The organism is Nocardioides sp. Z22_16, assembly GCF_058134365.1.
In genome coordinates, this window is record NZ_JBYTTI010000004.1 from 281,032 (window position 1) to 396,111 (window position 115,080).

A 115,080-nucleotide genomic window follows, 5' to 3' on the forward strand; every position below is an offset into this window, starting at 1 on the left:
CCGTGGACCCGGAGATGAGCAACAACTGCTACCTGCTGCGGTGCCGCGCCACCGGCACCCAGCTCCTGGTCGACGCGGCGGCCGAGGCGGACCGGCTGCTCGGGTTGGTGGGCGACGACGGTCTGGACGCGGTGGTGACCACCCACCAGCACTGGGACCACCACCGGGCCCTCCCCGAGGTGGTCGCCGCCACCGGCGCGCGGGTCCTGGTCGGGGCCCCGGACGCGCCGGCGGTCACCGAGCAGACGGGGGTCGCCGTCGACCGGAGGCTGGGCGACGGAGACTGCGTGGAGGTCGGCCAGGTCGTGCTGCAGGTGGTCTCGGTCGCCGGGCACACCCCGGGCTCGGTCTGCCTGCGCTACGACGACCCCGACGGCCATCCCCACCTCTTCACCGGTGACTGCCTCTTCCCCGGTGGCGTCGGCTCGACGTTCGGGAACGACGAGGCCTTCGCCCAGCTGCTGGGCGACGTGGAGAACAAGCTCTTCGGGCGCCTGCCCGACTCCACCTGGTTCTACCCCGGGCACGGGGACGACGGCCGCCTGGGCGAGGAGAGGCCCCACCTCCCGGAGTGGCGGGCTCGCGGCTGGTGAGGCCGGGCCCGGCGCCGGGTCACACCGCTCCTAGTACCGTCATCGCATGGCAACGCGCGAGCTGACCGGTCAGGACTTCGAGTCGACGGTGACGGCGGAGGGCATCGTGCTGGTCGACTTCTGGGCCGCGTGGTGCGGTCCGTGCCGCCAGTTCGCCCCCGTCTTCGAGCAGGCCTCGGAGCGGCACCCGGACATCGTCTTCGGCAAGGTGGACACCGAGGCCGAGCAGGAGCTGGCGGCCATGGCCCAGATCAGCTCCATCCCCACGCTGATGGCGTTCCGCGACGGCGTCCTGGTCTTCTCCCAGCCCGGGGCGCTGCCGCCGGCCTCCCTGGAGCAGCTGATCGACGGGGTCCGGGGTCTGGACATGGAGGACATCCGTCGCCAGCTCGCCCAGGTCGAGTCCGGCGAGCTCGACCTCGACACCTTCGCCGCCGAGCACGCCGCAGGCGGCTTCGTCCTGGACGTCCGTGAGGACGACGAGTTCCGGGACGGCCACGTGCCCGGTGCCCACCACGTGCCGATGGACGAGGTCCCCCAGCGCCTCGGGGAGCTCCCGGAGGGCCAGCGGGTGCTGGTCATCTGCCGCAGCGGCGCTCGCAGCCGCCAGGTCGTGGAGTTCCTCCGCGCCCAGGGCGTGGACGCGGCGAACGTGGCCGAGGGCACCTCGGGCTGGGCGGCGCGAGGCTGGCCGCTCGAGCGCTGACCCCGGGGCTACCCTGCTCTGGTGCTCATCTCCGACGCTCACCGGATGCTCTTCATCCACGTCCCCAAGACCGGAGGGGTGACGGTCGAGACGGTGGTGCGTGAAGGCGCTCACGACCTGCGCGACCTCGGACCCCGACGACACCCTCGGCTGCGCTGGGTGCTCCAGCAGGAGCCCGGCCTCGCCGACTACTGGACCTTCGGCTTCGTCCGCAACCCGTGGAGCCGCATGGTGTCGTGGTGGTCGATGATCGACCGCTGGAACCACCGGCTGGGACCGGCCTCCGGGAAGCCCCAGGTGGAGCAGGACGGACCGCGCGGCGGGAACCCGCTGTGGCGCGCCGTGGCGAAGTACGCCGACTTCGAGGAGTTCATCCTCCGCGGCACGGTCGAGCACGAGCGGCTCGCGACCCCGCAGGTGGACTTCCTGCACACCCGCACCCGCCGCGCCGACCACGTCGGACGCACCGAGCGCCTCGCCGCCGACCTGGCCGTGGTCCAGCGGCGGCTCGGGCTCCCGGTCAGCGAGCCGCCCCGCCGCAACACCTGGAGCGTGGGGCCGTGGCAGGACTTCTACGACGACCGGACGAGGCAGCGGGTCGCCGAGGTCTACGCCCGGGACCTCGCCGAGTTCGGCTACACCTTCGACTGAGGCCCCGAGGTCGCGGTGCTCCCGTAGCCCCCGCGGTAGTAGAGCAGCGCGTCGGTGTCCCGGTCGACCTGGAGGTGGTGGACCCGCCCGATGACGACGTGGTGGTCGCCTCCGTCGTGGACCGCCTCGACCGTGCAGTCGAGGTGCGCGACGATCCCGTCGAGCACCGGGCTGCCCGTCTGCGCCGAGGGCTCCCAGCCGACCTGCGCGAACTTGTCGATCCCGCGACTCGCCATCACGTGGGAGACGTCCGCCTGGTCCGCCGCGAGGACGTTGACGCAGAAGGCGCCGGACCGGGCGATCAGTGGCCAGGCGCGCGACGCACGCGAGGGGCAGAAGAGCACCAGGGGCGGGTCCAGGGACAGGCTGGTGAAGCTCTGGCAGGTCAGGCCGACCGGGACGCCCCCACTGGTCCCCGTGACCACGGTGACCCCGCTCGCGAAGCGGCCCAGCACGTCACGGAAGTGGGCGAGGTCCCTTCCTTCCGCGGAGCCCGGGTAGAGATCGTCGTCCGGCTGCCACCTGGGCTGCTCGTACGTCGTCATGGCCCCCATTCTTCCGGGTCGACGGTTGCGCCCCGCGCGCCGGCTCGCCCTCGCGCGGGGGGCCGTGGAGCCAGACCGCCAGGCGGCCGTCGCGGCTGATCGCCTGGAGCCGCTTCTCGGTCTCCCGGCGCGCGTGCTCGGGGACCACCAGCAGCAGCTGGTCCCCGGGTCGCAGCGAGGTGTGCCGGTCCGGGGTGCTCACCTGGCTGTCGCGGGCCACGAGCGCCAGGACCGCCGCGGGGGGCAGGCGCAGGTCGTCCGCGAAGACCCCCGCCAGCCGGGAGCCCTGAGGCACCTCGAACTGGAGCAGGCTGGCGTCCAGGGACGCGAGGGGGGCCGACTCGACCTCGATCTCCTGGGCGCGCTCGACCACCACGCCCACCCGCCGGGCCAGCCAGGGAAGCGACGGCGCCTGGATGAGGACGAACGTGGTGACCAGCAGGAAGACCACGTCGAAGATGCGCTCGGCCTCCGGCAGACCCTGGGTGATCGGGATGGTCGCCAGCACGATGGGCACCGCGCCGCGGAGCCCGGCCCAGGAGATGAAGACCTGGTGCCCCCACGGGACCCGCCACCACACCGCGCAGAGCGCCACCGAGAGCGGCCTGGCGACGAAGGCCAGCCCCACCCCCACGATCAGGGCCGGGACGAGCGCGTCCCCCAGCCGGGACGGGCTGGCCAGCAGGCCGAGCAGCACGAAGAGACCGATCTGCGCCAGCCAGCCCATCCCGTCGGCGAAGCCGGCCGTGACCTGACGGTGCGGCAGGCTGGCGTTGCCGAGCCACAGCCCGGCCACGTAGATCGCCATCAGGCCGCTGCCGCCGAGGAGCCCCGCGGTAGCGAAGGCGAGGAACATGATGGCGAACGTGGCCAGCGGGTAGAGACCCGCGGCGGGCAGCGCGCTGCGCGAGAGGAGCCACTGGCCGCACCAGGCCACCACCAGTCCCGTGACCAGGCCGACGAGCAGCTGGAAGACGACGAGGCCCGCGATCTCCAGGCCCTGGGCGTCGTACCACGCGTCGCTGGCGACCACCGTGACCAGGATGATCACCGGGGGGTCGTTGAACCCGGACTCGGCCTCGAGGGTGGCGCGGATCCGCGGCCGGACCGGCAGTCGCCGCATGATGGAGAAGGTGGCCGCGGCGTCGGTGGAGCCCACCACCGCTCCCAGCAGCAGGGCGGTCCGCACGTCGACGTCGATCGCGACGTAGGCGATGCTCGCGGTGACGAGGACGCTGACCGCCACGCCCAGGGTGGCGAGCAGGGCGGAGAGACCCACCACCGGACGGATCACCTCCCACCGGGTGCTGAACCCGCCCTCGGCCAGGATCACCGCGAGCGCCAGGGTGCTGAGCACCATGGTGAGCTCGAGGTCCTCGAACTGCAGGCCCAGCCCGGACTCACCGATGGCCAGGCCGATGACCAGGTAGAGCAGGAGGCTCGGCAGCCCGGCCCGTGCCGAGATCCGCACAGCCGCCACCCCGGTGAGGAGGACGAGACTGGCGGCGCCGATGGTCAGGTTGAGGTCCATGCTGCCGGAGATGATTCCTTCTTCCGGCCCCCCGGCCCATGGGATCCGGTCCCCACATCCGGGGCCGCGTGGACACGCGGGCGGAGCTCGGTGGAGGCTTGCGCCATGCCGCCGTCCCGCCCGCTCTCCCTCGCTGCGCGGGTGATGGTCATCAACGCGGCGCTCCTCGCGCTCGGCGTGACGGTGCTGGCCCTCTCCCCCGCCTCCGTCTCCTCCCACGTGCGGGGGTCCGAGGTCGCGGCGCTCCTGGTGGGACTCGCCGTCCTGGTCGCCGTGGGGTCGTTCCTGGTCAGCCGGGCCCTCGCCCCGCTCGACCGGCTGCTGGAGCACCTGGACCACGCCCGCTCCAGCGAGCCCCTGGAACGCCTGCCCGAGGGCGGCCGGGGCCTCGCCGGGCGCCTCTCGCACTCGGTCAACGGCCTGTTCGACCGGATCGAGGAGAGCCGGCGCGAGAGCGCGGTCGCGGGTCTGGCCGCCCAGGAGGCGGAGCGGAGCAGGATCGCGCAGGAGCTGCACGACGGGGTCGGTCAGTCGATGACGGCGGTGCTGCTGGAGCTGACCGCGCTCTCCGCGGACGCGCCCCCCGAGGCGCAGGACCGGCTGGAGCGGCTCCGGGAGCAGGTCAGGGCCAGCCTCGACGAGGTGCGCTCGGTCGCCCGGCACCTGCGTCCGCACGTGCTCGAGGACCTGGGGCTGCGCAGCGCCCTCGCGGCGCTCACCAACGACCTGTTCGGCACCGGGGACGTCCTCGTCCGTCGTGGCGTGCTGCCGGGGATGCCGCCGCTCGGCGAGGAGGTCGAGCTCGTCGTCTTCCGGGTGGCGCAGGAGGCGCTCACCAACGTCGCGCGGCACGCCGGGGCCAGGACGGTGGAGCTCCACCTGGGCCTCCAGGGCAACCTGCTGGAGCTCTCGGTCGCCGACGACGGACGGGGCGCGAGAGGGCGGCCGGAGGGCGTCGGGACGCGGGGGATGCGCGAGCGCGCGGCCCTCGTCGGTGGCACCCTCGACGTCTCTGCCCGCGACGGCGGCGGCACCACGGTGACGCTTCGGGTGCCGCTGCCGTGACAGGGGATGCCCGCCCGGCCCGGGTGCTGCTCGCCGACGACCACGCCCTGGTCCGGCGCGGGGTGCGGATGATCCTGGACGCGGAGCCGGACCTCGAGGTCGTCGCCGAGGCGGCCGACGGGGCCGAGGCCGTGGCGGCGGCCCGCCAGCAGCCCCTCGACCTGGTGGTGCTGGACGTCGCGATGCCCCGCCTCACCGGGCTCCAGGCGGCGCGGGAGATCTCCCGCCGGACCTCCCCGCCGCCGATCCTGCTGCTCTCGATGCACGACAACGAGCAGTACTTCTTCGAGTCCCTCCGCGTCGGCGCCTGCGGCTACGTGCTCAAGTCGGTCGCCGACCGCGACCTCGTCGCGGCCTGCCGTGCCGCCCTGCGCGGGGAGTCGTTCCTCTACCCCCAGGCCGAGAGTGTGCTGGTCCGCGACTACCTGGAGCGACTGCGCCGCGGCGAGCGGCTCCCGCGCGCGGTGCTGACCGCGCGGGAGGACCAGGTGGTGAAGCTCATCGCCGAGGGGCACTCGTCGCGCGACATCGCGAGGCTGCTCACGATCAGCGTCCGGACCGTCGAGCGGCACCGCGAGAACATCCTGGGCAAGCTCGGGATGCGGGACCGCACGGAGCTCACCCGCTACGCGATCAGAGTCGGGCTGATCGAGCCCTGATCGAACCCTGGGGGCGCGCGGCTAGCATCCGCGGCGTGCCGTTCCTCCGTCGCCAGCTCGTGACCGCCGCCCTCACCACGAACGCGCTCCGGCCGCCGAGGGGCTTCCGCCGCGGAGTAGGTGCCTTCCTGGCCGGCTGGTTGACGACCGAGCTGGCACCGCACCTGATGGCCTGGACGGCGGCGGACTCCGCTCTGCACGTGGCGCGACACCGGGCGCGACAGCAACAGGGCCGCGGAGCACCGGTCGACCGCGCCGGCCTGGTGCTGGCCGGGGCCTCCCTGCTGGGCATGGCCCGCCTGGTCCAGGTCAGCACCCGCACCCGGGGCGAGTGCGAGGAGGCGCTGGTCGAGGGCCTGGGCGTGGACTACGTCGAGCAGCTCGACGCGCCGCCCACCCCGGCCGAGCTGGCCACTCCCTGGCGCTCGGTGCTGACCCCGTTCCGGATGGGGGACGCCCGGGTGCGGGTCGACCGCGACATCGCCTACGTGGAGGGAGGGCGTCGCGGCCACCTGGACCTCTACCGCCCGGTGAGCCCGGCCGACCTCTCCGGCGCCCCGGTGCTGGTCCAGGTCCACGGAGGGGGCTGGACGGTCGGGCGCAAGGACCAGCAAGGGGTGCCGCTGATGCAGCACCTGGCCGCGAAGGGCTGGGTCTGCGTCGCGGTGAACTACCGGCTGGCGCCCCGCCACCCCTTCCCGGCGCAGGTGGTCGACGTGAAGAGGGCGGTCGCCTGGGTCCGCGAGCACGTCGCGGAGTACGGCGGGGACCCCGACTACCTCGTCGTCACCGGCGGCTCGGCGGGCGGCCACCTCGCCGCCCTCACCGCCCTCACCCCCGCGGACCCCGCCTTCCAGCCGGGCTTCGAGGAGGCGGACACGAGCGTCCGGGCCGCGGTGCCGGTCTACGGCGTCTACGACTTCGCCGGCGCGACCGGCCTGCGCAGCGCGGCGCTGATGCGCGACCTCTTCCTCGCCCCCCGGGTCCTGCGCCGGCGCTTCCGCGACGACCCCGACGCGTTCGAGGCCGCCTCCCCCGTCCTGCGGATCACCCCTCAGGCCCCCGACTTCTTCGTCATCCACGGCCGGCGCGACTCGCTGGTCGACGTCGGCCAGGCGAGGGCGTTCGTGGAGGCGCTGCGCCGCGACGCTTCCGCCTCGGTCGTCTACGCCGAGCTCTCGGGGGCCCAGCACGCCTTCGACGTCTTCCACTCCATCCGCTCCGCACACGTGGTGCGGGCCGTCGAGCGGTACCTGTCCTGGCACTGGAACCGGTACCGCCTCGGGCTCCCGGTGGAAGCGTCGTGAAGGATGTGCCGGTGACCTCGAACCCGATGCCCGACCAGCTGCTCGCGATCGCACGTGAGGTGAAGGGCTTCATGCCCGAGGAGGAGGGCCTCCTGCTCCACCGCCGCGCGCTCCGGCAGCTGGCCAGCGGCCCCGCGCTCGAGGTCGGGAGCTACTGCGGGAAGTCGGCGGTCTATCTCGGTGCGGCCGCGCGCCAGGTCGGCGGGACCGTCTTCACCGTCGACCACCACCACGGCAGCGAGGAGAACCAGGCCGGGTGGGAGCACCACGACCCCGAGGTGGTCGACCCCGCGACCGGCCGGATGGACACGCTGCCCTTCCTGCGGCGCACCCTGGAGCGCGCCGGGCTCGAGGACCACGTGGTCGCGGTCGTCGGCCAGTCCCGCACGGTCTCCCGGCACTGGGCCACCCCGCTGTCGCTCCTCTTCATCGACGGGGGCCATGCCGAGGAGCATGCCCAGAACGACTACGCGGGGTGGGCGCCGTGGGTCCAGCCCGGCGGACTGCTGGTGATCCACGACGTCTTCCCCGACCCGGCCGACGGCGGGCAGCCGCCGTACCACGTGTTCCTGCGCGCCCTGGAGAGCGGCGACTTCACCGAGGTCGAGGCACTGGGGTCCATGCGCGTGCTGGAGCGCACCTCAGGCGCGGCCGGCACGCTCCGCGGCCTCGGCTGAGGCGCACCCGCACTCGAGCCCGAGCTCGCTGAACCGCGGCAGCGTCGTGCCCCGCATGATGTCGGAACCGGGGGTCGTGGCGGAGAGCTGGTCCGCGGCGAGGATCACCGCGGCGGCGGTGTAGGTGGTGTGCTCCCCCGGCCAGTTGACCTCGTCCGGGTAGACGTAGCCGGTCCAGTAGCGCCCCTGGTCGTCCCGGAGGTGCTGCATGTCGGCGAAGAGCCGCAGGGCGCGCTCGCGGTCGCCCAACGCCTCCAGGGCCATCACCAGCTCACAGGTCTCCGCACCGGTCACCCACGGGTTGGTCGAGACGCAGCGGATGCCGAGGTCGGGCACCACGAACCTGTCCCACTGGCTCGCCACGAGGTCGTGACCGGACTCGCCGCGGACCGCTCCCCCGAGGACCGGGTAGTACCAGTCCATCGAGAACTCGGACTTGTCGAGGAAGCGGTCCCGGTGCTCGCGCAGCGCGTGGGCGAGGCGGCCCCCGGCGAGCTCCCACCCGGGCTGCGGGCAGCCGACCAGCTCGGCGAGAGCCACGCCGGCGGCCAGCGCGTGGTGGATGCTCGACGAGCCGGCCACGAGAGCCTCGCGGTTGACCTCGGCGGGACGGTCGTCCTCCCACGCCTGCGACCAGGCGACGCCGCCGAAGGGGAGCTGCAGGGAGACGACCCAGTCGAGGCCGCGCTGCACGGCGGGCCAGTAGCGGCGGACGAACGCGGGGTCGCGCCGGACCAGCCAGTGGTGCCAGACCCCGACCGCGAGGTACGCGGACATGTTGGTCTCCCCGCTGGCGTCGACCACCACGCCGTCGACCACCTTCATCGGCCAGGAGCCGTCCTCCCGCTGGAGGTCCAGGGTCCACTCGTAGGCGCGCTCGGCTGCCTCGACCTCGCCACCCACCAGGAGCGCCATGGCGGCCTCCACGTGGTTCCAGACGTCGGTCTTGTCACCGGGCGTCCAGGGGATCGCCCCGCTGGGCTCCTGCATCGCCGCGATCGTGGCCGCGGTCTCGGCGATCTGGTGGGCCGTCAGGATGCCGGGGACTGCGGGGATCTCAGCCGACATCGGGCTTCGTGAAGTAGAGCACCATGCTCTTGCCGATCACCGGGTCCAGCACCCGTCCCGCCAGCTTCAGCACCTTCGGCTGCTTCATGATCTCCCAGACCAGCAGCTTGTGGTACGCCTTGGCCAGCGGGTGGTCGTCGTTGTGCACGCCGACCGCGCACTTGATCCACCAGTACGGCGAGTGGAGGCCGTGGGCGTAGGCGATGCCGTCGTGACGCAGGCCGGCCTTGGTGATCTTGTCCACCAGCTCCTTGTCGGTGTAGATCCGGATGTGTCCGCCGGGGGTGTTGTGGTAGTCGTCGGAGAGCTTCCAGTTGATCACCTCGGGCAGCCACCGGGGCACGGAGACGGCCAGCGTGCCGCCGGGGCGCAGCACGCGCACCAGCTCGTCGATCGCGGCGATGTCGGCCGGGATGTGCTCGAGCACCTCCGCGGCGACCACGCGGTCGAACTCCCCGTCGCCGAAGGGCAGCGCGAGCGCGTCGCCCTCCTTGACGTCGGCCTCGGCGCCCTCCGGCACCTCGCCCTCCTGCTTCATCGCGACGAAGAGGTCCCGCACGCCCGCCAGCTCGTCGGCGTCCTGGTCGAAGGCGATGACGTCGGCACCGCGGCGATACATCTCGAAGGCGTGCCGGCCGGCGCCGCACCCCATGTCGAGCACCCGGTCCCCCGGCCTGAGGCCCAGACGGTCGAAGTCAACGGTCAGCACGTGTAGCCCTTTCGGTGGCCTGCTCGGCGCGGTAGTCGTCGATCACTTCCTGGTAGGCGTCGGCGGTCGCCTGGGCGACCGCCCGCCAGCTGAAGAGCTCCATCACGCGGCGGCGCGCGGCCGCACCCATCCGCTCCCGGCGGGCGGGGTCGTCCAGCAGCGAGCCCAGCGCCACCACCAGCTCACCCACGTCGCCGGGGGTGACCAGGTCGGCGCACCGGCCGTCGGTGCCGACGACCTCCGGGATCGCGCCCGCCCGGGAGACCACCAGCGGAGTCGCGCAGGCCATCAGCTCGGCCGTGGGGAGCGAGAAGCCCTCGTAGAGGGACGGCACGCAGGCGACCTCGGCCGACCCCATGATCTCCACGAGCTCGGCGTCGGAGACCCCGTGGACGAACGTGACGGAGTCCTTGATGGCCAGCTTGTCGATGAGCTGCTCGGTGCGGCCCCCGGGGGTCGGCTTGGTGACCAGCAGCAGCTCGACGTCGCGCTCGGTGCGGAGCTTGGCGAAGGCCTCCAGCAGGGTGGCGATCCCCTTCATGGGCGCGTCCGCGCTCGCCATGGCCAGGATGCGTCCGGGGACCCGGGGGGCGGTCGGCGGGACGAACACGTCGTCGACGCCGAGCAGGATGACCTGGAGGCGGTCGGGGTCGATCCCGAAGTCGCGCACGATGTCGCGCTTGGACGACTCCGAGGGGGTCAGGATCTTCCGGGCCTGCCGAGCCACCTTGACCTGCATGCGCAGGAACCCGTACCACCGGCGCAGCGACAGCTTCTTGCGCAGCGTGGGGGCGGCCTCCAGGTCGATGCGCCGGTCGAAGGTGATCGGGTGGTGCAGCGTGGTGAGGAGCGGCAGCCCCATCTTCTCGATCTCCAGCATCCCGTACCCGAGGACCTGGTTGTCGTGGACCACGTCGAAGTCGTCGACCCGGTCGCGCAGCAGCCGGGCCACCCGGGTGCTGAACGTCTTCGGCTCGGGGAACCCGGCGGTGCACATGGTGAGGAACTCCTCGACGTCCACCCGGTCGCGGAACTCCCGCAGCCTGGGGACCCGGAACGGGTCCGGCTCGCGGTAGAGGTCCAGCGAGGGGACCTTCGTCAACCGCACGCCCTCGTCGAGGATCGGGTAGGGCTGACCGGAGAAGACCTCCACGTCGTGGCCGAGGGCGACCAGCTCCCGGCTGAGGTGCCGGATGTAGATGCCCTGACCACCGCAGTGTGGCTTGCTCCGGTAGGACAGCAGTGCAACTCGCATCGCCCGAGCCTTCCTACGACAGGTGAAACGAGTTTGTATCACGTCCCACGGTGGGTACCGCCCGCCCCGAGTCAACGGACCGCCGTCCCTGCCTGTTCCGGTGGGGTATGAGTCCTGGGTCACACCCGCGGGTGCCCCATGAGGAGCGTGGGGGCTCCCCGGTCAGGCCTCGCTGGAGTGGCCGGGGAAGACGCGTGCGTGCGGGTCGAGCGCGACGGCCGCGTTGTTGACCGCGGTGGCGGCCTCGCCGAAGCCCACGGCGATCAGTCGCACCTTGCCCGGGTACTCGGTGATGTCGCCGGCCGCGAAGACCCGCGGCAGGTTCGTCCTCATCGCGGGGTCGACCACGATGTGACGCTTCTGCGTCTCGAGGCCCCATTCCTGCAGCGGCCCCAGGTCGGCGAGGAAGCCCAGCGCGGCCACCACCGCCTGGCAGGGCACCCGGCGGACCTCGCCGCCGTCGACGGTGATCTCCACCTCCTCGAGGCGGTCGGCACCGCTAAGAGCGGTCACCTGGGCCTTGGTCACCAGCTCGACCCGGGAGGCACGGACCTGGTCCACGGTCCGCTCGTGGGCACGGAAGGCGTCGCGCCGGTGCACCAGGCTCACCGAGCGTGCCACCGGCTCGAGGTGGAGCGCCCAGTCGAAGGCGCTGTCGCCACCGCCGACGATGACCACGTCCTTGTCCCGGTAGGGCTCGAAGCTCGGCACGAAGAACTCCAGCCCCCGACCGATCCACCCGTCGCCCGCAGGCAGGGGCCGTGGGCTGAACTTCCCGATCCCGGCGGTGATCAAGGCGGCCCCGGCGCGCACCGTGGTGCCGTCGTCGAGGCCCACCAGGACGTGGTCGCCCTCGTGCTCGAGGGTCACCGCGGTCCGCTCCAGCAGGTACGTCGGCGACGCCGTGGCGGCCTGCTCGACGAGACCGGCCACCAGGTCGCGGCCCTTGACCCGGGGGAAGCCCGCCACGTCGAGGATCGCCTTCTCCGGGTACATCGCGGTCACCTGGCCGCCGAGCTCCGGCAGCGAGTCGACCACGGCCACCCGGAGTCCGCGGAACCCCGCATAGTAGGTGGAGAAGAGGCCGGTGGGCCCTGCCCCCAGCACCACCAGGTCGGTCTCGACGAGGCTCACGTGACGTCCTTTCGGCCGGCGACGACCCCTCCCCCGGGGCCTTTGATGATCAGGTATAGCACCCCGGCGACGCTCCGGCCGGGCAACGAGGCTGCGACGGGGCGGCGCAGTAGCCTCTCGCCATGCCCGGCCGCGCTGACAAGTCGACCCCCCGACCCCGAGGGGAATCCGCGACCCACTCCCAGATGCTGCGCGCCGTACGCACCCATCCCTCGGCGGGCCTGCTGGCCGCCCAGCTGGCTGCCGTGCTGCTGTATCCGTTCTTCGACCACACGGTGGTCGGCCGCGCACTGCTCGGCGTGATCAACATGGTCGTCGTGCTGGCGGCGGTGATGGCGGTGCGCCGCACCCCCGCCTTCGGCTGGATCGTGCTCGTGCTCGGCCTTCCCGCCCTGGTGCTCACCGTGCTCGAGGCGAACCTGCCCGACAACGACGTGGTGGTGCTGTCCTCGGCGGCCCTGCACGCGCCGTTCTACCTCTACGTCTCCTACGCGATGGTGCGCTACCTCTACGAGGACGACCGGGTCACCCGCGACGAGCTCTTCGCCACCGGAGCCGCCTTCACCGTGGTGGCCTGGGCCTTCGCCTACGTCTTCGCCGCGGTGCAGGTGATCTGGCCCGGCTCGTTCGCCGGAGCCAGCGGGGAGGACCTCCCTTGGTTCGACCTGCTCTTCCTCTCCTTCACCAACCTGACCAGCGTGGGGCTCTCGGACGTGCTGCCGGTGCTCGACCACGCCCGGTCAGTGGTGATGGTCGAGCAGGTGGTCGGCGTGCTCTACATCGCGCTGGTGGTCTCCCGGCTGGTCGGCCTGACCGTGGCGCGCGCCCGCAGCACGTCCTGAGATCCGGACAGGTCAGTCGCGGCAGGCAGCCCGGGACGGTCAGTCGAGGCAGAACTCGTTGCCCTCGGGGTCGGCCATCACCAGGTAGCCGTCGCTGCCCGGCTCCGCGCCCGGCTCGGAGCGCCGGAGCCGGGAGGCGCCGAGCCCCACCAACCGGGTGCACTCGGCCTCCAGGGCGTCGAGCGCGGCTTCGCCCGTGAGCCCCGGTGCGGCACGCAGGTCCAGGTGGACCCGGTTCTTCACCGTCTTGGCCTCGGGGACCTGCTGGAAGAAGACCCTGGGCCCGGGCTCGCCCTCCAGCGGGATGATCGCCGACTTCGAGTTGCGTGCCTCCGGGGGCACTCCCCAGGCCTCCAACGCCTGGTCCCAGTCCGCGAACGGCGGCGGGGGCGGCTGGAGCCGGTAGCCGAGGGCCTCGGCCCAGAACCGGGCGAGGCGGTCGGGGTCGTGCGCGTCGAAGGTCACCTGGAACTCGCGGGTGCCGCTCATCTCGTCGCCTCCATCATCTGGCGGAGCTCCTTCTTGAGCTCGCTGATCTCGTCGCGCAGGCGCGCGGCAACTTCGAACTGGAGCTCGGCCGCCGCCGACCTCATCTGCTCGGTGAGCTGCTGGATCAGCTCGGCCAGGTCGGTCGAGGGGATCCCCGCGGTGTCGGGAAGGCTCTCGTGCAGCTCGGCGGTCTTGAGCTTGGACAGGCCGGGAACGGGCGACTTCTTCGACTTGTCGCCCCGCGCCCCGGTGCCCTGCCAGGTGGCCAGCAGCTCGGCGGTGTTCTCGTCCTCGCGGGCCAGCATCTCGGTGATGTCGGCGATCTTCTTGCGCAGCGGCTGCGGGTCGACCCCGTGCTCCCGGTTGTAGGCCACCTGCTTCTCGCGACGCCGGTTGGTCTCCTCGATTGCCGACTCCATCGAGGGGGTGATCTTGTCCGCATACATGTGCACCTGGCCCGAGACGTTGCGCGCGGCTCGTCCGATGGTCTGGATGAGCGACTTGTCGGAGCGCAGGAAGCCCTCCTTGTCGGCGTCCAGGATGGCCACCAGCGAGACCTCGGGCAGGTCGAGCCCCTCGCGGAGCAGGTTGATGCCGACCAGGACGTCGTACTCCCCCATCCGCAGCTCCCGCAGCAGCTCGATCCGCCGCAGGGTGTCGACCTCGGAGTGGAGATACCTGGTGCGGATCCCCGCCTCGAGCAGGTAGTCGGTGAGGTCCTCGGACATCTTCTTGGTCAGGGTGGTCACCAGGACCCGCTCGTTCTTGGCGGTCCGCTCGCGGATCTCGTGGATCAGGTCGTCGATCTGGCCCTTGGTGGGCTTCACCACCACCTCGGGGTCGATCAGGCCGGTGGGGCGGATGATCTGCTCCACCGCGTTCTCCACCCCGCCGACCCGGTCGAGCTCGTAGTTCCCCGGGGTGGCCGACAGGTAGACGGTCTGCCCGATCCGCTCGAGGAACTCCTCCCACTTGAGCGGGCGGTTGTCCATCGCGCTCGGCAGCCGGAAGCCGTGGTCGACCAGGTTGCGCTTGCGTGACATGTCGCCCTCGTACATCCCACCGATCTGCGGGATCGCCACGTGGGACTCGTCCACGACGAGCAGGAAGTCCTCCGGGAAGTAGTCGAGCAGGCAGTTGGGCGCCGACCCGGGCTCACGTCCGTCGATGTGCATGGAGTAGTTCTCGATGCCCGAGCACGACCCCACCTGGCGCATCATCTCCACGTCGTAGGTGGTGCGCATCCTCAGCCGCTGCGCCTCGAGGAGCTTGCCCTGCCGCTCGAAGGTCCGCAGCTGCTCCTCGAGCTCGTGCTCGATGCCGCGGATCGCCCGCTCCATCCGCTCCGGGCCGGCCACGTAGTGGGTCGCGGGGAAGACGTAGAGCTCCTCGTCCTCGGTCAGCACCTCGCCGGTGACCGGGTGCAGGGTCATCAGGCGCTCGATCTCGTCGCCGAAGAACTCCACGCGCACCGCCATCTCCTCGTAGACCGGGAAGATCTCCAGCGTGTCCCCGCGCACCCGGAAGGTGCCGCGGGTGAAGCTCATGTCGTTGCGGGTGTACTGGATGTTGACCAGCTGGCGCAGGATCTGGTCCCGGTCCCGCTCCTGGCCCACCTTGAGCCGCAGCATGCGGTCCACGTACTCCTGGGGCGTGCCCAGACCGTAGATGCACGAGACGGTGGAGACGACGATGACGTCGCGACGGGTGAGCAGGGAGTTGGTCGCGGAGTGGCGGAGCCGCTCCACCTCCTCGTTGATGGAGGAGTCCTTCTCGATGTAGGTGTCGGTCTGCGGGACGTAGGCCTCGGGCTGGTAGTAGTCGTAGTAGGAGACGAAGTACTCGATGGCGTTGTGCGGGAAGAGCTGTCGCAGCTCGTTGGCGAACTGCGCGGCCAGCGTCTTGTTGGGCTGGAGCACCAGCATGGGACGTTGGACCTGCTCGGCCACCCACGCCACCGTGGCCGTCTTGCCGGTGCCCGTGGCGCCCAGCAGCACCACGTCCTTGACACCCGCGTCGAGCCTCTTGCTGATCTCCGCGATGGCGGTGGGCTGGTCACCGGAGGGTGTGTAGTCGGACTCCACCCGGAACGGGGCCACCCGACGCTCGAGGTCAGTCACTGGACGCATGCGACGAGCCTACGGGCAGCCTCCGACAACCCCGAGGGACGAGCGGGAGGCCGGGGCCGGGGGCACGGCCGGGCCGTGGGGGGAGGCGCTCGCTACCCTGAGCACGTGAGTCGTCACTCCAGCACCGATCACGTCCTGCGCACCGTGCGCCGCGCACTGTTCACCGTCGTCGGGACCCCGTTCCTGCTGGCGGTGGCGCTGACACTCGTGGACTCCTACCGGCGCCGGGGCAAGAAGCCGAAGCCGTTCCCCCGCACCGCGCCCCGGTCGGTGACCGTGGGCGACGGGACGATCACCACCTACATGTACGGCCAGGACCTGTACGACGACATGCTCGCCGCCATCGACTCGGCCGAGCGGATGGTCCTCTTCGAGACCTACATGTGGAAGGCCGACGAGGTCGGCGAGGCCTTCAAGCGGGCCCTCGTGGCGGCCGCGGAGCGCGGCGTGGAGGTCTACTGCATCTACGACGCCTTCGCCAACCTGGTCGTCTCGCCCCGCTTCAAGCGCTTCCCGCGGAGCCTGAAGGTCCTCCGCTACCCGGTCTACAACGCCGGCCTCCGGTTCTGGGACATCAGCCGCTACGGCCGTGACCACCGCAAGATCCTGGTCGTCGACGACAAGGTCGGGTTCGTCGGCGGCTACAACATCGGGACGCCGTACGCCACCGAGTGGCGTGACACCCACATCGCCGTCACCGGCCCCGCGGTCTGGGACCTCCAGCGGGCCTTCGCCGACTTCTGGAACCTGCACCGCCGCAACCGGCTCCGCCCCAGCGAGCCGCCGCTCCTGCTGGAGGCGAGCTCGGCCTGGGAGCCGCGGATCCGCCTCTCCCGCAACATCCCGCGCCTGTGGATGTTCCCGATCCGGTCGATGTACCTCGAGGCGATCAACCGGGCCGGCCAGAACATCTGGATGACGCACGCCTACTTCATCCCCGACCAGGACTTTGTGGACGCCCTGGTGCTGGCGGCACGCCGAGGCGTCGACGTCCGCATCCTGCTCCCCCTGAAGTCCAACCACATCGTCGCCGACTGGATCTCGCGCGGCTACTACTCCCAGCTCCTCGCGGCCGGCGTCCGGATCCTGCGCTACAAGGACGCCATGGTGCACGCCAAGACCTCGACGATCGACGGCCAGTGGACGACCGTCGGGACCGCGAACGTCGACCGTCTCAGCCTCACCGGCAACTACGAGATCAACGTGGAGCTGATCGACGAGCAGATGGCCGCGGTGATGGAGGAGATCTTCGAGCTCGACCAGTCCAACGCCCTCGAGCTGACCCACCAGGAGTGGGAGGCCAGGGACCTGCACCGCAAGTTCACCGAGTTCGTGCTGGCGCCGCTGCGGCCGCTGCTCTGAACCGGCCGACGAGTCAGGTCAGCGTCTGGTCACCGGGCGGGCCGGCAGGTGCGTCCGGGGCGCCATCCGCGGGCCACGCCGCGGCCGGTGCCCGGCAGCCATCGAGAGATAGGCGACCACCCGCCCTCGCTGCGGACGCCAGGGCTCCAGGAAGCGCGCCATCTCCTCGTCGGTGAAGGGCGAGCGCGCCACCGCCCAACCGACGTCCTTCGCGACGTGATAGTCCCCGAAGCTCACCGCGTCGGGGTCCCCCAGCACCCGCGCGCGCACCTCGGCGCTGGTCCACACCCCGATGCCTGGCTGGCTGCGCAGCCCCCGGTCCAGCGCCGCGGCACCCTGGCCGGCCAGCCGCTCGAGCGACTCCGCGACCCGAGCCGCGCCGACCAGCGTCCGCGAGCGGGCCGGGTCGACGTGGAGCTCCAACCACTCCCAGGACGCGATGGTCCGGATCCGCCCGGCCGCCGGCTGCACCCACAGGTCGTGCTCGGGCCCCGGGCCGGGCGCCGGCTCGCCGAACCGGCGCACCAGTCGGCGGAACCCGGTGAACGCCTCCTGGCCGGTGACCTTCTGCTCGATGATCGAGGGCACCAGCGACTCCATGACCAGTCCGGTGCGCGAGAGCCGCCAGTGCGGGTTGCGCCGCTGCCCCTGCGCCACCAGCGGGTGTCGCGCCTCGAAGGCGGTGAGGTCGTCGTCGGCGCCCAGGAGCGCGGGCAGAGCCTCGAGCCCCCACTCGGCTCCGGGACCCCAGGCCTGGCCCCACATCTCGCCCTCGGCGGGCCGGGGCTCGATCCGCAGGGTGACCGGGCCGGACGGTGACCGCATGGCCCGCCAGGTCGACCCACCCACCTGCCGGTGGGTGGGATCCCCGGCACCGCGCCGGTGCTGGCCCAGGATCCGGTCGGCCGGACAGGGCCAGGCCGGCCGCCAGCGCCGTTCCAGGGGTCCGCTCACCCCACGAAGGTAGCGCGCCGCAAGCCGCGGACATGCGCGAGCGTGGGCGGCGGGCCTACGGTGGAACGATGACCTCCCCCGAGAACCGACGCGCCCTGGAGGAGTCGGTCACGCGTGACCTGGCCGGTCGGATGACCTACGCCGACTACCTCCACCTCGACGAGCTGCTCGGCGCCCAGGTCCCGCTCGCGCAGCCGCCCCAGCACGACGAGCTGCTCTTCATCGTCCAGCACCAGACGACCGAGCTGTGGCTCAAGCTGCTGGTCCACGAGCTGCGCTCGGCGCGCGACCTGGTGGCCCAGGACGCGCTCGCCCCGGCGCTCAAGCGCCTGGCCAGGGTCAAGCACGTGCAGCACACCCTCACCGAGCAGTGGTCGGTGCTGGCCACCCTGACCCCCAGCGAGTACGTGCAGATCCGTCCGTTCCTGGCGACCTCGTCGGGGTTCCAGTCCGCGCAGTACCGCGAGGTCGAGTTCCTGCTCGGCAACAAGGACCCGGCGATGGTCGAGGTCTTCGCGCACGACGCCGCGGCGCAGGAGACCCTCGGCAGGCTCCTGCGCGAGCCCTCCCTCTACGACGCGTTCCTCGCCTACCTCGCCAGGCACGGGCACCCCGTCCCGGACGAGGTGCTCGCCCGCGACCGATCGGTGCCGCACCGCTCCCACCCGGGCATCGTGGAGGTCTTCCTGGCCGTCTACGACGACCCGGCGCGCCACTGGGGTGTCTACGAGGCCTGCGAGGAGCTGGTGGACATCGAGGACGCCTTCCAGCAGTGGCGCTTCCGCCACCTGCAGGTCGTGCAGCGCACCATCGGCCACCGCACCGGCACGGGCGGTTCCTCCGGGGTGGACTTCCTCAGGCGGGCGCTCGACCTCACCTTCTTCCCCGAGCTCTACGAGGTCCGCAGCCGGGTCGGGGCCTGAGCGGTGCTGCTCGACCGCGTCGTCCGCGCGTCGGCCGAGGTCGCGACGACCCGCTCCCGCAAGGCCAAGGTGCTGACGCTGGCCGCGGTGCTGGCGGAGGCTGAGCACGACGAGAGCGACGTGGTGGCCGGCTATCTCTCCGGCCGGGTGCTGCAGCGCCGCACCGGGCTGGGCTGGCGCAGCCTCGCCACGCTGCCGCCCGCGGCGCCGGAGCCCCGCCTGGAGGTGCGCGAGGTCCACGAGGCCCTGGAGCGGCTCTCGGAGCTGGCCGGCGCCGGCTCCCAGAGCGCCCGGAGCGAGGCCGTCGACCTCCTCTTCGGCGCGGCGACGGCGCCCGAGCAGGAGTGGCTCCGCGCCGTGCTGACCGGCCAGGTGCGGCAGGGCGCCCTGGACGCGCTGCTGCAGGAGGCGGTGGCCCGCGCCGCCGACGTCCCGCTGGCGCTGGTGCGCCGGGCCGCGATGCTCTCGGGCAGCACCGTCTCGGTGGTCGGCACCGCCCTGCGCGACGGCGCCGAGGCGCTGGCGGCGATCGGGCTCACCGTGGGCCGTCCGGTGCTCCCCATGCTGGCCTCGACCGCGCCCGACGTGGCCGCCGCGATGGCGAAGGCCGGGGCGGGGACGCCCTCGGCCGACGGGGCGGGCGCCGAGGTGGCGGTCGACACCAAGCTGGACGGCATCCGGATCCAGGTGCACCGGAGCGGGGAGGAGATCGGGATCTGGACGCGCTCGCTCGACGACATCACCGCGCGCCTCCCCGAGGTGGTGCAGGTCGTCGCCGAGCTGCCGGTCTCCACCGTCGTGCTGGACGGCGAGGCCCTCCTCGTCGGCCCCGACGGCCGCCCCCGCGCCTTCCAGGAGACCGCGTCCCGGGTCGCCCGCAGCGCCGACGACGTCGCGATCACCGCCTACTTCTTCGACCTGCTCCACGTGGACGGCCGGGACCTGCTCGAGGCACCGGCGCGCGAGCGGTGGCGGCTGCTGGACGAGCTCGTGCCGGAGGGATCCCGGACGCCCCGGGTGGTCACCCGGCAGCAGTCGGAGGCGGAGGAGTTCCTGCGCGACGCGCTCGCCGCGGGACACGAGGGCGTGGTGGTCAAGGACGCCGACGCCCCCTACGAGGCCGGGCGGCGCGGCGCGGCCTGGGTGAAGGTGAAGCCCGTCCACACCCTCGACCTGGTCGTGGTCGGCGTCGAGTGGGGATCGGGCCGGCGGCACGGGCTGCTCTCCAACATCCACCTGGCGGCGCGCTCGGGTGACGACTTCGTGATGCTCGGCAAGACCTTCAAGGGGATGACCGACCAGACCCTGGCCTGGCAGACCGAGCGCTTCACCGAGCTCGCCGTCTCCCCCGTGGACGAGTCCCCCCACGTCGTCTCCGTCCGACCCGAGCAGGTAGTCGAGATCGCCTTCGACGGGGTCCAGCGCTCCTCCCGCTACCCCGGGGGTGTGGCGCTCCGCTTCGCCCGGGTGGTGCGCTACCGCCACGACAAGACCGCACGCGAGGCCGACACCCTGGAGACGGTCCGCCAGCACCTGGCGTGAGTCCGCCGCCGACTCCATCACACGTGTGTCACACAGTGTTGCAGTTCAACTAGACTCGACGCATGAGCGAACCGGCAAACCCTGCGCGCCCCGTGCGGCGCAGCGCCGCCGCGGCGCGCCGGCGGCTCCGCACGCAGGAGATCCTGGCGGCGACCCGCGCTCTCTTCGACGAGCGCGGGGTCCGCGACGCCCAGATCGAGGACATCGCGAGCGCCGTCGGGATCAACCGGGCGATCGTCTACCGCCACTTCAGCGGCAAGGAGGAGCTCTTCGCCCTCACCCTGGTGGGCTACCTCGAGGAGCTCCGGGAGTGCCTGGACGCCGCGGACGTGCGTGAAGAGCCGTGCGCCCGGCGTCTGGTGGCCCTGGTGGGCACCTTCGCCGACTACGGGATCTCGCACCCCGCCTTCGTCGACTGCGCGCAGTCCCTGATGGGCCGGACCGGGCCCGAGCTCCTCGACGAGGTCAGCGAGGAGACCGCCCTCAAGCTCGGGCGCGCGATCTCCGGCTGCCTGGTGCTGCTCACCCGGGTGCTCGACGACGGGGTCGCCAACGGTGAGTTCAAGGTCAGCGACCCGCACGTGCTCGCCAACACGCTCTATGCCAGCGGTCTGGGCGCCCTGCAGCTCGCCCGGGTGGGGATCCTGGTGCGCGAGATCGCCCCGGGCACCCCCGCCACCGCCCAGATCTCCGCCCAGCAGGTCAAGGAGTACCTGGTGAGCTCGGCACTCGCCGTGGCCGTGCACGGCCTCGGCGTCCAGGCCTGACCGACGGCCTGCGGCGCGACGCCGCCCGCGTGCCCGAGGGGAAGGGTGTCCATGAGGTAGGGTGGCGGCGCATTCGAGGCAGCGTTCGGGGCATGGCTCTGCGCTGGGGGCAGATCAACGAGGGACGTGTCTGATGTCGTCGCAGGAGGCAGCGCCGGAGGGCCGCGTGGCTGCGCGGACCCAGGACGACGCCACGACCCTGTCCTCGTGGGACGACCCCGCGTCGCGGGCCCGGCACCGTGCGGTGGCCGACCGGATCATCGCGATCGCCAACCCCAAGAACACGCTCGACCTGGGCTGCGGCCCCGGCCTCCTCGTCCAGGCGCTGGCCGAGAAGGGCGTGGACGCGCGCGGCACCGACGAGGACGAGACGCGCCTGTCCGGCGCCCACCCCGAGGTCCGCGACCGCCTGGAGGTCGCCCCGTGGACCGGTGCCCTGACCGGACGCTACGACCTCGTCTCCTGCCTCGACCTGGTGGAGCGGCTCGAGCCCCGTCTCGCGCAGAGCGTGATCGACGCCGCGTGCTCGGTCACCGACCGGGTCGTCTTCTCCTCCTCCCCCGACTCCTACGGCGACCCGCTGCACGTCAACGTGCACCCGGTCTGGGACTGGGCCGCCGCCTTCGCCGAGCAGGGCTTCTACCGGCGCACCGACGTCAACCTGGAGCTGGTCGCCGGGCACGCCGTGCTCTTCGAGCGCGCCGACCTCCAGCCGCGTGACATCGTCCACCGCTACGAGGCGACCGTGGTGCCGCTGGACATGGAGCTGCGCGAGCGCCGCGAGACCCTGCTGCGCCTGCAGCGCGCGGGCGGCTCCGGGGACGAGCTCGTCAAGCTCCGCGAGGAGCTCCGCCAGGCCCAGCACGAGGTGCTCACCACCCGCGACCACATCATCGGCCTGGAGGCCGAGAACACCCGCCTCCGTATCGACAAGGCCAGGCTGGAGAGCCGGCTGGCCGCCCAGCAGACCCGGGTGCAGAAGCTGAGGGGCCGCCTCGCCAACCAGCAGCGCCGGGCACGCCGCGCCGAGCGGAAGCTGGAGCAGGTCCGCAGCTCGCGCGCCTGGCGCCTCGGGCGCCGGCTCACCCGCACCAAGACGCCCGAGCTCTGAGGAACGCATGCCCGCCCCCCTCTTCTCGATCGTCACCCCCGTCTACGCGCCGCCGCTCGACGTGCTCGCCGAGACCGTCGAGTCCGTGCTCGCCCAGGAGCACCAGGACTGGGAGTGGATCCTGGTCGACGACTGCTCCCCCGACCCGGGCGTCCTCTCGCTCCTGCGCGAGCACGCGGCGCGTGACCCCCGCCTGGTGCTCGTCGAGCGGGAGACCAACGGACACATCGTGCAGGCCTCCAACGACGGGATCCGTCGGGCCCGCGGCGAGTTCATCGTGCTGCTGGACCACGACGACCTGCTGACCCCCGACGCCCTGGCTCGCAACGCCGAGGCGATCGCGGCCCGCGACGACGTCGACTACCTCTACTCCGACGAGGACAAGGTCGACGACACGGGTCGCCACTACGACACCTTCCTCAAGCCCGACTGGTCCCCCGAGCGGCTCCGCGGCCAGATGTACACCAGCCATCTCTCCGTCCTGCGCACCACGCTGGTGCGCGAGGTCGGCGGGTTCCGCGAGGGGTACGACGGCTCCCAGGACCACGACCTGGTCCTGCGCGTCACCGAGCGGGCGCGCCGGGTGGTGCACATCCCCGAGGTCCTCTACCACTGGCGGGTGGTGCCCGGCTCCGCCGCGGCGGACGCCAACGCCAAGCCCTACGCGTGGGTGGCCGGGCGTCAGGCCGTGCAGGACCACGTGGACCGGCTCGGTCTGCACGCCGACGTCGACTTCGGGCCCCACCCCGGGCACTACCTGCTCCGGCGCCGGCTCGACCCCTCCCTGCGGGTCAGCCTGGTGATCCCGACCATCGGCAAGGCCGGGATGGTCTGGGGGGTCAACAAGGTCTTCGTGGTGGAGGCCGTGCGGACCGTCCTGGAGCACACCCGGCACGAGAACCTGGAGATCGTGGTCGTCTACGACCCGCCCACCCCGCCCGCCGTGCTCGACAAGCTCCGCGAGCTCGCCGGCGAGAAGCTCCTCCTCGTCCCGTTCACCGAGTCCTTCAACTACAGCCGCAAGATGAACCTGGGCGTGCTCCACTCCACCGGCGAGCGTCTGGTGCTGCTCAACGACGACGTCTCGGTCCGCTCGGACTGCTGGCTCGAGGACCTCGTGGCTCCCCTCTCCGAGCCGGGCGTGGGGATGACCGGTGCCAAGCTCTACTTCAGCAACGGCACGATCCAGCACGCCGGGCACTCCTACAACGGCGGGCACTACCTGCACCCCTACACCGGCAGTCCGGGAGACTCCCCGGGCCGGTTCGGCGCGCTGGTGATCAACCGGGAGGCCAGCGGCGTGACCGCGGCCTGCGCCGCGATGCGACGCGACACCTACTTCGAGGTGGGCGGGTTCACCGAGACCCTCCCCCTCAACTTCAACGACGTCGACCTCTGCTACAAGGTCCGCCACCACAACTACCGGATCGTGTGGGTGGCGACCTGCGAGCTCTTCCACTTCGAGTCCCGCACCCGGCAGCGGGTCGTGGAGGCGTGGGAGAAGACGGCGGCGGTGGCGCGGTGGGGCAAGCCGGTCAACGACCCATACCTGCCAGAGCCGAAGGCCGCCACGTCGCGACCCAAGCCGGCCGACGACGTGGAGAGCGCCGAGCCGGTCGCGGGCTAGTCGCCCGGACCTGGCTCAGTCGAGCGCGTCCTTGTGGCGCAGGATGTTGCCCAGGACGCCGTTGACGAACGTGGGCGACTCGTCGGTCGAGAGCTCACGGACCAGCGCCATGGCCTCGCTGACGGCGACCGGGTCCGGCACGTCGTCGGCGTGCAGGAGCTCGTAGACGCCGATCCGCAGGACGTTGCGGTCCACCGCCGGCATGCGCACCAGGGTCCACCCCTCGGCGTAGCGGCTGAGGATCTCGTCGATCCTGGCGCGGTTCTCCCAGACGCCTCGCACCAGCGTGCTGGTGTAGTCGTTGGTGGGGCCCTCGCCCTCGGCGATGGCGCGATCCAGCGCCTCCACCGGGGACTCCGAGCGGAGCTCGGAGGCGAAGAGGATGTCCAGTGCCCGCTTGCGGGCCTTGCTACGCGCAGCCATCAGGGGCGTTCCCGTCCTCCGGACCGCTCTCAGCCCTTGACCCGGCCGAGGTAGGAGGAGTCCCGGGTGTCGACCTTGACCTTCTCGCCGCCGGTGATGAAGAGCGGCACCTGGATGACGTGACCCGTCTCCAGGGTCGCGGGCTTGGTGCCGCCGGTCGAGCGGTCGCCCTGCAGGCCCGGCTCGGTCTCGGCGATCAGCAGCTCGACGGAGGCGGGCAGCTCGATGTAGAGCACCCGGCCGTCGTTGGTCGCGACGATGGCGTCCTGGTTCTCCAGCATGAAGTTCTTCGCGTCCCCGACCACCTCCGGGGAGACCTCGAGCTGCTCGTAGCTCTGGGTGTCCATGAAGACGTAGGAGGTGCCGTCGTTGTAGAGGTACTGCATCGTCCGCTTGTCGACGTTGGCGGTCTCCACCTTGGTGCCGGCGTTGAAGGTCTTGTCGACCGACTTGCCCGACTCCACGTTCTTCAGCTTGGTCCGCACGAACGCCGGGCCCTTGCCGGGCTTGACGTGCTGGAACTCCACGACGGACCACAGCTGTCCGTCGATGTTGAGCACCATGCCGTTCTTCAGGTCGTTCGTCGTTGCCATGCGCGCGTGTCAGCCTTCGTCGTAGAGGGGTCAGCCGGTTGAGTCTATCGCCCTCGGTGGGGCGCGGAGGAAATCAGGGGGCGGGCAGGGCTGCGAGGGTCCGCAGCGCCTCCCGGTAGCCCTCGACGCCACGACCCACGATCGTGGCCGCCGCGTGGGGCTCCACGAAGGAGGTGTGCCGGAACTCCTCGGGACGGCTCCTGGGGTCCGAGAGGTGCACCTCCACCAGGGGCGCCTCCAGCTGCGCGCACGCGTCGTAGAGGGCCAGCGAGTAGTGGGTCCAGGCCCCCGCGTTGAGGACGACGGGGAGGCGGTCGTCGGCGGCCTGGTTGAGCCAGTCGAGGAGCACCCCCTCGTGGTTGGTCTGGCGCACCTCGACCGCGAGACCGAGCTCGACGCCCCAGCCCCGGCAGAGCTCGACGAGCTCCGCGTGGGTGGTGGTGCCGTAGATCTCCGGCTGGCGCCGGCCGAGGCGGCCCAGGTTGGGACCGTTGAGCACCAGGACCCGGCGAGGCTCCCCCGCCTGGCTCACGCGCCGGCTCCGGTCATCACGTCGTACGCCGCCCGCAGGTGCTCCTCGTCGGGCCCGGCGAGGATGCGCGGCCGGGCGATGTCGTCGAGCACCACCAGCCGCAGCTGGGACCCGCGCGACTTCTTGTCGACCGCCATGGCGGCCCGTAGCTCCTCGAAGGAGGCACCGTCCCAGGTGACCGGCAGCCCCACCCGCTCCAGGACCGTCCGGTGCCGGCGCGCCACCTGCTCGGACAGGCTCCCGGCCCGCAGGGCCACCTCCGCCACGAAGACGCAGCCGATCGCCACCGCCTCGCCGTGGCGCACCGCGTAGCCGGAGGCGCGCTCGATGGCGTGAGCCATGGTGTGGCCGTAGTTGAGCACCTCGCGCCCGGGATGACCGCCCGAGCCGCCGGTCTCCTTGAGGTCGTCGACCACCACGTCGATCTTGACCCGGATGGCCCGCTCGATCAGCTCGCGGAGCACCGGCGAGCCGGCGACCAGCTCGGCGGGGTCACTGGTCTCCACCAGCTCCAGGATCCTGGGATCGGCGATCAGGCCGCACTTGACGACCTCGCCCAGTCCGGCCACCAGCTCGGCCCGGGGAAGGGTCTCCAGGAACCGGAGGTCGCAGAGCACCCCGCTGGGCTCGTGGAACGCCCCGACCAGGTTCTTGCCGGCACCGGTGTTGATCCCGGTCTTCCCGCCGACCGCGGCGTCGACCATGCCCAGCACCGTGGTGGGGAGGTGGATCACCCGGACTCCCCGCAGCCAGGTCGCCGCGACGAACCCGCCGAGGTCGGTGGTGGCCCCGCCGCCCAGGGTCACGACCGCGTCGGAGCGGGTGAAGCCGGCCTCACCCAGCGCCTCCCAGCAGTCCGCCGCCACCGCCGCGGTCTTGCTCTGCTCCCCGTCGGGGAGGCCGAGCGCCAGCACGTCGTAGCGCGCGGCGAGGACGTCGGCGACCGGCTGTGCCAGGGCGCCGAGCTCGCCGGCGTAGAGCACGGCCACCCGCTCCACCTGCTCACCCAGGAGGTCCGGCAGGCGCGCGGCCAGGTCGTGGCCCACCAGCACGTCGTAGGGCGAGGCTCCGCCCACGTGCAGCACGGTCTCGTCAGGTCCGGTGCTCACGCGAGCGCCTCCATGATCTCGTCGGCCACTTCGCGGGCGGAGCGCCCGTCCGTGTTGACGGTGAGGGTGGCCACCGAGGCGTAGAGCGGAGCCCGCTCGTCGAGCAGTGCCTTGACCCGGGCCCGGACGTTGCCGAGCAGCAGAGGCCGCGCCGAGCCAAGTCCGACCCGCTTGACGGCGTCGGAGAGGCCCACCTCCAAGAAGACCACCCGGTGTGCCGCGAGCAGCTCCCGGGTGAGCGGGTCGAGCACCGCTCCCCCCCCGAGGGCCAGCACCCCGGTGTGCTCGCGCAGCGCGCGCGCCACCGCCGCCGACTCGAGCCGACGGAAGTGCTCCTCCCCGGAGTCCACGAAGATGTCGGAGATCGACCGCCCCTCGGCGGCCTCGACGTCGTCGTCGGTGTCACGGGCCGGCACCTGCCAGGCCTCGGCGAGCAGCCTCGCCACCGTGGACTTCCCGGCGCCCATGGGACCCACCAGGACCACCCGCGGCCCCGGAGCGGCCTCGCCGACCTCGCCCTGCCCGGTCACCGGAACCGCAGGGTGTCGAGGTAGGACTGCGCGTTGCGCCGGGTCTCGGCCACCGAGTCTCCCCCGAACTTCTCGACCACCGCGTCGGCGAGGACGAGGGCCACCATCGCCTCCGCCACGATGCCGGCGGCGGGCACGGCGCAGACGTCGGAGCGCTGGTGGTGGGCCACCGCCTCCTCACCGGTCGAGACGTCGACCGTGCGCAGAGCGCGGGGCACGGTCGCGATCGGCTTCATCGCGGCGCGCACCCGGAGCACCTCGCCGGTCGTCATGCCCCCCTCGACGCCGCCGGAGCGGCCGGAGGTGCGCCGAAGCCCGTCGGGGGTCGGCACGATCTCGTCGTGGGCCAGGGACCCCGGGGTGGCGGCCAGCTCGAAGCCGTCGCCCACCTCGACGCCCTTGATCGCCTGGATGCCCATCAGCGCCCCGGCCAGCCGGCTGTCGAGCCGGCGGTCCCAGTGCACGTGGGATCCCAGGCCAGGCGGCAGGCCGTGCACGACGACCTCCACCACGCCGCCGAGGGTGTCACCGTCCTTGTGGGCCTGGTCGATGGCCGCGACCATGGCCGCCGAGGCCTCGGGATCCAGGCAGCGCACCGGGTCGGCGTCGAGACGCACGACGTCGTCGGCCCCGGGGAGCAGGCCCGAGGGGGCGGACACCCCGCCGAGCTCGACCACGTGCGAGACCACCTCGGCACCCACCGACTGGCGCAGGAAGTTCGTCGCCACCCGGCCCAGCGCCACCCGCGCGGCCGTCTCGCGCGCGGAGGCCCGCTCGAGGACGGGACGGGCCTCGTCGAAGTCGTACTTCTGCATGCCGGCCAGGTCGGCGTGACCGGGCCGCGGGCGGGTCAGCGGCGCGTTGCGGGCCAGCGCCGCGAGCTCGTCCGGGTCGACCGGGTCGGCCGCCATCACCTGCTCCCACTTGGGCCACTCGCTGTTGCCGACCTCGATGGCCACCGGCCCACCCTGGGTCGCCCCGTGCCGCACACCGCCGAGGATGCGCACGACGTCCTGCTCGAACTTCATCCGGGCCCCGCGCCCGTAGCCCAGGCGGCGCCGGGCCAACGACTCGGAGATGTCGCCGGTCGTCACCTGGACGTGAGCCGGGAGGCCCTCCAGGATCGCGACCAGCGCCGGTCCGTGGGACTCGCCTGCCGTGAGCCATCTCAACATGCGCGCAGTCTTTCACGAGGCTGCCGGCGGCTGATCAGGCCCAGCGCCCGACGAGATGTGACCACACCCAGGGCCCGGTCAGCACGCCGACGAGCGCGCCCAGCACCATGAAGGGGCCGAAGGGCAGCCCTTTGCGCTCGGTCAGCCCGAACATGGCCAGCAGTCCGCCGCCGACACCGCCGAGCAGGAACCCCGCGTAGAGCCCGGAGAGCAGCTCCCCCCAGCCCAGGTAGCCGAGGGCCAGGCCCAGGACGCCGGAGAGCCGGACGTCGCCGTAGCCCAGGCCGCGGGGGTGGACGAACCAGAGCATGAAGTAGAAGAGCCCGGCCACCAGCCACCCCGACCCCGCCCGGACCAGGTCGCCGGAGTCGGCGGAGAGCAGGGCCGCGAGCAGCACGCCGAGGACGAGCAGCACGTAGGTCCTGGAGATCACCCAGGTGGGGAGCAGCCGGGTCCGCCAGTCGACCACGGAGAGCGCCACCAGCACCGGGATCAGCGGCAGCAGGAAGAGCAGCGACCAGGCCCAGCCCGTCGTCGCCCCCACGGCGGCTCCGGCGGCGCCGGAGACCAGCGCGCAGCGCAGGGCGAGGCCGGGCGACGCGGCGATGTCGGCGTACGCCTCCTTCGGCGCCGCCGCCGCGGGCTGGACCTGGCCCCGCTCCCCCTCGTCGACCGCCGTGTCGTCGACCGGTGCGTCGTCCGGCTCCGGGATCCGGGAGACCAGGGTGGGCACCAGGAGCCCGCCCAGCCCCGAGACCGCGAGCCCGACCAGGACGGGGCCCATCACCTGGCGCCCCCGGAGCCGGCCCGGGCAGCCAGCGCCCGCTCCCCCGCCTCGCGCATCGCCGCCAGGGGCGCGTCACGCTCGGTGAACAGGCTGAACTGGAGCGCGGCCTGGTGCACCAGGAGGTCGAGCCCCGAGACGACGACCCCGCCGGCGGAGCGGGCCAGGGGGGTGGGCCACGGGTCGTAGAGCACGTCGAAGAGGCACGGGACCCCTGCGAGCCTGGCCACCACCTCGGGCGTCTGGGCGGCGGCCGGGATGGTCGAGACCACGATGTCCGGGTCCGACGCACCGTCGCTGCCGACCGTGCCGAGGGGCACGACCGTGACCCGGGGGGCGGCCGGGTGACGCCGGACGGCCTCGGCGGCGGCGGCCGCGCGGCCGGGGCTGCGCACCGCGAACCTGATCTCCACCACACCCAGCTCGGCCATCGCCAGGCCGGCGGAGGTGGCGGTGGCTCCCCCACCGAGCACGAGCGCGGTCGTCAGGTCGGCCGTCGTCCGCTCGCGCACCGCCGCGACCGCGCCCGGCAGGTCGGTGTTGTCACCGATCACCTCGGGCCCGAGCACCAGGGTGTTCACGACTCCGGAGAGGCGCGCCCGGGAGGTCAGCCGATCCGCGCGCGCGTGCGCCTCGAGCTTGAGCGGCATCGTCACCGAGAGGCCGCGCCAGCTCGCGTCCAGCCCCTCGACGAAGGAGCTCAGCCGGCCGGCCGGTACCCGGTGCGCCTGGTAGTCCCAGTCGAGGCCCACCTCGGCGTACCCCGCCCGGTGGAGCACCGGGGAGAGCGAGTGCTCGATCGGGTCGCCGAGGACGCCGCACCTGCGCGAGGACGACGACATCGCCTCAGCACGCGTCCGAGGTCTCGCAGTACGCCAGGTACTCGTTCTTGAACTGCAGGAACTCGTCGTAGGAGTCGGTGAACTTCGTCTCGCCGGTGCGGAGGTCGACGGTGACGTAGTAGTACCAGGGGCCGTCCTCGGGGTTCGCCGCCGCCTCGATCGCGTCGTCACCCGGCGCCTCGATCGGGGTGGGCGGCAGCCCCGGGTAGAGCCGGGTGTTGTACGGCGTGTCCACGGCGAGCTCCTCGGTGGTCAGCGCCGTCGTCCCGGACTTGCCGATGCCGTAGGCGTTGGCGGCGTCCACCTGGAGCAGGCCGTTGGTGCCGCCCTTGTCCCCTGGTCCGTCGAGCCTGTTGTAGATCACCCGAGCCACCTTGGGCATGTCGTCACCGCGACCCTCGGCCTCGACGAGCGAGGCGATGATCATCAGCTCGGCGGGAGTCTTGCCCAGCTCGGCCGCGCGCGCCTCCAGGCCGGCCTCGTCGGCGGCCTGCCGCCACCTGGCCACCATCTTGGCCAGGATGTCGGCGGGCTTGTCCTTGGGACCGATCTCGTAGGTCGCCGGGAAGAGGTAGCCCTCCGCGTTGCCGCCCGCGTAGTCGGGCAGCCCCAGGGCCTGCGGATCGGCCAGCGCCTTCTCGTAGCGCTTGCGGTTGAACCGGGTCTGCTCGACGAGGATGTCGACGATGTCGACGACGCGCATCCCCTCGGGGATGGTGACGGTCGACTTCACCTGGTTGGCGGGGTCCACCAGCAGGTCGAGGGCGTCGGCCGCCCTCATCTCCTCCGCGAGCTCGTAGGAGCCCGGCTGGATCTTGTTGGAGTCGGGGTTGGCACTGGCCGCGTCGATGAAGGCCTGCACCGAGGCCACCACTCCGGCGTCCTTGAGGTTCCGCCCGATCTCGGCGACCACGTCGCCCGGCTCCACCTCGAACATCACCGCCCCCTCGCCGGGTCCGGGATAGTCCTCCACCGACCCGAACTGGTCGGAGACGAACTGCACCCCCTTGTCGACGGCCAGGTAGAGACCACCGACGACGAGGGCGAGCACCACCAGCACCACCAGGCAGCCGCCCGGGCCCCGCTGCTTCTTGCGCGCACCGCCCGCCACGTAGCCACCCTGCTCGTGCTCGAGCCGCAGCAGCGTCTCCTCGTGCTCACTCATCGTTGACCTCGACGATCTCTCCGGGAGCGGTTCCGGTGCTTCGCTCCGTGTCCAACGCGTGTTGCAGGATCACGACGGCCGCGACCTGGTCGACCACGGCGCGGCGCTTGCTGCCCTTGCTGCCGCGCTCGCGCAGCATCGACTCCGCGCTCACCGTGGTCAGGCGCTCATCACACAGTCTCACGGGCACGGGAGCAACCCGACGAGCGAGGGCCCGGGCGAAGTCGCGGGCCTTGGCCGCCGCGGGGCCCTCCGCGCCGGACAGCGAGCGGGGCAGTCCCACGACGATCTCGACGGCCTCCTCCTCCGCGAGGATGCGGGCCAGCCGGCGCAGGTCGCCGCGGCCGCGCGGCACGGTCTCGACCGGCGTGGCCAGGAACCCGGACGGGTCGCTCCTGGCGACGCCGATCCGGGCGTCTCCCGGGTCGATCCCGAGGCGCACACCGTGGCGCACGTCAGCTCCCGCTGACGGCTCGCGCCACCTCGGCCGGGACAGCCGCCACCGCCGCGTCGACTCCCGACACCTCGGTCCCACCGCCCTGCGCCAGGTCGGCCTTGCCGCCGCCCCGGCCGCCGACGTGCGGGCCGAGCGCCCGCACCAGCTCGTGGGCGGAGAGGCCACGCTCGCGAGCGGCCTCGTTGGTGGCGGCGACCACGGAGACCTTGCCGTCCGCCGCGCCGACCAGTACCACCACACCCGGCCGGTCCCCGGCCAGGCGGGCACGCACGTCGACCGCGAGGGTGCGGACGTCGCCGCCGGCCGCGCCGTCGAGGCGCCCGGCGACCACGGCCACCCCGGCGACGTCCTGGGCTGCCTCCGCGAGCGCGGCCCCACCGGCGAGCAGCTGGCTCAGGCGTGCCCGCTCCAGCTCCTTCTCGGTCGACCGGACCCGCTCGACCAGGTCGCGCACCCGGCCCACCACGTCGTCCGGCTGTGCCTTGAGCAGGGTCGTCAGCTCGCCGACCACGTCCCGCTCCCGAGCGAGGTAGGCGAAGCCCTCCACACCCGTGAACGCCTCGATCCGCCGGTTCCCCGAGCCGACCGACGACTCCCCGGTGATCACCACCGTGCCGATCTGCGAGCTGTGCTCGACGTGCGTGCCTCCGCAGAGCTCGCGCGACCAGGGACCGCCGATCTCCACCACCCGCACCTGCTGGTCGTCGTAGGTCTCCCCGAAGAGGGCGATCGCGCCCCACTCCTTGGCCTCGGCCAGCGTCATGTACTGCCACGCCACCGGCAGGTCGGCGCGGAGCGCCTGGTTGGAGACCGTCTCGATGTCGCGGACCTGCTCGCGCGAGAGCCCGGCGGTCCACCCGAAGTCCAGACGCAGGTAGCCGGGACGGTTGTAGGAGCCCGACTGCAGCGCCGAGGGGCCGAGCACCTCGCGCAGGGCCGCGTGCACCACGTGGGTGCCGGAGTGGGCCTGCCGGGCACCCGTGCGCCACTCCGGGTCCACCTTGGCGTGCAGCAGCGAGGCGTCCGCGGGCAGCTCGCCCTCCAAGACCCTGACCTGGTGCACGACGAGACCCCGGACGGGGCGCTGCACGTCGACGACCTCGAGCACGCCGCCGTCGAGCTCGATGCGGCCCGCGTCGGCGGCCTGGCCGCCGGACTCGGCGTAGAAGGGGGTGCGGTCGAGCACCAGCTCCCCGACCTCTCCGGTGGTGAGCGCGTTGACCGGCCTGCCCTCACGGAGCAGGGCCAGCGGACGCGACTCGGTCTCGAGGGTCTCGTAGGCCAGCCACTCGGTCGGGCCGTGCGCGTCCAGGACCGCCCGGTAGGCGGCGGTGTCGGCGTGCTGACCCCGCTTGGCCCGGGCGTCGGCCTTGGCCCTGGCCCGCTGCTCGGCCATCAGGTTGCGGAAACCCTCCTCGTCGACCTGGAGCCCCTGCTCGGAGGCCATCTCGAGGGTCAGGTCGATGGGGAAGCCGTAGGTGTCGTGCAGGGAGAAGGCCTGGTCGCCCGAGAGGGTCCGGCCACCGGCGGACTTCACCTCGGTCGCCGCCTGGTCGAAGATCTGCGTCCCCGACCGGAGGGTCTTGCGGAACGCGTCCTCCTCGGTGTACGCCACCCGGGAGATCCGCTCCCAGTCGTCGTGCAGCTCGCGGTAGGTCTCCGCCATCCGGTCACGGGAGACCGGCAGCAGCTCCGGGAGCGCGCGGTCCTCGTACCCCAGCAGCCGCATCGACCGCACCGCGCGGCGCAGCAGCCGGCGCAGGACGTAGCCACGGCCCTCGTTGCCCGGGGTGACCCCGTCGCTGATGAGCATCATCGAGGAACGGACGTGGTCGGCGACGACCCGGAACCGGACGTCGTCGCCGGGGTCGGCGCCGTAGCGGCGGCCGGTCAGCTCCATGGCCTTCTCGATCACCGGGAACATGACGTCGATCTCGTACATGTTCTGCTTGCCCTGGAGCAGGAAGGCCACGCGCTCCAGACCCATCCCGGTGTCGATGTTCTTCATCGGGAGCGAGCCCGCGATGTCGAAGTCGCTCTTGGAGCGGACCGCCGAGAGCTCGTCCTGCATGAAGACCAGGTTCCAGATCTCGAGGAGGCGGTCCTCGAGCGCCACCGGCATGTCCGGGCCCAGGGTGGCCGAGTCGAAGTCGGGGCCGAACTCGGGTCCCCGGTCGTAGAGGATCTCCGAGCACGGCCCGCCGGGCCCGGGGACCCCCATGGACCAGTAGTTCTCCCGCGGGCCGAGCTTGATGATCCGGTGCTCGGGGAGACCGGTGACCTTGGACCACAGGGCCACGGCCTCGTCGTCTCCGGCCAGCACCGACGGGTAGAGCCGGGACTCCTCCAGCCCGAAGCCACCGTCGGCGACCGGCTTGGTGATCAGGTCCCAGGCGAGGCGGATGGCCCCTTCCTTGAAGTAGTCGCCGAAGGAGAAGTTCCCGCACATCTCGAAGAAGGTGCCGTGCCGGGTGGTCTTGCCGACGTCCTCGATGTCGGGGGTCCGCACGCACTTCTGCACGCTGGTCGCCCGCTGGTAGGGCGGGGTCTCCTGCCCCAGGAAGTAGGGCTTGAAGGGGACCATCCCGGCATTGACGAAGAGCAGGTTGGGGTCGTCGAGCAGCAGCGAGGCCGACGGCACCACGGTGTGGGGCCCGACGGTCGCGTCGCCCTCGAAGTGCGCCAGGAATCGGCGGCGGATCTCGGCGGTCTCCATCAGGTGGCGTCTCTCGTGTCGTTGGTCGGTGCGAGCTGCTGCTCGGTCGGTGCAGGGTTCTGCTGGGTGGCGCCCCCGGTGGCCAGCACCGGCGGTGGCGGGGCGGCCGTGGCGAGCTGCGGTGCCACCGGCGGTGCCAGGCCGAGACGCTGCCGGAGCTCCGTCTCACGCTCGGTCCGGGCCGAGTGGAGCTCCTCGCCTGCGACCCGGGCGGCGTGGGTCAGTCCGAGCCACCGGTTCCTGAGCCCCTCGGCGCTGACGCTGTCGAGGGCTCTGCGCGCCTTGTTCACGGCGTAGACGCCGGCTCCCGCGCCCGCGACGAACCAGAGGCTGCGACTCATGCCGCGTCACCTCGCTCGCGTGCGTAGTACTGCCGCAGGGCCTCCTTCACGTCGGCGCGACGCTGGCGTGCCGCCCGTCTCGTCTCCCGGCGCATCTCGGCACGGAGCCGGTCGCGCACCTCCGGGGAGAGCACGCGGCGTACGCCGTGCGCCCAGGAGGCGGCCTTGACCACGGACTCGCGCACCACCAGGTCGGCGAAGAGCCGGCCCTCGATCCGGCCGGCCGCGGGCGAGGTGCTGGTCGGGGGCTCCACGCCCACGTCGGTGATGACGAACTCGGCCGTGCCCGGACGTCGCGCCGCAGCGGCACCGGCCCGCTCCAGCTCCTCGAGGCGGGCCAGCAGGAGGGCCTGCTGGTCCGCGGCACGGGCCAGGGCACCGGCGGTCTGCCGCCTGGTCCGGCGCAGGGAGACCGCGAGCGCGACCACGAGCACCACCAGCGCGGCGGCACCGATCAGCGCGAGGGTCGTGGGCTCGTTCACAGAGGGGAACCCTACCTGCCGCCCCGGTCTCCGCGGACGAGGCTGCGGATCCGCTGCCAGCGCTCCTTGACCGCCGACTCGGCCCCGAGGCTGGTGGGCTGGTAGTACCTCGACTCGAGGACCACGTCCGGGGCGTACTGCTGCCGTGCGACGCCGTACGGCTCGTCGTGCGGGTAGGTGTACCCCCCGCCGTGCCCGAGCGTCTTGGCACCGCCGTAGTGGGCGTCGCGCAGGTGCGGCGGCACCGAGCCGATCCTGCCCGCGCGCACGTCGGCGCTCGCGGCGTCGATCGCCTTGATCACCGCGTTGGACTTGGGCGCGACGGTGAGCGCGATGGTGGCCTGGGCGAGGTTGAGCCGCGCCTCGGGCATCCCGATCAGCTGCACCGCCTGGGCCGCGGCCACCGCCGTGGTCAGGGCCGTGGGGTCGGCGAGGCCGATGTCCTCGCTGGCGAGGATCACCAGGCGCCGGGCGATGAAGCGCGGGTCCTCCCCCGCCTCGACCATCCGCGCGAGGTAGTGCAGCGCGGCGTCCACGTCGGAGCCGCGGACCGACTTGATGAACGCGGAGGTGACGTCGTAGTGCTGGTCGCCCTGCCGGTCGTAGCGCACGGCCGCGCGGTCGACCGCGGTCTCGGCCAGCTCCAGGTCGATCAGCCGGGCGCCCGACCCGCCCACCGACGCGGCGGCGCCCGCCGCTGCCTCGAGGTAGGTCAGGGCGCGCCGTGCGTCGCCTCCGGCCAGTCGCACCAGGTGGTCGCGGGCGTCGTCGGCGAGCTCGAACTCTCCGGCGAGGCCGCGCTCGTCCTCGAGCGCCTGGTCGACCACCTGGCCCACGCCCTCGTCGCTGAGCGACTCCAGCCTCAGCAGCAGGCTGCGCGACAGCAGCGGGGAGATGACGGAGAAGAACGGGTTCTCGGTGGTGGCCGCGACCAGGGTGACCCAGCGGTTCTCCACCCCCGGCAGGAGGGCGTCCTGCTGGGCCTTGGTGAACCGGTGCACCTCGTCCACGAAGAGCACCGTCTCCCGTCCGCCCCGGGAGAGCTCGGCGCGGGCCGCGTCGATGGCCGCACGGACCTCCTTGACCCCCGCGGCCACCGCGGAGACCTCGACGAAGCGCCGGTCGGTCTGCAGGCTCACGATGCCGGCGATCGTGGTCTTGCCGGTCCCGGGCGGGCCCCACAGGAGCAGCGACATCGACTGGTCGCCCTCGACGAGACGCCGCAGCGGCGAGCCGGGCGCCCGGAGCTGGTCCTGCCCCACCAGCTCGTCGAGCGTCCGCGGCCGCATCCGCACGGCCAGCGGCGCCGAGGCGTGCGTGTTCGCCCCCAGCGACCCGGCTCCCGGGTCGGGGGCGTCGAAGAGTCCGGGCTCGGACGACGGGGCAGCCACGCCCCCAGCCTAGGCGGCCGGTCCGGCAGACCGGCTCCTCACCTGGCGACGAAGAGGTCCTTGTAGTTCGGGGAGCCGATCGAGGCGTCCCCCGACGGGTTGCCGATCTTCTCCCCGAACGCGAAGAGCTCGTTGCGGTGGTCGACCGGGATGAGGGGGAGGAACTCGGTCATCACCCGCGCGTCCAGCTCGCCCCACGCGGCGTCCTGCTCGTCGTGCGGGAGCGTGGCGATCCGGTCCATCTCGCGGTCGACGGACTCCTCGGCGAAGCGTGCGGTGTTGTAGACCGAGTCGGAGGCCAGCAGGGGCCGCAGCAGCGCGGATCCGGTGGGCCAGTCGGCGCAGAGGGTCACGCCGCGCAGGTTGAGCTGCTTGTTGGTGTCGTCCTTGGGGTCCGACCACACGTTGTACGGCGACTGCCGCACGGGGATCGCCCGCACCTTGAACCCGGCCTCCTTCAGCCCGCGGGTGACCTCGCCCTGCACCTCCCTGGCCAGCGGGTCGACGTCGTAGTAGATCATCGTGATCTCGTACTCGCCGGGCTGGTAGCCCGCCTCGGCCAGCAGCTCCTTGGCGCGCTCCGGGTCGGTCCGGATGGGACCTCCCTCGGGCACGTGGTCGCGCCGTCCGGCGGTCCACTGCGGGAGGAGCGAGGCGGCGTGCACCCGCGTCGCGCCGGGGACCTCCCCGGAGGCCAGCCAGGCGTCCTCGTAGGGGTAGGCGTAGGCCAGCGCCCGGCGCACCTCGGGCTCGGTGACCTTCGTGTAGTCCGGGGCCAGCGTGGTGACGCAGGGCGACGGCTGCTGGACCAGCCGGCCGCCGAGCTCCGTCACCGCCTGCTCGTAGTGCTCCTGGCCCAGTGCCAGGGAGATCGCCGTCTGGGACTCGGGGCTGCCCGCGAGCATGACCTGGTCCACCTGCGCCTGGTCCTGGTCGAAGCGGAAGACCCACTTGTCGACGTACTGGTGGCGTGCCGGGTCGCTGGCGGGGTTCCACTGCTCGTTGCGGATCAGCACCAGCTCCTTGCCGGGCTTGAAGCTCTCCACCTTGTAGGGGCCGTTGGAGAGGGGGTCCTGCCCGTAGGCGGGCGGCTTGGACGCGTTCCCCTCGGGGGCGGGACCCATGGCCATGAAGGCGCCCCAGTGGTCCATCTCCGGGAACGGCTCCGACATCCGGATCACCACGTCGGAGCCCTCGACCGAGACCGCGGGGAACGCCTCGCCCTTGCCGTCCTTGCCCTTGCCCTTGCCCTTGCCCTTGCCGGTGTCGGCGTCGGCGTACGGGCCGGCGTACTTCTCCGCCCCCTCGAAGTACTTCACCGAGTACTCCGCACCGGGCCCCAGCGGGAACGCCTTGGTGTCCAGGGAGCGCTTGATGCCGAAGGCGACCTCCTGGGGGGTGATGAGCTTGCCGTCCTCCCAGGTCGCGTCGTCGCGGATGGTGAAGCGCCACTGCGTGAAGTCGTCGTTGGGCTGTCCGAGGTCGACCGCAAGGTCCGGCACCAGGATCGGGCGACCGTCCTCGCCGCGCGCGTACTGGGTCAGCGACCGGTGGGTCAGCGCCTGCTGGATGGCGCGGCCGCTGCCCTGCCAGCCGGCGGTGGCGTCCAGGGTGGTGGGCCCGGGCTCGCCGGGGACGTGGACGGTGATGGTGCCGCCCGGGGTCGCCCCGTCGACGTCCGGCGCCGGGCCCTGGCGGTCGGCGTCCCGGGTGACCGCGGCGGTCCCGGCGTCGCCCCCGGCCCCCTCGGGACCGTCGGTGGCGTCACCGGAGCAGGCCGGGGCGAGCAGCAGCACGGCGGCACAGGCGACCCATCCGAGCGACCTGGTCCGCTTCATGCTGTCGAGCCTTTCCACACGAGTGCGTGCCGAGGAGAAGGCGCCTGGCACGACGGCGCGGTTGGGACTCTAGGCGACCACTGGGTCACCTGGGATCACCCGGCGATAACGATCGGGTCTCGCCGAGGGGGCCCACGACATCACTCCCCCGGGGTCTCCGGAGCACTCTCCTCCTCGGGCGTCGCGTCCACACCGGCCTCGGCGCGCTGCTGCGGCGTGATGGGCGCGGGAGCCGCGGTCAGCGGGTCGTAGCCGCCACCCGACTTCGGGAAGGCGATGACGTCGCGGATCGAGTCGCTCCCGGCGAGCATCGCCGCGATCCGGTCCATCCCCACCGCGATGCCGCCGTGCGGCGGCGCGCCGTACTTGAACGCGTCGAGCAGGAAGCCGAACTTCTCCTGGGCCTCCTCCTCGCCGATCCCCATCACCGCGAAGACCCGCTTCTGCACGTCCTCGCGGTGGATACGGATGGAGCCGCCGCCCAGCTCGCTGCCGTTGCAGACGATGTCGTAGGCGTAGGCCAGCGCCGCACCGGGGTCGGTGTCGAAGGTGTCGAGGTACTCCGGCTTCGGGCTGGTGAACGCGTGGTGGACCGCGGTCCAGGCGCCGGTGCCGACCGCCACGTCACCGCTGGCCACGGCGTCGGAGGCCGGCTCGAAGAGCGGCGCGTCGACCACCCAGGTGAAGGCGAAGCGCGACTCGTCGATCAGGGCGCCGCGACGGCCGATCTCCAGCCGTGCGGCGCCGAGCAGCGCCCGGCTCGGCTTGGGGGCCCCGGCGGCGAAGAAGATGCAGTCGCCGGGCGAGGCGCCCACGTGCGCGGCCAGCCCGGCCGCCTCGGTCTCCGACAGGTTCTTGGCCACCGGACCGGTCAGCGAGCCGTCCTCCTGGACCAGCACGTAGGCCAACCCCTTGGCGCCCCGCTGCTTGGCCCACTCCTGCCAGGCGTCCAGCTTCTTGCGCGGCTGCGACGCCCCACCGGGCATCACCACGGCGCCGACGTACGGCGCCTGGAAGACCCGGAAGGTGGTGTCGGCGAAGAAGTCGGTGCACTCCACCAGCTCCTGGCCCATCCGCAGGTCGGGCTTGTCGGAGCCGAAGCGGCGCATCGCCTCCTCGTAGGTCATCCGCGGGATCGGCCGGCTGATCGTGTGGCCGGCCTCCGCCCACATCGCCTCGAGCACGTCCTCCATCAGGCGGATGACGTCCTCCTGGTCCACGAAGCTCATCTCGATGTCGAGCTGGGTGAACTCGGGCTGCCGGTCGGCGCGGAAGTCCTCGTCGCGGTAGCACCGGGCGATCTGGTAGTACCGCTCGATCCCGCCCACCATCAGCAGCTGCTTGAAGAGCTGCGGGCTCTGCGGCAGGGCGTACCAGCTGCCGGGCGAGAGCCGGGCGGGCACCAGGAAGTCGCGCGCGCCCTCCGGCGTGGAGCGGGTCAGCGTGGGGGTCTCCACCTCGACGAAGTCGTGCCCCTCGAGGACCGCACGGGCGGCGCGGTTGATCCGGCTGCGCAGCCGGATGGCGGCGGCCGGCCCGGAGCGGCGCAGGTCGAGGTAGCGGTGCTTGAGGCGCACCTCCTCGCCCACGTCGCCGCCCTTGTGCGAGCCCGCGTCATCGATCGGGAAGGGCAGCGGGGCCGCGGCTGAGAGCACCTCGACGCCCTCGGTGCCGGGCAGCGCCACGACCTCGATCTCGCCGGTGGGGATGGAGGCGTTGGCGTTGCCCTCGGGCCGGGTGCCGACCTCGCCGGTGACCTTGAGGCAGTACTCGTTGCGCAGGCTGTGGGCCACGGCCTCGTCGCGCACCACGACCTGGACCACTCCGCTGGCGTCGCGCAGGTCCAGGAAGGCGACGCCTCCGTGGTCGCGGCGCCGCGCCACCCAGCCGGCGAGGGTCACGGTCTCGCCGACGTGCTCGGGTCGCAGGCTGCCGGCGTCATGGGTGCGGATCACGGGGTGGTCTCCTCGGTGGTGGGGGTCAGGACCCGCGGTCGCAGGTCCTCGACGGGCGGGGTCCAGGCGGCCGGGTCCGCGGCCACCTGCTCCCCGGTGCGGATGTCCTTGACAGTGTGGTCGCCGTCCTCGCCCGGGAACCAGACCCAGGGGATGCCGCGCCGTTCCGCGAAGCGGATCTGCTTGCCGAACTTCTGGGCCGCCGGCGCGACCTCGCAGGGGACGCCGCTGCGCCGCAGCGCGGCCGCCACCTGGGTGGACCGGCTGCGGGAGTCCTCGTCGCTCACGGCCACCAGGACGGCGCTCGGCACCGGACGGGAGCCGGCCAGCACCCCGTCCGCGATCAACGGCAGGAGGCTGCGGGAGACGCCGAAGGAGACGCCGACGCCTGGGTACGTCGTCTTGCCGTCGGTGGCGAGGGCGTCGTAGCGCCCGCCGCCGCCGACCGACTTCAGGCGCTCGTAGCCGGTCATGAAGATCTCGACCACGGTGCCGGTGTAGTAGTCGAGGCCGCGGGCGATGCGGAGGTTCGCCTCGACCGTGACCGACGGGGCGTCGACGAGCGCACACCCCTCGACCACCGCGGCGAGCTCGGCCAGCCCCTCGTCCAGCAGCTCGTCGCTCACCCCGAGGGCGCGCACCCGCTCCACGAACGAGGTGTCGGCGACCCGGATCGTGGCGAGCTCCAGGCAGCGTGCGGCCTGCTCGGGGGTGGCACCCGCCTGCTCGACCAGCAGGCGCGCCACCTCCTCGGCGGGGAGCTTGTCGAGCTTGTCGATCACCTTGATGGCGGCGGTGACGTCGTCGAGGCCGAGGCCCCGGTAGAAGCCCTGGATCAGCTTCCGGTTGTTGAACTGGAACGAGACGGGCGGCACGGGAAGCCGGTCCAGCGCGTCGACCATGACGGACATGACCTCGACGTCGTGGTGGAACGGGAGCGTGTCCTTGCCGACGATGTCGACGTCGGCCTGGGTGAACTGGCGGTACCGGCCCTCCTGCGGGCGCTCGCCGCGCCACGCCGGCTGGATCTGGAACCGGCGGAACGGGAACTCCAGGTGGCCCGCGTGCTCCAGGACGTAGCGGGCGAACGGCACGGTGAGGTCGAAGTGCATGCCGAGACCGGTGTCGTCCGCGGCGTCGTCGGCCTGGAGCCGCCGCAGCACGTAGATCTCCTTGTCGATCTCGCCGCCCTTGGCGAGCCTGTCCAGCGGCTCGACGACGCGGGTCTCGATGTTGGCGAAGCCGTGCAGCTCGAAGGTCGAGGAGAGCGAGGCGATGACGTCGCGCTCCACGACCCGCTGGGCCGGGAGCAGCTCGGGGAAGCCGCTGAGCGGGGTGATCCGCGCCATCTCAGAGCCCCCGCGTGACGGGCGAGGAGGTGCCCTGGTCGAGCAGCTCGCGCAGGTAGGGGTTGGTCGCGCGCTCGCGCCCGATCGAGGTCTGCTCGCCGTGGCCCGGGAGCACCACGATGTCGTCGGCCAGCGGCAGCACCTTCTGGGTCAGGCTGCGCAGCATCGTCGGGTGGTCGCCCCCGGGCAGGTCGGTGCGGCCGATGGAGCCCGCGAAGAGCAGGTCTCCGGAGAACATCACCTCGGAGACCTCCGGCTGGCCGGCGGCCTCGCCGTACGGCGTCCGGAAGGTCACCGACCCCTCGGTGTGGCCGGGCGTGTGGTCGACGAGGAAGGTCAGGCCGGCGATCTCGAGGCTCTGCTGGTCGCTGAGCTCGCGGACGTCGTCGGGCTCGGCCCACTCGTACTTCCCGCCGAGGAGCATCTGGGTCGTCTCCCGCGACATGCCGGCCATCGGGTCGGCGAGCAGGTGACGGTCGCGGGGGTGGATCCAGGCGGTGGCGTCGTAGGTGCCGGCCACCGGGGCCACGCACCACATGTGGTCGACGTGCCCGTGGGTGACCAGCACGGCCACCGGCTTGAGGCGGTTCTCGCGGACGACCTGGTCGACGCCGGCGGCCGCGTCCTTGCCAGGATCGACCACCACGCACTCGTTGCCGGGACCGGTGGAGACGACATAGCAGTTGGTTCCCCAGGGGCCTGCGGGGAAGCCGGCGATGAACACGGTGATGGACCTTCGATCGACTCAGGAGCGGTTGTCGGTCAGCAGCCTACCGAGGCCCAGCCCGGCATTGACTAGCATGGGCGACCATGAGCGCGAGCAAGCAGTCCGAGTGGGGCCGGGTGGCCGAGGACGGCACCGTCTACGTCAAGACCGCCACGGGTGAACGGGCGGTGGGGTCCTACCCCGCCGGCACCCCCGAGGAGGCGTTGGCGTTCTTCACCGAGCGCTTCGCCGCCCTCGAGTTCGAGGTGGGGCTGCTGGCGCAGCGGATCGCCGCGGGCAAGGTCTCGCCCGAGGAGGCGACCGCCGCGGTCAAGACGGTGCGCGCCCAGGTGACCGAGGCCAACGCGGTGGGCGACCTCGACTCGCTGGCGGGCAAGCTGGACGCCCTGGGCCCGGTGATCGCCGCCCAGCGCGAGGCCCGCAAGGCCGAGAAGGCCCAGCGGACCGCGGAGTCCAAGGCCCGCAAGGAGCAGATCGTCGCCGAGGCCGAGAAGCTCGCCGACAGCAGCGACTGGCGCAACGGCGCCAACCGGCTCCGCGACCTCCTCGAGGAGTGGAAGGCCCTCCCCCGCCTCGACAAGGCCACCGACGACGCGTTGTGGCGCCGCTTCTCGTCGGCCCGCACCACCTACACCCGCCACCGCAAGAGCCACTTCGCCGAGCAGCACGAGAAGCGCGACGCGGCCCGCGTCATCAAGGAGCGGCTGGTCAAGGACGCCGAGGCCCTCGCCGACTCCACCGACTGGGGACCGACCTCCGGACGGTTCCGCGACCTGATGCGCGACTGGAAGGCCGCCGGCCCGGCGCCCCGCGAGGTCGACGACAAGCTCTGGAAGCGCTTCCGGGGTGCTCAGGACACCTTCTTCGGCAACCGCGACGCCGCCAACGCCGCGACCGACGCGGAGTTCACCAAGAACGCCGAGGTGAAGGAGGCGCTCCTGGTGGAGGCCGAGGCACTGCTGCCCGTCACCGACCTGGACGCCGCCAAGGCCGCCTTCCGCGCCCTCGCCGAGCGCTGGGACGAGGCCGGCAAGGTTCCCCGTGAGCGGATCAAGGACCTCGAGGGCCGGATGCGCAAGGTGGAGCAGGCGATCCGCGGCGTCGAGGACGACCAGTGGCGCAAGTCCGACCCCGAGAAGTCGGCGCGGGCCGACGACATGATCGGCAAGCTGCAGACCGCCATCGACGACCTCGAGGCCAAGCTGGAGAAGGCCCGGACGGCCGGCAACGACAAGCAGGTGCGCGACCTGGAGGAGAACCTCGCCTCGCGGCGCGCGTTCCTGGAGGCGGCGCGGCGCGCGGCGGAGGAGTTCTCCGGCTGAGGCTACGGCCGCCGGACGCCTACTGGGTGACCCGGTAGGCGTCGAAGACGCCCGGCACGCCACGCACCGCGCGCAGCACGCTGTCGAGGTGCGTGGCGTCGGCCATCTCGAAGGTGAACCGGCTCTTCGACACGCGGTCGCGGGTCGTCTGCAGGGTCGCGCTCAGGATGTTGACGTGGGTGTCCGCCAGCGCCATCGTGATGTCGGAGAGCAGCCTGGCCCGGTCCAGCGCCTCGACCTGGATGTTGACCAGGAAGGTGGAGTGCGCCGTCGGGGCCCAGTCGACCTCGACGAGCCGTTCCGGCTGGCTCTGCAGGCTCTCGGCGTTGGTGCAGTCCTTGCGGTGGACCGAGACGCCGCCGCCCTTGGTCACGAAGCCGATGATCGGGTCGGGCGGCACCGGCGTGCAGCACTTGGCGAGCTTGACCCAGACGTCACCGCTGCCCTGGACGACCACGCCGCTGTCCCCGGCGGACGCGGCCTTCTCGGGACGGCGCCGGCGACCGGTGATGGTGACACCCTCGGCGAGGTCCTCCGCGGCCCCGTCGTCGCCACCGTGCAGCTCGATCACCCGGCGTACCACGGCCTGGGCCGACAGGTTGCCCTCGCCCACGGCCGCGTAGAGCGCGGAGACGTCGGGCAGCTTGTAGTGGGTCGCCGCCTCGGTGAGGGACTCGTGCGACAGCAGGCGCTTGAGGGGCAGGCCCTCCTTGCGCATCAGCCGGGCGATCTGCTCCTTGCCGCGCTCGGTGGCCTCCTCACGCCGCTCCTTGGTGAACCACTGGCGGATCTTGGAACGGGCCCGCTGGGACTTCACGAAGTTGAGCCAGTCCAGCGACGGAGCGGCCGTGGGCGCCTTGGAGGTGAAGACCTCGACCACGTCGCCGTTGTCCAGGGTCGACTCCAGCGGGACCAGCCGGCCGTTGACCCGGGCACCGATGGTGTGGTGGCCGACCTCGGTGTGGACGGCGTAGGCGAAGTCGATCGGGGTCGACCCGGTGGGCAGGGCGATCACGTCGCCACGCGGGGTGAAGACGTAGACCTCCGCCCGGTTGATCTCGAAGCGCAGGGACTCCAGGAACTCCCCCGGATCCTCGACGTCGCTCTGCCAGTCCATCAGCTGGCGCAGCCACTGCATGTCGTCGAGGTCGCCGCGCTTGTCGGTGTCGACCCCGTCGCGCGAGTTCTCCTTGTACTTCCAGTGCGCCGCGACGCCGTACTCGGCACGACGGTGCATCGCGAACGTGCGGATCTGCACCTCGACGGGCTTGCCCGCGGGCCCGATCACGGTGGTGTGCAGCGACTGGTACATGTTGAACTTGGGCATCGCCACGTAGTCCTTGAACCGCCCCAGGACCGGGTTCCACCGGGAGTGGAGGACGCCGAGCACGGAGTAGCACTCGCGGTCCTCCTCGACGAGGATGCGGATGCCGACCAGGTCGTAGATGTCGGAGAACTCGCGGCCGCCGACGATCATCTTCTGGTAGATCGAGTAGTAGTGCTTGGGACGGCCGGTGACCTTCGCCTTGATCCTGGCGTTCTTCAGGTCTTCCTTGACCTGGGCGATGACCTCGGCCAGGAACTGGTCGCGCGACGGCGCCCGCTCCGCCACCATCCTGACGATCTCGTCGTAGATCTTGGGATGCAGCGTCGCGAAGGCGAGGTCCTCCAGCTCCCACTTGAGGGTGTTCATGCCGAGCCGGTGGGCCAGCGGCGCGTAGATGTCGAGGGTCTCGCGGGCGGTCCGCTCCTGGCTGGCCTGGGGCACGTAGCGCAGGGTCCGCATGTTGTGCAGCCGGTCGGCGAGCTTGATCACCAGCACCCGGATGTCGCGCGACATCGCGACGATCATCTTGCGGATCGTCTCGGCCTGGGCGGCGTCGCCGTACTTGACCTTGTCGAGCTTGGTCACGCCGTCGACCAGCACCGCCACCTCGTCACCGAAGTCGGAGCGCAGCTCGTCGAGGGTGTAAGGCGTGTCCTCGACCGTGTCGTGGAGCAGTGCCGCGACCAGCGTCGGCTCGGTCATGCCGATGTCGGCCAGGATCGTGGTGACCGCCAGCGGATGCGTGATGTAGGGGTCGCCGCTCTTGCGGGTCTGGGTGCCGTGCATCTTCTCGGCCGTCAGGTAGGCGCGCTCGAGCAGCGCCAGGTCGGCCTTGGGGTGGTTGGCCCTGACGGCACGGAAGAGCGGCTCGAGCACCGGGTTCCCCGGCTGGCTCCTGGTGCCGATCCGGGCCAGTCGGGCGCGCATCGAGCGGGCCGAGACGGGGAGCTCGGTGCTTGCCGGCTCCTGGGTCGTCCCGGTCTCTTCGCTCACGCCCGTCAGTCTAGTCCGCTGGTCCGGCTCAGACCGTCTGCAGGACGGTCAGCGGCAGGTCACCGCAGGCGGCCCGGCCGTCGAGGAAGCCGAGCTCCATCAGGACGGCGACGCCGACCACCTCTCCGCCGCACGACTCGACCAGTCGACTGGTCGCCGCCATGGTGCCCCCGGTGGCCAGCACGTCGTCGACCAGGAGCACCCGGTCGCCGGGCGAGATCGCGTCCTGGTGCACCTCGAGGGTGGCGGAGCCGTACTCGAGGTCGAAGGTCTCCTGGTGGGTGCTGCGCGGCAGCTTGCCGGCCTTGCGCACCGGGACGAAGCCGGCGCCCAGGGCCAGGGCGACGGGGGCGGCGAGGATGAAGCCACGCGCCTCCATGCCCGCGACCTTGTCGACGACCACGTGACCCGAGGGGTCCTGCCCGGCCGCGGCGAGCGCGGTCACGATCAGCTCGAAGGCCGTGTGGTCGGCCAGGAGCGGGGTGATGTCCTTGAAGACGACGCCGGGGGTGGGGAAGTCGGGCACGTCGACGACCAGGCGGGCCATCGCGGCGCGTGCCTCGGCGAGGACGGTCGACTCCACGTCAGGCGCCCGGAGCGGTGGGGCCGCCCGTGGCGTCGTCGGGACCGCTCTCCTCGACCATCGAGGGTTGGATCGCGGCCACGGCACCGCGGGCGACCTCGACCACCACGCCGGGCGCGATCTCGGCCCGGATCCGGTCGTCGTGCGTCTCCTGGACGGTGGCGAAGAGGCCCGAGCTCAGCAGGACCCGGTCACCGGGGGCGAGCGCGGCCTGCAGCTTCGCGACCTCCTTCTGGCGTCGGCTGGCCGGGCGCACGATCAGCAGCCAGAACACCAGGGCGATGGCGACCAGGGGCAGGAACTCCACGAAAAGACCTCTCGACGGGGGTGGGTGTGCGCCGCGAGTCTACGTCGGCCCTAGTCGTCGAAGAGACCCTCGTCGGCCGGGAGCGGTCCGGCCGCGGGCACGGGGAGCCCCAGGTGCCGCCACGCGGCCGCGGTGGCCACCCGTCCCCGCGGAGTCCGCGCGAGGAAGCCGTTGCGCACCAGGAAGGGCTCGGCGACCTCCTCCACGGTCTCGCGCTCCTCCCCCACCGCGACCGCCAGGGTGGAGACCCCGACCGGGCCACCGCCGAAGCGGCGGCAGAGCACGTCCAGCACGGCCCGGTCGAGCCGGTCCAGCCCGAGCTCGTCGACCTCGTAGAGGTCCAGGGCCGCCCGCGCCACCTCGCGGGTCAGCACCCCGTCGGCCCGCACCTGCGCGTAGTCGCGGACCCGGCGCAGCAGCCGGTTGGCGATCCGCGGCGTGCCACGCGAGCGGGAGGCGATCTCGGCCGATCCACCTTCGGTCAGGTGGACGTCCAGCAGGCCCGCCGAGCGGTGGACGATCTGGTCCAGCTCGGCGGGCTCGTAGTACTCCAGGTGGGCGGTGAAGCCGAACCGGTCGCGGAGCGGACCCGGCAGCAGGCCGGCGCGCGTGGTCGCCCCCACCAGGGTGAAGGTCGGGATCTCCAGCGGGATCGCGGTGGCGCCCGGACCCTTGCCGATGATCACGTCGACCCGGAAGTCCTCCATGGCCATGTAGAGCATCTCCTCGGCCGGCCGGGACATCCGGTGGATCTCGTCGACGAAGAGGACGTCTCCCTCGTTGACCGCGCTCAGGATGGCCGCGAGGTCGCCGGCATGGGTGATCGCCGGCCCGCTCGTCAGTCGCAGGGGCACCGTCATCTCGGCGGCGATGATCATGGCCAGGGTGGTCTTGCCCAGGCCCGGCGGTCCGGAGAGCAGCACGTGGTCCGGTGCCCGCCCGCGCTGCCGCGCCGCCTCGAGGACGAGCCCGAGCTGGTCCTTGACCCGGGTCTGCCCGACCACCTCGTCGAGCGCGCGCGGGCGGAGTGCGGCCTCCACGGCCCGCTCGTCCCCGTCCGCCTCCGCCGCGGTCAGCGAGCGGAGGTGGGCGTCCTCGCTGAGCGAGAGGAGCTCCTCGGGATCCATCTCAGGCCCGGCTCAGGGTCTGGAGCGCCGCCCTCAGCAGCGCCGGGACGTCGGGTGCGGCGCCCGCGTCACCGGAGACGGCCTCGACCGCCTTCTCGGCCTCCCGGGCCGACCAGCCGAGCCCGACCAGGCCCTGCTGCACCTGGTCGCGCCACGGGGCGCCGCCGGGCAGGGCGCCGGGAGCCCGGCCGGCACCGGAAGGGGCTCCGAGCCGGTCCCGCAGCTCCAGGATGATCCGCTGGGCCCCCTTCTGCCCGATCCCGGGGACCTTGGTGAGGGTCTTGACGTCCTCGGAGGCCACCGCGGAACGCAGCACGTCGGGGCTGAGCACCGCCAGGATGGCCTGGGCCAGCTTGGGTCCCACGCCGCTGGCCGTCTGGACCAGCTCGAAGCAGGCCTTCTCGTCGTCGTCGGCGAAGCCGAAGAGCGTGAGCGACTCCTCGCGGACGACCATGCTGGTCGGCAGGGTCGCCTCGTGCCCCGGGCGCAGCGTGGCCAGCGTGGCGGGGGTGCACATCAGCTCGAGCCCCACCCCGCCCACCTCCAGCACCGCGGAGGAGAGCGTGAGGGCGGCCACCCGGCCACGGACGAAGGCGATCATGCAGGTCTCCTGGTGGTGGTACGACGGAGGGCGACCGCCTGGGCGGCCGCGGCGGCCTCGAGCCGGGACTGGGCGCCACCGCGCCAGATGTGGGTGATGGCCAGGGCCAGGGCGTCGGCGGCGTCGGCGGGCTTCGGGGGCGCGGCGAGCCGCAGGATCCGGGTCACCATCGCGGCCACCTGCGCCTTGTCGGCACGACCGCTGCCGGAGACGGCTGCCTTCACCTCGCTCGGCGTGTGCAGGGCGACCGGGAGGCCGCGCCGCGCCGCCGCGACCAGGGCGATCCCGCTGGCCTGCGCGGTGCCCATGATCGTGCTCGAGTCGGACCGGGCGAAGACCCGCTCCACGGCCACGGCGTCCGGCCGGTACTCGTCGAGCCAGGCGTCGATGCCCTTCTCGATCGTCACCAGCCGCTCGGCGACCGGCAGCGAGGCGCTGGTGCGGATCACGTTGACGTCGACCAGGCTCAGCGGCCGGCCGACCTCGCCCTCGACCATGCCGATGCCGCACCGGGTCAGGCCGGGGTCGATCCCCAGGACACGCATCGCCACCCTCTCGTCCGAACGTGTGTTCGCACGACACGCTATCCCGTGGCCGCCGCGCTCCGGCGGCGACACGCAGGCAGCACCCCGGCGCCGGGGCTCAGCCCTCCAGCTGCGCCATGACGTCGTCGGGGACGTCGAAGTTGGCGAAGACGTTCTGCACGTCGTCGAGGTCCTCCAGCGCCTCGACGAGGCGGAAGACCTTCGCCGCGGCGTCGGCGTCCACCGGGATCTCCATGCTCGGGACGAACTCCACCTCGGCCGAGTCGTAGTCGATGCCCGCCGCCTGGAGCGAGGTGCGCACGCCGACCACGTCGGTGGCCTCGGAGATCACCTGGAAGGCCTCCTCGAGGTCGTTGACGTCCTCGGCGCCGGCCTCCAGGGTCGCCTCGAGGACGTCGTCCTCGGTGATCTCGCGGCTCTCCTGGCCCTTGGGCAGCATGACCACGCCCTTGCGGGTGAAGAGGCGGGAGACCGAGCCGGGGTCGGCCATGGTGCCGCCGTTGCGGGTGACCGCGGTGCGGACCTCCATCGCGGCGCGGTTGCGGTTGTCGGTGAGGCACTCGACGAGCAGCGCGACGCCCTGCGGGCCGTAGACCTCGTACATGATGGTCTGGTACTCCGCTCCCCCGGCCTCGGCACCCGAGCCGCGCTTGACGGCACGGTCGATGTTGTCGTTGGGGACCGAGGACTTCTTGGCCTTCTGGATCGCGTCGTAGAGGGTGGGGTTGCCCCCGGGGTCACCGCCGCCCTGCCGGGCCGCGACCTCGATGTTCTTGATCAGCTTCGCGAAGAGCTTGCCCCGCTTCGCGTCGATGGCGGCCTTCTTGTGCTTCGTGGTCGCCCATTTGGAGTGGCCTGACATGAGTCCCTCTATCAGTCTCGAGTACGGCTTCTCGGGTGCAGCCCTGGATTCGGTACGCCGTCAGACCGAACGCACCAGGTCCACGAACATCCCGTGGACCCGGCCGTCGCTGCCGACCTCGGGATGGAACGAGGTCGCCATCAGCGGGCCTTGGCGGACGGCCACGATCCTACCCAGGGCCGGACCGGAGCCGATCCGTGCCAGGACCTCGACGTCGTCCTCGACGCTCTCGACCCAGGGTGCCCGGATGAAGACGGCCCGGACCGGGTCGTCCAGCCCGGCCACCTCGAGGTGCTCCTCGAAGGAGTCGACCTGGCGCCCGAAGGCGTTGCGGCGCACCGTGATGTGCAGGCCGCCGATCGTCTCCTGGCCCGCGGCGCCGTCCTCGATCCGGTCGGCGAGCATGATCATGCCGGCGCAGGTCCCGAGGACGGGGAGGCCGTCACGGACCGCGTCGCGCAGCGGCCCCAGCATGTCGAAGAGGGCGGCGAGCTTGATCATGGTCGTCGACTCGCCACCCGGGACGACCAGCCCGTCGCAGGCGGCGAGCTCGGCGGGGCGGCGGACGGGGACGGGGTCGGCCCCGAGCGAGCGGAGCGCCGCGAGATGCTCGGGGACGTCTCCCTGCAGCGCCAGCACGCCGATGGTGGGAGTCACGGTCGCCGATCCTAGGACCAGCGAGACTAGGCGGCGCGGGGTCGGTCGCCTCCTCAGTTCACCGGTCGCGGATCACCAGCCGCGCTCGGCCAGCCGGTGCGGCTGGGGGATCTCGTCGACGTTGATGCCGACCATCGCCTCCCCCAGCCCGCGAGAGACCTTGGCCACCACGTCGGGGTCGTCGTAGAAGGTGGCCGCCTTCACGATCGCCTCGGCACGCCGCGCCGGGTTGCCGGACTTGAAGATGCCCGAGCCGACGAAGACGCCCTGAGCGCCGAGCTGCCTCATCATCGCCGCGTCCGCGGGGGTGGCGATGCCGCCGGCGGTGAAGAGCACCACGGGGAGCGTCCCGGTGGCGGCGACCTCCTGGACGAGCTGGTAGGGCGCCTGCAGCTCCTTGGCGGCCACAAAGAGCTCGTCGGGCTCGAGGGCGTGGAGCCTGCCGAGCTCGGCGCGGATCGTGCGCATGTGGGTGACGGCGTTCGACACGTCGCCCGTCCCGGCCTCGCCCTTCGAGCGGATCATCGCGGCGCCCTCGGTGATCCGTCGCAGCGCCTCCCCGAGGTTGGTGGCTCCGCAGACGAAGGGGACGGTGAAGGACCACTTGTCGATGTGGTGGGCGTAGTCGGCCGGGGTGAGGACCTCGGACTCGTCGATGTAGTCGACCCCCAGGCTCTGCAGGACCTGCGCCTCGGCGAAGTGGCCGATCCGGGCCTTGGCCATCACCGGGATCGAGACGGCCTCCTTGATGCCCTCGATCATGTCGGGGTCGCTCATCCGCGAGACGCCGCCCTGAGCCCGGATGTCGGCCGGGACCCGCTCCAGCGCCATCACCGCGACGGCGCCGGCGTCCTCGGCGATCTTCGCCTGGTCGGGGGTGACGACGTCCATGATGACGCCGCCCTTCAGCATCTCGGCCATGCCGCGCTTGACGCGCGAGGTGCCGGTGTCGCCGGACGTGGTGCGGGTCAGGTCAGCCATGGCCGCATCGTAGGGCCCCCCGCAGGGCGCCGACGGCCCGTCCCAAGGCGGCCCGCACCCTCCGTCGCGGGTCCCAGGACCTGGTCAGGGCAGGTCGTACCAGGGCGAGGCCTCGGTGTCGTCGTCGCGGAAGGGCCGGCCCCCGCCGAAGAAGTCGGTCACCTGTGTCCCCTCCAGCACCCGGAAGTCCCCGGGACGGCGGTGGAGGTGCGCCCGCAGCCCGTCCAGCCCGTCCTGGCTCACCGAGGCGACGAGCAGCACGTTGCCCGGTCGTCGGCCGCGCAGGGTGGCGGGCTCCACGTGGAGCGTGGCCGCCTCGAAGACGCTCCGGGCGGCGGCGACCACCCGGCGGGTCCAGGCGAAGGGCGCACGGTCGACCAGGTTGAACAGGAGCAGCCCTCCCTCCTCCAGCACCCTGGCCACCTCCGCGAAGGCCTCGCGGGTCACCAGGTCGCCGGGGACCCGTCCTCGGGCGAACGCGTCGACGAGCACCACCTCGAAGGCACCGTCGCGCAGGGCGCCCAGCCCGGCGCGACCGTCGACGGGACGCACCTTGATGCCGCTGCGCGCCGGGAGCGGCAGCTCCGCGCGCACCTGGTCGGTCATCGCCGCGTCCGGCTCCAGCACCACCTGCGCCGAGTGCGGTCGGGTGGCCGCGACGTAGCGCGGCAGGCTCATGGCCGCACCGCCCACGTGGACCACCCGGACCGGCTCCCCCGGCGGCCGGCACGCGTCGAGCACGTCCCCCAACCGACGCACGTAGTCGAAGGCGAGGTGCCGGGGGTCGTCGAGGTCGACGTAGGACTGGGCGTGTCCGTCGGCGCGCAGCACGAACGCGGAGCGGCGCTCGGTCGGCACGATCTCCGGCCGGTCGCCCTGGCCGGTCACGCGCTCAGCCGGCCTCGGGGGTGGCGTTCGCCTTCGCCAGCGCCTGGCGCCGGACGCTGAGGATCCGCTGCAGGACGGTGACGGTGCTCAGCGCACCCAGCAGCACCAGACCCCAGGCGAAGACCCGCGGGTCGCCGGCGACCTCGGCGACTACCGCCGAGAGGCCCAGCAGGGCCAGCCGGTCGGCACGCTCCATCAGCCCGACGCGAGCGGTGTAGCCCACGGACTCGGCGCGGGCGCGGGCGTAGGAGATGGTGACGCCGGTGACCAGGCACCACAGGGCTGCCGCCTCCCCCAGCACCAGGTCGCCGGGGCCGGCGAAGTAGAGCATCACCGAGCCGAAGACGACCGCGTCGGCGATCCGGTCCAGGGTGGAGTCGAGGAACGCGCCGAAGTCGCTGGAGCGACCGCTGAGGCGGGCCATCGTGCCGTCCAGCAGGTCGAAGAGCGCGAAGACGGTGACCAGCACGAGCGCGATCATCAGCTCACCCCGCGGCGCGAACCAGAGGGCGGCGGCGCAGGTGCAGATGGTGCCGATCACCGTGATGGCGTCGGGACTCAACCCGATCCGCAGCAGGACGCGGGCGATGGGCGCGATGAGGACCTTCGTGACGAGGCCCCGGATGTGTTCCAGCATGGCGGGAGCAGGCTACCGGTCCGCGAGCGCGGTGCAGACCTCGGCCACGGCGGTCGGGACGCCCGCGACGTACCACTCGACACCTGCGGCGCGGACGCGACGCGTCTGCCCGCCGACCGAGCGGATCAGCGCGGCGCCGGGAAGCTCGTCCCAGGGCGGTACCGAGTGCTGGCACAGCACGTGCAGCCCTCCGGTGGCCACCGCCATCGCGTCCATCGTCCCCGAGCCGAGCATCCGCAGGGTCGCCGCCCCGTGGGCCGCCCGTCCGAAGGCCTCCCCGACGGGACCGCCGTAGAACGGGGGGTGCAGGTAGGTGGTGAGGCACGACTCGGCGAGCGGCCGGTCCTCCAACGGCGCCAGCGGACGGCCCGACGCGGTGGCCGGCACGCCAGGCCCGCCCACGTACGTCGTGTCGCTGGCCTGGTGGCGCACGGCACCGAGCAGGAGCTCGTCGCCCTCGACCAGGGCGAGCGCGGAGCACCACCAGTCGAGGCCGGCGGTGAAGTTGTAGGTGCCGTCGACGGGGTCGATGATCCAGGTGCGGCCGCTGGAGCCGGTGTGGTCGGCCCCCTCCTCCCCCAGGATCGAGTCGTCGGGCCGGAGCAGCCTCAGCATCTCGACCACGAGCGCCTCGGCGGCCCGGTCGGCGGCGGTGACCACGTCGGAGAGGGACGTCTTGAACTCCACGGCCACGCCGTCTCGCCGCATCCTGGCCGCCAGGGAGGCCGCGTCACGGACCACCGCCGCCGCGAGCGCGGCATCGTCCGGTCCCGTGGCGTCGCTCACGCGTCGTCCCAGGCCTCGGCGAGCAGGTGCCGGGTGTCCTCCAGCAGCTGAGGCAGCGTCTTGGTGCCCCCCACGACGGTGATGAAGTTGGCGTCCCCGGTCCACCGCGGCACCACGTGCTGGTGCAGGTGGTCGGCGAGCGAGCCTCCCGCGGAGCGTCCGAGGTTGAGCCCGATGTTGAACGCGTCCGGGGCGCTGACCGCCCGGATCGCGCGGATCGCCTGCTGCGTCATCGCCATCAGGTCGGCCGACTCCTCGGCCGTCAGCTCCTCCAGGCCCGCCACGTGCCGGTAGGGCACCACCATGAGGTGTCCGGGGTTGTAGGGGTGCAGGTTGAGCACCGCGTAGGTCGCCGCCCCCCGGGCGACGACCAGGCCCTCGTCGGCGGGCAGGTCCGGGATGGTGCAGAACGGGCACCCACGGTCGTCGGTGGGTGCGTCGGACCGGATGTAGGCCATCCGGTGCGGCGTCCAGATCCGCTCCAGGCCGTCGGACACGTCGCTCAGACCTGCTCGCGGGAGGAGACGGCGGAGGCTACCCGCTCGATCGCCTCCTCCAACGGGACCCCGTTGTCCTGCCGGCCGTCGCGGTAGCGGAAGGAGACGGCGCCCGCCTCGACGTCCTGGTCCCCGGCGATCACCATGAACGGGACCTTCTGCAGCTGGGCGTTGCGGATCTTCTTCTGCATCCGGTCGTCGGAGTCGTCGACCTCGACCCGCAGCCCGAGCGACCGCATCCGGCGGGCCACGTCGAAGAGGTAGTCGTGGTGCCGCTCGGCGATCGGGATCGCCTCGACCTGGACCGGCGCGAGCCAGGGCGGGAAGGCGCCGGCGTAGTGCTCGACCAGGACGCCGAGGAACCGCTCGATCGACCCGAACTTGGCGGAGTGGATCATCACCGGCTGCTGGCGCGACCCGTCGGCGGCGACGTACTCGAGGTTGAAGCGGTCGGCCGAGGGCTGGTTGAAGTCGTACTGCACGGTGCCCATCTGCCAGGTCCGCCCGATCGCGTCACGCGCTTGGACGGAGATCTTGGGACCGTAGTAGGCCGCGCCGCCGGGGTCCGGCACGAGATCGAGTCCCGTGCGCACCGCGACGTCCTCGAGGACCTTCGTCGCGGTCGCCCAGTCCTCGTCGGAGCCGATGAACTTGTCCTTGCCGGCGTCGCGGGTGGAGAGCTCGAGGTAGAAGTCGTCGAGGCCGAAGTCGCGGAGCACGCTCAGCATGAAGCCCAGCAGGTGCTCGACCTCCTCCGGCGCCTGTTCGGGGGTGCAGTAGGAGTGGGAGTCGTCCTGGGCGAAGCCACGCACCCGGGTGAGGCCGTGGACCACGCCGGACTTCTCGTGCCGGTAGACGCTGCCGAACTCGAAGAGCCGCAGCGGCAGCTCCCGGTAGGAGCGCTGCCGCGAGCGGTAGATGAGGTTGTGCATGGGGCAGTTCATCGCCTTGAGGCGGTAGTCCATGCCGTCGACGTCGAGGGCCGGGAACATCCCCTCCCCGTAGTAGGGCAGGTGCCCGGAGGTGTGGAAGAGCCCCTCCTTGGCGATGTGCGGGGTGCCGACGTAGTCGAAGCCCTCCTCGATGTGCCGCTGGCGGACGTAGTCCTCCATCGCCCGCTTGATCACGCCGCCCTTGGGGTGGAAGACCGGCAGCCCGGAGCCGATCTCGTCGGGGAAGCTGAAGAGGTCCAGGTCGCGCCCGAGCTTGCGGTGGTCGCGCCGCTCCGCCTCCTCGATCCGGTGCAGGTGGGCCTCGAGCGCCTCCTTCGACTCCCACGCCGTGCCGTAGATCCGCTGGAGCTGCTTGTTCTTCTCGTCGCCGCGCCAGTAGGCCGCGGCCGAGCGCATCAGCTTGAACGCCGGGATCCGCTTGGTGGTGGGCAGGTGCGGGCCGCGGCACAGGTCGGACCACGCCACGTCGCCGTTGCGGCGCACGTTGTCGTAGATGGTCAGCTCGCCGCCGCCCACCTCGACCGAGGCTCCCTCGACGGCCTCGGCGGTGGCTCCGGTCGCGGCACCGGCACCCTTGAGGCCGATCAGCTCGATCTTGTAGGGCTCGTCCTGCAGCTCGTCCAGGGCGGCGGCGTCGGTGGTGACCCGTCGCTCGAAGCGCTGCCCCTCCTTGATGATCTTGCGCATCGCGGTCTCGATCTTGGCGAGGTCCTCGGGCACGAAGGGGGTCTCGACGTCGAAGTCGTAGTAGAAGCCGTTCTCCACCGGCGGACCGATGCCGAGCTTGGCCTCGGGGAAGAGCTGCTGGACCGCCTGGGCCATCACGTGGGCGGTGGAGTGACGCAGGATGTCGCGCCCGTCGGCGCTGTCGATGGCGACCGACTCGACCTCGTCCCCGTCGGCGAGCGGGGTGGCCAGGTCTCGCAGGTCCCCCCCGATCCGGGCGGCGATGACCTCGGGGTCGTCGGAGAAGAGCTCCCACGCCTTCGTGCCCGTGGCGGTGGTCCGCTCCTGACGCTCTCCGGCGTGGACGCGGACGACCTTGATCTCGGGCACGGGTGACTCCTGCTGTCGACGGGTTCGGACTGCCCCCGATGCTATCGGCCGCCCGTCGCGGCGCCGGACTCGCACGGGAGACGTGGGAGTCGCGAGCGGCGTATCGTCGAGAACTGCAGCGGATCCACCCGCCCCGGCACCGGTCGAGGCGCTGACAGGCAGAGCCGGACCAGTTCGGGCACGTCGCGACGCGGCCGGGCGGGAGGAGGCCCCGTGCCCACGACACCACCACCGGAGGGGCCCGAGGGGCCGGCACCCGGCGCCGCCGTGGGACGCCCCGCCGCCCAGCTCGCCCTCCCCCGGGGACTGGTCGTGCTCCTGGGTGTGGCCGCCGCCTTCCTCGCCATCTCCGGCATGCGCGCCTCGGCCGGCCTCATCGGTCCCGCCTTCCTGGCACTGATCCTCACCATCGCCGTCCACCCGCTGCGGGTCAGGCTCGACCGTCACCTGTGGGGCTGGCTCACCACGGTGCTCTGCGTGCTGCTGGTCGCCACCGGGATCCTGGCGCTCGCCGTGGCGCTGGTGGTGGCGACGGCACGGTTCGCGACCCTGCTCCCGCGGTACGAGGACGAGTTCCGGCGCCTCGTCTCGGACGGGGTCGCTCTCCTCGACCGGCTCGGGGTCTCCTCGGAGCAGATCCGGCGCCTCGCCGACGGGCTGGACCTGGGCAGGTTCGTGGGACTGGCCACCGACGCACTCTCCGACGTGTTCGGGCTGCTCTCCGGCCTGGTCCTGCTGCTGACGCTGGTGCTCTTCATGACCGTCGACGGGAGGACCTTCCCGTGCCGGTTGGCGGCCGTCGGCCGGGAGCGCCCACACCTCGTCGCCGCCCTGGGCAGCTTCGCCCGCGACACCCGGCAGTACCTCCTGGTCTCCACGGTCTTCGGCGTGGTCGTCGCCGTCCTGGACGCGGTCGCCCTGGAGCTCCTCGGTGTCCCCGCGCCCCTGCTGTGGGGGCTGCTGGCCTTCCTGACGAGCTACATCCCGCACATCGGCTTCCTCATCGGGCTGGTGCCGCCCGCCGTCCTCGCGCTGCTCGAGGGCGGCCCCGGCCTCCTCCTGTGGGTGGTCCTGGTCTACGTCGCGGTGAACTTCACCATCCAGTCGGTGGTCCATCCCCGGGTCGTCGGGAACACGGTCGGCCTGACCACGACCCTGACCTTCCTCTCGTTGGTCTTCTGGGCCTCCGTGATCGGCCCGATCGGGGCGATCCTGGCGGTCCCGCTCTCGATCCTGGTCCGGTGCCTGCTGGTCGACGCGGACCCCGCCAACCGCTGGCTCTCGCCCCTGGTGGCCGGCCGGGAAGCCCCCTGAGCTCCCACTCCGCAGCCCCGTCCCGGCCCGCGAGTCACCTCAGCCGGTCGTCGACGCCGGCCGCAGCGGCACGCGCACGGTCACGGTGGTCCCCTGGTCGGGAGCGCTGGCGAGCCTGATCTCGCCCCCGTGAGCCTCGACGATCCGCCGGGTGATCGACAGGCCGACACCGAGTCCCTGGATGGCCCGGTCCCGCGCGGTGGTGGTGCGGTAGAAGCGTTCGAATGCCCGGTCCCGCTCGATGCGCGACATGCCCACGCCGGTGTCGACGACCCGAAGGGTCAGCGTGTCATCCGATCGCTCGAGGGCGACCTCGACCCTGCCGCCGTGGGGGGTGTGCTTGACGGCGTTGGAGACGAGGTTGTCGACCACCTGCGCCCAGGCGTCGGGGTCCAGGTGCGCCTCCACGCGCTCGTCGACCTCGGCCGTCAGCTCGACCCCGGCGCAGACGGCGCTCGCGAGGTGCTTGTCCAGGGTCTGGTGGAGCAGGCGGGAGGCGTCGGTCGGCCTGAGCCGGATCTCCGGCCGGTCGGCGTCGGAGGCTTGGAGCAGCTGGGAGATGCGGGAGAGCAGCACCCCGGCGTTGCGCTGGGCGATGGTCAGCATCTTGGCGACCTGCTCCTGCGCGGGGTCCAGCTCGTCCGCGATCAGCTCGTGGTAGCCGATGATGGAGGTCAGCGGCGTGCGCAGCTCGTGGGAGACGGTGGTGAGGAACTCGTCGCGCACCCGGACCGCCTCGACGATGTCGGTGACGTCCCAGCCCACCACGACGGCGCCGAGACGGTCGCCGTCCCTGCGGACCATCTGCCGGGCCGAGACCATCACGGCCACCTGGTCGCCGGGCGGCCCGAACCAGTAGGTCTGGGCGGAGACCTCCTCGCCCCGCTGGGCGCGGGTCACCGCGCTCTGGTCCGCGGGCACGCGAGTCACCCGGTCCTCCTGGTAGAGGTGCTCCCCTTGCCCGTCCCAGGAGTCCGTGAGCCGCACGCCGGCCCGGGCGGCCAGCTCGTGGGCGGAGGAGTTCTCCAGGATCACCTCGCCGTCCCGGTCGTACCCGACGATGCCCGCGTCGACCGAGTCGAGGATGGCCTGCACCAGCAGCAGCCGGTCGTGCGCCAGCTCGAGCGTGCTCTCCAGCAGGGCGGACTGCTCCTCCAGGACCTGCCGCTTGCGCGTGAGCCGTCCCGCCAGGTAGTGGGCGCCCAGGCACAGGCCGACGGCGACCGTCACCGGCATCACCAGCTGCACCCAGGCCACGCTGGTGCTGGGCACGAAGGGCGCCTGCAGGTAGTCGACGCACTCGAGGACGGCGACGGAGAGGATCGCCAGGCCGGTGCCGACGCGGCCGAACTCGAAGACGAGCCAGAGCGCCGGGACCAGTCCCAGCAGCACGACCGAAGGCAGCAGCGTCACGGTCCGGAGCTCGATGAGGGCGACCGCGACCAACGAGAGCAGCGGCATGACCGTCTGCCAGCGATGTGCCAGGTCCGGCCAGGGGACGACGCCCGCGGCGAAGGTCACCGCTGCCATCAGCGTCATGCCCGCGACCACGGACGTCGAGGCGTCGGTCGCCGGCCCACCCACCAGCAGGCCGAGCCCGACGATCACGGTCAGGCACAGGGTGGGCAGCTGCCACGCCAAGGGCGGCGGGAGTCGCACGCCGGGCCGTGACGTCTGGTTCATAGCGCTGGCGTTCTCCCATGCCGAGTCGAAGGAGACGACCCCGCCGCTCGCAGGGGGTCGCTGCCGCGGACAGTACGTCGCGCTCGTGGCATGCGAGCGGCGCCCGCGGAGGCGGCAGGAAGAGGCCGCGCAACCCGGACAGGACCCTGCGCGAATCGGATAGGGCGCTCCGCCCAAGGCCCGAGTCCGGCGCCTATAGGATGCGGCGGATGGAACACGAGGCCGACGTCGCGCAGGACGGCTCCGCGTTCCGGACGACCGACCCGGCCAAGGCGGAGGCCGAGGTGGCTGCGCGGTACCGCGTCCCGACACGTCTCGTGCTGCCGGCCAAGGACCAGCGCGACTTCGACATGAGCCTCACCGAGGCGCGCATGGCGACGGCCACGGTGGGCGTGCTGTCGTTCGGCGCCCCGACTCGGGTCCTCACCGAGGCCACGAGCGGCTACCACGTCAACCTGACGCTGCGCGGTCGTGCCGCAGGGGCGACCAACGGCGGCCCACCGGTCACGGCGACCGCCGGCGAGGGACTGGTCTACGGACCCGACACGGTGACCGACGCCTACGCGTTCCGCGACTGCCGGGTGCTGACGCTCTTCCTCTCCCAGCAGGCCGTCGAGCAGCAGCTCGAGGCACTGCTGGGGCACAGCCTGCGCGCGCCGCTGTCTCCGCAGCTCAAGGCCGACTCCCAGGGGCTGGTGCAGGCGCTCGTCCCGGCCACGCAGCTCGCGTTGATGCACGTGGACCGTGGGACGGTGCCGAGCGTGCGCACCCAGCGCCACGTCGAGGCGCTCCTCGTGAGCAGCTTCCTGATCGGCCAGCGCCATCACTACAGCGAGGAGCTGGAGCAGCCGGGTCCTTGCCCCAGCAAGACACCCGTCGAGCGGGCCGCCGACCTGCTGGAGGAGCGACCCGAGCACCCGTGGACGACCGTCGCCCTGGCCACCGAGGTGCACCTGAGCGTCCGGGCGCTGCAGGACGGCTTCAAGCGGCACTTCGACACTCCCCCGATGTCCTACCTGCGCGGGGTCCGGCTCCGTCGGACGCACGCCGCCCTCTCGGCGGCTAGGCCGGGTGAGACCACGGTGCAGGAGGTGGCGATGCGCCACGGCATCCTCCACCTGGGGCGGTTCTCCGTCGCCTACCGCGAGCAGTTCGGCGAGAGCCCCTCGGTGACGCTGGCCCGGCCGGTCGACTAGCCCGGAGGACGCCGCCTCCGTGGGAGCATCGCCGAGTCGCTCGCAGGCGATTCCGCAGGCGCCCTCGCGCTCCTAGCATGGGCAGGTGGGAGTGACCGTCGTGAGCGCTCGCCGGGTCGACCAGCTGCTGTGCGTCCTGGTCATCGTCGTGCTGTCGGTCATCATCTCCTCCGACCAGGGCGAGGCGGGTCCCGTCAACCCGCTGGCCTACGTGTGGGCGTGGGGCCTGGGCCTGCTGATGCTGGTCCGCCGGGGCCATCCGCTGCTCGTCCTCTTCCTCACGGTGGTCGGCTTCTTCACCTACTACGCAGCGGGTTTCCCAGCCCTGGGCGTCGCGGTCCCGATCGCCGCCGCGCTCTTCTCCGCGGCCGAGACGGGTCACACCCGCGCCGCGCTGGTCACCGGCGTCGTCGCCCTCGCCGGTGCGACCGCCTATCGACTCGTCGACGGGCAGAGCGTCGCCTACGTGCTGGGCTACGAGCTGGCAGCCCACCTGGCGCTGATCGCCGCGGTGGTGGCACTCGGGCACAGCGCCAGGACCGCGCGGCAGCTCCGTCGGCGGACCGACGAGGTGACCCGGCTGCTGGACCGGCAACGGTTGATGGACGCCGACGCGCGCACGACGGAGGACCGCCTGTCGCTCGCCCGGGACCTGCACGACTCGATCGGCCACTCCCTCACGCTCGCCGCCATGCACGCCGGCCTGGCCCAGGAGCGCCACTCGAAGCCCGCCCAGCGGGAGCAGTCCCTCGCCCTGGTGCGCACGGCCGTCTCCGACGCGTTGTCGCACCTACGACGGACGGTGCGGGTGCTCAGGGAGGGCGGCGCCTCCCAGACCACCCCCGGCCTGCACGACCTGGAGAGCCTGGTCCGGGCAGCGGACTCGGCGGGCTACGACGTCCGGCTCGAGGTCGACCGGCTGGAGCTCGCCCCGGAGGTGGAGACCGCCGCGTTCCGACTGGTCCAGGAGTCCGTCACCAACGTGCTGCGGCACTCCAGCGGTCGCAGGATCGACGTCCGGGTCAGCCAGCCGGTGCCGGGGACCCTGGAGGTCCGGGTCTCCGACGACGGGCGGAACGACGGGGCCCCCGCACTGGTGCCCGGCCACGGGCTCAGCGGAATGCGCGAGCGGGTCGCGACGCTGGGCGGCACCATGCGCGTCGACGCCGACCACCAGGGCTGGGTCGTCCGGGCGCTGCTGCCCCAGGTGCCGTCGCCATGATCGGGGTCCTGCTGGTCGACGACCAGCACCTGCTGCGCGCGGGCCTGCGCGCCATCCTGGAGTCGGCCGACGACCTGGAGGTCGTCGGTGAGGTCCGTCACGGCCGTGAGGCGCTCGAGCTGGGGCGGCAGCTCCGTCCGGCGGTGGTGCTCATGGACCTCCAGATGCCGGTGATGAACGGGCACGAGGCGATCCGCGCGATCCGCGCCGACCCTGCGCTCGCTCGGACGCCCGTGCTCGTCCTGACGACCTTCGACGACGACGACGACGTGGTGGAGGCCCTCGCGGCCGGCGCCGACGGCTACCTCCTGAAGGACCTCGACGCCGAGGACCTCAGGCGCGCGGTCCGCCACGCGGCCGCCGGGAGGGCGGAGGTGGACCCGGGGGTACTGCGCCAGATGATGGACCGGATCGCCCGGATGCCCACGCTCCGTCACCGGGGCGAGGAGCTCGAGGGACTCACCGAGCGTGAGCTGGAGATCCTCACGCACGTCGGGAGGGGGCTGACCAACGACGAGATCGGCCGCGCCCTCTTCCTGAGTCCCGAGACGGCCCGCACGTACGTCAGCCGCCTGCTCACCAAGCTGGGAGCCAGGGACAGGGCCCAGCTGATCGTGCTCGCCCATCGCGCGGGCCTGGTGGACCCCACGGCCCGGTGAGGATGCCTCGCGAGACCGACGCCCGGTGTCAGCCGCGCCGGTCCTCGCTCGGGTCCGCGCCGTCCCGGCTCGCGGCCACGTCGTCGCGGACGAACGTGGCCAGCTCCGCGGCGAGCCGGTCGGGCTGGTCGATCGGGACCAGCGTGTAGCTGTCGCCCACCTCGACCAGCCGGCCCTGCGGGAAGAGGGCGGCCAGCCGGGGGCCGTGCTCCCGAGGCATCAACCGGTCCTCGAGCGACCACAGCACCAGCACCGGACGCGGGAAGGAGGAGAGCCTGGCCGTGAGGTCGGTCAGCTCGCTGCGGGTGGGCGTCGACCTCGCGAAGGTGCCCAGGTCGCGTCGGATCTCCCGGTGCCGCTGCGCCGGCCGGAACCACTGGTCCATCACGTCGGCGGGCACCGGCCGCTTGCTCATCCAGCCCCATCCGCCGGGCGCCCGGCGGAACCAGTGGAACCGTTGGAGCTGCATCGCCAGCCACAGCATCCCGGGCACCCGCGCACTGAGGGCGATGGCCTTCCCGGGGCGGCCCGGCGGGAAGTTGTCGAACGCCTCGCACGCCACCAGAGCGGCCCCCGCGAGCCGGTCGGTGGGCCCGTCGGCGAGCAGGAACTGGGCACCTCCCCAGTCGTTGAGGACGAGGGTCACCTCGCGCAGGTCCAGCGCCTCCAGGAGCTCGCCCACGAGCGCGGCGACCCCGCGATGGGTGACCAGCTCCCGCTGCTGCATCGGCCGGGCATGGCTGCCGAGAGGCAACGTGGGCACCACGCACCGGAAGCCGGTGCCGAGCCTCTCCACCACGCCGGCCCAGAGGCTGGCGTCCATGTTGACCCCGTGCAGGAGGACGAGGACGGGCCCCGGTCCCCCGGTGTCGAGGTAGTCGATCTCCCCCGCGGTGAGCTTCACACGCATGGGCTCATCCCTTCTTCGTGGTCGGTGGCGTGGTGCCCTCCCGGTAGGCACGAGGGTGTGCGAGCCCGCCCGCGCCCGGCGTCAGACATGGTCCCGACCGCTGGTCACGACGCCGCCCCGACCGTCTCCCGGCGCCGGCCCGGGTCCGCCGGGCCGGGCCGCCCCTCGACGTGCAGCTCGGGGAGGAGGCGATCCAGCCACCGGGGCAGCCACCAGTTGCGGTCACCGAGCAGCTCCATCAACGACGGCACGAGGACCAGCCGCACCAGCGTCGCGTCGACCAGGACGGCGAAGGCCAGACCGAAGCCGAACAGCTGGAGCTCCCGGCTCGAGCCCAGGACGAAGCTGCCGAAGACGCAGACCATGATCGCGGCGGCCGCGGTGATCACCCGCGCCGTGCGCGCCAGGCCCTGGGCGACCGCGTCGGCGTTGTCTCCGCTGCGCACGTACTCCTCCCTGATCCGGGAGAGCAGGAACACCTCGTAGTCCATGGAGAGGCCGAAGACGATCGCGATCAGCATCATCGGCACCCAGGCCTCCACGGGGGCGCTGGCGCCGAGGTCCAGGAGCTCGACCCCCCATCCCCACTGGAAGACCGCCACGACGGCACCGAAGGCGGCACCGATGGAGAGCAGGTTGGCCACGACGGCCTTGACCGCCACCGCGACCCCTCGGAAGACGGCCATCAGGAGCACCATGGCCAGCCCGAGGACCACGCCGAGGAAGAGCGGCAGCCGTTGTGAGGTGTAGTCGGCGAAGTCGACGGCGGCCGCGGTGGTCCCCCCGACCACCACCTCCGTCTCTCCCTCCTCCGTGGCGGGGACAACCTCGTCCCGCAGCCGGTGGACGAGGTCGGTGGTCCACTCGTCTCGCGGCCCGGTCGACGGGACGACCTGGAGCAGGCCGATCTCGCCGCTCTCGTCCATCGTCGGGCCCTGGACGTCGTGCACGCCGGGGGTCTGCGCGACCCGCTCACCCAGGCGCGCGAGCACCTCCGCTCCGTCACCCCCCGGCACGCGTGCCGCGAGCACGAGGGGTCCACTCGATCCGGGACCGAACCCCTCCGCCATCAGGTCGTAGGCCCGCCGGGCGGTGTCGGACTCGGGCTTGGTCCCGGCGTCGGAGAAGCCGAGGCGCATGTCGAGCACCGGGGCGCTCATCACGGCGAGCAGGACGACCGACGCGAGCGCCCAGGCCGCGGGGTGCCGCTGCACCTGGCGGCTCCAGCGCCGGGCGAGGGCGCCCTCCTCGCGGCCGGCATGTCCGCGCCGGTGCACGGAGAGCCTGTCGATGCGTCGTCCGACGACGGCCAGCAACGCGGGCAGCAGGGTCATCGCCGCCAGCATCGTGAGCAGCACGGCACCCGCGATGCCCAGCGCCACACCGGTGATGAGCTTGAGGTCCATGAGCACCAGCCCCAGCGAGGCGATCACCACCGTGAGGCCGGCGAACAGGACCGCACGTCCCGCCGTGGTCTGCGCGGTGACCACCGCATCGACCGGGCTCTGACCCGCGCCGAGCGCCTCCCGGTACCTGGTGACCACCAGGAGGGCGTAGTCGATGCCCACACCGATGGCGATCATCGCCGCGACCGGGGCGGCGAAGCTCGGCATCTCGACCCACCGGGCTCCCAGGCCGACCACGGCCACCCCACTGAGGGCCCCCATCACGCCGACGAGGATGGGCAGGGCCATCGCGAAGACCGATCCGAAGGCGAAGAGCAGCACGACGACGGCGGCCACGATGCCCACCAGCTCGCTGGGCGGCCCGGACTCGCTCTCCTGCTCCACCGTCAGGCCGCCGATCTCGACGGCGAGCGTGTCGTGGCGGTCGCGGACCTCGGCAAGCCGCTCCTGGACCTCCGCCACCTCCTCGGCGGGCAGGCTCGGCAGCTCGACCGAGAGGTAGCCGATGGATCCGTCGCGGGAGAGCTGTCGCGCGCCCTCGGGCGAGTAAGGGCTGACCACCCTGGCCTGCGGCACCGCCTCGCTCACCTCGTCGGCGAGGCGGTCGACCGAGGCCGAGAGGTCATCCTCGGTCCCGCCCTCCTCGGTCCCGCCCTCCTCGGCACGGAAGACGAGCTGGGCCTGGTTGCCGGTCCGGAAGTCGAAGCCTCCCTCGCGCATCAGCTCGGCCGCCCGGTGGCTCTCGGAGCCCGGCAGGTCGTAGTCGTCGCTCACGTCGCCTCCGACGAAGGTGGACAGCGCCATCAGCGCCACCACGAGGGCGAGCCACCCGCTCACCACCGCGAGTCGCCACCGTTGGCACCACAACGCCAGTCGTCTCATCACCGCAGCTCCTCCGTTCCCCGCCTCACCGGCGTCCGCTCCTCGATCAACTTCCGGGGAGGTGTGCGCCCCGGAGTGGTTGATCGACGCTAGGGCGCCACCGGCCGCGTCCGCCGTCCCCCGACGTGGTCGATCGGGTCGCCTGCGGGCGTGCGTGTCGTCTCCTGTCGCGGACCACCCGGAGGCAAGCAGTCGGCGAGGCGCTGTCAGCTGCACCGGGCGGCGTACACGCCGTCGAGCCTGACGGCGCCGGCTCCGTGGAGGCCACCTCGGGCACGGACCCGCCCGGACGGCTCAGGCCAGGGGAATCTCCCGCAGCTGACGGCGCGAGCTGATCTCCAGCTTGCGGAAGATGCTGCGCAGGTGTGCCTCCACCGTGCGAGGACTCAGGAACAGCTGCGTGGCCACTTCCCGGGAGGTGGCCCCGGTCGCCACCTGTCGCGCGATCTGCAGCTCCTGCGCCGTGAGGCCGTCGACGGGGTGGGCGGTGCGCTTGCGCGGCCGTTCCCCCGTCGCTCGCAGCTCGCGAGCCGCACGTGTCGCGAAGGCCTCCGCGCCCATGTCCGACAGCATCTGATGGGCGGTACGGAGCTGCTCGCGAGCGTCCTTCCGCCGCTCCTCGCGACGGAGCCACTCGCCGTAGACGAGATGGGTGCGGGCGAGATGAGCGGTCATCCGGGAGCGGGCGAGCCTGGCGATCGCCTCGCGGTAGTGCTTCTCGGCCTCAGCGCCGCTGCTCGTGAGCGCGCGCGACCTGGCCGTCAGGCCAAGCGCCCACTCCGTGCCACTGGCGCGGGCACGTTCGTCGAGCTGCCCGAGTGCGTCGGTCGCGAGCTCCAGGTCGCCGGCTCGCGCGGCCGCCTCGACGAGCTCGGGCAAGGCCATGCTGCTGTGCCCCAGCTCGCGGGACTCGCACGCCTGCGCCGCCGCCTTCGACGCGGCCGGATAGTCGCCCAGGCCGTTGTGCAGCACCGAGAGGATGTAGTTGGCCAGCATGGCCTCGGTGCCCCCCGTCCGGTCCTTCGTCTGCGCCGCGATGTCGCCGTGGAGTGCGACGGTCTCGGCTTCGCGCCCGCGCCAGGCAGCCAGCATGAGCCGATCGAGGCGAAGGGGCGTCCCCCCGATGGCCTGGGTGATCGCCGCCTGCTCGGCGGCAAGCTCGTCGGCCTGGGACAGCTCCCCGGCGAGCACCAGTGCCATGGACCGGATCAGGAGCGCGGCGGGGAGCGCGAAGATGGCGCCGGAGTCGCGGGCGAGCCGGAGGTTGCGGCTGGTGAGCACCTCGACGAGGTCGTCGTCGAACAGCACCATGGCGGTACGACTGGCGAACCACCACAGCTGGCTCTCGCTGACGTTCACCGACGTGGCACGGGAGACGTCCCCGCGGAAGGCCTCCAACGCCCGGCGCAGCTCCGGAACGCCCGACTCGATGCCTTGGGTGTAGGTACGTGCCAGCCCGTCCAGCAACAGGTCCAGCGGCCGCGGCGGCACCGGGGCCGCGGGTGCGGCGAGGGCCGCCTCGGCGACGTCGCGGAAGCCTCGCCCGTCCTGCGGGCCGATGATGATCGCCGCGTTGAGGGCGTGCAGGTAGGCGCCGCGCGCCATGCCGGCGTCGAGGGGGGCCAGCGCGGTGGCGGCTTCCAGCATGACCGCGGGAACCTCGCGCCCGAGCGACCGGTGGAACGCGATCTGGGCTCGCACGAGCTTGACCTGGGCGTCCTGCATCGGGGCGAGCGGCCTGGACTCCGCGACGGCCAGCAGCTGCAGCGCGGCATCCCACGCACCAGCCTCCTGCTTGAGCGCCGCGGCCCGCAACGCGCGGCGCGCGCGGTCCTCCGGCTCGGGAGTCAGCTCGGCCGCACGTTCCAGGAACGCCGCGGCCGCGGCCACGCCGCCGCGGGCCTGCGCCCGTCCGGCCGCGCGCTCGAGCTGCAGGGCGGCCTCCTCGTCGGTGGACATCACGGCCTGGGCACGGTGCCAGGCGTGCCGGTCGGGATCGACCTGCGGGTCCGTTGCCGCGGCCAGTGCGTGGTGGGCGCGGCGGCGGTCCGAGGGCGCAGCGGCCGCGTAGATCGCCGAACGGACGAGCGGGTGCCGGAACCGCACGCGGGTGCCGAGCTCCAGCAGGCCCGCGTCCTCGGCAGGAGCGACCGCCTCGCGGACGATGCCCAGCTGATCCGCCGCGCGCCACAGCAGCGCCGGCTCACCAGTGGGCTCCGCCGCTGCTGTGAGAAGCAGCAGCTGCGTCTCGGCGGGGAGGTGCTTCGACCTGCGCGAGAAGCTCTCCTCGAGGCGGCGCGGAATGTCCTGGGCGTGTGGCGTCGCGAAGCCCCCCGCCAGAGCCGCCGGCTGCGCGCTCCCGGGCAGCTCCATCAACGCGAGCGGGTTGCCTCGTGCCTCGGCGACGATCCGGTCGCGCACGCCGTCGTCCACCGACGTTCCGATCGCGGCAGACAGCACCTGACGCGCATCGCGGTCGGTGAGCCCGGTGACGCGCATCTCCGGCAGTCCGATGAACGGCTGCGCGTCTCCCCCGGGTTCCCGGACGGCGAAGAGCAGCACCACGCGCTCCGCCTGCATCCTCCGGGCCACGAAGGCGAGGACCTGGGCCGAAGCCTGGTCCAACCACTGCGCATCGTCGACGAGACACACCAACGGCTTCGCCTCGGCGACCTCGGCCAAGAGGTTGAGCGTCGCCAGACCCACCAGGAACCGGTCCGGGGCGTCGCCCACCTCGAGCCCGAAAGCCACGCCGAGGGCTGACTGCTGAGGGGCAGGCAACGAGTCGGCGCGGGCCAGCAAGGGGGCGCACAGCTGGTGCAGCCCGGCGAACGCGAACTGCGTCTCCGACTCGGACCCGACCGAGGACGTCACCTGCATCCCCGCGGCGTCCGCGACATCGCGCGCGTGTCGCAGGAGCTCGGTCTTGCCGATCCCCGCCTCGCCACGCACCGCGAGCACAGCGCTCCGACCACCCCGCGCCCGGTCGAGCAGCTGGTCGATCGTCGTGAGCTCCGCGCGTCGGCCCACGAGTCTCACGAGACATACTCCTGTCGGCTGGGCGGTGGAGCCCGTGATTTTCACAGAGGCGGGGCTGTCGCGCAACGCATGGGAAGCGCAGGTGGACGCTCCCACCCGAGTCGTCACCGACGCCTCGCGTCGCGCGCCCGGCGCGCAGCCACCTCGTATCCCGGCCCTCGGCTCGGCGGTCAGCGTCTGCTCGTACGTGCAGGAGATCTTGTGCTCGACGCCCGCCTGGAAGTCCTGGGCGTTTGCGCGGAACAGCATCTCCAGCCGCACCGGGTGCGTCTCGTCTCCTGTGGCGCACAACGTCCCGGACGCGGCGGGGTCGCAGCCATGAGGGCGGTGGCGGGCGGCGCAACACCTTTTCGCAGGTGGCGCAATCGGCGCGTGACGTGCGTTCGCCATCCTGTGAGAGATCGATCCCTCGCACGAGATCTGAGGAGGACTCATGCAAGCCGTCGTCGTCGTGGGGAATCCCAGGCCGGAGTCCCGCACCAGACGGGCGGGCGAGCTGCTCGTGTCGGCGCTCGACCTCCCGTGCGACACGATCGAGCTCTCAGCCCTCGGGCCGGGGCTCCTCGGCTGGGGTGACCCGGCGGTGGCTCGCGCTGTCGAGAAGGTGAAAGAGAGCAGCCTCGTGGTCTTTGCCTCGCCCACGTTCAAGGCGTCCTACACGGGGCTGCTCAAGCTGTTCCTCGACCAGTTCGAGGGGGGCACGGGGCTCGCCGGCCAGGTCGCCGTCCCGCTCATGCTGGGCGCCGGACCGGAGCACACCCTGGCACCCGAGCACACCCTCAAGCCGGTTCTCGTGGAGCTGGGGGCGACCTGCCCTACCGCGTCGCTCTACCAGCTGGACAAGACCTTCGACACCGACGACTCACTCGCCCGGTGGACCGACCGCTGGGCCCCGCTCGTCACCGCCTGCATGAAGGAGCTCGCTCGATGAACACCACGATGACCGACGCCCTCGCCCTGCGCACCGCGTTCTCGGGCTTTCCGTGTGGGGTCGCAGCGCTGGCGGCCAGCACTGACGACGAGCTCCACGTCCTGGTCGCCTCCTCCTTCACGGTCGGCGTCTCGCAGGAGCCGCCGCTCGTGCTCTTCGCCGTGCAGCGGACCTCCAGCACCTGGCCGGCACTGGCGAGAGCCGACGCCATCGGCGTCTCGATCCTCGGTGCGAGTCACGCCGAGCAGACTCGACAGCTCGCCTCGAAGGACAAGGCCCGCCGCTTCGACGGCATCGGCACCGTGGTGCGCGAGAGCGGCGCAGTCCTGCTGCAGAACGCACCGATCTGGCTCGAGTGCTCGATCGAGCACCTCTACCCCGCGGGCGACCACGACATCGTCGTGCTGCGGGTCCGGTCCTTCCAGAGCGACTTCTCCCACGCGCCCCTGGTCTGGCACCGGTCCTCGTTCACCACCCTGGCGAGCTGACGCCTACGAGGACGGGTGCTCCGCGTACGCGGGCATCCAGCGCAGCAGCATCCCGGAACCGACCAGACCGACCGCGCCGAGCAGGACAGCCGCGAAACCGGGTCCAGCGGTCGCGGTCGCGGCCGCGATCAGCACCGGCGCGAGGGCACTGGCCCCGTCGGAGAAGAGCCGCCACACGCCCAGAAAGGACGCTGTCTGTCCTCTCAACGCGGCCAGGTCCGAGCCGAGGGTCATCATGATCCCGCCGCCCAGACTGTTGGCCAGCGCGATGATGGCGGTGACGGCGAAGAAGGCACCCGTGCTGTGGGCCAACGCCAGGCCGGCCGTTCCGACCGCCATGCCGGCGGTCACCGGAACGGCGACCCAGATCCGTCCGAAGCGGTCGGCGATGTGGCCACCGACGTAGAACAGGGCCACCTCGACCAGGCCACTGACACCCATGGCGATCGCGATGACCGCGGCGTCCAGCCCGATGTGCAGCCCCCACAACGGCACGATGATGGGGCGCGCCATCCGCAGCATCATCAGCGTGCTGATGCCGACTCCCAGCCGCAGGAACACCCCGGAGCTGCCTCGGAAGACCGCCAGCGTGTTGTGCTCGTGGTTGCGCGCGTCGCGGCTGCCCGGTCTGTCCACCTCGGGAGCGAGGAAGAGGAAGAGCATCACCGCGGCCGTCGTCACCACTTGGATCCAGTAGGCGGCGAAGACCCCGATCACGCCGAGCAGGGCGGCCGTCAGGAACGGCCCCACGGCCATGCCGGTGCGCACCATGCCGGCCAGCATGGCCAGCGCTCGACCCCGGAACTCCGCCGGCACCGTGTCGGTGACCAGGGCATGGCGGGCGAGCATGAACACCGAGGAGGCGACGCCCATCAGGAGTCCGCCGCCCGCCAGCACGATCAGGTCGCCGGAGACAGCCACGGCCAACGTGACCACGACGGTGAGGAGCCCCGCCCACAGCATCGCGAGTCGCTCTCCGTAGCGTCCGACCAGCATCCCGGCCGGGGCGTCGCCGAGCAGCCGGCCGACCAGGGGCAGACCAGCCACGAAGCCGGCCAGGGTCAGATCGGCCCCGAGCTCGTGCGCGGTGATCGCGATCATCGGGGTGACCGCCCCGTTGCCGATGGAGTAGATGGCAGCAGGCAGGTAGACGGGCGCCGCAAGGGCGGCCAGCGGCTTGGGTGTGAGCGCCTCCGCGACGCTCATCGGCCCGCGGGCAGGAGAGCGACGAGCTCCGCGGCGTCGACGCTCCCGGCGGGCAGCCGCTCGCGGGCCAGTCGCGAGGTGGTCCGTTGCACGAGCTCGTTGACGGGTGTCGGCACACCGTGCAGGCGACCCAGGAGCACGATCTCGCCGGAGAGATAGTCGATCTCGACGTTGCCCACTCCCCTGGCGACACTCTGCCAGGTCGAGCTGCCGCTCACTCCCTGCTCCCGACTCGCTCGGCGCTTGATGTGGTCGCCGCGTCGCTCGAGGTCTGACTCCGCGGTCACCGACTCGATGCCGGCCGCCTCCAGAACAGCCTCACCCTCCTGACGGGCCAGTCGGAGGAGCTCGTCGGCGGCCGGACTGTCGGCGAAGCTCGCGTCCACACCGTTGGCCAGGTTGGAGATCAGCTTGCGGTACTTGTAGGCCATCACGTTGGGGCGCGAGCTGGCGATGAAGCCGGCCTTGACCAGGTCCTGCGCGATCGACTCGGTCAGGTCGTCGGAGCCCCGCGGGTACCGTCCGACCTCGAGGATCCCGGGAACGGTCGCAGAGTCCTGCACCACCACGCCGGGCTCGAGGTGGCTGGCGGGAAGCACCAGGCAGATGGAGAGGACCTGGGGAAAGACGCGGAGGATCGCCGCCTCGTTCGCGACTCCGTTCTGGGCCGCCACGACCGGGATCGTCGCCGGAGCGTGGGCCTGGAGATCTGCCAGCGCAGTGGCGGTCTGCTGCGACTTCACGCAGAGCAGCACCACCGAGTCCTCCCGCCAGACGACCTCACTGGCGTCGAGGGCCACCGGGACGGCGAGCTGGATCGGCCCTTCCTCGGTGTCGAGAGTCAGCCCGTGCCGCCGCATGACCGCCAGGTGCTCGCCCCGGGCGACCAGTGTCGTGTCGATACCTGCGCGGAACAGGTTGCCGCCGATTACCCCGCCGACGGCGCCGGCGCCGTAGATCACATAGTGCATGGGAAGGACGCTATGCCTTGACGATTGCAGGCGAATTGCGCCACCACAAGGAGTTTTTCGCGGCTGAATGCTCTGCCGCAACGCCGCAGGTCACTGGACGAAACACTCGCGGGTCATGCTCTTGCTGCGTCACTGCGAAGACCCGCCCATCCCGGCTCCCCGAGGAGTGACACCGTGGCCAAGAGCTTTTCCGACTTCGAAGCGGAGCGGCGAGCGCACATGCGCCGAGCGCGGGAGCGAGCACGCTCGTCGTCCGAGATCCGCGCAGCCTCCGTCGTCGGGGCCCACAGTGCCCTCTTCACGAGCCTGCGACGAGGCTCGATCCAGACCCACGACCGGCTGGAGGAGGAGTCACTCATCCCGCTGCTCTCGGCGAGCCGCAACTCCATCCGGGGCGCCCTCAAGCTGCTTGCCGCCGAAGGCCTCGTGACCCGGACGCCCCGCCGCGGCACAGCGGTCGTGGCCAGGCCACTCGATGTGCCGCTCGACCTCGGCTCGGGCTGGGGGCCGGACGCGGCGGCGGGCGACTACCGGATCGTGGTGACCGACCAACGCTGGGTAGCCGCGACCCCTGTCTCCCGGCACTACCTGCAGACCGCGGACGACCCCATCCACCAGACCGAGGTCGTCAACACGTTCCGCGGAGTGCCGTCGATGCTCTACACCCGGTTCGTCCGCGCGGACGGCTCCGAGCGTCCGCTGATCGCCGGGCCGGACGACGGCGGCTTCCGCGACCTTTTCGCCCGTACCTACGGCTCTCCCCTGGCCCGGGTGGAGTGCTGGGTCGAGGCCAAAGCGGCCTCGCGACAGACCGCGGCGTCTCTCGAGGTCATGGCCGGCACCCCCCTCATCGTGAAGTCTCGTGTCCTCAAGGACTCCGACGGTGTGCCGCGTGAGTACAGCATCAGCCACTACCCGGCCTCCCGCGTCAACATGTCGGCTCACGGTGTCGAGAAGGCCGCCGCGGCCGGACACGTCGACGACGCTCCTCCCGGCGCTGTCGAGGTCGAGGCGCTCCGGCGGCCGGCGCCGGCGCCGGCGGAGCTCCGGCGCCGCTCGGCGCTCGACCTCCACACCGAGCTCCGCAGCGCCCTCCGGCACGACCTGCTGACGGTGGGTGAGCTGGCGGACGAGGAGGCCCTCACCGTCTCGTTCGGCACCAGCCCGGACGTCGTGCGTGCGGCGCTGAGGCATCTTGCCACCGAAGGGATCGTCCAGCAGGGAGACGATGTCGGTGCGGCCGTGGAGAGAGGGATCTCCACCCTGAGCCTGGCTTCGGGCAGTCCCTACCGCGCCAGCGAGCAGGCACTCTTCCGAAGCGAGGTCCTGTCGTCCGCGCGGGTTCCCGCCCCGCCGTTCCTCGAGGAGATCCTCAGCACCGCGGCTGGCCGCGTCCACCGGGACGAGCACGTGAGCTATCGGGACGGTCGCCCGATGATGATCTTCGCGCGCTACTCCGACGGCCGGCTGCCGGCTCCGAGACCGCTCACCAGCGAGACCAAGGACTCCGACTTCAGCTCCCTGTTCACCGCTTCCTACGGACTGCCCCCGGGGAGGATCGACTCGTGGGTGCACGCCCTGCGGGCCGACGACCAGATCGCACGTCGTCTCAGCGTGGCGCCGGGGACTCTCGTCCTCCTGGTGGAGCGCCTCACGCACGACAGCCTGGGAACGGTGCGCGAGCTCAGCCACAGCTACATCGTGTCCGGCCCGGTGTCGCTCCAGATCGACCACGCCGTCAGCCCGGACCCACCCTCGGCCTGAACCGACCACGCCGTCTCAGGACAGGGCGTCTCAGGACAGGCGCAGGTCGGCCGCGGGCAGGCCCAGTTCGGCGAAGGCCCCCCGCGTGATCGGGCTGCGGGGTGCGCCAGCCCGACGCCCAGAGCGAGCAGCAGCCCCACCGTCGCGAAGCCCTCAACGACCGGCGGCCACGCTCGCGCTCCTGCCGGGCTCCCTGCCGCCGTAGGTCAGGATCGCGGCCACCACCGCGAAGATGCTCAGGAGCCCGGTCGCCAGGGTGAAGGCGGGCCGGGACGCCGAGGACTCACCTACCCCACCGATCGCGTCGGACCCGGCGAGGAGGGTGATCGTGGCGATCACCATGGCCGTGGCCAGGGCATTCGACCCGTTCATGATCGTGGCCCGCAGGCCTTGCGCGATCCCTCGGCGGTTGGCGGGCACCCCCATCAGGAGCCGGGCGGACAGGGATGCCTGGTAGAGGCCCTGACCGAGCCCGCTGAGGAGCAAGCCCCCGACGAGCGCCCAGTGCGGGGAGTCGAAGGCGAGCACGCCCGTGATGACCACGGTGCCTGCGGCGGTGCCGACCGCACCGACCGTGTTGGCGGTACGGACGGAGACCCTCCGTTGCACCAGCCCCGCACTCAGAGAGCCCAGCAGCATCGCGCCTCCCATCGGCAGCAGGTAGAGGCCGGCGATCGCGGCTGACGTGCCGGCCACGACCTGCAGGTAGAGGGTCGCGACGACGATGAGACCGGTCGACGGGATCGCCGCGCAGAAGGAAGCCAGGTAGATCCGTCCTCGGACGCCCGCGACGATCCCGGGATCCACCAGCGGGTGCCGACTGCGTCGTTCGACGGCCACGAAACCGCCGAGCAGGAGCACCGCGGCGACCAGGCACCCGAGCGCCCAACGCTGGTCGGCGCCCTCGCCGGCGAGCAGCTGCACCGAGACGATCAACGCGGCGATCCCCCCGATGGAGGTCACCGTACCGAGGAGATCGAGGCTGAACCTCGAGACCGGTGGGGCATGGACGTGCTTGAGGGACTCCCACCCCACGGCGCCGGCTGCGAGGCCCAGCACGAAGGCCAACCAGAAGATGGAGCGCCAGCCGAACTGGTCGATGAGCAGCCCGCCGACCATCGGGCCCACCAGGGTGGAGACGCCCGCCATCGCCATGAAGACGCCGAGTGCCATGGGGAGGCGTGAGGGTGGGAAGACGTCGGAGATGACGGCGGAGGACGTCGACATCGAGCAGGCAGCCGCGAGTCCCTGCAGGACTCGCAGCCAGATCAGCAGCAGGTCGTTGTCGACGAAGACACACGCCACCGCGGCAAGCGTGAAGACGACGATGCCGCCCATGTAGAACCACCGCCGCCCCCACTCGTCACTGAGCTTCGCGAAGAGGAGGGTGGTCGCGGAGTTGGCCAGGAGGAACCCGAGCAGCATCCAGGACGCCGTCGCCACACCACCGTCGAGATCCCGCGCCATCGCCGGGATCGCGACGTTCAGGGCCGAGTAAGTGCCGAAGATCAGGAAGTTGTTGAGCGTGCAGGTCGCCAGGACTCCCAGCTCGACCCGCCGGCCCATCCCCCGGTCGGTGACCGGGCTGGTCGCCGGGCGATCCGATCGCAGGTCCGTCATGGCCGCCCCCCGGTCGGCCACCGGGTGCTCCCGGGATCCCGTCCACAGTGCGATCGCCCATCGTGACGGGGGCTTCCCACGGCCTCTCACTTCCTCTGCATGTTCGACGGGCGTAGCGCCAGCTGGCACTCGGTGGACCGGATGCCCTGGAGGGGCCGCCGCTGGCCTGACAGCCCCTCCAGCGCTGGTCAGACGAAGGTGAGGTTGCCGAAGTCGTTCTGGTTCTCCGAGCGGTACGCCCAGCCCTCCAGGTCGCCGGAGACGACCTGGGTGGGCTGGATGGCGCAGACGAAGATCTCGACAGCAGCCTCCACGAGGATCTTCTGCGCCTCGTTCCAGTACCGACCCGCCTCCTCGCTCAGCTGGTCGGGCAGAGCCCTGGCGGCGTCGACCTCCTGCCAGAACTGCTTGTTCAGGTCGTCGTCCCACCGCGAGGGGCTCGAGGGGTCGTCACCCGGCTTGAAGAACGTGGTGCACGCGTACTCGGGGGTCTGCACCTGGCTGCGGTTGCGGTAGATGATCGCCTGCTTGCTCGCCTCGGCCCGGGCCGTGCCGAAGTCGGGGGCCGCGAGCTGCTCGATCTCCACGTTGAAACCGGCCTCCTCGGCGTAGGACTTGATCAGCAGGCACAGGTTGACCAGGTCCTGGTTGGCTGTGGACACGCTGAGCGTGAAGTCGACCGAGTCCAGACCGGCCTCGGCCAGGAGCCCCTTGGCCTTCTCCACGCTGTACTCCATCCGCGGGATGCCATCGGTGCTGTAGCCCTTGGTCGCCGGGTTGATGTTGCCGACGATGGGCACGGCTCGGCCCGCGTAGACCTCCTTCATGATCTGCTCGTAGGGGATCGCCAGCTGGAACGCCTGTCGCACGGTGACGTCGTCGAACGGCGCCTTGTTGGTCACCAGGGTGACGTCGACGTACTCGATCGGGTTGGCGACCTCCGGGACAGTGAGGCTGTCGTCCTGTGCGAGCTTGGCCTGGTCGTTGGGAAGGATGTCCTCGGCCAGCGCCACGTCGCCGGACCTCACCAGACTGGCGCGCGTACCCGCGTCCGTCACCACCCGCAGCGTCACCTGCTTGATCGCGGGCTCCCCGTAGGCGTAGTGGGGATTGGCCACCAGGACCATCTCCTGGTCGGCCACCATGGACTTCATGTAGTAGGGCCCCAGACCCCAGCCGCCGTTCTGGGCCGACCAGGACATGGCATAGGGATCGTCCGTGGTCTTGTGCGCGTCCAGGATCGTCTTGGAGTAGATGTGACCCTGCAGGTTGGCCAGCAGCCCGAGGAACGTGAGCCCGAAGCCGGCGGTGGGGATCTCGATGGCGACCGTGAGCTCGTCCACCTTCTTGACCGCCTCCGGACCCTTGAACTCGCCCCACGAGGCCTTCGCGTAGGTCTCCGAGGCCCACTTGCGCTCGAAGGAGTAGAGGACGTCGTCCGCGGTGATCGGATTGCCTTCCACGTCCTTGAAGTCGGGACGGAGGTGGAAGGTGTAGACCAGACCGTCCTCGGAGACCTCGTAGGACTCCGCGACGTAGCCGACGTACTCGTTGAAGTCCTGCACGACCGTCCCGTCGAGCACGCTGTCCACGTAGGGGTTGCGGACGAGTCCGGCCTGCAGGTTGGCGTTGAGCTCGAACGCCTGCAGGGACAGGCCGTTCCCGTCCAGCACACCGTTGAGCGACGCCGCCAGCGCCGAGACGGCGACCACGATGCCCGTGGAGGACTTTCCGGAGCCCCCGGCCGCAGGGCTGTCGGACTGGTCCGAGCAGGCCGCGAGCGTCGCCACGGCGGCCACGCCCAGGGCGCCCAGGAGGAACCCCCGACGGGCGAGGGCCGGCGGGCCGCTCCCCCGGTCGGGCTGTTGGCCGAGGGGCCTGTCACGGTTGATCACGGAAACCTCCAGGGGTTGATCGCAGGGGGACATGAGTCGGTGCGACGCTGCACCTGATGAGGTCATCGGACGGCAGGACCACGACTGAGGCGCGTGAGCAGACCGGCCACGGAGGCGGCGGCGATCACCGCGAGCATGAGCGCGAGGGCCGGGAAGAAGGTCGGCCACCAGCTTCCCAGCATGACTCCGGAGACGCCGGAGGAGATCATGTTGCCCCACTCCGGGGTGGGGGGGTTGAGACCGACTCCCAGGAAGCCCAGGGAGGCGAGCACGATGACCGAGTAGCCGAACACCGTGGAGCAGTTCTCGACCGCCGGCCGCACGGAGTTCGGGAGGACGTGCCGCACGGTGACCTGGCCGGGGCGCAGGCCGGCGATCAGGCCTGCCTCGACGTATGCGTCGTTGCGCACCTTCAGCACCTCGGCCCGGGTCAGGCGAGCCTGGACCGGCACCATGATGAAGGTCAGGGCGATCGCCAGGCTCGTCAGCGTGGCGTTCATCAGGCCCACGATCACCACGCCGATGACCAGCGGCGGGATGGCGTCGGCGAGGTCGAGGAACCGCGTCACACCGCGCCCGGCGACACCGATGGCACCTCTCCTGGACTCGCTGGTGCCGATCAGCAGCCCGATGACCAGTCCGGCCACCGTCGAGACCACCGTGACTGCCAGGGCGAGTCCGATGTCGATCTGCGCCCCTGCGATCGTGCGGGAGAAGACATCCATGCCGGTGGCGTCGGTGCCGAACCAGTGGTCACCGCTCGGCGGCTGAAGGGCGCCGGTGATGACCTTCTCCGGGTCGTGGGGTGTCAGGAGGTGGCCGACGAGGACGAAGAAGAGCAGGGCGCCGGCGGAGACCAACGAGACCACCGGGAGCTGCCGCACAGTGCTGAGAACCTTCATCAGGAATCCACCCTCACTCCGGGACGACGACGGGGATCGAGCAGCATGTTGACCATGTCGACGGCGAAGAACGCGACGAGACAGAGCGCGGCGATGACGATCAGGAAACCCTGGAGTCCCGGGAAGTCCAGGGCGTTGACCGCATCGATGGAGAACTGCCCGACCCCGCCGAATCCGAAGAGCCGCTCGAGCACGATGACCCCGCCGAGCAACGCTCCGAACTTGTTGCCCAGGGTGACGACCGAGCCAGCGGCGGACCGGCGCAGCACGCTGCGGAAGACCGAGGACCGCGTGGCGCCGGAGGCGATCTTGAAGAGGGTGGGCGGCTCCGCCACCTGCTCCTCGATGCCCAGGCTCAGCTGGCGCCACAGCCCCGAGCCATGGATGAAGACGAGCACGCCGACCGGCAGCACGTAGTGGCCGATCATCTGCATGGTCAGGTCGAGCTTGCCCGTGAGGAGCGTGTCGAGCAGCGGGAAGCCCGTCACCAGCGGTTGGGTCGTGCCCGGGTCCAGCCGGCCGACCGGCGCGGGAGCGATCGGAATGAGCACGAAGAAGACCACGATCGCCAAGATGGCCACCGCGAAGTCCGGGAGCGCACCTGTGAGGTTGCGGTACAGGTCGAGGACCCGACGCACGGTCCTGTTGCTGGTCGACAGCCAGACGTAGGCCAGCGCCAGGGCGACGAGGGCCGATCCCCCCAGTCCCAGGAAGATCAGCTCCAGGGTGGCCGGCAGACGGTCCATGATCTCTGTCCACACCGGCCGCGAGGTGGAGGTCGAGGTCCCGAGGTCGAGCTGGACGACGTTGAGCATGAACTCCCGCGCCTGGCTCCAGAGCGACCCGTCGAGGCCCATCGCCTCTGCCATCCGGTCGTAGTCGGCCTGGCTGAAGCCGTTGGAGAGGTCGATCCGTGCCAGGACGGGGTCGCCTGGGACGAGGCGCACCATCAGGAACGCCGCGAAGGAGAAGATCAGCAGGTGGAGGGGGAGCACGAGGCTCCGGGTGATCCACCACCGGTTGCGGGACAAGTACGCTCTCATGCCCTGACGCCTCTCGGCTCGTCGTGCGACGCGGTTGTCCGTGCCAGTGGCCCGACCAGCCAGTCCCCGCCACGCGCGAGCGACGTCACTGTCGCGGCGACGGCGCAGCACGTGAGCAGGACGCAGGCGCTGCGGAACGCGGTGACCAGGTCGTCGTCGGCACCCGCGACCACGTCGTAGCTGTGGTGCCCGGCGGCAGCCAGGCCCGCCGAGACCATGAGAAGGACCACGGCGGATCCCATCGTCTGGGCGCCGTTGAACAGCACCGAGCGCACTCCGTTGGCGATCCCTCTCCGCCCGGCCGGAAGACCCGCCATGATGGCCGCCGTGTTGGGTGCGGTGAAGATGCCGTTGCCGGCACCGGCCAGCACGAGCCCGGCGTAGAACCAGGCGCCGGGAGCCTGACCGCCCATCGAGGCGAGGAGCACGAGGTAGCCCAGCGCGGAGGTCAAGCAGCCCGCGGAGGAGACGGCGCGAGGCGCGAAGGTGCGGGCGAGCCAGCCCGCCACTGGACTCGTGACCACGATCGCCGCCGCGAGCACCGCGACCGCAGCGCCGGCGTCGAGCGCCGACGCCCCACGGATGACCTGCTGGTACAGCACCACCAGCAGCAAGGCGCCCGCCTGCGGGAAGGACATCAGGAAGGCGGTGGCGTAGGCGAGCGCGCGAGCGCGGTCGGTGACCACCGCGAGGTCGATCAGCGGCGTCGCCGCCCTTGCGACGTGCGCGAGAAAGAGGGCGAGGAGCCCCATCCCCGCTGCCCCGGAGACGAGTGCCGCAGCCGCCCAGCCCGGGACCGAGATCCTGTTCATCGCGAGGACGACGCAGGCGAGCCCCGCGGCCGCAAGTGCGGCTCCCGTGAGGTCGAGCCTGTCGCCGGCGAGGGGACGCCGGGCGTCGCGACGCAGCACCTTGGCTGCGAGCGCCACGGCGACCAGGCCGAAGGGGACGTTGACGAGGAAGAGACTGCGCCAGCCGGAGGCCTCCAGCAGCCACCCCCCGGCCATCGGGCCGAGGATCATGGCTGCGGAGGCCATCATGATGTTGACGCTCAGCCCGAGTGCGAGACGGTCGCTGGGGAAGGCGTCGGAGATGAGCGCGTTGGCGTTGGGGATGATCGCCGCAGCCGCCACCCCCTGCACCACGCGCAGGGCGACCAGCGAGACGATGTCACCGCACAGGGACGCGACCAGGCTCGCCACGATCATCAGCACCAGGCCCCAGATGTAGAGCCGTCGCCGGCCGTACATGTCGCCCATCCGGGAGAAGACGAGGACGCCCGCGGTCAGCGACAGCAGGTAGCCGAGCAGCACCCAGTCGGCCGCGGCAGCGGTGACGCCCAGCTCCTCCGACATCGCCGGGAGCGCCACGCTCACCGAGGAGCTGTTGAGGAACATGAGCAGGCTGCCCAACGTGGTGACGGTCACCACCGCCCACGGGTGGGCGTGGGGATGCTCGGGACCCACCCACGCGGCCGTGGTCCGGGAGGGGTCGAGGTCGGCGGCGACGGACGCGGTCATGAGGCCGTGCCGACCATCACGTTCGCGGGCCCTCGGCGGTGGGCGTCGATGAGCGCGCGGGTGTAGGCGTGCTGCGGGTCGGTGATCACGTCCCTGGTCGGGGCGTGCTCGACGACCTGCCCGTGCCGCATCACCAGGAGGGTGCTCGAGATGAAGGCGGTGGCCGGCAGCCCGTGCGAGACGAAGCCGAGGCCGACCGAGTGGGTCTCGCAGTAGTCGCGGATCATGTTGAGGACAGCGCCTTGGACCGAGACGTCGAGAGCGGAGACGATCTCGTCGCACAGCAGGATGCGGGGCCGGACCACCAGGGAGCGCGCGAGGGCGAACCGTTGGCGCTGTCCCCCCGAGATCTGGCCCGGGTAGCGGTCCAGGAACGCCGGGTCGAGCTGCAGGACCTTGAGGACGTCGAGGATCTCCTGCTGGGCCTCCTCGCCCTCGATCCCGCGGAGGATCCGCAGCGGGGTCGCCACGGCGTCGCGCAGCTTCCGGCGCGGGTCGAAGCTGGAGAACGTGTCCTGGGCGACCAGCTGGACGGTGCCGCGGAACATCCGCATGCCGGAGCGGCTCGACATCAGTCGCGAGATGGGGGTGCCGTCCAGGAGGACGGTCCCCTCGGTGGGCGTGTCGAGTCCGACGAGCAGGCGGGCGAGGGTGGACTTCCCCGAACCCGACTCCCCCACGATCCCCAGGCTGGTGCGCGTGTCGATCTCGAGGCTGAGGGGCTCGACCGCCACATGCCTGCGCGAGCCGCGTCCGAAGACCCGGGTGAGGTTCTCGGCCTGCAGCGTGACGACGGGCGGCAAGGGGGCGGGCGTCGGCTCCGGGACGGTCGCCAGGGAAGCACTCACGCCGAGACCGCCTCGCTGGCGGCGTGGAGGGAGGCCATCTCCAGGTCCGCCAGCATGGCCTCGTCGAGGGTGGGCAACCGGTCGAGGTCCACCGACTCGAGGGTCGGCACGCACCGGGTGAGCGCCAGGGAGTAGGGGTGCTTGGCCTGCTCCTCGATCCGGGAGGCGTCACAGACGTCCACCACCTCGCCCTGGTACATCACGATGACCTTGTCGACGTAGACCCGCACGAGGTCGATGTCGTGGGTGACGATCAGCAGGCTCGCTCCGGTGCGCTCGGTCATCGACCGCAGGAGGTCCATGACGTCGCGCGACACCGAGGCGTCCAGGGCGCTGGTCGGCTCGTCGGCCAGCAGGAGCTTGGGCTCCGAGCACATCGCGAGCGCGAGCATGACGCGCTGGCGCATGCCACCGGAGAGCTCGTAGGGGCGCAGACGCAGCACCCGGTCGGTGTCGTGGAGACCGACGCTGACGAGCCAGTCGGCCGCCTTCCGCTTCGCCTCCTTCCTGCTGATCTTGGACAGCCCCCGCATGACGTCGACGAACTGGCTGCCGACCGTGGCGACCGGGTCGAGCGAGGTCATGGCGTTCTGGAAGACCATCGACATGCCGGGGGTGCGATGGGGCACCGGCGCGGTGGTGGTGCGCTCGATCGGGACGCCGTCGAAGACGAACTCCTCGAAGGCGTAGGTCGCCCCTGCAGCGGTGAGGAGCCCGGCGATCGCCAGAGCGAGTGTGGTCTTGCCCGATCCGGACTCCCCGACGATCGCCACGTGCTCTCCACGGGCGATGCCGAAGGTCGCGTGCTCGACCGCCGGACCCCGCGCCCCGTGCTCTCCGGCGTAGAAGACCGACGCGTCCTTCACGACCAGCAGGTCGTCTGTACGTGTGTTCACAGCTACTCCTTGCGTCGAGGTGCGTCGAGGTGGCGTCGGCGGCGGTGCGAGTCCTGGGTCACGCGGTGGGTGTCGACTCGTCGGACTGTCGAGAACAATCAAGTCGCCGGTTGTTTCGTCGGCCGCAGGTGGCCAAGAAATCTGTATTGCGCCACATGTCGACGATGTGTCCGACGAGGCAGGCACGGCGCCTCAGAACTCCAGGAGGTTGTCCCGGAACTGGTCGAAGCTGTACTCCTCGCGAACCAGGCCGCGTCGTTGCAGGGCGGGCGTGAGTCCGTCGGCCAGCTCGGCGATGAAGCGCCGATTGAGGTCGAAGCCGGCGAAGAGGAACCCGTCGCCGCCGACCTCAGCCATCACCTCGTCCATCTGTGCTGCGACGGTGTCGGGCGAGCCCACGAGCTCCAGACCCCCCAAGCCCTTGTTCGCGATCTGGCGCGGGGTCTTCCCGATGGCCTGCGTGAGCATCTGCTGGTGTCCGTTGGTGGTGGTGCCCTCCGGGATCACCTCGTCGAGGTCCCACTGCGAGAAGTCGATCATCGAGTGGCGTGACAGGTGGAGCAGCGACAGCTCGGGGTGCGCCTCGGCGAAGGCCTGCTGCCGTTCCCGCTTGGCGACCGCCTCCTCGTCCGTCTCGGCGACCACCGGGGAGACGAGGAACAGGACCTTCGCGTCCTCGGGATTCCGCCCGTGCCCGACGGCCTGGGCGCGGACGTCGTCACGGAAGGCCTTCATCTTCTCCGGGCCACCCTCGACGCCGCAGATGATGGCGTTGGCAGCGCGGGAGGCGAAGCGACGCCCCGAGGGCGATCCGCCCGCCTGGACGAAGGTCGGCAGCCCCTGCGGCGACTGCGGTGCGTTGAGCGGACCGCGGGAGGAGAAGTACTTCCCCCGGAAGTCGACCGTGTGCACCTTGGTGAAGTCGCCCCACGTCCCGCTCTCCTCGTCCAGCACGACCGCGTCCGGCTCCCAGGAGGTCCACAGCTTGCAGGCCAGGTCGAAGAACTCCTCGGCCATCTCGTAGCGCTCGTCGTGGTCGAGCCAGCCGTCGAGCCCGTAGTTCTTGGCGGCGTTGTCGTTGGAGCCGGTGACGATGTTCCACCCCGTGCGCCCCTGCGACATGTGGTCCAGGGTGTTGATCTTGCGCGCCAGGCCGTAGGGGTGGTGCTCGGAGACCGAGAGCGTCGGCACGATCCCGATCTTCCTGGTGTGCCAGCTCATCAACGGAGCCAGCACGCTCGGGTCCATCTTCGGGGTCGCGGTGGCCGACTTCAGGTACGCCTCGGAGGTACCGCCGTAGGTGTCCGGCACGTAGGAGGAGTCCTCGATGATGATGAAGTCGAACCTGGCCCGCTCCAGGGACTGGGCCAGGTCGATCCACAGCTGCGGGTCCCACCAGTCCCTGCCCCCACGCCCCGACCAGGTCCTGTTCCAGGACTTCACACCGAAACCGCCGGCGCCGAACCACGCCAGGTGGAAGGGATTGGCCGTCATGGGCACTGCCTCTCGTTGCCGTCCTGGATTGCTGCCGAACCTAGGGCGGCGTTGTCACGGCTCCGATAAGCAAGCGGTACGTCTCCATTACGCCGCCCGGCTTCCCGGGTCCTCGCCCGGTCAGAATTCGAGGAGGTTCTCGCGGAAGGTGTCGAACGAGTACTCCTCGCGCACCAGGCCGCGTCGCTGCAGCGCCGGCACCAGGCCGTCGGCCACCTCGGCGATGGTGCGGCGGTTGAGGTCGCGGGACGCGAGCAGGAAGCCGTCACCGCCGACCTCCTGCATGGCCTCGTCGAGCTGGGCGGCCACCGTCTCCGGCGTCCCCACGAGCTCGAAGTTGCCGAGGCCGAATCCCTCTCTGAGGATCTGGCGCGGGGTCTTGCCGATCATCTGCGTCAGCTGCTGCTGGTGTCCGTTGGTGGTGGTGCCCTCGGGGATGGGCTCGTCGAGGTCCCACTGGGAGAAGTCGATCCGGGAGTGGCGTGAGAGGTGCAGGAGGCCCAGCTCGGGGTGCGCCTCGGCGAACTCGGACTGGCGGTGCCGCTTGGCCCAGGCCTCCTCGTCGGTCTCGGCCAGCACGGGCGAGATCAGGTAGAGCACCTTCGCGTCGTCCGGGTTGCGACCTGCCTCGGCCGCCATCACCCGCACGTCGTCGCGAAACTCCTTCATCTTGGCCGGGCCGCCCTCGACGCCGCAGATGAGGGCGTTGGAGGTGCGGGCGCCGAACCGCTTGCCGCGCGGCGACCCGCCGGCCTGGACGAAGGTCGGCAGGCCCTGCGGCGACTGCGGTGCGTTGAGGGGGCCGCGGGAGGAGAAGTACTTCCCCCGGAAGTCGACCGTGTGCACCTTGGTGAAGTCGCCCCAGGTCCCGCTCTCCTCGTCCAGCACGACCGCGTCCGGCTCCCAGGAGGTCCACAGCTTGCAGGCGAGGTCGTAGAACTCGTCGGCCATGTCGTAGCGCTCGTCGTGGTCGAGCCAGTCGTCGAGGCCGTAGTTCTTGGCGGCGTTGTCGTTGGAGCCGGTGACGATGTTCCACCCGGTGCGCCCCTGCGACATGTGGTCCAGGGTGTTGATCTTGCGCGCCAGGCCGTAGGGGTGGTGCTCGGAGACCGACAGGGTTGGCACGATCCCGATCTTCTTGGTGTGCCAGCTCATCAGCGGCGCGAGCACGCTCGGGTCCATCTTGGGCGTCGCGGTGGCCGACTTCAGGTAGGCCTCGGAGGTACCGCCGTAGGTGTCGGGCACGTAGGAGGAGTCCTCGATGATGATGAAGTCGAACCTGGCCCGCTCCAGGGACTGGGCCAGCTCGATCCACAGCTGCGGGTCCCACCAGTCCTTGCCCCCGCGCCCCGACCAGGTCCTGTTCCAGGACTTCACACCGAATCCGTCCGCCCCGAACCAGGCCAGGTGGAAAGGGTTCGCGCCGCTCATGTCGTCTCCTGTCGTCGTGGTGTGGGCTGCTCAGAAGGCGAGCAGGTTCTCCTTGAAGGTCGTGTGCTCGTACGACGTCCGCACCAGGCCACGGCGCTGCAGCTCGGGGGCGACGCCGGAGCAGACCGCGTCGATGTAGCGCCGGCTGTGGGGGGCCGCGAGGAAGAGGAAGCCGTCGCCGCCGACCTCCTCCATCAGGGCCTCCATCTGGTCGGCCACCGTCTTGGGGGTGCCGACGACCTGCGGTCCCAGCTGGGCACGCTCGGAGAGGGACTGGCGCAGCGTCTTGCCCTTGTTCCGCTCCATCAGGTCCTGCAGGACCGACTGGTGCCCGTTCGTGGTGAGGTCCTGGGGGAAGGGCGCGTCGAGGTCGTACTGGGAGAAGTCGATCTCGGTGACGGCGGACGTCATCGCGAGCACCCTCTCGATGGAGAGCGGGTCCTCCATGCCGAAGAGCCGGTGGTGCTGCTCGCGGGCCTCCTCCTCGGTCTCGCCGATGACCGGAGCGAGGTGGAAGAGGACCTTGATGTCGTCGGGGTCGCGTCCGAACTTCTCCGCGCGGGCACGGACGTCCTCGCGGTACTCCTTCATCTTCGACACGATCGGCTGGGTCACGACGATCGCGTTCGCGTGCTTGGCCGCGAAGTCCCGCCCACGCGGGGAGCCACCGGCCTGGCAGAGCGGAAGGACCCCCTGGGGGCCGGCGGGCATGTTGAGCGGCCCCCGCACCTTGAAGTACTTCCCGACGTGGTGGAGGGGGTGGACCTTGGTGTGGTCGGCGTAGTGGCCGGTCTCCCGGTTCATCACGACCGCGTCAGGCTCCCAGGACCCCCAGAGGCTCTTCACGATCTCGACGTGCTCCTCCGCCATGTCGTAGCGCTCGTCATGCGGCAGGAGCTGGTCGATGCCGTAGTTCTGCGCGGCGACGTCCTCCGAGGAAGTGACCACGTTCCATCCCACGCGTCCACCGGTGAGGTGGTCCATCGTGGCCATCGCCCGGGCCAGGATGAAGGGCGGGTAGAACGACGTCGAGCCGGTGGCGATGAGGCCGATGTGCTTGGTCTCCCGCGCCAGCACGGGCAACAGGGGGAAGGGGTCGAGCTTCGGCGAGTGCAGGCCGTGCTTGAGGTCCAGCTCCTGGGTGCCGCCCATGGCGTCGGAGACCATGGTGGAGTCCTCGAACATGATGAAGTCGAAGCCGGCCCGCTCCATCTGCTTGATCATCGAGATGTGGTACTCCCCCGTCATCCACTCGGTGCCCGACGTGCCGCCCCAGGGCGATCGCCAGGCCGGGGGGTTGAAGGAGGTGAACCAGGCCAGGTGGAACGGCTTCGCTGCCATGTGGTGCCTTTCGGAAGTCAGGGGGCGCGGCGCGGCGCGGTTGCCGGCCTCGGGTGGAGCCGGGAACGGGTGTGCTCAGGAGGCGCGGCCCCCGACGGGGAGGTCGATGCCCAGCGCGGCGGCCAGGGTGCCGGGGCTCTCCGGGGCGGCGAGCCCGAGGCCGGAGACCGCCTCGATCGCCTTCTCCACGGCGGCCGGGTCCACGAGGAGGGCGGTGCCGGCGGCGTCCTCCCGGGCCGCCCTGGAGAGGGCGTCCGCCACGTCGGGCAGGCCCAGCTGGCCCGCCACGGCGCCGGCGATCAGCACCTCGACCCCGCTGGAGGCCTCCCTGGCCGCCTCCCGGGCGGCCGCCACCAGCGCAGAGGTCGACACGTCCTCGGTGGGCGCGATGATCGCCACGTCGACGTAGGGCGCCAGCGTGGCGGCCTCCCCGAGCGTGCCGACCCGGGTGAGGACCACCGGCCTGCGTTGCGGGGTCGGGGGGGTGTCGAGCGGGCCGGCGACCCGGAAGGAGGTCGAGCGGTAGTCGATGGGATGGATGCGTGAGTCGTCCTTGAAGTCACCCGCGGCCTTGTCGGGCCACTGGGCGCCCTCCTCCCAGCTGTCCCACAGCTCCAGGTCGATCTCGAGGAACTCCGTGGCGCGGTGCAGCTCCTCGCCGCGACCCAGCGTCGAGCGCCAGGCGAAGGTCGCGACCTCGCTCGGCCCGGTCGTGGTGCGCGCCAGCCAGCCGCTGCGGCCCTGGGCGAGATGGTCGAGCGTCGCCAGGCGTCGAGCGGAGTGGAAGGGGAAGCCGTAGAGGGCGGTGTCGCTGGCGATCACGCCGATCGTGGTGGTGGCGGCAGCGATCCGGCTGGCGACGCTGGTGGACTCGAAGGGGGTCGAGGCCGCGCCGGTGTCCGCCGCGTCCAGGACGCCCACCGCCGCGACCCCGGAGGCCTCCAGGCGTTGCGCGGCGGTGACGACCTCGTCGAGGGTGCTCTCGCTGGTCAGGGTGAGGAATGCGGTGACGATCACGGGTTCTCCTCAGAAGGCCATCAGGTTGTCGCGGAAGTGCTCGTGCTCGTACGCCGTGCGCGTCAGGCCGCGCTTCTGGAGCCCGGGAACGAGTCCGTCGCAGATCTCGCTGACGTAGCGTCGGGGGAAGTAGGAGTTGACGAAGAGGAAGCCGTCTCCGCCGACCTCCTGCATGACCTCGTCCATGTGCGCGGCCACGCTGTCGGGCGTTCCCACATACATCTTCGAGCCCGAGTTGAGCGGGTTGCCGGTGATGACGTCGCGCAGGACCTTGCCCTCCCACTTGGCCACCATGGACTGGTGCCCGTTGCTCTCCAGCCTGGTCGGGAGGGGTTCGTCCAGGGCGAACTGCGAGAAGTCGATCCCGGACTGCCGCGACAGCGAGGCGAGCTGGTACTGGACCTCGTCGTCGTCGATCTCCTGGGAGGCGGCGTAGCGCAGCTGCGCCATCTCCACGGTCTCGTCGATGATCGGCGAGACCAGGAAGAAGACCTTGACGGAGTCGGGGTCCCGACCGGCCGCCACCGCGTGCTCGCGGATGGCCTCCCGCTGGCGCTTCATGTCGGCAGGGTCGTTGGCCGCCGTGATGACGGTCTCGGCCCAGGTGCCGGCGAAGCGGTGGCCCCGGCCCGAGCCGCCCGCCTGGCAGATCACCGGACTGCCCTGCGGCATGGGAGGCGCGGAGAGCGGCCCCCGCACCTGGTAGTGGGTGCCGCGGTGGTGGAGCGGGTGGACCTTGGCGCCGTCGGCGAAGATGCCGTTCTCGCGGTCGAGGACCAGGGCGTCGTCGTCCCAGCCGGTCCACAGACCGCGGCAGACCTCCATGAACTCGTCGGCCATGTCGTAGCGCTCGTCGTGCGGCCACTGCTTGTCCCGGCCGTAGTTCTGGGCGCCGCCGTCGTTGGAGCCCGTCACGACGTTCCAGCCGATCCGCCCGTCGGAGACGTGGTCGAGGGTGTTGAAGGAGCGCGCCAGCATGAACGGCTGGTACTCGGTGGTGGAGCAGGTGACCACGATGCCGAGGCGCTCGGTCGCCTCGATCAGGAAGGGCGCGAGCACCGTCGGGTCGAGCTTGGGCGTGTCCACCGAGTGCCGCAGGTAGGCGTCGTGGCTGCCCTGGTAGGTGTAGGGGACGTTCGAGGAGTCCTCGAGCATCAGGTAGTCGAACCCGGCCCGCTCCATGGCCTGCGCGAGGAAGACCCCCGTGTCGGGCTTGGTGAAGCGGGCCACGTCGGAACCGTGCCACCGGTGCTTCCACGCCTTGGGGCCGAAGCCCTTGGAGAAGAACCACGCGAGGTGGAACATCTGCGCGCTCATCAGAACGCCAACAGGTTGTCGCGGAAGAGGGTGTGCTCGTAGGCGGTGCGGGTCAGGCCGCGTCGCTGCAGCGCAGGCACCAGACCGTCGGTGATCTCGGTGATGTAGCGGCGCGAGTGGTAGCTGTCCATGATCAGGAAGCCGTCGCCACCGACCTCCTGCATGACCTCGTCCATCTCGGCGGCGACCGAGTCGGCGGTGCCGGCCAGCGGCACGCACTCGAGCGCCCGGTTGTAGCGGAGCACGTCGCGCAGCATCTTGCCCTCCAACTGTCGCGCGCTGGACTGGTGCCCGTTGCTCTCCAGCCGCGGGATCGGTTGGTCGAGGTCGAACTGGGAGAAGTCGATCCCGGTCCCCCGGGAGAGCGCAGCCAGGCCGAACTCCCAGTCGCTCTCGGCGTCGTCGAAGCGCTGCTGCTGACGTTCCTGGGCGCGGGCGGCCGTCTCGTCGATGATCGGCGAGATCAGGAACATCAGCTTGATCTGGTCGGGGTCGCGACCCTGGTCGGCGGCCTGGGAGCGGATATCGTCGCGGAACTTCTTCATCGCCTCGATCCCTCGCGGCGCGGCGATGATCGTCTCGGCCCAGGTGCCGGCGAAGCGCTGCCCGCGCGGGGACCCGCCGGCCTGGCACAGCACCGGGCTGCCCTGCGGCATCGGCGGCGCCGAGAGCGGTCCACGGACCTTGTAGTACTTCCCGTGGTGGTCGATCGGGTGGACCTTGCTCCCGTCGGCGAAGACGCCGTTCTCCAGGTCGAGCACCAGCGCGTCGTCGTCCCACGACCTCCACAGGCGATGGCAGACGTCGAGGAACTCGTCAGCCATGTCGTAGCGCTCGTCGTGGGGCCACTGCTTGTCCCGGTTGTAGTTCTGCGCGCCTCCGTCGTTGGAGCCGGTGACGATGTTCCACCCGATGCGGCCGTCGGAGACGTGGTCGAGCGCGTTGAACTTCCGCGCCAGCATGAACGGGTGGTACTCGGTCGTCGAGCAGGTGACCACGCAGCCCAGGTGGCGGGTGTTCATCGTGACGAACGGCGCCAGCACGGTGGGGTCGAGCTTCGGGGTGTCGACGGAGTGCCGGAGGTAGGCGTCGTGGCTGCCCTGGTAGGTGTAGGGGACGTTCGAGGAGTCCTCGATCATCAGGTAGTCGAACCCGGCCCGCTCCATGGCCTGGGCGAGGAAGACGGCGTTGTCGGGCTTGGTGAAGTTGCGCACCGCCGTGTCCGGCCCTGCCCAGCGGTGCTTCCAGGCCTTGGGCCCGAAGCCCTTGGAGTAGAACCATCCGAGGTGGAACATGTCCGCCGGCATCGGCCCACGCTTCCCTTCATCGCGATCTGTGACGCTTGGTCCTCACACGCTAGGAACGGCGTATTTCGTCCACGTCCGGCGGCGGTGAAGGCTTCTTTACGCCGGTTGGCCGTCAGCGCCTCGCCTCGTACTCGAGCGTCATGCCCCGGGCCGGGAGCCACCCCAGGGGCCCTCGTCATGACTCCTCCTCGTCCGGGCGCTGGTGGAGAGCGCCCGCCGCCGCGGGCGGCGCGGGGTCGACGTACCTGGGGAGCCAGTGCCACAGCATCCAGCTGCCCAGCAGGCCGATCCCGCCCAACGCACCGGCGGCGAACCCGAGGGAGACCAGGAGGGTTCCGCCGGAGACGATCAGGGGCGCGGCGGCGCCGCCGGCGTCGTTGACCAGACGCCAGAGGCCGAGGAACTCCGAGGTCCGTCCCGGCGGGGCGAGGTCCGAACCGAGGGTCATCATGATCCCGCCGCCGAACCCGTTGACCACCGCGAGCACGACCGCCACGACCCAGTAGGTGAGGCTGTCGTGCGCCACGAGCAGCAGGATGTGACCGACCGCGATGCCGGCGGTCACCGGGACCGCGACCCACATCCGGCCGAAGCGGTCCGCGATCTGTCCGGACGAGTAGACCAGGACCAGCTGGAGCAGCCCCGAGACCCCGACCGCGAGGGCGATCTGCGACGCGGGGATCCCGATCATCAGGCCCCACAGCGGGATGAGGATCACCATGGTGGTGCGCAGGAGCATGAGGATCGCCATCGCCCCGCCGACCCGGAGCAGGACCTCGCGGTGGGCCCGGAACATGGGCCACAGCCCGACCGTCCGCTGCTCGAGCCCGTGGTCGGGCGTGAGCGGCACCTCCGGGTCCCGGGCGACGCAGAGGTAGACGATCACGATCGCGCAGGCGACCGCCTGGACCCAGAACGCCGAGAGGGAGCCGAAGCTCGTGGTCAGGGCGGCCGTGGTGAACGGCCCGATGGTCACCCCGGCGCGGTGGGTCCCGGCCAGCAACGCCAGGGCGCGCGCCCGGTACCCCGGCTCCACCAGCTCGGTGAGCAGGGTGTGCCGGGCCAGGAGGAAGATCGAGGAGGCCGCGCCCATGACGAGTGCCGCCACCATCAGCACCGCCAGGTTCTGGGCCAGGACCACCACCAGGCTGCACACCGCGGTGACGCCGGCCGCCAGCAGCATCCCGCGCTTCTCCCCCACCCGCGCGACGAGCGCACCCGCCGGGCCGTCCCCTGCCAGCACGCCGACCGCGGGAAGACCCGCCACGAAGGCGGCCGTCGCGAAGCTGGCCCCGAGGTCGTGGGCCGCGATCGCCATCATCGGCATGACCGCCCCCTGCCCGATCGCGAAGATCGTGGCCGGGACGTAGACCGGCCCGGCGAAGCCGCGCAGGACCGAGCGGGCCGGGCGCGCGGCGGGCGGGTCCTGGAGCGCGGTCACAGCGGGAGCTGCTGCGCGCCGGGCTGCAGGGTGTGGCGCGGGTCGAGCGGTGCGCTGAGTCCGTAGTGACCGGGCAGGGAGTCCGACTCGTACGAGGTGCGGGCGAGTCCGCGCTCCTGGAGGATCGGCACCACGTCGTTGACGAAGCTCTCCATCGTCGGCCCCACGGTGGGAGCCACGAGCGAGAAACCGTCGCAGGCTCCCGTCTCGAACCACAGCTGCATCTCGTCGGCCACCTCGACCGCGGTGCCCACCGAGACGAACTGCATGTTGACCAGGCCGCCCACGAAGGAGCGGTAGGCGAGGTCCCCGAGGGCGACGTTCTCCTCCCTGGCCACCCGCTTCCACATCGTGGCCAGTCCCACCGAGGCCGACCTCACCTCCGGCAGGTCGTCGAGGGGCACCGGCCCCTCCGGGTCGTATCCCGACAGGTCGCACTCGAAGATCCGCGACAGGTGGGCGATCACGTCGGCGCCCTCGGCGTGGTAGTCGTCGAGCAGGTCCTTGAGCTCGTGGGCCTCCTGGGTGGTCTGCCCGAGGAAGGGGGCGATGCCCATGATCACCTTGATGCCGTCGGGGTCCCTCCCGTAGGCGGCCGCGCGGCGCTTGATGTCCGCGTGGTACTCGCGCCCGCGCTCGACCGTGGTACCCGCCGCGTAGATGGCGTCGGCCCACCGCGCCGCCAGGTCGCGGCCCTCGGCCGACTGCCCGGCCTGGACGATGACGGGCCGGCCGAACGGCGGTCGGTGCACGTCGAGAGTCCCCTCCACCTGGAAGTGCTCGCCCTCGTGACGCAGCAGTCGGCCGGGCGCGTCGGCGGTCGGGGCGTAGTCCCAGAGCTTGGTGATGACCTCGAGGTACTCCCGGTAGCGGGAGTAGCGCACCTCACGCGGCTTCTCCTTGGCCAGGTTGAAGTTGCGCGCCATGTCGTCGCCCTGCGAGGCCACGAAGTTGAGCCCCAGCCGGCCGCCGCTCAGGTTCGCGACCGAGGCGCCGCGGCGCGCGACCTCGAACGGCTCGGTGTAGCTCGTCGACATCGTCGCGATGAGACCCAGGTGCGTCGTCCGTGCCGCCAGGTAGCCCGCCATCTCGATGGCGTCCAGCCGCGTCGACGTCGTGGACTCGTTGCCCCAGGTGTGCATGGGCGTGTCGGCGATGAAGCCCTGGTCGAAGAAGCCCTTCTCCGCCCACTCGCAGGCGTGCAGGTAGGCCTCGAGGTTGGGGATCGCCGAGACGTCCGCATCGGGGTGGCGCCACGAGCCCGAGTGACGCCCGTACTCGGTCAGGTTGATGCTCAGGTGGATCTGCTTGGTCACGTCGGCTCTTCTCAGGAAGGAATGGGGACCCGCCGCGACCGAGGCTAGGAACGGCCTGTTACGCGGGTTCCACCTCCAGGTGAAGGACCCATTGCGCCAGCCGCCGCCGCCTCGGCGTCTGAGGACGACGTCACTGCGGGTGCGGGACGGCATCACTCTGGGAGGCGGTCCGGGCGGCGCAATCCCCGCGCAACGGAGGGACGACCTGATGGCAACCGCTGCCGTCTTGGATCGTCGTCCATGACGGTGCTTGCGAAGACGACGCTCGGGGATGGTCTGACGGTTTCCGCGCAGGGCTATGGCGCGATGTCTCTCACCGATGCCTATGGGCCGGTGAGCGACGACGACGCCCTGGAGACGGTCCGCCGAGCGGTGGACGAAGGAGTCACCTTCTTCGACACCGCCGACGTGTATGGCGAGGGGCGGAGCGAGACGATCCTTGCCCGCCTGCTGGTGAACCGGCGCGACGAGGTCCAGGTGGCGACGAAGTTCGGCATCGTGCGACGTCCGGGCTCCGACGGCCGCGCGATCCGCGGCGACCGCGCTTACGTCCGTCAGCAGGTCGAGGGCAGCCTGAGACGTCTCGGCACCGATCGGATCGACCTCTACTACCAGCACCGGGTGGACCCCACGGTGCCGATCGAGGAGACGGTCGGCGCGATGGCCGAGCTGGTTGAGGAGGGGAAGGTGCTCCACCTGGGTCTCTCCGAGGCCACGGGAGCGGAGATCCGCCGGGCTGCGGCCGTCCATCCCATCGCCGCCGTTCAGTCCGAGTGGAGTGTCATCAGCCGCGACGTGGAGGACAAGGTCATCCCCGCCATGCTCGAGCACGGGATCGGGTTCGTGGCGTTCTCGCCGCTCGGGCGCCAGTGGCTCACCGACCGGTTCGACGCTGCTGGGATGACGGGCTCCGACATGCGCCGCCGCTTCCCCCGCTTCGACACTGCGGCACTCGCCGCCAACCGACCGCTTCTCGAGGCGCTCGTGCGGATCGCCGAGGAGCAGCGGGTCACTCCGGCCCAGCTCGCGCTGGGCTGGCTCTACGAGAGGGGACACGCCCTGTGCCTTCCTGTGGTGCCCATCCCGGGCACCCGCTTCGCGGGCCGTGTCGAGGAGAACGCCGCCGCGGTCGGAATGCGACTCGAGGACGTCGTCATGAAGAACCTGGACACGCTCGCCGACCAGGTCACCGGCCACCGCTCCGCCCAGCCGGACTGGGTCTCGGGGCAGCGCGAGTGAGCCGCGGCGCCCGTCGCGGAGCCGGCGGGCGCGGTCGAGTCAGCTGGTCGACGCCTCGGAGTCGAGTCGGGCGCCCGACTCCCCCACGCCCATCAGGCCGTTGGCACGCGCCCACGCGCGCGTGGCCGAGACGTCGCGGCGCAGCTGACGCACCAACGTCGGGGAGTCGATGTACCGATGCTGCGGGCGCAGTCGCAGGTGCAGCTCGACCCGCACCGACCGCCCGTAGAGGTCGCCGCTGAAGTCGAGGAGGTACGCCTCCAGGACGCGTACGCCGTCCCTCCCGTAGTAGGTCGGCCGGTGGCCGACCGAGACGGCCGAGATGAAGGTCGGGCCGCCGGACTCCGGGTCGATCTGCACCGTGCCGGCATAGACGCCGTCGAGCCGGACGGCATCGACGTCCAGCACGTTGGCCGTGGGGAAGCCGAGCGTGCGACCGCGCTGGTCCCCCCGCTCGACAACCCCTTCCACGACCAGGACCGCTCCCTCGTCGTCGAGCACGTCGTCGTGGTCCGGCCTGCGGCGTGATCTGGAACCTGTGGACATCCGGTCCTCCGTCTCTGTTCGGCGCCCGACGCACGGCCGGGCCCTCTCGCAGCCACTCTGGGCGCTCGGGATTACCCGGTGATGAACCAGCATTTGCCGCCCCATTGCGCCGGTCGTCGTTGCCGCGGCGGGCACTCTCCGCCCAGACTCGGGAGGGGGCACGCGCAGTCACGATGAGGACCGAGGGGCTCTACCAACTCTTGCTCGCCCGCAGATCGCCCAGCGGCTGAGAGCTGTGCTGGATGCGAGGATCAGCCGGTGGACTGGGGACATCTGGCGCTTGGTCTGGTCGCGGGACTGGTGATCGCGACGCTCACCGCACCTGTGGGTGTCTCCGGTGCCGTCTTCTTGTTGCCGGTCCAGATGGACTTGCTGAAGATCCCAAGCCCTGCGGTGACGCCGACCAACCTGCTCTACAACGTGGTGTCCGGCCCAGGGGCACTCCTGCGCTACCGGGCGCAGGGTCAGCGCCCTGGCGCGCTGACTCGGTACATGCTGGTGGGCACGGTGCCGGGCGTGATCGTCGGCGCGCTCGTGCGGGTCTATGTGATCCCCGATGTCCGGACCTTCCGCTTGGTGGCAGCGGCGGTCCTGCTGCCCGTGGGACTGTGGCTGATCTGGCGCACCGTGTGGCCTGCTTCGACCCCGCGGAAGGCCGATCCCCCGCTTCACCTGATCGCCTGGCTCGGCCTGGCGGTGGGCGTCGTCGGTGGCGTGTACGGGATCGGCGGCGGGTCGATCCTGGCGCCGATCCTGGTCGCGCGCGGCCTGCCGGTCGCGAGGGTGGCGCCCGCGGCACTGGCCTCGACGTTCGTGACCTCGATCGTCGGCGCGGTCGCGTTCGCGGTCATCGCGGTGCGCACCGACGGCTCGGTGGCACCGGACTGGGCAGTGGGGATCGCCTGCGGCCTCGGCGGGTTGGCTGGCGGCTATCTGGGTGCGCGCTGGCACAGCCGGATGCCGGACCGGGTGCTGGCGTTGATGCTCGGTGTCACCGCTACGGCGCTGGCGATCGCGTACGCGCTCCAGTCCCGTTGACGCTGTGGGCCTGGCGGGGTGCTTCCTCGGCTCGTGGGAGATCAGAAGCCCAACAGCTTGCCGAACCCCGAGAAGAACGTGTTGAACACCTTGGCGACAGGGGTGCTCGGCCCGTCGGCGCTGGACTTCTGCCAGAAGAGTGGATCGTGACCGGTGAACTCGTCGTCGACGAGCGGGGTCTTGCCCCGCAGGTAGGGCCAGAACACCTCGGTCCGGTTGACGCCCACGGTCAGGCGGGAGTCGAACCCCATCACCAGGTGCTGCTCCATCCTGGTGGACCTGCCGCGCGGGTTCATGGCCGCGACGTCGCCGACGCCCTGGACGATCAGGCTGCCGGTGCCGGTGAACATGATGTAGCGCACCTGCCACGTCGCGAAGGACTGGATGCCCCACCGCCAGCGCGTCTGCAAGCCTGGTGTGCCGATCACCCCCACGACGTGCTTCGGATGCATCACGAGACCCGGATGGTCCTGGAAGTCGATGCGCATCAGGTACGAGTCGGGATCATCGGGCGACGCCAGCGTCGCGGACGTGACGTCTCCGTCGCCAGTGATCCGGCTCAGGAAGTAGAGCCCGGCCGCGAAACTGATGAACGGCGCCGTCGGGTCGTAGAGGAGCCGGCTGCGTATCTTGCCCTGCACCGGCCGCACAAACTCCGACCGCGCGGACAACACTTCACCGGCGTCCAGCTCGATCGGCAGGGTCCGCTGGGCCGCGGTGGTGCGAAGGTCGGCAGTCGCGTTCTCAGCTCCGGCCGCCAGGTGGATCGGCGTGTGCACGCGATTCACCACCGGCATCAGCACGAAGTAGCTGAAGGTGCGCAAGGCTCCGGGCAGGACGACCACGAGCAGGGCGACGGCAGCCAGCCACCTCCACGATTGGAGCCACTGGTTGAGGACCCATCCCACCCCGGATCCCTGGGCCTGCTCCAAGCTCTCCTCTTCGGCCTTCTTCTGGCCCAGCTCCGACTCCTTGTTGTCGATCTCCCTCTCGACCAGGGAGTTCTCACCGCCGACGCCCAGTCGATCCAGCTTCTGCTCAGGGCTCAGGGCGGGGTCGGCAAGGATCGCGGCGTCGTCCTCAGCCCGGCCGAGTGTTCCTTCGAGGGTGTCGAGTGCTTCGTCCGCCTTCGCGACCGCGGCCTCAGCTGACCTGCACGCGTTGCCCGGGGTGAGCCACGCGATGACCTCGCGCACGAAGCCGCAGAGCTCTTGCTGGTCGTCACGCAGCCGGTCGATCTCTGCCTTCTTCGTCGCGACGTTGCGGCGCCCTTCCTCGATCTCGACGCCGATCTTGCCCTCCAGCGACTCGACCGCCTCGCTTCGGCCCTCCGCGGCAGTCCGCCGCAGCTCCGCAAGGTCGTCCTCGAGAGCTGATCGTTCCTCTGCCACCTTCTCGAGTCGCTCATGGTCTGCCACGGCCTCGCGCAGACTGGGAACCAGCACCTGGACGAGCAGGTAGGCGAGGAACAGCGACACCACCAGCGCCCCGAGCAGACCCAGCTTCCTCAGGGCGAACCCGAGAACAGCCGATATCAGGCGCACGAGCGCGATCCTAGGGGTCTCCTGCACGATTCGGCTTCGCGCTCGGCCGGGGGTTGTGCCTGACTTGTCCGTCTTCGCACGACGGGGGCGAGTCCGATCTCGCCCTGAAGGCGTCGGTGGTTGAACCAGTCGAGTACTCCGCGACGCGATTTCGAGGTCGTCGACACTTCTCGGCGGCTGGAGGCATCCGGCCACCGGATTCCAAGTGCCGGAACTGGCCAGTGAGGGTTTCAATCCGATGCGACATCGGAACGAGAACGGCCTCTGGCCGCGTTTCCACAGGACAGGCTGTTCGAGGTGGGCGATACTGGGTTCGCATTTTGAGCGGCACCCTCGCCCAACGCGCGCCGCTGCGCCGAACTTCTGTATCTTCGCAGGTCAGAGGCGATATGTCTCAACGACAGGCTCGGACACGTCCGGACAGATTCGGACCCCGTTGTTCCTCGTTGTTCCTCGTATGTTCCTCGAAATCGAGCTTGAAGGGACCGAAGTGACCAGGAAGAGCGCGAGCATGACGCGGGGGTTCGGCCGCGTCGAGCGGCTCTCGTCCGGCCGGTATCGAGCCGCCTACACCGGGCCCGACCGGAGGCTCTATCGCGCACCGGAGACGTTCGCAGCGAAGGACGATGCCATCGCGTGGCTGACGGCGCGACGCGCCGAGATCAACCTTGAGCTCTGGGCACCGGAAGCCGCCGCGCGTGCGGCCCGGCAGAAGGAGATCCCGACCCTGCGTGTGTACGCCGATGAGTGGCTCGAGACGAGGAAGACGCAAGGCCGCGCGCTGCGGCCTACGACGAGGCAGCAGTACCGGATGCTGCTCGACACGTTCATCTACCCGACATTCGGCGACGAGCGCATCGACCGGATCACGGCCGAGGACGTCAACGCCTGGTACGACACTCTCGCGCCCGGACGAGAGACCGCCCGAGCCCAGTCCTACAGCCTGCTCCGCACGGTCTTCACCAGCGCCGCCTCGGAGCGCCCGCATCCTCTCGTGCCCTACAACCCGGCCCAGATCCGCGGAGCCGGCAGCGCGAAGCGCGCCCACCACGTCCAGCCGGCCAGCCTCGAGGAGCTCAAGACGATCGTCGAGGAACTGCCCGAGCGGTACAAGCTCATGGCGCTCCTCGCCGCGTGGTGCGCCATGCGCTTCGGCGAGCTGACCGAGCTCCGCCGCGGCGACATCGACCTGCGCACCGGACGCGTGAAGGTCCGCCGTGGAGTGGTGCGAGTCGACGGCGAGTTCATCATCGGTCCACCCAAGACCGACGCCGGCGTACGCGACATCGCCATCCCTCCCCACCTGCTGCCGCTCGTGACGGACCACCTCTCCGACCACACCGCACCCGGCCGTGACTCATTGCTCTTCCCGGCCGCGGGCGACAGCAACCGCCACATGGCCCCGGCGACCCTCTACAAGGTCTACTACCCGGCCCGCGAGTCAGCCGGCCGTCCAGACCTCCGCTGGCACGACCTACGGCACACCGGCGCTGTGCTGGCCGCGCAGACCGGTGCCACGCTGGCGGAACTCATGGGTCGCCTCGGCCACTCGACCCCAGGGGCAGCGATGCGCTACCAGCACGCGGCTGCCGACCGCGATACCGAGATCGCTCGGCGCCTGTCGGAACTGGCTGGCTCATAGGCGGGGAATGATGCTCCCTGCACACGTTGACGGGTTCGCCGTCGCCCCAAACTCCGTGTCCGGTGGGGCTGTGGCAGGCTCGCGGCGTGCGCGAAGAGAAGGGAAGCGGTCAGCCCGAGGTCGCGGTCGTCGTCGTCCTGGTGCAGGGGCAGGCGCTCTTGGTACGCACCCGCCGATTCCCCGAGTTCTGGCAGCCGCCGGGCGGGCTCATTGAGCGCTCCGATGCGACACCGAAGGACGCTGCACTCCGCGAACTCCGAGAGGAACTGGGGCTACAGCTGGAGGCGGAGCAATTGCAGCTGATTGCCCAGGTTCCAGCGGATGCGTCATCTGGGCTTGTTGCGTTCTTTGCAACGACGCTAACGGAAGTTCCAGGCCTCGATGTGTCTCGTGACGAGATCATTGACCTCGCATGGTGTAGCAGCGACCGCATAGATGAACTGCCAACGATGCGCGCCACGTCAACCTTCTTCGCACGGTACGGCGCACGCCTGCGCTGGTACGCCGCATGAACAAAGAATGGAGGATCCATTGAGCCCCGACTTGGCCGAAACTCCGGTAGGGACCCTTACCGACGAGGCCATCATTGAGCACGCCGAGCACGGATCTCTTATCAGCGCTGGCTTCGACCCCAACCGCGTCAAGCAAGCATGCTATGAGCTTCGCGCATCAAACATCTACTACGACCTCGCTCATCCCGAACGCCCCATTGTCGCAGAGGAGGGGCAGAGCATTTTGATCAAGCCCCGACAGATATTGGTGTTCATCACTGAGGAAGTCCTCGATCTGCCGTCGTCAGTTCTTGGTCGGGTTCTTAGCAAGGGTCAACTGTTCAGTCTCGGTATCGTGCCCGTAAACACTTACGCCGACCCGGGCTTCAGCGGGCGCCTCGGAATCGTCATGGTCAACTCCTCCAACGACTACCTTGCCATCCCACCCGGCGAGCCGATTGCCAAAATCGAGTTCGTTAAGTTGGCTGCTCCAGTTAGCAAGCCCTATCGAGGACAACATGGGTATGAGACCGAGATCTGGCCGATCAAGCACCAGTTCAAGCTGACCGACGACCAGATCAGGAATGACCCGCGAATCGGGACACCAGTCGAGGAGCTATCGCGAGCCTACGGACCAGACTTTGCCCGATTGATCGAGCGTGTCTACCGTTGGGAGCGTCGCCTCCTCATCGCGTCAGGCGTCTACTTCATGGTTCTGATGGGTGTGGTAGCGCTGGCCTACACCCGCTCCGAACGCGTTGACGTAGTGCTCGCTGTCGGCCTGGGTGTTGTCAGCAACTTGGCGTTCAGCCTAGTTGTCTGGTTCGCGACGAACATTCGACGAAAGTGACCGAATTGAGTGGCCCAATGGTCGCCATCCTTGGCAACATCGCGTCCGGCAAGACCACCCTGGCTCGGGCGGTTGGCCCCCTGCTCGGCCTAGAGCCGATTTTCGAGAACCCCGAGCTGAACCCATTTCTGCCGAGGCTCTCTTCACAGCCAGAGCGGTGGTGCCTGGCGAACCAGTTCTGGTACTTGAATCACGCCATCGCTGCGAGGTCGGGATGCCCTGCGTCCGGCGGCATCATGGACCATTCCGTCGAGGAAGTCGTCGACATACACTCGCCCGTCTTCACGCGCCAGCGATGGCTCACCGAAGACGAGATGGCGTTGCTCACGGTGACCTCGGCAACGTTGCAGGACGTCACTCATAGCATCGACCTCTTCGTCGTTCTTGAACTCTCGATCGAGGAGACCCTGGAACGATTTCGTCGCCGCGGGCGCCCAGCGGACAGCGCGCCAACCCCGGAGTACCTGGCCGCCGTGTCGAGGCAACGCGAACTTTTCCTAGAACGAGGGCGCGTGCCTGTGTGTCGCGTCCAGTCTGGCGACATCGACTTTCGCAAATCTGCCGGTGCCAGTATCGCAGCCGCCGAGATCAGCAATGCGATCGAGCGGTTGAGCGTCGAGTGAAGTAGTTGCGGACCATGTAGCCACCTTCGGCTCGGTGGTGCGGGGGGCGGCGTGCCGGGCCAGGATCTGCGCGTCTCGGAGCGTGCCCCATTCGTTTCGCACCAAGCGAACCATCGGCGCACCTGGTGCGAGTGGAGGTGATGAGTTGGTCCGCTGTAACGGGCTTAGAGCAAGACCGCGGCCAGTTGGGCCGGGGTCACGTCGTTGGTTGAAACGCAGAAGAGCCCCGAGTGATCGGGCATGGTCGTCTCCGCGGCGAGGCCGGGGTTGGCTGGCTGCACCCGCCGCCGATGGCGACGAGACCAGTAGATGCACGATAGAACCGCGAGAGCGCGCGGGGACAGGCCCGGCGGAAAGCCCTGTTGCGCAGCGCCGATCCCCGCGCTTACACGGCAGGCCATGGCAACGCGCCACACCTCAGGCGCGACTACACCGCCGCTACTCGCTTGTAGAAGAAGAACGCCGGCGGTTCCGCGAAGGGCGGAACCCACTGCGTGCCCAGGAGCGGCGGCAGGGGCTGACCGTCGGCTAGCACCGTGAACCCCCGCCCGAAATAGAAGGTACGGAGCTGCGTCACGTCGCTGTCGCGGGAGACGTTGCCGAACCACACGCGCACTCCGCGCTCAGCCAGCTTGAACTCCATGGCCTCGAGTAGAACGGTGGCCATTCTCTGACCGCGAAACGCTTTCACCACCGCGATCATGTCGAGCTCGGAATGCCTATCCAGCGCAGGCCCGAACTTGTCCTGTCCCATGCCGGTCAGGGCCGCACCCGCTGCGACCTGAGCACGGCATGTGAGGGCGGCGGCGATGATCGCCCCGTCGTACTCGCCGTCGTCCCAGCGGATGAACGGCACCAGTGGCTGATAGGCCTCGTCCATGGCAGTAGCCGGGACGGCTGTGGGTGCGATGTCCGCTATGTGCTGGGCGAGGAACTCGCGGACCTCCAGTCGCTCCTCGTCCGTTGTCGCGTACTCGATCTCCATACGACGACGCTACCGAAGCCGTTTGGTACCCACGTGACGGCGGCCGGCTTCGTACAGCTGGGCGGCCGTCGGCGTCATCACGATGTGAGTGACCGGCTCGACCCCCGTCGGGCAAGCCTGACACATGTCGAGCTCTGGCCGCGGATGGCAGCTCCCCAACCCCGCTCCAGTCAGCCACCCATGGATGCGGTCGGTAGGCAACGACGCTGTCGGTGATCGTCTCGAGGTTGGTGGTGTGCCTTGGACGCCTCTCCACGCAAGCCTGGGCGAGCCCAACGGCGAACTCGACGTCGCTCTGATCGAACGCGCCTGCGCCGAGTCCGTCGCAGAACGCACCGACCAGGACTGGAAGCGGACGAATGGGTTCGCGGCCGCAGACCTCACCCGCGGCGCGCCTACCCATCGCGGACTGCGGCGCATCGCTCGCACAGGTCACCGCAACGTCGGTTCCGGCGTGCCCTCGAAGGTGCGGGCACGTGTCGAGGTGCACGGGGCGGAGCGCTGGCCATCGCATTCAGCCGCGACGACGCGATGCCGGGTGGAGGCAAACAACGCACCCAGGTTCCGATCGTCGACATTGAGGCGGCGGGCTTGGACTTCCTAGCGCTCCTGCTCTCTGCACAACGCAGCCTCGGGGTCGTAGGCGACTAAGCAGCCCGCCTGACCGTGCACCTGCCGAGCGAGATCTTCCACCGCTCGGACTACAGCGTGAGAGGCCACTTCGTGTCCTGAGATGAGCAGCGCGTTACGGTTACCGACCCGTCAACGGTCCTGTTCTCGGCGCCGTCGGTCGCAGACAGAGGATCGCCTCCTGGGTCAACGTGGTCAGCGAGGCGGTGAACCCGGGGGTCTCCCTGCAGCTTGGATGCGGTTGCCCTCGATACGGCCTTGTGGCTCGACCAGTAGGCCGAGAGCATGAGTTATGCCAAACAAGGAGGGTCGTGAGAACGCCGCCGCAAACGCCGCCGCCTGCAGCCTGACTGCGAGGCTGAAGACGCCCATCACGGTAAAGCGGTGGGATGACGGCAGCAGGGACCGGATGCACGACTTCTACCTGACGGGCGCTGGTCGCATGATCGCCCTGGAGGTCACCACACTCGCGGACGGCAACCGTGTGGGCCGCGATGTGCGTTGGGCGCGCGAGGCCCCAGATGGACTGGTCGTCGTTGACCGGCTGACCGGGTGCTGGACGGCGACGCACGAGGGCCAGAGCGAGGCATCGAATGTGGTCCGCGAACTTCGCACCCACCTACCGACACTAGAAGCTCTCGGCGTCGTTCGCGTCGATACACGCAGGTGGCAGCAGGACTGGATGATCCCTGAGGCAAGTCGCCCGCCGACGTACGAACCGCTCCGCGCCCTGCACTCGGTGGGCATCGGGCTAATCTCATCAATCACTGAAGCCTCCGATGCGCTACTGAGTGATTTCGGCGGCAAGGTTCAGGTTCTCCGGGGCTTCGGCACGACCCGCTCCGCGGTGCGTAACTTTCCCGTCGACGTCATCCATGAACAGCTGCGCGACGAAGCTCTGCACCGCGCTGACGTCGAGAAGCTCCTGAACGTCGAGGACGCGACCTCGCGGCACCTGTGGCTGTGGGTCGAAGTCACCGAAGGCCTGGCGATGCTCCGCTCATTCGAAGCTGAAGGACTCCCCGACCTGAACCTGGAAATCGACGGTCTCGACGGCGTGTGGCTCGGCACCAGCCCTCACCCGGAGGTCGTCACGGGGTACTGCTGGCAACGTGGCATGGGATGGGACGAGTTCTCCTGCCCACGGGAAGAGGCAGTCCCGGAGTCGAGCCAGCCTCCGAGGGGTGCTTGAACAGAGGGGCTCAGGTGCCTTACTTGTCGGCCTCGACCGCGGTCATATCGCGAGCGTGAACATGCTGGACGCTTGTCGGGTCGAGCGTCAGGTAAAGCTCGTCGGAGCGCATACCGACTGCACCGTTGTCGACGCAGTGCTCGTGGTCGACGAAGACGACCCAGTTCTCCGACGTCGGGTCGACGCTGCTGGCGAACCGGATAGCGTCGGGGCGCAGCTCCTCGGGCCCGCGCAGGAGGAACTGAGCGAAGAGCTGGGTTGGCATGTAGTGCCGTCCGATGACCTCCGGCTTGTGCTGACGCAGCGTCCGGGCGAATCGGATGAGGAACACGATGGCGTCGAAGGTGTCGGCAGCTCCCGGAGCGAAGTGCGAGGGACGGTCGGGGAGGTCCATGACGTCGAGGTGGTATAGGTCGCGGGACGCCGCGAAGCGGCCACCCCAGAGCTCGACATCTGCTCCTAGGTGGTTGGCCACTTCAATGACGGCCCCGCGCAAGGTCGTGGAGCCGTAGAAGACGGACTGACCCTTGGAGTTCAGCCGGCCAACGCCGGCGTCGTACTGCCCAGGTGCACTACCCAAGTCAGCACCGGTTCGCCACGGCCTATCCGATGAGCCTTTGCGGCAACGCCAGAGCGGTGGAGCTGGGGTCGCAGTCTTGAACAATCCTTCGACCTGGGCGACACGCTCGATCCGCCCGAACAGGTCCAGGTACTTCGCCGGGAGTTGCTCGAACAGGTCAGGGACAAGGTCGTCGACCCTTGCCTGCTTCATGAAGTTGCGCCACGCGCCCTCGTCCCAGTCGTACAGGCTTGCCAGGACGTGCCGGCGCAGGACGTACCCGTAGGGCACGGCATTTCTCTCGGCGACGAATCGCACCAGCGGCGTCAAGACCCTGTCGTCGACGGCACCGTAGAGGACCTCATACTCCAGGATGTCCTGGATGTCTTCGCAGGGGAGGTTCCACTCGCCGTTCTCGCGGTACGCCCCGGACTCCTCGATGCTCACGTAGAAGTTGTCGACGGCTTCGTCGATAACGTGCCTTAGGTCCTCGAACGTCACGCACTCGGCTGACGCTGCGCAGAAGCTGCACGTCCCGATAGCCGCTTCGTCGCGCACGGCCGCATCCAGCGCGGTGTCACTGATGCATCCCCGGCACACGAGCGTGCGAGGTTCGTTGAGCTCCTCGGACGCCAGCTCCAGTTCCTCGATGCCTTCGTGGTAGCTCAACCCCGGACGTGCCGGAGGGGTCGCGTGCGTCACCGGTGCTGCTCCTCCGCGTTGGGGCTCACACGGACGAGCGTGTCAGACAGCCCTGTGTCGCGCGAGGACCGGTCGCCAGCCCGCCCTACCGTAGATCGGGGGTGCCGGCGACTCGATCTACGCTCGCATCTGCACGAAGGATGCCATCGTCACCGTGCTGACCGGCTCCACTCATAGTGGCATCGACCACGCCATAGCAGCCAAGGCACTACGCCAAGCGCTGGGTGCCCGACCCGCCGCAGCGACTGCCGAGCGCGCCCTACGCGAGCTGCTCGCGGTCAAGGGTGACGTCGAGTACGGCACCAACCTCATCACCGGCGCGAAGGCCGAGCCGCTGGTACGGAGAGCCGACTCGTTGGTCGAGCTGGCGACCGAGATCGTCGGCTAGGCGGATAGAAGAAACACGTCCTGGCAGGCTCTCGGACGATGAGTTCTCCGTTCATCCGGACTCTGGGGCAGCGCGAGTACTTCTGGCGAGTCGGCGGGCCCCCGCGTGCGATCGCGGATGGCCGTCGTCCATCACGGTCACCGCCGGGCCGAGGGGATGCGGCGCAGTGCGGCTTCGAGTTCGTCGAGTCGTAGCCGGATGGAGCGGCGCCCGCATTGGTAGGCGGGGATGGTGCCGTCGCTGATGCGGCGTCGGATGGTCCTGGTGGACAGGGACATGATCTCGGCGGCTTCGTCGAGGCTGACGTAGACGGGGAGTTCTCGCTTCCTAGTCACGGGGCTTCTCCTGGCTGGGCGTGTGGATCGAGCGGCTGCTCGTGGTGGCGGAGCTGAGGAATCGGCGGGTTTCGGCGACGGTGATGTAGAGGCGGCCGCAGCCGTTGAAGCGGGCCCAGCGGGGGCCGACGCCGCGTTGGCGCCAGTCGCGGACGGTGCGTTGGGGGGGTGCGGATGAGGTCGCAGAACTCTTCGAAGGTGATGAGTCCTCGGTCGTCCCAGTCGTCGGGGATCTGGATGGGTTGCATGGAGCGTCCTTCCGGGAGAACGGGGGTGTCGTCTGGACGAGTGGGGGCGGTGTGCGACGTGCTCGCTCAGGGGTGGACAGGAAGGTGCTCAGGGTGCCTCAAGGGCGTCACCACCTCCGTCTCCCCTGGTGTGGTGAGCGGGCGGGGGGACGCAGTGTTTGTGCAGGTCAGAGGGCATCCCCCCGAAAGTTCTGAACTTCGCTTATGGAGCCCCGGTGCGGGGCTTCTCAGAGGCCGATCCCGGGCCCGCGCTCAGTTCGTTCGGGGTGGTGAGGGAAGTGGTGAGCAGGCTGTCGGCGCCGTGACGTGCGGTCGTCGGGCTCGGCGTGGTGTCGGAGAGTGGCAGCCTGAATCGCTGCCTGGGTGATCTGTGGTCCAAAGCGGTCGATGTCGTCGGCGGCGCGGGTGGCCGCGTGGGCGGGTCCGAGGTCGGCGCGGTCGCGGTTGAAGACGTTGATCCATTGGGCGCGGGCGTCGGCGACGGAGTCGGCGACGATGTGGGCGACGATGTGGGCGGTGTTGCGGTGCCGGCCGCGGGTCATGCCGACGTACGCCGACGCGGCGCCGGTGGTCTCGCCGATGAGCAGGTGCGCGTGGTCGACGGTGTCGCCCTGGGCGCCGTGCACGGTGGTGGCGAAGGCGAGCTCGACGTGGCGTCGGCCGTACTCGGCGGGCAGCCTCCGCTCGCCGCACCGGCCGCGGACGAGGAGGGAGCCGTCGTCGCCCACGGCTGCGACGGTCCAGGTGTCGCGGTTGGCAACGCCCAGGTCGCGGTCGTTGCGGCGGGTTGCGACGCGGTCGCCTTGGCTGAGTTGTTCGCCGGCGGACGTTGTCAGGGTCGCCGATTCGGCCCACTCGACGGCGCCCTCGTCGGCGTGCCGCAGGTCGCGGATGGCGGCGTTGAGCAGGCTCACCTGCTCGCGGGTATCGGCGATGAGCAAGGGAGCCGCACGCAGGTCGCCTGCGGCTGCCTCTGTGACGGCCGAGGCGCTCGACCTCGGTCGGGTGGATGACGATCTCGCCGCGGTCGACGAGAGTGTCAAAGACGTCGCCGCTGCGGTCGCCGGTGCGCATCTGGAGGGTGAGGTCGGCGTAGGTGTCGTCGAGGAAGCGGTGGACGGTGTCGAGCTCGACGCAGGCTTCGTCCGGCGCCCAGCGGATGGCGAGGTCGAAGGCGCCGCCGCGGCCGACGGAGGGCAGCTGGTGTCGGTCGCCGACGAGCGCGACGCGGGCGCCGGAGTCGTCGGCGACGATGAGCAGTGCGCGCATGACGTCCTGGTCCAGCATGCCGGCTTCGTCGACGAGCAGGAGGTCACCCGGGAGGAGCCGCGCGACTGCGTTCGGGCTCGTGCGGTCGTGAGCATCGACGCGGTGCCAGCATCCGTCGTCGTCCCAACGGAAGCCGTGCTGGTGCACGAGCCAGGCGGCCGAGAAGGCGCCGCAGCCGACCTGCTCGCCCGCGACCTGCGCGGCCTTGAGGGTCGGGGTGACCACGACCAGTCGGTGCCCTTCGCTGTCGAGACGGTCGCTGGCGGCCGCGAGGGTGGTGGTCTTGCCGGTGCCGGCCGCGCCCTCGACGACGACCAGTCGGGCCGTGCCGAGGAGTGCGCCGACGACGTCTCGCTGGCCTTGGTCGAGCTGTCGTCGGTCGATGACGGATCCGACCTGGGCTGGCGTCCCGGGGTGCTCGGAGCGGGCGACCAGGCGGGCGACGATGTCGGACTCCACTGCGAGGACCTCGCGGGAGGTGAATGCGCGGACGTGGTCGGGGACATCGTCGCGCCGCAGGAGCGGGCGCGACGCCGCGACCGCGCGAGCGGTGAGGTCCTCCCCCAGCTCGCGTCGTACGGCGCCGTCGGCGATCACGCCGACGTCTGCGACGATCCGCTCGCACTCGCCGCGGAGGTCGGCGGCGTTCCAGCTGGAGCGTCGGGCTCCGAGCCGCACCAGCGCGAGCTCGGCCACGGCGTCGCGGTTGATGCGCGCGATCGGCGTCGCGACCGGGATTGACGCGACCGGGTCGGTGGGTGGAATCGGAGGATCGAAGCCGAGGCCGCGCAGCTCGTCGATCCACCGCTGCGCGAGGTCGGCCCCTGACGCCGGCACCACCTTGTCGGGACGCGCCTCCGCCCAGGCTCGGCGATCCCATGCTTGTCGCTGGCTCGGTCCGGGCTCCTGGTCGGGGTGAGCCGCGCGCCACGCCGCTTCGTACTTGTCGACGTTGCGGTTGATCTGCGCGGCCCGGGCGCTGAACCTGCCGGCGTACGGCGCGAGCTCGGTGATCTCGCCGGAGCTGGCGTCGAGGGTGTAGCCGTGCGCGGCGAGAGAGCGCCGGAGCTCGGGGTCACAGGCGACGGCGGCGTGCCCGATCCCGTTGATCGCCTCGATGCTGTCGAGGACGCCGACGGAGTGCAGGCCGCGCCAGGCGCCGTGGGCGAACACACGCGCGTTGATCTGCAGGTGGAGGTGGCGGTGCGGGTCGCCGGCGCGTGAGGTGTGGTGGCGGATGACGGCTGCCTCGATCCGCTCGACCGGCACCTGGACCTGTCGACCGCGTGGCCCGATGCGAGTTGTGGCGTGGTCGGCGACCCAGCCGATGATCTCGGCGGCGGCGCGCTCCTGGGCGGCGTCGTACGCGTCGGCGATCGCGGGGTGGATCGCGGCGGCGAGCGACCACGTCTTCGGCCCGTTGACCACGACCTCGACGAACCGGAGTCCGTGCTCGTCGCCGCGGAGCCGACCCTTGGGCGTACCGGTCTTGACGTCGTACCCGGCGACCCAGCGTTCGTAGCTGTCGCCGTCGAGCACCCCTGCTACTTGGGCACCAGCGGTCGGTGTCGCGACGTAGTGGGTGGCGAGTCCGGTGCCCTCGGTCAGGTAGTAGTCGTCGACGCGAGACCGGTCGGCCTCAACGTAGGAGCGTGCGGCGACAGCGGCGCCGCGGTAGAACTTCACCCCACCGTGCACTCCCCCACTCACCGCCCGTCACTGCTCGTCACTTAGCCTGCAAATGGCGCTCGGCCCGCCCCTGAGGGACGGGCCGAGCTGGTTGATCTACGGACCTTCGTAGCATGCGTGCCGCTCGGTCTGAAGGTCTTCCACCGGCTGGTGGGGGGTGGTCTTGCCCGGGTTTCACGGACAGTTACTTGATGATGCTGCGTAGGCACGGGGTGGGACGTAGCCCAAGGATGAGTGCATCCGGTGGGTGTTGTACTCCCAGATGTAGCTGAACAGTCGGGCTCGGGTTTCCTTGCGGGTGAACGGGGTGCCTTTGGGGTAGATCTCCTCGTTCTTGAACGAGGAGAACCAGGACTCCATGACGGCGTTGTCGTAGCAGGACTTGCGTTCCCCGATCGACACCCTCAGGCCGGCAGCTGCGGCGTTGTCGAGCCAGTCCCAGGCGGTGAACTGGTACCCGCGGTCGGAGTGGATTACGCACCCGCGGGCGGGTCGGCGGATCTTGAGCGCGTCGTTGAGCGCGTAGAGCACGGTACGGGGCGACTCCCGTGGCGAGGTGGCCCAGCTGAGAACCTCACGGTTGAACGCATCGAGCACGACTGCGGCCCACAGCCACCCCTCCCCGGTGCGGATCTGGGTCACGTCGGTGAACCACAGCGTGTTTGGGACGTCGGCCTGAAACCTGCGGCGGACCAGGTCGACGACCTCGGGGCGACGTGAGACCGGCGCGGCCCGGGGGCGCGACTTGATCTTGCAGCGGGCCGCGGTGATGCCGTGCAGGCGCATCAGCCGGGCCACCCGGTGCCGGCCCACGTGGTGCTCGCGGGCCAGCAGCTCGCGGTACACCCGAGGTGATCCGTAGTAGCCGAAGCGGGCGTGGATGGCCCGGATCTCCTCGAGCAGGACCCGGTCGGTCTGCGCCCGGACAGAAGGCTGGGTGAGCCGGCTGGCCCAGGCGTAGTAACCGGACCTGGACACCCCCAGGACACGGCACAGCAGGCTGATCTTGGCTTCTGGATCGGCAGCCTTCTCAGCGCGGATGTAGGCGTAGACCTCTACTGGTCCGCCCGACGCGCGAAGAAGGCCAGCGCTTTTCCCAGGATTTCCAGCTCCTCGTCCTTGCGAGCCAGCTCCTTCTCAAGCTGCCGGATCCGGTCCTTGTCCGGCTGCGGCACCGGCGAGGGCGACTGTTGCCCGGAACGGCCGTCGCGCTTGTCAGCGGCCCGGACCCAGTTCGAGATCGACGTCGCTGCCAGATTGAACTCCTTGGCCAGATCGCTGAACGAGCGCCCGCGACGATGCAGCTCGACGATCTGGTCCTTGAACTCCTGCGAATAGGTCGTCATCTAGACACCTCTCCGTGGTCTTTCGACCACTGTGACGGTGTCCACGAGACCGGGGGAAGACCAGGGCGCTTCTTTGGACTCGTCAGTCGTCGTCACGAGAAGTTCGAGCGGTCGAGGTCGGACTTTCGTTATGGGCAGGGGATGTGCCGAGGAGATCCTTTTCGATGCCTTGGCCGGAAGGGCTTCAGTGGGTCGTCCAGGAGTGGGTGCCACCCTCGATCAACACCCGGATGCCGTGAGCTGCCGACATGTCCCTGGTGCGCAAGATGGTATTGAGGGACCGGCCGTCGACGTCATCGAACACCGCGATCCGGGCAAGGCGAACCCCGGGCATGAGGTCCTTGACCGCGTCGTAAAACGCACGCTGGCGCCATCTGGGGGAACCGACTCCACTGAAGTCGCCGGGTGCTGATGGCGGGCCGAAGAAGCCAGGGGCGGAGTCGTTGGTCCACCGCCGGCCCGAGACGAACGTTCGCGCGAGTCTTGCCTCATGCACGCGGCTGTAGTCGCGATAGGCGTGGACCCAGGGCAGGGCATCTGCCCAGGGGAAGGAGAGGGTGCCGACCCGGTACCGGTTGAAGTGTTGCTCTTCATCGAGCTCGATGAGGAGGGGACCTGACTCGGTGGCGACCGCGAGATCAAATGCGCCGGGTCGGGCCCGGTGGAGGTGTTCGGGGGTGCACCGCCGAGGCGCACGTACACCTCCTCGATCCGAGTGACGAAGGAGTCGGGAATATCGGCGAGGCGGGGTCGAGGGGGCAGTGGGGCCGGAGGCAGACCGGCGACAGACAGGAGATTCTCTAACGTCCTGGCGCGTGCGCCCGTCCGGGTCATCGGCCTATTCAGATCCGATCGGATTGTGCGCTTCGAGTGCAGCGGCGACGGCCTCGAACTCGGCCAGCGCCGCCGTGAGGTCCTCAACGATCTCGCGGGCAATGATTTCGGGGGCGGGCAGGTTGTCTGCGTCCTCCAGCGACTCGTCCCGCAGCCAAGTGATGTCGAGGTTGGCTTTGTCGCGGGCAATCAGATCGTCGTACGTGAACGATCTCCACCGCTCGGATTCGACTCGCTCGGAGCGATCCTTCCCAGGGAGGTAGGAGTCAACGAAGTCGTCGAGGTGCTGCCGGCGAAGGGGATTCTGCTTGAGCGTGAAGTGTTGGTTGGTGCGCAGGTCATAGACCCACAGTCGCTCGGTCCACGGCCGCTCGGCGGCTGGCTTCTTGTCGAAGAACAGCACGTTGGCCTTCACACCCTGGGCGTAGAAGATGCCGGTCGGCAGGCGCAGCATCGTGTGGAGGTCGAAGTCGGCCAGCAGCTTCTTGCGCAGGGTCTCGCCCGCGCCGCCCTCGAAGAGGACATTATCGGGGAGTACGACGGCGGCGCGGCCATTGATATCGAGGATCGTCATGATGTGCTGGAGGAAGTTGAGCTGCTTGTTGCTCGTGGTGACTACGAAGTCCTGCCGCTCAATCTCGCGGTCCTCACGCACCTCGCGGCCGTCGACGCCCACCATTGTCAGGGACGACTTGCGACCGAACGGCGGGTTGGAGAGGACCACCGACCAACGCTCGCGCGGGGCAGCCAGCAGCGCATCACGTACGTCGATCAGTGAGTCGCCATCTGACGTACCGATGCCGTGCAGCAGCAGGTTCATCGCTGCGAGCCGCGCGGTGCCGTCGACGAGTTCGTAGCCGGACACGAAGCCGTCGCGCAGATGCGCGCGCTGCCTGGGCGTCAGATCCTCGGCGTAGCGGGCTGCGTGCTCGTGGGCGACCAGAAGGAAGCCACCGGTGCCGCAGGCCGGGTCGACGACTGTGTCGTCGGGTCCCGGGTCAATCACATCAACGATGCCGGCAATGAGGTCGCGAGGGGTGAAGTACTGCCCGGCGCCGGACCCCTTGTCGGACGCGCCCTTGGAGAGCAGCTCCTCGTAGGCGTCGCCCTTTAGGTCGGTGCCCGACGCCGACCAGTTCTCTTGGCCGATCAGGTCGACGATGAGTCGCTTGAGCTTGGCCGGATCCTGGATGCGGTTCTGCGCTTTGCGGAAGATCGTGCCGAGCGTTCCCGGCTGCTGCGCCAGGCCGACGAGGATCTGGTTGTAGGCGATCTCGAGCTCGGTGCCCTCGGCGTCGAGGAGCCGTTGCCAGGAGTACTCGGCAGGGACGATCCGCTGCGGGTTCAGCTTCCGGATGCTGCGCTCGTGAGCCATCTTGAGGAACAGCAGGTACGTCAACTGTTCGGTGTACTCGATGACGCCGACGCCGTCGTCGCGCAACACGTTGCAGTACGACCAGAGCTTGTCGACCAGGCGACGGCTGGAACTCGTCTGAACTGCTCCAGTGCTTCTCTCAGAAGCAGGATCGGCAACCGCGCCTGGACCGACCTCGGTCATGCTGGGGCCCTTTCATCGAGTCTCGATGCACGCGAGTCAGTATTGGTCAGATGCCCCGAGAACGCTGATTGAAGCAATGCGGCTCGGAGCCGAGTTGCCCGGGTGCTCGCTGCTCTCAGCTCGACATGCAATCTGCGCAACTGATAGTCCAACTCGGCCAGCCGCCGGAGACCGGCGTCTTGAGCCGCCAAAACGGGCACCGGCAAGGCGAGCGTGTTGAGTTTACCGAGGCTGAGGTTGTGCTGACCCGCACTGGACGCCGCCAGGGTCTCGATACGTGCTCGCACCTGCGGCGTGCTGAGCATCGCCTGTACCCATGCCGGGCGGACCCGCGACTCGTCGACGCGGTAGCGAATCAGGTACGACGCATACGCAGCGTCGACGCCTGGCTGCACGACTGCAGATCGCCCGATCAGGTCAACAGAGCCGTTGGTACGGATGATTAGGACGTCCCCGGCGGAGAGTGCATACCGCGACACGTCCGTTTTGAGATCCGCGATCCGCTTTTCGTCATTGAGGTTGATGCTGCCGTCCACAAGATTCGGAATCCTGACCACTGCCGGGCCAGGGCCATCGGCGACGCACTTCGCAGACGTCCCGTAACCAGCGTCGATCGCAACGTCCCTTAGCGGCGTCGCGTCTCCGGCGTGGAGTTCCGCTAGGGCGCTGCGCCTCAGGGCTGCGAGTCTCTTGGTACCTGCATCAACGGACATCGTCGCAGCGTCGAGGTGGGAAAGGTGGTCTTCGAGGAGGTCGACGATGCGCCGCTGCTCGTCGAGGGATGGGCGGGGCAAGGGAATGGCCGCGATCGAACGTGAAGACAAGTGCTTCACGGTGACCGATGAAGTCGCCTGCCAGATGGCGTCGAGGTATCCCTGCAGCACCAACGAGAGGAACCGGGCGGAGTACTGCGACTCGTCTACATCTATGCGGCAAACCCGCTGGTTGAGAAGCGCGTCTCCGCCGGTCCACCGCTCCACTCGAAAGTCACCGTCCATGCCGACTAGAAGGTCGCCATGTCGCACCAGATGTTGTCGTTCCCACGGTCCGTCGAACCACGTCTGCGTCCTCCCTGCCGCGATATCTCTGATGCGGATCAGGGGCATTCCACGGGCCTCAGGGTTGAACCCTGAGGAGGGAAACGCTGCGCCATTCACGACTCGTGCCACAGCACCAAGCTGGACGCGACCCCATTCCGGCGCCTTGGCAAGCAGGCCGGGGCTTCCGGATGCCTCCGCCCCCTCCACGATCGCCGCAGGAGTGATGGTCAGGCTCACGCGGTGAGCTCCGCGTTGAGCGCGTCGATGAGATCCGCCGCGCCGTCGCCGAGGTCGCGGAGAGCACCGTCGGTGCCGCCGCGTTCGGTGAAGGGTGCATCGTCGAGGTCACTGGCGTCGAAACCGGCGGAGGAGGCGATGACAGAGACCATGCGGTCGAGCCACCACCTCTCTGCTTCCGTGAACGTGACGCCCGCTTGCTCCTGCTGGGCGAGCCAAGCGGCGTACCTCTCACGCACGAGGTCGGCGTAGGGGACCAGTGCGTCGTCCGCGCCGACGGTATAGCGGACCAGTGAGACCAGATCGGTCAGGGTATGGGCCGGGCTGCTTCGGACGTTCGGGGCCTCGATGGCGATGTAGGCGTTCCAGATGAGGTCGGGCGTCCAGTTGTAGGGCGGCCGGGCGATGCGGTCGGCGAGCTCCTGGATGTCGTGGAAGGACACCCGACGATCGCGGGCCTCGGCGAGGAGCTGGATGGCCGTGATTTCTGCGCGGTGTACTTCGAGGTAGGAGCTCCACGACTCCACGACGCTCCGAGCTCGGGTGGTGTCGACGATACCGTGGGCGTCGATGAGGGTGTCGCGGCTCACCTCGTCGATGGTGCGGTCGTGGGTGGCGCGCAGCTCCAGGATGCGGTTGCGGAGGTCAGGATTCGCAGCAATGGGCTCGATCGCAGCGTCGAGAAGGTCCTGCACCTGGCCGCCGGCCTCGACGTGCTTGGCCTGCCAGTCGGTGTCGACGGCGTCGACGAGCTGGCGGATGAGCTCGCGGACCGGGTGGTCGGCGACTGCGTCGAGCTCGGCGCGCTCGGTGTCTGTCAGCTCGAGCTCGAGCTTTGCCAGTCGCGACGCGAGGGTCG

General features: G+C 70.7%; 102 protein-coding genes and 4 pseudogenes (2 of these 106 cut by a window edge). 31 read left to right on the forward strand and 75 right to left on the reverse strand.

Annotated features, from left to right (window positions below; all coding sequences use genetic code 11):
- From AC3X7R_RS13490 to AC3X7R_RS13505, 4 genes and pseudogenes are all read left to right on the forward strand, one after another.
- A protein-coding gene (locus AC3X7R_RS13490) for an MBL fold metallo-hydrolase (RefSeq protein WP_489966184.1) crosses the window boundary here: on the forward strand, positions 1-593 show its 3' portion. The gene continues 109 nt to the left of window position 1, outside the view; 593 of the gene's 702 nt are visible here — the last part of the coding sequence; its start codon lies off the left edge, out of view; its stop codon occupies positions 591-593.
- A gap of 46 nt (positions 594-639) precedes the next feature.
- Positions 640-999 (forward strand): annotated as a pseudogene (gene trxA / locus AC3X7R_RS13495) (thioredoxin); the annotation flags it as partial.
- A gap of 45 nt (positions 1,000-1,044) precedes the next feature.
- Positions 1,045-1,299: pseudogene (locus AC3X7R_RS13500) on the forward strand (rhodanese-like domain-containing protein); the annotation flags it as partial.
- Between the two features lie 21 nt (positions 1,300-1,320).
- Positions 1,321-1,950 (forward strand): sulfotransferase family 2 domain-containing protein, encoded by a 630-nt coding sequence (locus AC3X7R_RS13505; RefSeq protein ID WP_489966185.1) that lies wholly within the window; start codon positions 1,321-1,323, stop codon positions 1,948-1,950.
- Here AC3X7R_RS13505 and AC3X7R_RS13510 read toward each other — a convergent pair.
- Together AC3X7R_RS13510 and AC3X7R_RS13515 are read right to left on the reverse strand one after the other, a co-directional pair.
- Positions 1,935-2,495, reverse strand: a complete 561-nt coding sequence (locus tag AC3X7R_RS13510) for a flavin reductase family protein (protein ID WP_489966186.1) — start codon at positions 2,493-2,495, stop codon at positions 1,935-1,937. The genes AC3X7R_RS13505 and AC3X7R_RS13510 overlap by 16 nt on opposite strands.
- Entirely contained in the window at positions 2,407-4,026 is a 1,620-nt protein-coding gene (locus tag AC3X7R_RS13515; RefSeq protein ID WP_489966187.1) for a potassium/proton antiporter, read from the reverse strand. Before AC3X7R_RS13515 ends, AC3X7R_RS13510 begins: the two co-directional genes overlap by 89 nt.
- Before the next feature lie 105 nt (positions 4,027-4,131).
- On the opposite strand from AC3X7R_RS13515, the gene AC3X7R_RS13520 reads away from it, so the two are divergent.
- Genes AC3X7R_RS13520 through AC3X7R_RS13535 form a run of 4 tightly spaced genes read left to right on the forward strand, consistent with a single transcriptional unit; the run spans position 4,132 to position 7,734 of the window.
- A complete protein-coding gene (locus AC3X7R_RS13520) occupies positions 4,132-5,091 on the forward strand; it encodes a sensor histidine kinase (protein ID WP_489966188.1) in 960 nt (319 codons plus the stop codon).
- Positions 5,088-5,750 carry a response regulator gene (locus AC3X7R_RS13525; RefSeq protein WP_489966189.1) on the forward strand — a complete coding sequence of 221 codons (663 nt, stop codon included), beginning with the start codon at positions 5,088-5,090 and terminating at the stop codon, positions 5,748-5,750. Before AC3X7R_RS13520 ends, AC3X7R_RS13525 begins: the two co-directional genes overlap by 4 nt.
- Positions 5,751-5,785: 35 nt before the next feature.
- Complete coding sequence (locus AC3X7R_RS13530; RefSeq protein ID WP_489966190.1) at positions 5,786-7,057, forward strand: alpha/beta hydrolase fold domain-containing protein; 1,272 nt, start codon at positions 5,786-5,788, stop codon at positions 7,055-7,057.
- 11 nt (positions 7,058-7,068) lie between these two features.
- Positions 7,069-7,734, forward strand: a complete 666-nt coding sequence (locus AC3X7R_RS13535) for a class I SAM-dependent methyltransferase (RefSeq protein ID WP_489966191.1) — start codon at positions 7,069-7,071, stop codon at positions 7,732-7,734.
- Here the strand turns inward: AC3X7R_RS13535 and AC3X7R_RS13540 are convergent.
- From AC3X7R_RS13540 to AC3X7R_RS13555, 4 genes are all read right to left on the reverse strand, one after another.
- Positions 7,699-8,802: a glucosidase family protein gene (locus tag AC3X7R_RS13540; RefSeq protein ID WP_489966192.1), complete on the reverse strand. Its 1,104-nt coding sequence runs from the start codon at positions 8,800-8,802 to the stop codon at positions 7,699-7,701. The two genes, AC3X7R_RS13535 and AC3X7R_RS13540, sit on opposite strands and share 36 nt — an antisense overlap.
- Positions 8,792-9,511 carry a class I SAM-dependent methyltransferase gene (locus tag AC3X7R_RS13545; RefSeq protein ID WP_489966193.1) on the reverse strand — a complete coding sequence of 240 codons (720 nt, stop codon included), beginning with the start codon at positions 9,509-9,511 and terminating at the stop codon, positions 8,792-8,794. The genes AC3X7R_RS13540 and AC3X7R_RS13545 overlap by 11 nt, the downstream gene beginning before the upstream one ends.
- The gene (locus AC3X7R_RS13550; protein WP_489966194.1) at positions 9,498-10,766 is read right to left on the reverse strand and encodes a glycosyltransferase family 4 protein; all 1,269 of its coding nucleotides are present in this window, start codon (positions 10,764-10,766) and stop codon (positions 9,498-9,500) included. The genes AC3X7R_RS13545 and AC3X7R_RS13550 overlap by 14 nt, the downstream gene beginning before the upstream one ends.
- Positions 10,767-10,928: 162 nt before the next feature.
- Positions 10,929-11,900, reverse strand: coding sequence for an NAD(P)/FAD-dependent oxidoreductase (locus AC3X7R_RS13555; RefSeq protein ID WP_489966195.1), 972 nt, complete (start codon positions 11,898-11,900; stop codon positions 10,929-10,931).
- Between the two features lie 122 nt (positions 11,901-12,022).
- Here AC3X7R_RS13555 and AC3X7R_RS13560 point away from each other — a divergent pair, with 122 nt between their 5' ends.
- The gene (locus AC3X7R_RS13560) at positions 12,023-12,742 is read left to right on the forward strand and encodes an ion channel (RefSeq protein ID WP_489966196.1); all 720 of its coding nucleotides are present in this window, start codon (positions 12,023-12,025) and stop codon (positions 12,740-12,742) included.
- A 39-nt stretch (positions 12,743-12,781) separates the two neighbouring features.
- On the opposite strand, the gene AC3X7R_RS13565 is transcribed toward AC3X7R_RS13560, so the two are convergent.
- Positions 12,782-13,231 (reverse strand): VOC family protein, encoded by a 450-nt coding sequence (locus tag AC3X7R_RS13565; RefSeq protein WP_489966197.1) that lies wholly within the window; start codon positions 13,229-13,231, stop codon positions 12,782-12,784.
- The gene (uvrB, locus tag AC3X7R_RS13570) at positions 13,228-15,360 is read right to left on the reverse strand and encodes an excinuclease ABC subunit UvrB (protein ID WP_489966198.1); all 2,133 of its coding nucleotides are present in this window, start codon (positions 15,358-15,360) and stop codon (positions 13,228-13,230) included. The genes AC3X7R_RS13565 and uvrB overlap by 4 nt, the downstream gene beginning before the upstream one ends.
- A gap of 105 nt (positions 15,361-15,465) precedes the next feature.
- On the opposite strand from uvrB, the gene AC3X7R_RS13575 reads away from it, so the two are divergent.
- The gene (locus tag AC3X7R_RS13575) at positions 15,466-16,722 is read left to right on the forward strand and encodes a phospholipase D-like domain-containing protein (protein ID WP_489966199.1); all 1,257 of its coding nucleotides are present in this window, start codon (positions 15,466-15,468) and stop codon (positions 16,720-16,722) included.
- A gap of 18 nt (positions 16,723-16,740) precedes the next feature.
- On the opposite strand, the gene AC3X7R_RS13580 is transcribed toward AC3X7R_RS13575, so the two are convergent.
- On the reverse strand, positions 16,741-17,676 hold the full coding sequence (locus AC3X7R_RS13580) for a DNA-3-methyladenine glycosylase family protein (RefSeq protein WP_489966200.1): 936 nt from the start codon (positions 17,674-17,676) through the stop codon (positions 16,741-16,743).
- A 68-nt stretch (positions 17,677-17,744) separates the two neighbouring features.
- Here AC3X7R_RS13580 and AC3X7R_RS13585 point away from each other — a divergent pair, with 68 nt between their 5' ends.
- The 5 genes from AC3X7R_RS13585 (at position 17,745) to AC3X7R_RS13605 (ending at position 23,646) form a co-directional block, all read left to right on the forward strand.
- Positions 17,745-18,599: a tryptophan 2,3-dioxygenase gene (locus tag AC3X7R_RS13585; protein WP_489966201.1), complete on the forward strand. Its 855-nt coding sequence runs from the start codon at positions 17,745-17,747 to the stop codon at positions 18,597-18,599.
- 3 nt (positions 18,600-18,602) lie between these two features.
- Positions 18,603-20,141, forward strand: a complete 1,539-nt coding sequence (locus AC3X7R_RS13590; protein ID WP_489966202.1) for an ATP-dependent DNA ligase — start codon at positions 18,603-18,605, stop codon at positions 20,139-20,141.
- A gap of 62 nt (positions 20,142-20,203) precedes the next feature.
- Entirely contained in the window at positions 20,204-20,908 is a 705-nt protein-coding gene (locus AC3X7R_RS13595) for a TetR/AcrR family transcriptional regulator (RefSeq protein ID WP_489966203.1), read from the forward strand.
- 166 nt (positions 20,909-21,074) lie between these two features.
- Positions 21,075-22,019, forward strand: coding sequence for a class I SAM-dependent methyltransferase (locus AC3X7R_RS13600; RefSeq protein ID WP_489966204.1), 945 nt, complete (start codon positions 21,075-21,077; stop codon positions 22,017-22,019).
- A 7-nt stretch (positions 22,020-22,026) separates the two neighbouring features.
- Positions 22,027-23,646, forward strand: coding sequence for a glycosyltransferase family 2 protein (locus AC3X7R_RS13605; protein ID WP_489966205.1), 1,620 nt, complete (start codon positions 22,027-22,029; stop codon positions 23,644-23,646).
- A 15-nt stretch (positions 23,647-23,661) separates the two neighbouring features.
- Here AC3X7R_RS13605 and nusB read toward each other — a convergent pair whose 3' ends face one another.
- From nusB to AC3X7R_RS13695, 18 genes are all read right to left on the reverse strand, one after another.
- Positions 23,662-24,069 carry a transcription antitermination factor NusB gene (gene nusB / locus AC3X7R_RS13610; protein ID WP_489966206.1) on the reverse strand — a complete coding sequence of 136 codons (408 nt, stop codon included), beginning with the start codon at positions 24,067-24,069 and terminating at the stop codon, positions 23,662-23,664.
- 29 nt (positions 24,070-24,098) lie between these two features.
- Positions 24,099-24,662 (reverse strand): elongation factor P, encoded by a 564-nt coding sequence (gene efp, locus AC3X7R_RS13615; RefSeq protein ID WP_489966207.1) that lies wholly within the window; start codon positions 24,660-24,662, stop codon positions 24,099-24,101.
- Positions 24,663-24,735: 73 nt separating this feature from the next.
- Positions 24,736-25,194, reverse strand: a complete 459-nt coding sequence (locus AC3X7R_RS13620) for a type II 3-dehydroquinate dehydratase (protein ID WP_489966208.1) — start codon at positions 25,192-25,194, stop codon at positions 24,736-24,738.
- Positions 25,191-26,303, reverse strand: coding sequence for a 3-dehydroquinate synthase (gene aroB / locus AC3X7R_RS13625; RefSeq protein ID WP_489966209.1), 1,113 nt, complete (start codon positions 26,301-26,303; stop codon positions 25,191-25,193). Before aroB ends, AC3X7R_RS13620 begins: the two co-directional genes overlap by 4 nt.
- A complete protein-coding gene (locus AC3X7R_RS13630; protein WP_489966210.1) occupies positions 26,300-26,833 on the reverse strand; it encodes a shikimate kinase in 534 nt (177 codons plus the stop codon). Before AC3X7R_RS13630 ends, aroB begins: the two co-directional genes overlap by 4 nt.
- Complete coding sequence (aroC, locus tag AC3X7R_RS13635; RefSeq protein ID WP_489966211.1) at positions 26,830-28,008, reverse strand: chorismate synthase; 1,179 nt, start codon at positions 28,006-28,008, stop codon at positions 26,830-26,832. The genes AC3X7R_RS13630 and aroC overlap by 4 nt, the downstream gene beginning before the upstream one ends.
- Before the next feature lie 34 nt (positions 28,009-28,042).
- The gene (locus AC3X7R_RS13640) at positions 28,043-28,792 is read right to left on the reverse strand and encodes a prepilin peptidase (RefSeq protein ID WP_489966212.1); all 750 of its coding nucleotides are present in this window, start codon (positions 28,790-28,792) and stop codon (positions 28,043-28,045) included.
- Positions 28,792-29,634, reverse strand: coding sequence for a shikimate dehydrogenase (locus AC3X7R_RS13645; RefSeq protein ID WP_489966213.1), 843 nt, complete (start codon positions 29,632-29,634; stop codon positions 28,792-28,794). The genes AC3X7R_RS13640 and AC3X7R_RS13645 overlap by 1 nt, the downstream gene beginning before the upstream one ends.
- A gap of 4 nt (positions 29,635-29,638) precedes the next feature.
- Entirely contained in the window at positions 29,639-30,799 is a 1,161-nt protein-coding gene (gene mltG / locus AC3X7R_RS13650) for an endolytic transglycosylase MltG (RefSeq protein ID WP_489966214.1), read from the reverse strand.
- Complete coding sequence (ruvX, locus tag AC3X7R_RS13655) at positions 30,792-31,253, reverse strand: Holliday junction resolvase RuvX (protein ID WP_489966215.1); 462 nt, start codon at positions 31,251-31,253, stop codon at positions 30,792-30,794. The genes mltG and ruvX overlap by 8 nt, the downstream gene beginning before the upstream one ends.
- A 1-nt stretch (position 31,254) precedes the next feature.
- Complete coding sequence (gene alaS / locus AC3X7R_RS13660; RefSeq protein ID WP_489966216.1) at positions 31,255-33,972, reverse strand: alanine--tRNA ligase; 2,718 nt, start codon at positions 33,970-33,972, stop codon at positions 31,255-31,257.
- Positions 33,972-34,313, reverse strand: coding sequence for a DUF6167 family protein (locus AC3X7R_RS13665; RefSeq protein ID WP_489966217.1), 342 nt, complete (start codon positions 34,311-34,313; stop codon positions 33,972-33,974). Before AC3X7R_RS13665 ends, alaS begins: the two co-directional genes overlap by 1 nt.
- Positions 34,310-34,795, reverse strand: coding sequence for a hypothetical protein (locus AC3X7R_RS13670; RefSeq protein WP_489966218.1), 486 nt, complete (start codon positions 34,793-34,795; stop codon positions 34,310-34,312). The genes AC3X7R_RS13665 and AC3X7R_RS13670 overlap by 4 nt, the downstream gene beginning before the upstream one ends.
- Positions 34,796-34,806: 11 nt before the next feature.
- A complete protein-coding gene (locus AC3X7R_RS13675; protein ID WP_489966219.1) occupies positions 34,807-36,186 on the reverse strand; it encodes a replication-associated recombination protein A in 1,380 nt (459 codons plus the stop codon).
- 38 nt (positions 36,187-36,224) lie between these two features.
- Positions 36,225-38,024 (reverse strand): ABC transporter substrate-binding protein, encoded by a 1,800-nt coding sequence (locus AC3X7R_RS13680; RefSeq protein ID WP_489966220.1) that lies wholly within the window; start codon positions 38,022-38,024, stop codon positions 36,225-36,227.
- A 140-nt stretch (positions 38,025-38,164) separates the two neighbouring features.
- Entirely contained in the window at positions 38,165-39,979 is a 1,815-nt protein-coding gene (aspS, locus tag AC3X7R_RS13685) for an aspartate--tRNA ligase (protein WP_489966221.1), read from the reverse strand.
- On the reverse strand, positions 39,976-41,328 hold the full coding sequence (hisS, locus tag AC3X7R_RS13690) for a histidine--tRNA ligase (RefSeq protein ID WP_489966222.1): 1,353 nt from the start codon (positions 41,326-41,328) through the stop codon (positions 39,976-39,978). Before hisS ends, aspS begins: the two co-directional genes overlap by 4 nt.
- 1 nt (position 41,329) lies before the next feature.
- Entirely contained in the window at positions 41,330-42,052 is a 723-nt protein-coding gene (locus AC3X7R_RS13695; RefSeq protein ID WP_489966223.1) for an MBL fold metallo-hydrolase, read from the reverse strand.
- 86 nt (positions 42,053-42,138) lie between these two features.
- On the opposite strand from AC3X7R_RS13695, the gene AC3X7R_RS13700 reads away from it, so the two are divergent.
- On the forward strand, positions 42,139-43,377 hold the full coding sequence (locus tag AC3X7R_RS13700) for a DUF349 domain-containing protein (RefSeq protein ID WP_489966224.1): 1,239 nt from the start codon (positions 42,139-42,141) through the stop codon (positions 43,375-43,377).
- Positions 43,378-43,396: 19 nt separating this feature from the next.
- On the opposite strand, the gene AC3X7R_RS13705 is transcribed toward AC3X7R_RS13700, so the two are convergent.
- The 14 genes from AC3X7R_RS13705 to thrS form a co-directional block, all read right to left on the reverse strand.
- Positions 43,397-45,631, reverse strand: coding sequence for a RelA/SpoT family protein (locus AC3X7R_RS13705; protein WP_489966495.1), 2,235 nt, complete (start codon positions 45,629-45,631; stop codon positions 43,397-43,399).
- A gap of 94 nt (positions 45,632-45,725) precedes the next feature.
- Positions 45,726-46,244 (reverse strand): adenine phosphoribosyltransferase, encoded by a 519-nt coding sequence (locus AC3X7R_RS13710; RefSeq protein WP_489966496.1) that lies wholly within the window; start codon positions 46,242-46,244, stop codon positions 45,726-45,728.
- A 37-nt stretch (positions 46,245-46,281) separates the two neighbouring features.
- The gene (gene yajC / locus AC3X7R_RS13715) at positions 46,282-46,587 is read right to left on the reverse strand and encodes a preprotein translocase subunit YajC (protein WP_489966225.1); all 306 of its coding nucleotides are present in this window, start codon (positions 46,585-46,587) and stop codon (positions 46,282-46,284) included.
- Positions 46,588-46,637: 50 nt separating this feature from the next.
- Positions 46,638-47,714, reverse strand: a complete 1,077-nt coding sequence (gene ruvB, locus AC3X7R_RS13720; RefSeq protein ID WP_489966226.1) for a Holliday junction branch migration DNA helicase RuvB — start codon at positions 47,712-47,714, stop codon at positions 46,638-46,640.
- A 1-nt stretch (position 47,715) separates the two neighbouring features.
- Complete coding sequence (gene ruvA, locus AC3X7R_RS13725; RefSeq protein ID WP_489966227.1) at positions 47,716-48,315, reverse strand: Holliday junction branch migration protein RuvA; 600 nt, start codon at positions 48,313-48,315, stop codon at positions 47,716-47,718.
- On the reverse strand, positions 48,312-48,851 hold the full coding sequence (gene ruvC, locus AC3X7R_RS13730) for a crossover junction endodeoxyribonuclease RuvC (RefSeq protein WP_489966497.1): 540 nt from the start codon (positions 48,849-48,851) through the stop codon (positions 48,312-48,314). Before ruvC ends, ruvA begins: the two co-directional genes overlap by 4 nt.
- A 106-nt stretch (positions 48,852-48,957) precedes the next feature.
- Complete coding sequence (locus tag AC3X7R_RS13735) at positions 48,958-49,722, reverse strand: YebC/PmpR family DNA-binding transcriptional regulator (protein ID WP_489966228.1); 765 nt, start codon at positions 49,720-49,722, stop codon at positions 48,958-48,960.
- A gap of 60 nt (positions 49,723-49,782) precedes the next feature.
- A complete protein-coding gene (pdxT, locus tag AC3X7R_RS13740) occupies positions 49,783-50,379 on the reverse strand; it encodes a pyridoxal 5'-phosphate synthase glutaminase subunit PdxT (RefSeq protein WP_489966229.1) in 597 nt (198 codons plus the stop codon).
- Between the two features lie 72 nt (positions 50,380-50,451).
- Positions 50,452-51,360: a pyridoxal 5'-phosphate synthase lyase subunit PdxS gene (gene pdxS / locus AC3X7R_RS13745; RefSeq protein WP_489966230.1), complete on the reverse strand. Its 909-nt coding sequence runs from the start codon at positions 51,358-51,360 to the stop codon at positions 50,452-50,454.
- A gap of 84 nt (positions 51,361-51,444) precedes the next feature.
- A complete protein-coding gene (locus AC3X7R_RS13750) occupies positions 51,445-52,248 on the reverse strand; it encodes a spermidine synthase (protein WP_489966231.1) in 804 nt (267 codons plus the stop codon).
- Positions 52,249-52,252: 4 nt separating this feature from the next.
- Positions 52,253-52,885 (reverse strand): phosphatidylinositol phosphate synthase, encoded by a 633-nt coding sequence (gene pgsA, locus AC3X7R_RS13755; protein WP_489966232.1) that lies wholly within the window; start codon positions 52,883-52,885, stop codon positions 52,253-52,255.
- Positions 52,886-52,897: 12 nt separating this feature from the next.
- Positions 52,898-53,671 (reverse strand): inositol monophosphatase family protein, encoded by a 774-nt coding sequence (locus tag AC3X7R_RS13760; RefSeq protein WP_489966233.1) that lies wholly within the window; start codon positions 53,669-53,671, stop codon positions 52,898-52,900.
- Positions 53,668-54,168 (reverse strand): HIT family protein, encoded by a 501-nt coding sequence (locus AC3X7R_RS13765; RefSeq protein ID WP_489966234.1) that lies wholly within the window; start codon positions 54,166-54,168, stop codon positions 53,668-53,670. The genes AC3X7R_RS13760 and AC3X7R_RS13765 overlap by 4 nt, the downstream gene beginning before the upstream one ends.
- 5 nt (positions 54,169-54,173) lie before the next feature.
- Entirely contained in the window at positions 54,174-56,177 is a 2,004-nt protein-coding gene (gene thrS, locus AC3X7R_RS13770; protein WP_489966235.1) for a threonine--tRNA ligase, read from the reverse strand.
- A 213-nt stretch (positions 56,178-56,390) separates the two neighbouring features.
- Here thrS and AC3X7R_RS13775 point away from each other — a divergent pair, with 213 nt between their 5' ends.
- Positions 56,391-57,491 (forward strand): AI-2E family transporter, encoded by a 1,101-nt coding sequence (locus AC3X7R_RS13775; RefSeq protein ID WP_489966236.1) that lies wholly within the window; start codon positions 56,391-56,393, stop codon positions 57,489-57,491.
- Between the two features lie 39 nt (positions 57,492-57,530).
- Here the strand turns inward: AC3X7R_RS13775 and AC3X7R_RS13780 are convergent, their stop codons facing one another.
- Complete coding sequence (locus AC3X7R_RS13780) at positions 57,531-59,174, reverse strand: sensor histidine kinase (RefSeq protein ID WP_489966237.1); 1,644 nt, start codon at positions 59,172-59,174, stop codon at positions 57,531-57,533.
- Between the two features lie 209 nt (positions 59,175-59,383).
- On the opposite strand from AC3X7R_RS13780, the gene AC3X7R_RS13785 reads away from it, so the two are divergent.
- From AC3X7R_RS13785 to AC3X7R_RS13795, 3 genes are all read left to right on the forward strand, one after another.
- Positions 59,384-60,370, forward strand: coding sequence for an AraC family transcriptional regulator (locus AC3X7R_RS13785; RefSeq protein ID WP_489966238.1), 987 nt, complete (start codon positions 59,384-59,386; stop codon positions 60,368-60,370).
- Between the two features lie 85 nt (positions 60,371-60,455).
- On the forward strand, positions 60,456-61,592 hold the full coding sequence (locus tag AC3X7R_RS13790) for a sensor histidine kinase (RefSeq protein WP_489966239.1): 1,137 nt from the start codon (positions 60,456-60,458) through the stop codon (positions 61,590-61,592).
- Positions 61,589-62,251, forward strand: coding sequence for a response regulator (locus tag AC3X7R_RS13795; RefSeq protein ID WP_489966240.1), 663 nt, complete (start codon positions 61,589-61,591; stop codon positions 62,249-62,251). The genes AC3X7R_RS13790 and AC3X7R_RS13795 overlap by 4 nt, the downstream gene beginning before the upstream one ends.
- 28 nt (positions 62,252-62,279) lie before the next feature.
- Here the strand turns inward: AC3X7R_RS13795 and AC3X7R_RS13800 are convergent, their stop codons facing one another.
- The 3 genes from AC3X7R_RS13800 to AC3X7R_RS13810 form a co-directional block, all read right to left on the reverse strand.
- Complete coding sequence (locus AC3X7R_RS13800) at positions 62,280-63,161, reverse strand: alpha/beta fold hydrolase (RefSeq protein ID WP_489966241.1); 882 nt, start codon at positions 63,159-63,161, stop codon at positions 62,280-62,282.
- Positions 63,162-63,265: 104 nt separating this feature from the next.
- Positions 63,266-65,449 carry an MMPL family transporter gene (locus AC3X7R_RS13805; RefSeq protein ID WP_489966242.1) on the reverse strand — a complete coding sequence of 728 codons (2,184 nt, stop codon included), beginning with the start codon at positions 65,447-65,449 and terminating at the stop codon, positions 63,266-63,268.
- A gap of 294 nt (positions 65,450-65,743) precedes the next feature.
- Positions 65,744-68,488, reverse strand: a complete 2,745-nt coding sequence (locus AC3X7R_RS13810; RefSeq protein ID WP_489966243.1) for an ATP-binding protein — start codon at positions 68,486-68,488, stop codon at positions 65,744-65,746.
- A 433-nt stretch (positions 68,489-68,921) separates the two neighbouring features.
- On the opposite strand from AC3X7R_RS13810, the gene AC3X7R_RS13815 reads away from it, so the two are divergent.
- Together AC3X7R_RS13815 and AC3X7R_RS13820 are read left to right on the forward strand one after the other, a co-directional pair.
- A complete protein-coding gene (locus AC3X7R_RS13815; protein WP_489966244.1) occupies positions 68,922-69,419 on the forward strand; it encodes an NADPH-dependent FMN reductase in 498 nt (165 codons plus the stop codon).
- The gene (locus AC3X7R_RS13820; protein WP_489966245.1) at positions 69,416-69,907 is read left to right on the forward strand and encodes a flavin reductase family protein; all 492 of its coding nucleotides are present in this window, start codon (positions 69,416-69,418) and stop codon (positions 69,905-69,907) included. Before AC3X7R_RS13815 ends, AC3X7R_RS13820 begins: the two co-directional genes overlap by 4 nt.
- Before the next feature lie 3 nt (positions 69,908-69,910).
- Here the strand turns inward: AC3X7R_RS13820 and AC3X7R_RS13825 are convergent, their stop codons facing one another.
- The gene (locus AC3X7R_RS13825) at positions 69,911-71,113 is read right to left on the reverse strand and encodes an MFS transporter (protein ID WP_489966246.1); all 1,203 of its coding nucleotides are present in this window, start codon (positions 71,111-71,113) and stop codon (positions 69,911-69,913) included.
- Positions 71,110-72,084, reverse strand: coding sequence for a ketopantoate reductase family protein (locus AC3X7R_RS13830; RefSeq protein WP_489966247.1), 975 nt, complete (start codon positions 72,082-72,084; stop codon positions 71,110-71,112). Before AC3X7R_RS13830 ends, AC3X7R_RS13825 begins: the two co-directional genes overlap by 4 nt.
- Before the next feature lie 174 nt (positions 72,085-72,258).
- Here AC3X7R_RS13830 and AC3X7R_RS13835 point away from each other — a divergent pair, with 174 nt between their 5' ends.
- A complete protein-coding gene (locus AC3X7R_RS13835; protein ID WP_489966248.1) occupies positions 72,259-73,848 on the forward strand; it encodes a GntR family transcriptional regulator in 1,590 nt (529 codons plus the stop codon).
- 153 nt (positions 73,849-74,001) lie between these two features.
- Here the strand turns inward: AC3X7R_RS13835 and AC3X7R_RS13840 are convergent, their stop codons facing one another.
- The 15 genes from AC3X7R_RS13840 to AC3X7R_RS13910 all read right to left on the reverse strand — a co-directional run bounded on the left by AC3X7R_RS13840 (position 74,002) and on the right by AC3X7R_RS13910 (position 93,236).
- Complete coding sequence (locus tag AC3X7R_RS13840) at positions 74,002-75,468, reverse strand: MFS transporter (RefSeq protein WP_489966249.1); 1,467 nt, start codon at positions 75,466-75,468, stop codon at positions 74,002-74,004.
- A 188-nt stretch (positions 75,469-75,656) separates the two neighbouring features.
- Positions 75,657-77,363 carry an ABC transporter substrate-binding protein gene (locus AC3X7R_RS13845; protein WP_489966250.1) on the reverse strand — a complete coding sequence of 569 codons (1,707 nt, stop codon included), beginning with the start codon at positions 77,361-77,363 and terminating at the stop codon, positions 75,657-75,659.
- Between the two features lie 62 nt (positions 77,364-77,425).
- Positions 77,426-78,265 carry an ABC transporter permease gene (locus AC3X7R_RS13850; protein WP_489966251.1) on the reverse strand — a complete coding sequence of 280 codons (840 nt, stop codon included), beginning with the start codon at positions 78,263-78,265 and terminating at the stop codon, positions 77,426-77,428.
- Complete coding sequence (locus AC3X7R_RS13855; protein ID WP_489966252.1) at positions 78,265-79,308, reverse strand: ABC transporter permease; 1,044 nt, start codon at positions 79,306-79,308, stop codon at positions 78,265-78,267. The genes AC3X7R_RS13850 and AC3X7R_RS13855 overlap by 1 nt, the downstream gene beginning before the upstream one ends.
- Positions 79,305-80,828: an MFS transporter gene (locus tag AC3X7R_RS13860; protein ID WP_489966253.1), complete on the reverse strand. Its 1,524-nt coding sequence runs from the start codon at positions 80,826-80,828 to the stop codon at positions 79,305-79,307. The genes AC3X7R_RS13855 and AC3X7R_RS13860 overlap by 4 nt, the downstream gene beginning before the upstream one ends.
- The gene (locus AC3X7R_RS13865) at positions 80,825-81,676 is read right to left on the reverse strand and encodes an ABC transporter ATP-binding protein (RefSeq protein ID WP_489966254.1); all 852 of its coding nucleotides are present in this window, start codon (positions 81,674-81,676) and stop codon (positions 80,825-80,827) included. Before AC3X7R_RS13865 ends, AC3X7R_RS13860 begins: the two co-directional genes overlap by 4 nt.
- Entirely contained in the window at positions 81,673-82,572 is a 900-nt protein-coding gene (locus AC3X7R_RS13870) for an ATP-binding cassette domain-containing protein (protein ID WP_489966255.1), read from the reverse strand. Before AC3X7R_RS13870 ends, AC3X7R_RS13865 begins: the two co-directional genes overlap by 4 nt.
- A gap of 192 nt (positions 82,573-82,764) precedes the next feature.
- Positions 82,765-84,066: an NtaA/DmoA family FMN-dependent monooxygenase gene (locus tag AC3X7R_RS13875; protein ID WP_489966256.1), complete on the reverse strand. Its 1,302-nt coding sequence runs from the start codon at positions 84,064-84,066 to the stop codon at positions 82,765-82,767.
- A gap of 120 nt (positions 84,067-84,186) precedes the next feature.
- Positions 84,187-85,497, reverse strand: coding sequence for an NtaA/DmoA family FMN-dependent monooxygenase (locus AC3X7R_RS13880; RefSeq protein WP_489966257.1), 1,311 nt, complete (start codon positions 85,495-85,497; stop codon positions 84,187-84,189).
- 30 nt (positions 85,498-85,527) lie between these two features.
- Complete coding sequence (locus AC3X7R_RS13885; protein WP_489966258.1) at positions 85,528-86,838, reverse strand: NtaA/DmoA family FMN-dependent monooxygenase; 1,311 nt, start codon at positions 86,836-86,838, stop codon at positions 85,528-85,530.
- A gap of 75 nt (positions 86,839-86,913) precedes the next feature.
- The gene (locus AC3X7R_RS13890) at positions 86,914-87,855 is read right to left on the reverse strand and encodes an LLM class flavin-dependent oxidoreductase (protein WP_489966259.1); all 942 of its coding nucleotides are present in this window, start codon (positions 87,853-87,855) and stop codon (positions 86,914-86,916) included.
- A gap of 9 nt (positions 87,856-87,864) precedes the next feature.
- Positions 87,865-89,172 (reverse strand): NtaA/DmoA family FMN-dependent monooxygenase, encoded by a 1,308-nt coding sequence (locus tag AC3X7R_RS13895; RefSeq protein ID WP_489966260.1) that lies wholly within the window; start codon positions 89,170-89,172, stop codon positions 87,865-87,867.
- Positions 89,172-90,479, reverse strand: coding sequence for an NtaA/DmoA family FMN-dependent monooxygenase (locus AC3X7R_RS13900; RefSeq protein WP_489966261.1), 1,308 nt, complete (start codon positions 90,477-90,479; stop codon positions 89,172-89,174). Before AC3X7R_RS13900 ends, AC3X7R_RS13895 begins: the two co-directional genes overlap by 1 nt.
- Before the next feature lie 175 nt (positions 90,480-90,654).
- Positions 90,655-91,920: an MFS transporter gene (locus tag AC3X7R_RS13905; protein ID WP_489966262.1), complete on the reverse strand. Its 1,266-nt coding sequence runs from the start codon at positions 91,918-91,920 to the stop codon at positions 90,655-90,657.
- Positions 91,917-93,236, reverse strand: a complete 1,320-nt coding sequence (locus AC3X7R_RS13910) for an NtaA/DmoA family FMN-dependent monooxygenase (protein WP_489966263.1) — start codon at positions 93,234-93,236, stop codon at positions 91,917-91,919. Before AC3X7R_RS13910 ends, AC3X7R_RS13905 begins: the two co-directional genes overlap by 4 nt.
- 306 nt (positions 93,237-93,542) lie before the next feature.
- Between AC3X7R_RS13910 and AC3X7R_RS13915 the strand changes: the two genes are divergently transcribed.
- Complete coding sequence (locus AC3X7R_RS13915) at positions 93,543-94,475, forward strand: aldo/keto reductase (RefSeq protein ID WP_489966264.1); 933 nt, start codon at positions 93,543-93,545, stop codon at positions 94,473-94,475.
- Positions 94,476-94,514: 39 nt separating this feature from the next.
- On the opposite strand, the gene AC3X7R_RS13920 is transcribed toward AC3X7R_RS13915, so the two are convergent.
- Positions 94,515-95,021, reverse strand: a complete 507-nt coding sequence (locus AC3X7R_RS13920; protein ID WP_489966265.1) for a riboflavin kinase — start codon at positions 95,019-95,021, stop codon at positions 94,515-94,517.
- Positions 95,022-95,279: 258 nt separating this feature from the next.
- Here AC3X7R_RS13920 and AC3X7R_RS13925 point away from each other — a divergent pair, with 258 nt between their 5' ends.
- On the forward strand, positions 95,280-96,059 hold the full coding sequence (locus AC3X7R_RS13925; RefSeq protein WP_489966266.1) for a sulfite exporter TauE/SafE family protein: 780 nt from the start codon (positions 95,280-95,282) through the stop codon (positions 96,057-96,059).
- Between the two features lie 41 nt (positions 96,060-96,100).
- Here the strand turns inward: AC3X7R_RS13925 and AC3X7R_RS13930 are convergent, their stop codons facing one another.
- Positions 96,101-97,603, reverse strand: a complete 1,503-nt coding sequence (locus AC3X7R_RS13930; protein ID WP_489966267.1) for a hypothetical protein — start codon at positions 97,601-97,603, stop codon at positions 96,101-96,103.
- Positions 97,604-98,060: 457 nt separating this feature from the next.
- On the opposite strand from AC3X7R_RS13930, the gene AC3X7R_RS13935 reads away from it, so the two are divergent.
- From AC3X7R_RS13935 to AC3X7R_RS13950, 4 genes are all read left to right on the forward strand, one after another.
- Positions 98,061-99,245 carry a tyrosine-type recombinase/integrase gene (locus tag AC3X7R_RS13935; RefSeq protein WP_489966268.1) on the forward strand — a complete coding sequence of 395 codons (1,185 nt, stop codon included), beginning with the start codon at positions 98,061-98,063 and terminating at the stop codon, positions 99,243-99,245.
- Between the two features lie 86 nt (positions 99,246-99,331).
- Complete coding sequence (locus tag AC3X7R_RS13940; RefSeq protein ID WP_489966269.1) at positions 99,332-99,757, forward strand: NUDIX hydrolase; 426 nt, start codon at positions 99,332-99,334, stop codon at positions 99,755-99,757.
- 7 nt (positions 99,758-99,764) lie between these two features.
- Positions 99,765-100,586, forward strand: a complete 822-nt coding sequence (locus AC3X7R_RS13945; RefSeq protein WP_489966270.1) for a dCTP deaminase — start codon at positions 99,765-99,767, stop codon at positions 100,584-100,586.
- Between the two features lie 17 nt (positions 100,587-100,603).
- On the forward strand, positions 100,604-101,209 hold the full coding sequence (locus AC3X7R_RS13950; RefSeq protein WP_489966271.1) for a deoxynucleoside kinase: 606 nt from the start codon (positions 100,604-100,606) through the stop codon (positions 101,207-101,209).
- A gap of 427 nt (positions 101,210-101,636) precedes the next feature.
- Here the strand turns inward: AC3X7R_RS13950 and AC3X7R_RS13955 are convergent, their stop codons facing one another.
- The gene (locus tag AC3X7R_RS13955; protein ID WP_489966272.1) at positions 101,637-102,194 is read right to left on the reverse strand and encodes a GNAT family N-acetyltransferase; all 558 of its coding nucleotides are present in this window, start codon (positions 102,192-102,194) and stop codon (positions 101,637-101,639) included.
- Positions 102,195-103,116: 922 nt separating this feature from the next.
- Between AC3X7R_RS13955 and AC3X7R_RS13960 the strand changes: the two genes are divergently transcribed.
- Entirely contained in the window at positions 103,117-104,016 is a 900-nt protein-coding gene (locus tag AC3X7R_RS13960; protein ID WP_489966273.1) for a hypothetical protein, read from the forward strand.
- Positions 104,017-104,035: 19 nt separating this feature from the next.
- On the opposite strand, the gene AC3X7R_RS13965 is transcribed toward AC3X7R_RS13960, so the two are convergent.
- Positions 104,036-105,277, reverse strand: a complete 1,242-nt coding sequence (locus AC3X7R_RS13965; RefSeq protein ID WP_489966274.1) for an RES family NAD+ phosphorylase — start codon at positions 105,275-105,277, stop codon at positions 104,036-104,038.
- A 154-nt stretch (positions 105,278-105,431) separates the two neighbouring features.
- Here AC3X7R_RS13965 and AC3X7R_RS13970 point away from each other — a divergent pair, with 154 nt between their 5' ends.
- On the forward strand, positions 105,432-105,665 hold the full coding sequence (locus tag AC3X7R_RS13970) for a hypothetical protein (protein WP_489966275.1): 234 nt from the start codon (positions 105,432-105,434) through the stop codon (positions 105,663-105,665).
- Positions 105,666-105,802: 137 nt separating this feature from the next.
- Here AC3X7R_RS13970 and AC3X7R_RS13975 read toward each other — a convergent pair whose 3' ends face one another.
- From AC3X7R_RS13975 to AC3X7R_RS14015, 9 genes and pseudogenes are all read right to left on the reverse strand, one after another.
- The gene (locus tag AC3X7R_RS13975) at positions 105,803-106,000 is read right to left on the reverse strand and encodes a helix-turn-helix transcriptional regulator (RefSeq protein WP_336562681.1); all 198 of its coding nucleotides are present in this window, start codon (positions 105,998-106,000) and stop codon (positions 105,803-105,805) included.
- A gap of 475 nt (positions 106,001-106,475) precedes the next feature.
- Positions 106,476-107,162 (reverse strand): hypothetical protein, encoded by a 687-nt coding sequence (locus tag AC3X7R_RS13980; RefSeq protein ID WP_489966276.1) that lies wholly within the window; start codon positions 107,160-107,162, stop codon positions 106,476-106,478.
- 157 nt (positions 107,163-107,319) lie between these two features.
- Positions 107,320-109,227: pseudogene (gene mobF, locus AC3X7R_RS13985) on the reverse strand (MobF family relaxase); the annotation flags it as partial.
- 153 nt (positions 109,228-109,380) lie between these two features.
- Complete coding sequence (locus AC3X7R_RS13990; RefSeq protein ID WP_489966498.1) at positions 109,381-110,247, reverse strand: IS3 family transposase; 867 nt, start codon at positions 110,245-110,247, stop codon at positions 109,381-109,383.
- A 14-nt stretch (positions 110,248-110,261) separates the two neighbouring features.
- Positions 110,262-110,552, reverse strand: coding sequence for a transposase (locus AC3X7R_RS13995; RefSeq protein ID WP_489966277.1), 291 nt, complete (start codon positions 110,550-110,552; stop codon positions 110,262-110,264).
- Positions 110,553-110,736: 184 nt separating this feature from the next.
- Positions 110,737-111,201, reverse strand: a pseudogene (locus tag AC3X7R_RS14000) (DUF7255 family protein); the annotation flags it as partial.
- Between the two features lie 189 nt (positions 111,202-111,390).
- Entirely contained in the window at positions 111,391-112,944 is a 1,554-nt protein-coding gene (locus AC3X7R_RS14005; RefSeq protein WP_489966278.1) for a class I SAM-dependent DNA methyltransferase, read from the reverse strand.
- Positions 112,941-114,221, reverse strand: a complete 1,281-nt coding sequence (locus AC3X7R_RS14010) for a restriction endonuclease subunit S (protein ID WP_489966279.1) — start codon at positions 114,219-114,221, stop codon at positions 112,941-112,943. Before AC3X7R_RS14010 ends, AC3X7R_RS14005 begins: the two co-directional genes overlap by 4 nt.
- A protein-coding gene (locus AC3X7R_RS14015; protein WP_489966280.1) for a type I restriction endonuclease subunit R crosses the window boundary here: on the reverse strand, positions 114,218-115,080 show its final stretch. Its footprint extends 1,888 nt past the window's final position; 863 of the gene's 2,751 nt are visible here — the last part of the coding sequence; the start codon falls outside the window, past its right edge; its stop codon occupies positions 114,218-114,220. The genes AC3X7R_RS14010 and AC3X7R_RS14015 overlap by 4 nt, the downstream gene beginning before the upstream one ends.

Bases quoted from the DNA above. Each gene is read 5' to 3' on its own strand.
- AC3X7R_RS13510 (WP_489966186.1), bottom strand. From the start codon at position 2,495: ATGACGACGTACGAGCAGCCCAGGTGGCAGCCGGACGACGATCTCTAC.
- AC3X7R_RS13515 (WP_489966187.1), bottom strand. From the start codon at position 4,026: ATGGACCTCAACCTGACCATCGGCGCCGCCAGTCTCGTCCTCCTCACC.
- AC3X7R_RS13520 (WP_489966188.1), top strand. From the start codon at position 4,132: ATGCCGCCGTCCCGCCCGCTCTCCCTCGCTGCGCGGGTGATGGTCATC.
- AC3X7R_RS13540 (WP_489966192.1), bottom strand. From the start codon at position 8,802: ATGTCGGCTGAGATCCCCGCAGTCCCCGGCATCCTGACGGCCCACCAG.
- AC3X7R_RS13550 (WP_489966194.1), bottom strand. From the start codon at position 10,766: ATGCGAGTTGCACTGCTGTCCTACCGGAGCAAGCCACACTGCGGTGGT.
- AC3X7R_RS13560 (WP_489966196.1), top strand. From the start codon at position 12,023: ATGCCCGGCCGCGCTGACAAGTCGACCCCCCGACCCCGAGGGGAATCC.
- AC3X7R_RS13565 (WP_489966197.1), bottom strand. From the start codon at position 13,231: ATGAGCGGCACCCGCGAGTTCCAGGTGACCTTCGACGCGCACGACCCC.
- uvrB (WP_489966198.1), bottom strand. From the start codon at position 15,360: ATGCGTCCAGTGACTGACCTCGAGCGTCGGGTGGCCCCGTTCCGGGTG.
- AC3X7R_RS13585 (WP_489966201.1), top strand. From the start codon at position 17,745: ATGACCTCCCCCGAGAACCGACGCGCCCTGGAGGAGTCGGTCACGCGT.
- AC3X7R_RS13595 (WP_489966203.1), top strand. From the start codon at position 20,204: ATGAGCGAACCGGCAAACCCTGCGCGCCCCGTGCGGCGCAGCGCCGCC.
- AC3X7R_RS13605 (WP_489966205.1), top strand. From the start codon at position 22,027: ATGCCCGCCCCCCTCTTCTCGATCGTCACCCCCGTCTACGCGCCGCCG.
- nusB (WP_489966206.1), bottom strand. From the start codon at position 24,069: ATGGCTGCGCGTAGCAAGGCCCGCAAGCGGGCACTGGACATCCTCTTC.
- efp (WP_489966207.1), bottom strand. From the start codon at position 24,662: ATGGCAACGACGAACGACCTGAAGAACGGCATGGTGCTCAACATCGAC.
- aroC (WP_489966211.1), bottom strand. From the start codon at position 28,008: ATGTTGAGATGGCTCACGGCAGGCGAGTCCCACGGACCGGCGCTGGTC.
- AC3X7R_RS13640 (WP_489966212.1), bottom strand. From the start codon at position 28,792: ATGGGCCCCGTCCTGGTCGGGCTCGCGGTCTCGGGGCTGGGCGGGCTC.
- AC3X7R_RS13645 (WP_489966213.1), bottom strand. From the start codon at position 29,634: ATGTCGTCGTCCTCGCGCAGGTGCGGCGTCCTCGGCGACCCGATCGAG.
- mltG (WP_489966214.1), bottom strand. From the start codon at position 30,799: ATGAGTGAGCACGAGGAGACGCTGCTGCGGCTCGAGCACGAGCAGGGT.
- alaS (WP_489966216.1), bottom strand. From the start codon at position 33,972: ATGGAGACCGCCGAGATCCGCCGCCGATTCCTGGCGCACTTCGAGGGC.
- AC3X7R_RS13665 (WP_489966217.1), bottom strand. From the start codon at position 34,313: ATGAGTCGCAGCCTCTGGTTCGTCGCGGGCGCGGGAGCCGGCGTCTAC.
- AC3X7R_RS13680 (WP_489966220.1), bottom strand. From the start codon at position 38,024: ATGAAGCGGACCAGGTCGCTCGGATGGGTCGCCTGTGCCGCCGTGCTG.
- hisS (WP_489966222.1), bottom strand. From the start codon at position 41,328: ATGGCGCGGATCACCCCGCTCAGCGGCTTCCCCGAGCTGCTCCCGGCC.
- AC3X7R_RS13700 (WP_489966224.1), top strand. From the start codon at position 42,139: ATGAGCGCGAGCAAGCAGTCCGAGTGGGGCCGGGTGGCCGAGGACGGC.
- AC3X7R_RS13705 (WP_489966495.1), bottom strand. From the start codon at position 45,631: ATGCGCGCCCGACTGGCCCGGATCGGCACCAGGAGCCAGCCGGGGAAC.
- AC3X7R_RS13710 (WP_489966496.1), bottom strand. From the start codon at position 46,244: ATGGCCCGCCTGGTCGTCGACGTGCCCGACTTCCCCACCCCCGGCGTC.
- ruvB (WP_489966226.1), bottom strand. From the start codon at position 47,714: ATGGATCCCGAGGAGCTCCTCTCGCTCAGCGAGGACGCCCACCTCCGC.
- ruvA (WP_489966227.1), bottom strand. From the start codon at position 48,315: ATGATCGCCTTCGTCCGTGGCCGGGTGGCCGCCCTCACGCTCTCCTCC.
- AC3X7R_RS13735 (WP_489966228.1), bottom strand. From the start codon at position 49,722: ATGTCAGGCCACTCCAAATGGGCGACCACGAAGCACAAGAAGGCCGCC.
- pdxS (WP_489966230.1), bottom strand. From the start codon at position 51,360: ATGGCTGACCTGACCCGCACCACGTCCGGCGACACCGGCACCTCGCGC.
- pgsA (WP_489966232.1), bottom strand. From the start codon at position 52,885: ATGCTGGAACACATCCGGGGCCTCGTCACGAAGGTCCTCATCGCGCCC.
- AC3X7R_RS13780 (WP_489966237.1), bottom strand. From the start codon at position 59,174: ATGAACCAGACGTCACGGCCCGGCGTGCGACTCCCGCCGCCCTTGGCG.
- AC3X7R_RS13785 (WP_489966238.1), top strand. From the start codon at position 59,384: ATGGAACACGAGGCCGACGTCGCGCAGGACGGCTCCGCGTTCCGGACG.
- AC3X7R_RS13795 (WP_489966240.1), top strand. From the start codon at position 61,589: ATGATCGGGGTCCTGCTGGTCGACGACCAGCACCTGCTGCGCGCGGGC.
- AC3X7R_RS13800 (WP_489966241.1), bottom strand. From the start codon at position 63,161: ATGCGTGTGAAGCTCACCGCGGGGGAGATCGACTACCTCGACACCGGG.
- AC3X7R_RS13805 (WP_489966242.1), bottom strand. From the start codon at position 65,449: ATGAGACGACTGGCGTTGTGGTGCCAACGGTGGCGACTCGCGGTGGTG.
- AC3X7R_RS13815 (WP_489966244.1), top strand. From the start codon at position 68,922: ATGCAAGCCGTCGTCGTCGTGGGGAATCCCAGGCCGGAGTCCCGCACC.
- AC3X7R_RS13820 (WP_489966245.1), top strand. From the start codon at position 69,416: ATGAACACCACGATGACCGACGCCCTCGCCCTGCGCACCGCGTTCTCG.
- AC3X7R_RS13825 (WP_489966246.1), bottom strand. From the start codon at position 71,113: ATGAGCGTCGCGGAGGCGCTCACACCCAAGCCGCTGGCCGCCCTTGCG.
- AC3X7R_RS13830 (WP_489966247.1), bottom strand. From the start codon at position 72,084: ATGCACTATGTGATCTACGGCGCCGGCGCCGTCGGCGGGGTAATCGGC.
- AC3X7R_RS13840 (WP_489966249.1), bottom strand. From the start codon at position 75,468: ATGACGGACCTGCGATCGGATCGCCCGGCGACCAGCCCGGTCACCGAC.
- AC3X7R_RS13850 (WP_489966251.1), bottom strand. From the start codon at position 78,265: ATGAAGGTTCTCAGCACTGTGCGGCAGCTCCCGGTGGTCTCGTTGGTC.
- AC3X7R_RS13855 (WP_489966252.1), bottom strand. From the start codon at position 79,308: ATGAGAGCGTACTTGTCCCGCAACCGGTGGTGGATCACCCGGAGCCTC.
- AC3X7R_RS13860 (WP_489966253.1), bottom strand. From the start codon at position 80,828: ATGACCGCGTCCGTCGCCGCCGACCTCGACCCCTCCCGGACCACGGCC.
- AC3X7R_RS13875 (WP_489966256.1), bottom strand. From the start codon at position 84,066: ATGACGGCCAATCCCTTCCACCTGGCGTGGTTCGGCGCCGGCGGTTTC.
- AC3X7R_RS13880 (WP_489966257.1), bottom strand. From the start codon at position 85,497: ATGAGCGGCGCGAACCCTTTCCACCTGGCCTGGTTCGGGGCGGACGGA.
- AC3X7R_RS13885 (WP_489966258.1), bottom strand. From the start codon at position 86,838: ATGGCAGCGAAGCCGTTCCACCTGGCCTGGTTCACCTCCTTCAACCCC.
- AC3X7R_RS13895 (WP_489966260.1), bottom strand. From the start codon at position 89,172: ATGAGCGCGCAGATGTTCCACCTCGCGTGGTTCTTCTCCAAGGGCTTC.
- AC3X7R_RS13900 (WP_489966261.1), bottom strand. From the start codon at position 90,479: ATGCCGGCGGACATGTTCCACCTCGGATGGTTCTACTCCAAGGGCTTC.
- AC3X7R_RS13915 (WP_489966264.1), top strand. From the start codon at position 93,543: ATGTCTCTCACCGATGCCTATGGGCCGGTGAGCGACGACGACGCCCTG.
- AC3X7R_RS13920 (WP_489966265.1), bottom strand. From the start codon at position 95,021: ATGTCCACAGGTTCCAGATCACGCCGCAGGCCGGACCACGACGACGTG.
- AC3X7R_RS13935 (WP_489966268.1), top strand. From the start codon at position 98,061: ATGTTCCTCGAAATCGAGCTTGAAGGGACCGAAGTGACCAGGAAGAGC.
- AC3X7R_RS13945 (WP_489966270.1), top strand. From the start codon at position 99,765: ATGGAGGATCCATTGAGCCCCGACTTGGCCGAAACTCCGGTAGGGACC.
- AC3X7R_RS13950 (WP_489966271.1), top strand. From the start codon at position 100,604: ATGGTCGCCATCCTTGGCAACATCGCGTCCGGCAAGACCACCCTGGCT.
- AC3X7R_RS13955 (WP_489966272.1), bottom strand. From the start codon at position 102,194: ATGGAGATCGAGTACGCGACAACGGACGAGGAGCGACTGGAGGTCCGC.
- AC3X7R_RS13960 (WP_489966273.1), top strand. From the start codon at position 103,117: ATGCCAAACAAGGAGGGTCGTGAGAACGCCGCCGCAAACGCCGCCGCC.
- AC3X7R_RS13995 (WP_489966277.1), bottom strand. From the start codon at position 110,552: ATGACGACCTATTCGCAGGAGTTCAAGGACCAGATCGTCGAGCTGCAT.
- AC3X7R_RS14005 (WP_489966278.1), bottom strand. From the start codon at position 112,944: ATGACCGAGGTCGGTCCAGGCGCGGTTGCCGATCCTGCTTCTGAGAGA.